The organism is Sporocytophaga myxococcoides, assembly GCF_000775915.1.
Taxonomy (GTDB): domain Bacteria; phylum Bacteroidota; class Bacteroidia; order Cytophagales; family Cytophagaceae; genus Sporocytophaga; species Sporocytophaga myxococcoides_A.
On sequence record NZ_BBLT01000012.1, the window covers coordinates 57,672 to 173,014 of the forward strand.

Below are 115,343 nucleotides of genomic sequence, written 5' to 3' on the forward strand. Positions count from 1 at the left end.
AGAAACAACAGATCTTACGTTTCTGTTGAACCTTTCGCAAACGCTTAATATTTTTCCAAATAAAATAATTATTAAAAAGCCTCTTTTTCATTTAAAGAGGCTTTTTTTATCTATATACTATTCTCCAGTGTTATTTTATATTATTCTCTGATATGCCCTAAAGCATCATGATACTGCAGGGCTCCCTTTTCAATAATCATCCTTCGCTATTTCTCTTATTTAATTGACACATCCATCTTCAACTTAATGTAAAGTAAAAATCCCATCCTGTTTAACAGCAATGGGATATAATATTATATTTATACCTGTAACTTTTCTATTCTGTTAAAACAATCCGGGCCAACGAACAATCTCCTGAAAAAAGTTCTGAAGAATATTACCGTCTCCTTCTAACAACACAAATACCACCCCGAATAATGCTCCATAAAGGTGAGCATCATGATTGATATGATCTCCTGCTCTTTTGCCCATAAAATAGGAATAGATAAGAAATAAAATCGCATATATAAACCCAGGCATACAGAGTGCAAAGAATATACATATATTCATTCCGACAGGCTCATACAAAATACAACCGAATATAACAGCTGACACACCTCCTGATGCTCCCAATGAATTATACCTATGATTATTTCTATTTTTAAAATAAGATGGCAAATCTGAAACTACTATAGCTGAAAGATATAAAAGAACAAATTCAACTACCCCCATCTTTGCTGCCAATAAATCTCCAAAAAAGAATAAAGACAACATATTAAAAAACAAATGCATATAATCTGCATGAATAAAACCTGAAGTGATGAACCGGTAGTACTGCTTTTTATTGCTGATCATGTAAGGATTTAACATCCATCCGGAATACACTGATTCATTATTCCATGCATAAAGACTGCATGCAACAGTAATAATTATTAAAATAATAGTGATAGACATACTTTAACTTTCTCTTTTCATAAGCCCGTTCGCAAAACGGAGCAGATGCGATTTCCTTATTAAGGGGGCTTTAACTTTTTCTAACTTTTGAATACCTGCGTTATAGTATTCAGACATTTTTGCTTCAGTTAGTTCCTTTATCTTCAGAGAATCATAAATTTCTTTTACTTTTTTTACCTTTTCATCATCTTTCAATGACTGACTTTCCAGAACTGAAATAAGCTTTTTCTTACCAGCTTCATTACTCTTTTCCAAAGCAGTTATCAAAAGATAAGTTTTCTTTTTCGCTACAATATCCCCCCCAACTTTCTTTCCAAATTTTTCCTGATCTGCATATACATCCAGAAGATCATCCATCAACTGAAATGCCAGACCTATATTTTCACCGAATTCTTTAAGCAATTCCAGATCCTTTTCTTCTGCTCCTCCAATAATTCCTCCAAGCTTAAGACTGAATCCAAGAAGGACTGCTGTTTTCTTACGAATCATATCGACATAAGCAGGAATTGACACGTTCTCCGTTCCTTCGTAATTCATATCCAGCTGTTGGCCTTCACAGACTTTAGCTGCACAATCATTGAATGCCCTTATGATTTCACGAAGTTTTGAACCTTCGGATTCCAATAAAAGATCATAAGCTTTTACAAGCATTACATCACCGGAAAGTATTGCGGTATTGATATTCCACTTTTCGTGAACGGTAGGTTTTCCTCTTCTCAGAGGTGCTTTATCCATAATATCATCATGTATTAAGGTGAAATTATGGAAATACTCTACAGCCATGGCTGGCTTAATAGCCCTATCCCACTCCTCAGAAAATAAATTTGCGGCCATAAGCGTAAGCAATGGCCGCAATCTTTTTCCACCAAGGGATATAATGTAGTTTATAGGTTCGTAAAGTTCAACGGGAGAATCACCCGGACTGTGCGCATTGAATGCAGCTTCAAGCTTATTTAAAGCTCTTTCTTGACTGAAAATCATTTTCCGGCAAAAGCAAGATCTATACTTCGTTTTTCAAGGTTGGTGTTCATCACCTTCACCTTTACATGATCTCCCAAAGTAAATATTTTTTTATTTCTTTTGCCTATTACTCTATAATTTTCTGCATCAAGCTCATAAAAATCATCTTCCAGTTCGCTCAGACGAATCATTCCTTCGCATTTTGTTTCAACGAGCTCTACAAACATTCCAAACTCTACCACTCCACTGATGATACCTTCAAACTCCTGACCAATCATGGTCTCCATAAATTCTACCTGCTTATACTTGATGGAAGCTCTTTCCGCTTCTGCGGCTACCTTTTCCATATCAGAAGAGTGCTCACAAAGATCTTCATAATAAGTCTTATTCTCAGACTTGCCTCCATTAAGATAATGTTCCAATAGTCTGTGAACCATTACGTCCGGATACCTTCTTATCGGAGAAGTGAAATGGGTATAGTGCTTATATGCCAGACCAAAGTGCTTTTCCGGATCTGTCGTGTATTTTGCTTTTGCCATAGATCTTATGGCTAGACTTTGTAATACATTTTGCTCCGGAGTATTTTCGACATCTGTTACAAGTTTGTTTAATGCATTGGATAGATCTTTATCTTTCAGATCCAGGTTATGGCCGAATTTTCTTGCAAAAATGGCAAGTGAATTAAGCTTTTCAGGATCCGGATGATCGTGAATACGATAGACAAATGTATTTTTCTCATCACCTTTTTTCATAAAATAGACATACTCAGCTACTTTACGATTAGCAAGAAGCATCCAATCCTCTATAAGTTTATGGGCATCCTTCCTGACTTTCGGATATACGCCAAGTGGCTTGCCCTTTTCATCTAGTTTGAATTTTACTTCTACAGTTTCAAATGCAATTGCACCTCTTCTGAAACGATCCGCTCTCATTATTTTGGCCAACTCATCAAGGGCAAAGATCTCCTCTTTAAAATCCCCGTCCTTCCCTTCCAGAATTTCCTGTACCTCTTCATAAGCAAATCTTCTGTCCGAATGAATAATGGTTTTACCAAACCATTCGTCCAATATTTTACCCTGATGATTCATCTCAAAGACTGCCGAGAATGTCAGTTTATCTTCATGAGGTCTTAAAGAACAAAGGTTGTTGGAAAGTTTTTCCGGAAGCATCGGAACTACACGATCCACAAGGTAAACAGAAGTCGCTCTTTTGTACGCCTCCTTCTCGAGCGGTGTTCCTGGTCTTACATAGTGTGTCACATCAGCTATGTGTACTCCTACCTCCCAGTTCCCGTTTTCTAGTTTCCTGATAGATAGTGCATCATCAAAGTCTTTTGCATCAACCGGGTCAATTGTAAAAGTTGTAATCGATCTGAAATCTCGTCTTTTCTTTATTTCACTTTCCGGTATTTCTACCGGAATTTTATCTGCATCCCTTTCTACAGTTTCAGGAAACTCCCAAGGCAGACCGTATTCAGCCATAATAGAGTGCATTTCTACATCATTTTCACCTGCATTTCCTAACACTTCTATTACCTCTCCTACAGGATTATGATTTTTATCCGGCCATTCAACAATTCTGGCTACTACTTTTTGTCCTTCTTTGGCGTCTTTGATTTTATCTAAAGGAATAAAAATATCGTAGAAAATCTTCCTGCTGTTTGGAATTACGAAAGCAAAACGTGGTGATAGTTCTATTTTTCCGACAAAATCGGTTCTCTTTCTTTCAAGTATTTCAACTACTTCCCCTTCCGGGCTGCGACCTCTATCCCTCTTACCTTTCAGAAGTACTTTTACGATATCTCCATCAAATGCAAATTTGAGATTATTCGCACTCACCCAGATATCTTCTTTAGAATCTTCTGAAATGACATAGGCAAATCGCTGATTGACATGATCTACTCGACCGACAATATGATTACCGTCTGATTTATAATTGATTTTGTAGGTACCGCTCTGTGTTCTTGCTACCTGACCTGACCTGACAAGATTATCAAGTTCCGTGGCAAACTGGCCTTTTACAGCCTGATCTTTTAAGCCTACTTTTTTTATAATCTCTTTAAAAGAATATGCTTTTGATTTTGCCCTGCTAAGCAAACTCAAAAGCTTATCTTTTATATTATTTTCATGTCCTGGCTTATCCTTCTTATTTTTGCTTTTTGTCATGACTATTGAGGTTACCGACCCTGACTCCTCTTCAACATAGCATTCCTGATGGCGGCAAGGTCTCCTTTTGGAATTGAATTTATCAATTTCTTTGTATATTCTGACTGAGGGTTGTTATATATTTCTTCAGCATATCCTATTTCTTCTATTTTTCCTTTATTCATCACCAGAATTCTGTCTGACATGAACTTCACAACCGACAAGTCATGAGAGATAAAAATAGAGGTAAAGTTAAAATCCTCTTTAAGCTTATTTAACAAGTTAAGCACCTGAGCCTGAACCGAAACATCCAATGCCGAGACCGATTCATCGCATATTATAAATTTAGGATTTAATGCTAAAGCACGGGCAATACATATCCTTTGTCTTTGTCCACCCGAAAATTCATGTGGATATCTTTCAAATTGTTTTGCACTTAAACTTACTGTCTCCAGAAGCTCTACTGCTCTCCTCCTTCTTTGAAAGTCACTTTCCAATACTCCATTTATACGCATTGGTTCTATGATGGCTTGTCCAACCGTCATTCTTGGATTAAGAGAAGAATACGGATCCTGAAAAATGATCTGCATATCTTTACGCAACTTTCTCAACTCTTCCCCCTGAACATCTTTTATGCTCTTTCCTTCAAAATAAATATCCCCGCCAGTTGGTTCAATTAGTCTTAAAATTGTCCTTCCAAGTGTAGTTTTTCCACAACCGGATTCACCTACAAGTCCTAAGGTTTCACCGGGATAAACGTCAAATGAAACATTATCTACTGCTTTTACATAATCAGTAACTTTTCCGAATAAACCTTTAGAGATTGGAAAATAAGTCTGCAGGTCTTTAACTTTAAGATGGGGCTCCTTTTTCTTAAGGTCATCCTGGCGCTCTTTGATTTCGTCTTCAGAAACAAAGTTGTAAAGTAAAGCATGGCCAACAGACGAAAACTTATGATCTTTTTTTTCAACAATATTACCAGACTCATCTCTTTCCATAAAATCAGAGACTACAGGTAGAACCCTTAATTTCATATTCAGTCGAGGGCGACAAGCTAGGAGACCTTTTGTATAAGGGTGTTGAGGATTATTAAATATATCATACGTTGTGCCAGACTCGACAACCTTTCCATGATACATCACCATTACCCTATCGGCAATTTCTGCTATTACCCCAAGATCATGTGTAATAAAAATAATAGACATATTATTTTCATCTCTGAGCTGACTCATCAGCTCCAGAATTCTTGCCTGCACTGTGACATCCAAAGCAGTAGTAGGCTCATCTGCTATAAGCACCGACGGGTTACAGCTCATAGCCATTGCAATCATTACCCTTTGTTTTTGTCCACCAGAAATCTGATGTGGGTAGGCATAGAATATATCGTTGGGTCTTGGGAGTTTTACCTTTTCAAAAAGTTCTATTGTTTTTTTTCTGGCTTCTGCTTTGGAAAGTTTTTGATGCAGCAAAATAGCCTCCATCACCTGATCTCCGCAGGAGTATACAGGATTAAGAGATGTCATAGGCTCCTGAAAGATCATGGAAATATCATTGCCTCTTTCCTGCTGCATCTCTCGCTCGCTTATTTTCGTCAGATCAAGAATTCCTTTATCGGGCGAATTAAATAAAATACTTCCACCAACAATTTGTCCTATAGGTTTTGGGACAAGTTGCATAATCGAAAGGGCTGTTACAGATTTTCCGGAACCAGATTCTCCAACAATGCCAAGAGTTTCCCCTCTTTTGAGTTGAAAGCTAACATCATCTACAGCTTTGACAATATTATCTTCTGATTTAAAGTATGTCTTTAAATTTCGAACATCTAGCAAAAACTCATCTTTTTTCCCGCCGTTAGCAGACATCTGTGTAATATTCTGATCTCAAATAAATTAACCGAAACAAAAGAAATTATTCATCAATTGCAAAACAAAATATTTTTTTCCCTGACCAGCTCAAGACAATGTAACCTCAGAAAAACCTGAGCAGTGACGAGCACATCCTTCTCACAATAAGTTCTGATAGCATCAAGACCATCTTCCTTGTAGTAAGACACATTGACATAACTTCCGTCCATCTGATCCTTACTTGTCGGGATATCGAATACTGTGGCTAAAGTTTCCAGAGAGGTATAGTTTTTCCTATCTCCAAACTTCCACATTTCCAATGTATCATAGTGCAGGATTTCCCAAGGCTTTTTTCCTGATATGTTTAATGCTTCAGGAATTGGGATAGAATTTATAAGCATTCTGCGACATAAATAAGGAAAATCAAATTCTTTCCCATTGTGCGCACAAAGTCTTAGTTTTCTGGGATCAAATTTTTCAAGCAGGCGTTTAAAATCTTCTAAAAGTTCTTTTTCATTATGCCCCCAGAAAGATTTTATTTTAAGAGATAACTCCCCCTGCTGAAAAAAGAAAAAACCTACTGAAATGGTGATTACTTTTCCAAACTCGGAAAATATAGCTCCTTTTTCAAAATAAAGTTCGTCGGGTTCTTTCTGATCATCAATCATCCCTGACTTTTTCGTCCAGAGATGCTTCAGCCTGTCACTAAGCTCATGATACGAGGCCGTACCTGTGACAGTTTCAATATCCAGGAATAAAATGTCCCCGGCATTTTTCAGTATGTCCATTTCTAAAAAGCTGATTGTTTCCCTAAATTTTAGAGATAAAAATCCTTTTTCCAAATATACACTGTAAATCAGGTATCAGGTATGTAAAATTCCCTGAAGTTCAAGTTGAGGAATAAACACCAGATTCTCTTCTATAATACTTTCCGGTACGAAAATAAATTTCTTATCGAAAATCTGATTATTGACATAGTAACTGATCCAGTATTCATTATATAAATGAAATACAGCCGGATCTATAGGTTCAATCTTAAGTGTGCTTTCAGATTGAAGTAACTGAATATGATGCCTTAATGTTGATGTAATCTGCTGTTCACCCTCCTTTGGTCCATAACCCTTTGAACGGATGGTTATATCTTTTAAATCGAATTTATTTTCATTAATCATGAAAACATTCCAACTGTATTCTCCGGTTTCACCTTCTCTGACTACAGCCACAGAAACACCTTCTACCTGGGGGAATAAAATATCCTTTTTCATTGATTTTGAAATTTACTTTTGAACAATTGTCATTTCAAATAAAGCTGTCAGCTTTTCTTTCAAAATAACTTCTACTTCTTCCATATTAACTTTCTTTCCAATTTCTGCTTCAATTGAAGTAACTGCCTTATCTGAAATACCACAAGGTACTATATTATTAAAATAATTTAGATCCGCATTCACATTTATAGCAAATCCGTGCATGGCCACCCATCTGCTGGTTTTTACGCCTAAAGCACAAATTTTTCGTCCTTTTTCAGGAATATCCGAATTAATCCAGACACCGGTAAGTCCTTCAATTCTCCCTCCTTTAATACCAAATTCTGCAATAGTCTGAATGACTCCTTCTTCCAGTAATCTCAGGTATTTATGAATATCGGTAAAATAATTTTCCATATCTATCACCGGATAACCAACTAACTGCCCTGGTCCATGATAGGTGATATCACCACCTCTGTTGATATGGTAAAATTCAATCCCTTTCTTTTTAAGCTGATCTTCCTGTAAAAGCAAATGAGTAGCATCTCCGCTTTTGCCCAGAGTATAAACATGGGGATGCTGACAAAACAACAAGTAATTAGGTGTAGGCATTTGGTCTTCCGCAGGAATTCCTCTGTTTGAAAGTTTAACAGATACAATTTCATCAAAAAGCTTAGTTTGATAGTCCCAGGCTTCTTTGTAACTTATAAGACCAAGATTTTCAAAAAAGACTTTTTTATTAATTACTTCATTCACAACTTTATAGCTTTACACCTGAATTTCAGGGTACCAAGATACTTCATTAACGCATCAACGACAAAAAGCTAATGGGAAACAATGTAATTTCGGGGAAAAACGGGGAGGACATAGCAGGAAAATTCCTGGAGACAAAAGGTTACTCTATACTCTTTCGGAATTACCGCTATAAAAAGCTTGAGATCGATATAATAGTCCGTAAAGAAAATTTGCTGGTTTTTGTTGAGGTCAAAAAAAGAAAAAATTCAAAATTCGGCTTTCCGGAAGCTTCTGTCTCCGAAAGAAAAGCTTCACTGGTTATGACTGCCGCTGAGAACTTTATTTTTGAAAATGACTGGAAAGGCCCGATTCGGTTTGATATCGTTGCAATAACCGGACAAGAGATTGTCCATTTTGAGGACGCATTTCATTAGGAGTGAACAGTAAACAGGATTTGTTGCTCTCTCTGTTTTCTGTTACTGTTTTCTGTTCCTGTTACTATTAGGAGGTCGTTGAGCCTGCTTCTTACCCGAAGGATCTTTTCCACCGGTTTTGGTAACTGGCACAGCCTTACCGTTCTGGACAATCAAATTCCCTTCATTATCCCATTCAGTAAGTACATAAGGCTCAAACTGTTCATCTTTGTATGGACTCGCCGGATATTGAGTTTCTTTTCTGCGCTTGTTCTTTTCTGTAAAATACTCCACCCAGATCCCAACCTTAATACCATCGATATATTTTCCCTGAATCAGGGTCCAGCCTTTTTCATTGAACAGACAATAAGTGCCATTAAGCTGCTTATTAACCAGCGGCTTTACTTCTTTTACCTTTGTCCTTTCATTGTCAAAGTAGGTAATTTCTGATTCTTTTGGCCAGCCTTTGTAAAACTTGACTTTATCAATCAGAATATTATTCTTTCCATAACGTTCCCATCTTGCATGCTTTGTACCGACATAAAAAACTCCAGACTCTACTACCTCTCCACCTACAGTTTTCTTATAGGGGCCATGCAGTATTCTATAATTAAGAAGTTCTTTTTGATTAATTGAGGTAACTTTTAAAACCTTTCTTTTACGGGCATCAAAAACATAATATTCTCCCACATATGGATTCGGCTCTTTATAGGTTTTCAGCAAATGAAAAGTTTCTATGGTAACCTGCTTCCCTCTTCCCATTTTTGTAAATCCTTTGCGGGTTTTTATTCCGTAGAAAACGTTTTTTTTCCTTTTCTTTTTCTTTGCTTTATTGGGAATACTATCAGCGGCTACCAATATATCTGGGATAGAATCAGTAGCAAACGAGTCAGACGGACCATCATTTTGAGCAAATGAAGGAGCGGCTATTCCCATTAAAATAAAAAGCCATAAAGAAAGCTTACGGAAGTTTAAAAAAGCCATTCCAGTTTATTTTCTACCCGTTAGAAACGTTTGATGAGCAAAAATAATATATCAAAACAAAAATTCATTCTGCAGATTGATCTTCCTGATTAAATAAGATTTTGATTACAACATAAATTAATTGCTTTCCTTCAAATCTTTGATGAGTTGCTGTTCTTCAAACTTGTGAGGAATAGTTACATCGAAATAAAGTTTTTCCAACTTCTGCTTATTCTTTCCCAGAATCCAGACATCATAAAAACGGTTGTCCTTCAAAATAGTCTGACGCTCTAAAATTCTAAACCCAAGGGCGCTGAGAACTTCCATTTCATCTCCAAAAAAAACAACCTGATAAGCTGTTTCCGGAGATTTACCATCTCCAGAAGCAAGCACAGCTTTAAGTAAAACATTGTATTTGCTTCTGACAATTACTTCTTCTTTTTTAGCCAAAGATCTTAATGCATAGGACTTTTCAAAAAGAACTGTCAGGTCGGTTGGCACAGAATGACCAATGCTATCAGCCAGATCGATTACATCTTCAAACTTTTTTGCATAATTCAAGTCCTTCAATCTTTTTTCCAGCTCATCCATTTCAAAAGGAAAGTAGTTTTCCCGAAATGCAAATCCATAATAAAGGTGTTTAAAATCTTCCTTCTTTAAGGTTGTATCAAGAGAATTAAACCGTTTGAGCAATAAAGGATAGAAAAATCTGCTTTCAGGATTTTTAATAGCCAGCTCTATTTCCTTTACATCAATTTGTTGCCCTTGAATAGACAAAACACCAAACAATAGCAAAAAACAAATGATTAACCCTGATTTCATTTATTTAAGCTCCGGCTTTTTCTACTCTTAATCCAAATGAATAAATCTGAGGAAGAGGATTTTGTCTCATGTATTGCCTTACTTTCAATTTGTATTTTCCTGAATAAGGGAAAACATAACTAGGTAACGCTAATACCCTGAAATCGTAAACACCACCTACTCCTTTACCAAAAGGTTTTCCGGTTTTAGAATCCATCAGATCCATTCCCTGAAGCTTTTGATTAAGCTCTCTGCCCGCTGAATCCAATAAATTGTATTTTACATAGAGATTATAAAAAGGATAATCAACCGAATACCTCACATTATACAATACATTGTACATCTGTCTGTGATCCGGCACCTCAAAATCAAAGATAAGTTCCTTATCCTCATCCCATTTATTATCAGGCAAATCAAAATTCTGTTCGTATATCCTCGATTTGTCGCAAGAGCTTAAAATAAATAAAATCAGGACTAGAAAAGTCGAAATTCTGTTTTTCGTCATACTTGTTTGTCCGGCGTAGTATTCGGATTAATATTTGTATTTTTCTGATCAGATCCCTGTCTGTTAGGATTCCCTCCTCTAGGATGATTTGGATTGCCCTTAGGTTGATTAGGATTGCCCTTAGGTTGATTAGGATTGCCCTTGTGCTGTTGATTAGGATTGCCTTTGGGCCTGTTTTGATTTTCCCTCGGCACGTTTTGACCTCCTTTGTTCTGATTATCCCTAGGAGTATTCTCTCTCTGCTGTTGTTTTTCCCTTGGATTATTCTGAGAAGAAGGTCCTTTTTCCCTGTTAGGTTGATTGCTCCTCTCTCTATTCGGGTGCTGGTGTTGTTTCTGAGCCTGAGGCCTTCTTTCCTGCTGCGGTTTCCTTTCCTGGTCAGAACCAGAAGTTTCCCCCTGAACATTTCCAGAAGCAATCACAGTATTAGGACCTTTTGATTTCTTCTTCTTCTTTTTCTTCTTTTTATACTTCTCATCCAGACGTTTCAATTCATTCAAATCGTCTTCTGCCTTTTTCTCTTCATCCTGGAGTGAAGTATCGTGTTCATCCAAAGAAGCAGGAGTAACACCCTTCTTATTCAATTCAAGAATTGCATTAACCCTTTCAACAGAAAGCGGGTACCAAGTGGTATCCTCTCTGTATCCAAACCACATTATTTTCTTGAAGATATCAGTTTTTTGCAAATATGCTTCACCTCTTTCAGTAAGTAGTGGATCTTCAACAGTAGGAATATCTTTTAATGCATCCACATAGGTGTCAAGCTCATAATTGAGACAGCACTTCAATCTTCCGCATTGACCTGAAAGTTTACTTGGATTCAAAGAAAGATTTTGATACCTGGCGGCAGAAGTAGAAACACTTTTAAAATCCGAAAGCCATGTTGAACAGCAAAGTTCCCTTCCGCATGAACCAATCCCACCTAGACGACCGGCTTCCTGTCTAAGGCTGATCTGCCTCATTTCTACCCTGATTTTAAATTCAGTAGCTAGACATTTAATCAGTTCACGAAAATCTACTCTGTCGTCAGCAGAATAATAAAAGGTAGCTTTAGTATTATCGGCCTGATACTCAACATCTGTCAGCTTCATGTCAAGCTTCAGCTCGTTGATTATTTCACGGGTACGGAAAAGTGTCGGAAGCTCTCTTTTCTGAGTGCTTTCAAATTTCTCCAGATCCTTTGCATTGGCAATGCGGTAGATATCACGAATCTGATCATCGTCAACGATACTCTTTTTTTTCATCTGAAGACGCACCAATTCACCTTGCAGAGAGACAAAGCCTAAGTGATGTCCATTAGGGACATTAACTATGACCGGATCTCCATTATTAAGTTCAATGTCATTGACATTTCTGAAATATTCTTTTCTTCCGCCCTTAAAACGTATTTCGGCTATTTTAAATGAAGATATTCTGGTAGGCTCCATATTTCCGAGCCAGTCAAAAGTATTCATTTTATTGCATCCGCCAGACGAGCATCCTCCGCTTTTTCCGCAACCACCTGTGCTACACCCGCCTCCGGAACTACAAGAACTGCATCCCATCTCCTATATATATTTATATGTATGTAAAAATTGTAAATCAATCCATCTAAAATGATGATTTACAAATATATTCTTTATTTTTCAATTAAAGCCAAAAGGTCGAGTCCGATGTCTCTTCTATAATACCTTTTCTCCCAGATTATATTTTCTGCGGCTTTATTTGATTTTGCAAGAGCTTCCTGAATGTCCGATCCTAATCCTGTTAGTGCTATAACCCGTCCTCCATTTGTCACCATCTTGTTATCTTTCAATGCAGTTCCTGCATGAAATGCCAATACTTCCTCAACCTTATCCAGACCGGAAATAACTTTTCCCTTCTCATAATCTTCCGGATATCCTCCTGCTACCAGCATTACTGTAGTTGCTGTCTGATCTGACACTTCCAGATTTACCTGGTGAAGTTTTTTCTCAGCTACTTTTGCTAATACCTCTAAAAAGTCATTTTTGATTCGCGGAATTACCACTTCAGTTTCCGGGTCTCCCATTCGGGCATTATACTCAATAACGAAAGGTTCCCCATTAACATTCATGAGGCCGAAAAAAATAAATCCTACATAATCAATCCCCTCTGCTTTCAAGCCATTTATAGTTGGGATAATTACCTTTTTTTCCACCTTTTCCATAAATGCCTTATCTGCAAAAGGAACCGGCGAAACAGCACCCATTCCTCCAGTATTCAGGCCGGTATCTTTTTCACCTATTCTTTTATAATCTTTAGCTTCGGGAAGAATTTTATAGGTAGAGCCATCAGAAATAGTAAACACTGATAGTTCGACACCATCAAGATATTGTTCTATAACTACTTTGGCACTTGCTTCTCCGAATTTCTTATCTTCCAGCATCTCTCTCAATGCTGTCTTTGCTTCGTCCTGTGATTGAGCAATGATAACGCCTTTACCAGCAGCCAGACCGTCAGCTTTCAGCACTATAGGAAGACTTTGCGTCTCAATGTATTCAAGACCACGATTAAGCTCATTCGCAGTAAATGTCTTAGAGGCAGCAGTAGGAATCCCATATTTCACCATAAAGCTTTTGGAGAAATCCTTACTTCCTTCCAATTGAGCTCCTTCTTTAGAAGGGCCAATGACAGGTATTTGTTTTAAGGAATCTGTACTTCTGAAATAATCAACGATCCCCTCAACCAGTGGCACTTCCGGACCGACAAGCACAAGACCAACCTGATTATCCAAACAAAACTTACCTAGTTTTTCAAACTCAGTAACCTGAATAGGCACATTGGTTGCGATTTCCTCTGTTCCTCCATTTCCAGGAGCTACGAAAAGTTTTTTACAAAGCGGACTTTGTTTTATTTTCCAAGCGAAGGTATGTTCTCTTCCTCCCGACCCAACAATTAGAATATTCATTTATATTATAATGCGTATATTTTTGCGTATTGTGATACAAGTTTAGTTTGCAAGTTCTGACAGAAACTTAATTCTCATCAGACGAATTTCTTCTTCAGAATAGTCTCCTCCCAGGGTTTTCATTGCCAGTGCAATGTTATCATTTTCTGCACCCATAAAATAATCATAGATTTCATCCTGTTTATCTCCATCCATGATTTGATCGATATAATAATCCAGAGTAAGCTTGGTTCCTGAATAACAGATATGTTCTATTTCTTCTGTCAGTTCCGCCAGTGTAAGACCTTTGGCTTCTGCAATTTCATCCAGGTCTATTTTCCTGTCAATCTGCTGAATAATAAAAATTTTGATTTTGGATTTATTTACAGAAGATTTTACAACGACATCAGAAGCAGTCTCAATATCATTATCCTCAACATACTTCTTAATCAGCTCAATAAAAGGTCTTCCGAACTTCTGCACCTTTCCCATTCCCACACCATTGATATGGCTTAGTTCATCATTCGTTGTAGGAAAAGTAGTAGCCATTTCTTCTAGAGATGGATCCTGAAAAATCACATAAGGAGGTAAACCTTTGTCTTTTGCTATTTTCTTTCTTAGAGCCTTTAAAGAGTCAAAAAGTGCAGGATCATAAGACTTAGCTGTCGATGCCTGCTTTTCAATTTCCTCTTCCGAAGTCTCTCCTGAAAAATCATGATCCTTACTGAATAACAATGGCACAGGGTTTTCTAGGTATGCCAGGCCTTTTTCAGTAGCTTTAAGAATTCCGAAATTATCTATATCTTTCTCAAGTAACTCCTGCAATACAATTTGTCTGTATAGAGAGTTCCAATATTCTATGGTCTGATCTTTTCCTTTGCCAAAAACTTCCAACTCATTATGATTGTAGCTTTTGACATATTCATTTTCCATTCCTGCTAGTACCAGACTTAAATGACTTGCATCAAATCTTTCCTCTGTCTGCATTACTGCTTTAACTGCCAGCACTACTTCATCCTGCGCTTCGAATTTCTCCTTAGGCTTAATGCAGTTATCACAAAACCCGCAATCTTTTTCTACAGTTTCACCAAAGTAGTGTAATAGCTGCTTTCTTCTGCAAACAGAAGACTCAGCGTAAGCAGCCATCTCTTGGAGCAGATGTTTGGCATTATCACGCTCTGTTACTGATTTATCTTTGTTAAACTTCTCAAGTTTCAGTATATCCTCGTAAGTATAAAACATGATACAGTTTCCTTCAAGTCCATCCCTTCCGGCTCTTCCTGTTTCCTGATAATATCCTTCCAGAGATTTGGGGGCATCATAATGAATCACATAGCGAACATCCGGTTTGTCGATTCCCATCCCAAAGGCAATAGTAGCAACAATTACATCCGCATCCTCATTCAGGAAGGCATCCTGATTGTTCATTCTTATACTTGCATCCAGACCTGCGTGATATGGCAATGCCTTAATGCCATTGACTTTTAGCAGTTCTGCGATCTCTTCTACTTTTTTTCTGCTAAGGCAATAGACAATACCTGACTTCCCTTTATTGTCAAGGACGTATTTAATCAGCTGTTTTTTGGTATTGTGTTTTTTACGGACTTCATAGTAAAGATTCTTCCTGTTAAATGAAGACTTAAATAAAGCCGCTTCCTCCATATGGAGGTTCTTTTGAATATCTATTTGAACTTTAGGAGTTGCAGTAGCAGTAAGCGCTATGATAGGTAAGCCAGGACCAAGCTGGTCGATAATGTTTTTTATTTTCCTGTATTCTGGTCTGAAGTCATGCCCCCATTCAGAAATACAATGAGCTTCGTCAATTGCGACAAAAGAGATATTTCCCTTTTTAAGGAATTCAATATTTTCTTCTTTAGTCAGAGACTCCGGCGCTACATAAAGCAGTTTGATATCACCACTCAGTGTTTCTTTTTTTACTTTGTTAATCTCGACTTTTGTCAGTGTTGAATTTAAAAACTGTGCATTGACTCCCAGTGCATTTAACTGGTCAACCTGGTTTTTCATCAAAGCGATAAGAGGGGAGATAACTATGGCCGTACCTTTTGTCATGATTGCCGGCAACTGATAGCAAAGAGATTTTCCGGCCCCTGTAGGCATTATAACAAAAGTGTTTTTTCCGGCTAAAACATTGCTAATGATTTCCTCCTGATATCCTCTAAATTGATTGTAACCAAATACAGCCTTAAGCTGGCCGATTACCTCAACTTCATTTTCGACTAACATTTTCTCATCTAACATCATTAAATCTTAAAACCTTTATATATTTGTCAGGTAAACAATCGAATGATTCCTTACCTTGAAATTAGTAAAAAATATTAGAAATACAGCAATAAATGTTTTATTGAGTGAAGCAGATGCAATAAAAAAGCTGACAGACTTCATCAATGAAGATTTTGAGAAAACTGTAGAAGCGATCCTTAAGATCAAGGGTAGAGTTGTTGTAACAGGTATTGGGAAAAGTGCAATTATAGGAAGTAAAATTGTTGCCACGCTTAACTCTACAGGAACCCCTGCAGTGTTTATGCATGCAGCAGACGCCATCCATGGTGATCTTGGAATGATACAAAAGGATGACATTGTTATCTGCCTTTCCAAAAGCGGTAATACTCCAGAAATAAAAGTGCTCGTACCTCTGATTAAAAGAACTGGATGTCAAATGATTGCACTAGTAGGCAACACTGAGTCATTTCTTGCTAAAGAAGCTGATTTTATTTTGAATGCCACAGTAGAAAAAGAAGCCTGCCCAAACAATCTGGCTCCAACTACAAGTACAACAGCTACGCTGGCAATTGGAGACGCTTTGGCTGTCTGTTTATTGGAAATGAAAAACTTTTCCAGCAGCGATTTTGCATTATATCATCCGGGGGGATCGCTGGGAAAAAGATTATATTTAAGAGTGGGGGATATTTTTCCTCACAATAGCAGGCCAGTAATAAAAGAAAATGCTGGGATCAAAGAAGTGATTTTCGAAATTTCATCGAAAAGACTCGGAGCTACTGCCGTTGTCAATAAGAATGAAGAACTTATCGGTATAGTTACTGATGGAGATATACGAAGAATGCTTGATAAATTTGGGACAATAGAAGGTATCAGCGCAATTGATATCATGAGCCCGAATCCTAAAACCATAGAAAGCGAGGAATATGCCGTCAATGCTTTAAATATCATGCAGGAAAATAACATTACCCAATTGGTAGTTGTTAACGGGAGAAAAGTAGAGGGTTTTATACATCTCCATGATTTATTAAAAGAAGGGCTTGTCTAATCTTAATTAAGATCAATTTTTAAATTAAAAACATAATGAATAAAGACTATTATGTGGTGATTATGGCCGGTGGGATCGGAAGCAGATTTTGGCCTTTCAGCAGAGAAAAATTCCCAAAACAGTTTCACGATGTATTAGGTACCGGAAAAACTCTTTTGCAACAAACCGCTGAGAGGTATTTCAATATTCTTCCCAAAGAGAATATACTGGTTGTTACAAACAAAATATATGCTGACTTGGTGAAGCAACAACTGCCATTCATGAAAGATGAGCAGATACTGAGCGAGCCTATAGCCAGAAATACTGCACCTTGTGTCGCATATGCATGTTATAAGATAAAACAAAGCAATCCTAATGCAACAATGGTAGTTGCACCTTCAGACCATGTTATTCTTAAGGAAACTGAGTTTGAGTCTACCATAAAAATAGCAATGGATGCCGCTGCGAAAAGTGAAAAGCTTATTACTTTAGGCATTAAACCAAGCAGGCCTGATACGGGATATGGTTATATTCAATATATTGAAGAAAACCCGGACAGAATAAAAAAGGTAAAAACTTTTACTGAGAAACCCCAGCTTGAACTTGCTCAGAAATTCCTGGAAAGTGGTGACTTTGTATGGAACGCAGGAATTTTCATCTGGAATGTAAACGCTATCATAAAGAACTTCCAGAAACACTTGCCTGAAATGGCAGAAATCTTCGAAGAAGGCAGTGGTAAATATTGGTCAAAAGAAGAAGAAACCTTTATTAGTACAGCTTATTCTCAATGCAAGAATGTCTCTATTGACATTGGCATCATGGAGAAAGCAGAAGAAGTGTTTGTAATGCTTAGTGACTTTGGCTGGAGTGACCTTGGCACCTGGAAATCATTGTATGAGCTATCCAATAAAGATGAGAACAGTAATGTGATAGAAGGCAATACGATGCTTTATGATGTTAAAAACTGTATTGTTAAAGTACCAAAAGAAAAATTAGTAGTAGTAGAAGGCCTTGAAGACTTCATCATTGCAGAATTTAATGATGTTCTTATGATCTGCAAAAAAGATCATGAGCAAAGAGTTAAAGACTTTGTTTCAGACACCAAGAATAAGAAAGACGCAAGGTTTATTTAATATAAAAGCCCCGACTCTTCGGGGCTTTCTTTTTTTATAGTCTAGCCCCCTCTTTGACGAACTGCTTCATACAATATCATTCCAGCCGCAACTGATACGTTCAAAGACCCTATTTTTCCAGTCATTGGTATCCTTACAATTTCATCCGCCTTTTTAATGATCTCATCAGAAATACCATCTTCTTCCGACCCCACCACAATTGCAACCGGATCATTGTAAGCCGCCTGGGCTATTGTTTTCTGAGCCTTCTCCGTACATGCTATTACAGACAGCCCGCTTTCTTTAAGGTATTTTATGGTTTTAATAAGGCTTTCCTCTCTGCAGACTGGAATATGATTCAATGCTCCTGCAGAAGTTTTAACTGCATCACTGTTAATCTGAGCAGCCCCTTTCGCAGGGATAACAATAGCATGAACCCCCATACATTCCGCTGTCCTTGCAATAGCCCCAAAATTTCTAACATCAGTAATTCTGTCAAGCACCAAAATCATTGGAACTGTGCCTGACTGAAAGCAATCAGAAATTACATTATCCAAAGAAGCATAGACAATAGAGGACATAAAGCAAATCGCTCCCTGATGATTCTTCTTGGTTATGCGATTAAGCTTTTCTACCGGCACTCTTTGAACCGGCACCTTATGATGAAATGCAGCCTGTAACAATTCATTCATTAAAGGAGAAGACTGTTCCTTCTGAACAAGAATCTTATCAATTTCTTTACCTGCTTCTATGGCTTCAATGATCGGTCTTATACCGAAAAGCAATTCAGATTTATTATGCGGGGAATTTCTCTCCATTTGGTATTCGTTTAAATCACAATGCCAGGACAAGCCTGGCATTGTGATGGTTGTATTTCTTTAATTTACTTTTACTGATTAAATAGATAAGAGTAAGACATTAACACTTCTTCAAACTTAGCCGCTTCTTTGGCTTTGCCACCCTCTTTCAGTGCTCTTATGATTGAATCGAGAATGTAGAAGTTCAGCTCATAATCTCTTCCATATGGTATCCTTTCCTTCTTGTAATACTCAAGATTTTCAATAGCTCTGTTCCCCATTTTATTAGCAATGTCCATAGCCATTTTCTCATTTCCTGTTTTAAAGAAAATTTGAATAAAAGGAGGTGTTGCAATATCATAAGTAATAGGATCATCAGGCATTACTTTAAAACAATGTTCTGCTACTTCTTTTGCCTTTTCTGTTTCTCCGTTATTATAAAGTGTTGACGCAAGACGGTAGAACTGAGATCTTGAATTTACAGTCATTCTGAAATAATTTTCATCATAGTAAACTTTAGGATTATCAAGTTCTCTCCAGAAAAAGTTTTTCATCATGTTATCATACATCACCTTATCATAAACATAGCCCTGGGAAGCGTTCGGATATTTTATCGGCATTAATCTATGAGCCAAACCTTCTAATTGAGTATAATCTTTAAGGTTTAGGAAATTAGAACCAGACAATGTAGTAGAGAAATAAATCGGCCTTTTCCAATTGTTGGTAACGATCATATCAAGAATGATAAGATCTTTCTTCTCCAATGTATTTGTTCCGATATTCCATGCAAGTCTGTCAAGAACCTGACCTCTAAGTGTATCAGGCACTGCACCTGTTGCCAGCACAGCATTTTTATCTATATTCAAGTACAGATTTTTCGAAGGAAGTGTTGTATAGTAATCGCCTCTTCCGCTTTCCTGTCTGATTTCCGGATTATCAGTTCTTACAAGTTGAATATAACCAGCAAGATTGATTCCATTTTTATACTGAGGCTTTTCCACAAAATAAATCTGATCATTCTTTCCCTGAATATAATTTTCAAAATTCAAGGATATTGGCAATGGTGCTGATTCATAAGCCTGTTGCTTCATCTGCTTAATATACCAGTCTGTATTCAAAAGACTTAGATTACATACACGTACATCAGTACGGAAACCTTCTACTTCCTGAACATACCAGAGAGGGAAAGTATCATTGTCTCCACCAGTGAACAGTATTGCATTTGGAGCACATGAGTTCAAAAGATTTTTTGCAGAATCTACAGAATAGAATCTGTTTGATCTGTCATGATCATCCCAACCTTGCTGCCCCATTATAGCAGGTACAGAAAGACATAATATAAAGGATATACCAGATCTTGTAGATTCACTTTTTACAATTTTCTCCAATAGATCTGCGATGAAAAACACTCCCAATCCAATCCATATAGCAAAAGCATAAAATGATCCGGCAAAGGTATAGTCTCTTTCTCTTGGTTCTATCGGAGGTTGGTTTAGATATACTACAATTGCAAGTCCGGTAAAGATAAATAACAGAGAAACAATTATTCCATCCTTTCTATTTTTGCTAAAAAGGTAGACGAAACCTACAACACCCAATATAAATGGCAACATGAAGAAGTTATTCCTTGCCTTGTTATTTTTCAGGTATTCCGGTAAATCCTTTTTAAAGTAATCCCATGGCCATAACACATCGCTATCCTGGATATCACTTTCCCTTCCGATAAAGTTCCAACCAAGATAACGCATGTACATATGTCCAATCTGATAGCTAAACATATAACCCTTATCCTGCCAGAAAGAAGGTTTTTTCCCCTCTCTCAAATTCATCCTGCTTCGATAAGCCTCAACATGATGAGACTGGGTACTATAGGCTCTCGGGAATAATGTGACATGTTTCGGATCATAGATATAATTCATCTTGTAATCATAAACAACATATCGACCACTTGCACTGTCTTTTCTATAAAGCGCCCCACCTTTTTCTACGTCAATCGGATAGCCTGCTGTAAATAAAGGACCTTTGAAGATCGGTCTATCACCATATTGTTCACGTTTAAGGTAAGAAACAAAGCTTATTACGTTTTCAGGATCATTTTCATCTATCGGAGGATCGAAGTTTGATCTGACAAGGATAATACCATAAGATGCATATCCTATAAGAATAAAAGTCAATCCTAAAAGGCTAAGATTTAAAATATACTTTTGATTTTTAATAGAATAAACTATTCCTAAGATTAAACAGCTAAGGAAAAGAATGCCGAAGAATATGATACCGGAATTAAAAGGAAGGCCGAGATTATTCACAAAGAAAATCTCAAAAGTTCCTGCAAGTGAAGGTAAGCCGGGAATAATTCCTGATAATACCACTACAATGATTACACCACTCAAAAGGAATGTTGCTATTACACCCACCTTTGTGATATCGTATTTTTTAAAGTAGTATACAAAAGCGAGTGCCGGAATTGCAAGCAAATTTAATAAGTGAACTCCTATTGAAAGACCGATTGTGTAAGCAATAAGAAGCAACCATTTGTCAGCTCCCGTTTCTTCGGCTTTTGTTTCCCATTTTAAAATTGCCCAGAATACAAATGCTGTAAAGAACTGAGACATTGCATATACTTCTGCTTCAACAGCCGAGAACCAGAATGAATCTGAAAAAGTAAATGCAAGGCTACCAACTACCCCGCTTCCAAATATTGCTATTTTCTCACCAAGAGTTGGATTCACATAATCCTTTGCAAATTTTCTTGCAATTAGAGTGATAGTCCAAAAGAGAAATAATACCGAGAAACTACTAGATATGGCAGAAACCATATTGATCCAGAAAGCCACCTGAGTTACATCAGAAGCCAATAAAGAAAATATTCTTCCTATTAATAAAAAGAAAGGGGCTCCCGGAGGGTGTGGTACTTGTAATTTGTAGGAGCAGGCGATAAACTCACCACAATCCCAAAAGCTTGCCGTAGGCTCAATGGTAAGCACATAAACAGCTGTTGCAAAAATGAAAACCAACCACCCCAAGAGGTTATTTAGTTTTGAGTAATTTGAATTATACATCTTTACCAATTAAAAATTTATGGAAGGCGAAATTAGCAAAATTCTGTCAATTGACTATTAATTACCCATCCTTTATTGAATTTCAAAAATACTTGGCAGAACATATGAATTAGTTAAGGCACTTTGTGGTATAAAACAAAAAAAGAGACCCCATAGGAATCTCATTCTTAAATATTATGAAGAAACAGTTAAAACATTAAGATCTGTTTCTCAAAACTTTTCTGGTTTCTATAATACCCTTATCTGAATATACATTGCAGAAGTAAAGTCCTGGCCTGAGATTGGAAAAATCAACTTTATAAGCTGAAGGCCCAACCTTGTTACTTAAATCTATGGATGCTACCTCTTTTCCTATGATATCAAAAATCTTAATAAATTTGACATTTTTATTTCCTGGGAAAATGGTAAGATTCAATTCATCATCAAATGGATTAGGAGAGATATGAAATTCATATTTAGATTCTCGAAGATCTGCCAAACTAGATGTAACCGAAACATTTATAACCCCTTGCATGGAAGAATGAGCAGTACAAATATATGAATAGTTGGCTCCGGGAGTCAGATTTTTTGCGAACACTTTATAAGAGGTTACACTCCCCTGAGCTGGAGAAGCAAATGAATTATCGTTTGCTTTTACAGGATGTGAACTTGAAGAATTTCCATTTCCCTGCCAGATAAATTCTATGGTATCGTTCGGGCCTACATTCAAAACTTCCGGATCAAAACGAGAACTAACAACAGCAATCTGATGTGTCTGGGCTACTGAAACCGCAAGGCCCCAGAGTACCATAAAGACTATAAAAAACAATTTTTGTATATGTTTCTTCATATTGCTGAATATTAATTGTGAAGTTAACCAATTTAAGGATAAAAACCATGCCAAATATTCTGGAAATTATTGGGTTTAAAGGAGAAACATGAAATTGCTCCTGAAAGCATAATTTAATAAGAACAAATAAAGTTCCTGAATGTATATAAAAATTAACCTGCCCAACCGTCCCTGTCGAGACTTCGATATTGAATTGCTTCTGCCAAATGTTCCACTTTAATTTCTTCGCTTTCAGCCAAATCCGCAATAGTCCTTGAAACTCTTAATATTCTATCATAAGCTCTGGCAGAAAGACCTAATTTTTCCATAGCACTTTTAAGCAGATTTTTTCCTGGTTCAGAAATAATACAAATTTCTTTAACCATCTGGGAGGGCATCATTGCATTTGAATGAATGGGATTATCACCAGTCGGCAATTCCTCAAATCTTTTTTGTTGAATTTCTCTCGCCTTAATTACACGCTCCCTGATTTCGCCGCTACTTTCTGTTTTCCGTATCGAAGACATCTCATCAAAACCAACAGGAGTCACTTCTACATGAAGGTCTATTCGGTCTAACAAAGGACCGCTCACTTTATTGAGATATTTTTGCACTACGCCAGGCCCACATACACATTCTTTTTCAGGATGGTTGTAATATCCACATGGGCATGGATTCATACTGGCGATCAACATAAAATTTGATGGAAACTCTACCGAAATCTTTGCTCTTGAAATACATACTTTCCTTTCTTCAAGCGGTTGCCGCATTACCTCAAGTACAGTCCTTTTAAATTCCGGCAACTCATCCAAAAAAAGAACACCATTATGTGCAAGAGAAATTTCACCTGGTTGCGGATGTCCTCCACCACCAACCAGAGCTACATCACTTACTGTATGGTGAGGCGATCTGAAGGGACGAGTGGAAATCAATGCTCCTGCCCCTTTTAATTTTCCTGCAACAGAGTGAATCTTGGTTGTTTCAAGTGCTTCATTTAAAGTAAGAGGAGGCAAAATAGTGGGAAGCCTTTTGGCCAACATGGTCTTTCCTGCCCCAGGAGGGCCAATCATGATTACATTGTGCCCACCTGCCGCTGCAATCTCCAATGCCCTTTTAATATTTTCCTGCCCTTGTACATGAGCAAAATCGGCATCATAATTATTAATCTGATTAAAGAAAATCGAACGTGTATCAAGCCTTAATGGTCTTAACTGAACCTTTCCTTCAAAAAAATCAATGGCCTCCTGAAGATCTGAAATCCCGTATATGTCAAGATTATTAACTATTGCTGCTTCTGCTTCATTTTCCTTGGGCAGTAAAAAACCTTTAAAACCTTGTTTTCTGGCCTCAATTGCAATGGGAAGAACTCCTTTAATAGGTCTCAGTTTTCCATCTAAGGACAATTCGCCCATAATCACGTATTGATCAAAATCCTCTGCTATAATCTGTTCAGATGCTAAAAGTGTTCCCAAAGCAATTGGAAGATCATAAGCAGATCCTTCCTTTTTAATATCCGCAGGAGCGAGGTTTACCACCACTTTTTGCCTTGGCATAGCATAACCTAGGTTTTTAATTGCAGATTCCACCCGATGTTCACTTTCCTTAACAGCACTGTCAGGAAGACCTACGATAAAAAATTTAGTTCCTTGACCTATATTTACTTCAATGGTAACAGTATAGGCATTCACGCCATAGACGGCGCTTCCAAAAGTTTTGGCAACCATAGCTTAGCAAGTTGAAAGAGTTTAAAAAAGGGCTTACTTAGCCAGCCCTTTTTCGATTAATAAAATTAATATATGAATAATTTTTATGTGTACTTCCTGAATTCTGTCTGCAAATCCCTGATGAGTAACATTAACAACCACATCCGACAGTCCTGCGAGTTTTCCCCCATTTTTTCCAGTCAGGCCAACTACCTTCATTCCTTTACCTTTTGCCTCTTCAGCAGCCTTTAATACATTTTCAGAATTTCCGCTAGTACTGATTGCAAGTAGCACATCTCCAGGTCTGCCTAATGCACCAACATATCTTGAAAAAACGAATGCATAACCATAATCATTAGCCGTACAAGTAATATGGCTAGGGTCAGAAATGGATATAGCAGCAATAGGCTCTCTGTTTTCTCTGTATCTGCCAGTCAGCTCTTCTGCGAAATGCATGGCATCGCAGGAAGAACCTCCATTACCGCAGCTTATGATTTTACCACCATTTTTCAGTGAGTGTATCATTAACTCTGCTGCAGCTTCTATAGCTTGTATATTTTGTTCTGAACTGATAAAATTATTCAAAACCTCTGCTGCACTATTTAACTCTGCAAGGATTGTATTTCTATTCATTTTAAATTCCTTTATCTTAGAAAAACGTAAAGGAAATAAAAAGTCCATAAATATAAAAGCCCCGAAGGTCGGGGCTTATTATAATAATATTATTATTATTTTTTAATTAATATCTGTCCTCCCATCCGGCGGCGCCAGCATCATCATCATCCCAGCTTCCTTCTTCATCAAAGTTTTCTTCTTTCCAATTAGAATCATCATCAAAATCCGCATCATCGTCATCTGCATTTTCCCACTCATCTTTGAAGTCATACTCATCTTCTTCTTCCATTGTCTTTTCTTCATCCTCCAGGTCTTTAACAATCTGTGCTGTCAGACCTGTTCTGGAAAGGGCTTGATCCTTTGATAGTCCGGCATCCAGCAATGCTTTATAAGCTTCAAAACTAGCATAAAGCTCATCGTCGCTTAGGTCGTCAAGATTATTGTTTTTCATAAGCTCAAATTAATTCCTTTTTAAAATTTTAGATTCTAATAACGAAGTTAAATATGAATAGTTTGTTGCTCCAAGAATTTTAATAAAAAAATTTTCTTATGCTTTTAAACTACTTAAACTCTGCAATTACAGTCGACCCACCTTTCACTTTTTCACCAATTGCTACTTTAACTTTAGCATCCAGCGGAAGAAAAACATCTACTCTTGATCCGAACTTAATAAAACCCAATTCTTCACCTTGTTTCACTTCTTCTCCAGCTTGCAGATACCACACAATTCTTTTAGCAAGAGCTCCTGCAATTTGTCTTAACAATATGCTTGTTCCGTTTTTTGCAGTTACAACAATCGTGGTCCTTTCATTTTCTGTGCTGGACTTTGGGTGCCATGCAACAAGATATTTACCAGGGTGGTACTTAAAATATGTTACCATTCCGGAAATAGGATTTCTATTAATATGGACATTAACAGGTGACATAAAAATTGATACCTGTTTTCTTTTCTCATTAAAAAACTCAGGTTCGTCAACCTCTTCAATTACAACCACTTTACCATCTGCAGGAGCAATAACATGATTGTCATTTGTTATAATCAATCTGCGAGGGCTTCTGAAAAACTGCAAGATCATTATATAAATAAATGCAGATATTCCCCAAACTGTCCAACGGAAGGCTGTGCTTTCCGGCAATAAATAATATACTGCAAGGTTAACAATCAAAAGAACTACAAAAAGATACGTAAGGATTTTATATCCTTCTTTATGAATTACCATATTTTGAATAAATGAAGCAGCAAATATAATAAAAGATTAAAATCCTCCTCTGAATTTGTACGTTTTTGCTACTTTATCTATGGCAACTATGTAAGCGGCAATTCTCATTGGCACATTAAATTCGAGTGAAGTACTGTAAACCTTTTCAAAAGCTTCTTTCATGATCCTGTCACACCTTCTGTTTACTCTTTCCAAAGGCCATCTTAGCCCAAGGCGATTTTGTACCCATTCGAAATAAGAAACAGTAACCCCACCGGCATTTGCCAGTATATCCGGAACGACCATTATTCCTTTTTCATTAATGATATCATCTGCACTTGCGCTTGTAGGACCATTTGCTCCCTCCACTATAAGCCTCGCTTTTATATCAGGTGCATTATAAATATTAATTACGTCCTCTTTGGCAGCAGGTACTAAAAGATCAACCTGGCAAGTAATGATCCCTTCCGGATCTTGCATTTTGTCCGCATTGGGATATCCTTCAAGTATTCCGTTATTTTTATCTCTATACCTCAAAGCATCCTGAATATCAATTCCTTTATCACTCCAAAAAGCTCCACTTACATCACTTAATGCTTTAATTTTAACACCTCTTTCTTCCAGAAGTCTGGCTGTATTTGACCCCACATTACCAAATCCCTGAATAGCACAACTAGTCTGACTTGGATTCATCTTTAACCTTTGCATTGCAGCAAGTGCACTTACCATAACCCCTCTGCCAGTTGCTTCTACACGACCTAATGACCCTCCAAGTACCAGTGGTTTTCCGGTAACTACGGCATTTACAGTCATTCCTTTTGCTTTAGAATATTCATCCATAAGCCAGGCCATTTCCTGCTGACTAGTCCCCATATCAGGAGCTGGGATGTCTTTATCAGGCCCAAATACATCCATCATTGATAAAGTATAAGCCCTTGTAAGTCGTTCTATTTCCCCTTTAGACATGGCTCTCGGATTGCACATAATACCACCTTTTGCTCCGCCATAAGGAATATCAACCACAGCACATTTCCAGGTCATCCAGGCTGCAAGAGCCTTTACCTCATCCAAGGTAACTCCCATATCATATCTGATTCCTCCTTTTGAGGGGCCAAGTATTGTATTATGAATAACCCTGTAGCCGGAAAACACTTTAATCCTGCCATCATCCATGGTGATTGGCAAAGAGACAATCACTTGTTTATCAGGATTTTTTAAAACATTATAGGTTTCATTATCAAGCCCTAACTTTTGCGCAGCCAGATCAAATCTGGACATCATGGATTCTAAAGGGTTGTCTTTATCCTTAATTGGTGCTGGTTCTATATATGACATAGCCGCTTTTTCTTGTTTTGTCGAAACGTTTACGGAGAAGAAGCCTTATTGTTTATGAAAAAATCTTTAAAAAGGCTGCTATAAAAGGTGATGAGAGCAATAGCCCGTCAAACCGATCCAAAAAACCTCCGTGACCAGGAATTGTTTGTGCGGAATCTTTAATTGCAAGACTTCTTTTCAACAACGATTCAACAAGATCACCATAACTGCCAACTACAACTATTATAGTTGCCAAAATCAGCCAGTGAAGTGTGTCAAGTTCTTTCCAGAACAATGATAATGAAAATCCAATTGCAAGTGCAAATAAACCTCCACCGATACTACCTTCCCATGTTTTTTTAGGAGAAATTCTGAAAAATAATTTTGTCTTACCCAATGCCATTCCCGCAACATACCCGCCGATATCATTTGCCCAAAGAATGAGGAGAATACCTAAAATTATATGAAAATTATAATCCTGAAGGTAAAATGCGCATACATTAAGTAAACCAAATGGAAGAGCTATGTATATATTTCCTAAGAAAGTAAAAGCTATGTTAAAAAAAGGTTTATCGTTCTTCCTGAAAAGCTCCATCAGAAAAAGAAGAAACAGAAACGGAAACAACAAAAAATAACATTCAAAAGTCAGCACCTGCTTTTCTATCAGAAAAATAAGTGTAAAAATCATCATTCCAGAAACTACTCCGAATATTTTATTTGGTTTAATTTCAGCCACCTCTATCAGATTATAGAATTCAATTAATGATAGCAGACATATTATAAACAATAAAGCGAAGTAGCTCCATTCATTAAAACATATTGCACTGATCATAATAAATGCTCCTGCCAAACCGGCAATAATCCGCTGGGTGAGGTTTCCCATATTACGGATCTTAGTAACTAATTTCATTTCCCTTAATTTATGATTATTAAAAACCTGGCGGTTTTCAATTCAAGTTTAGCAAAAAAATGCTATTAAGCCGAAATTATTTTGTTATTCCTGCCTCCTTCGAAATCCTTTTGTATAAATAAATAAAAAAAGAAAAGATAATGACCGAAATTATTACGGAATAAAAAGGTATGGATTCTGAAGAATCCGGATTAAAGCTAATATTCTTTTGTTTGTACATATTTGCGAGAACAAGAGTAAGTGCATTGTTCATAAAATGGACAAACATGGAAACATATATATTACCTGACCAATAATATAAGTATCCAAATAGGACCCCCAGAAACATTCTTGGAAAAAAACCAAAGAACTGAAAGTGAATAAAACTAAACAAAAATCCTGTGGTCCATATGGCCCATGTAGGGGATTTAAGAATATTATTTAGCTCATTCTGAACAACGCCTCTGAAAACCAACTCTTCACCAATACCCGGAATCAGAGCTACAACCAGAAGTGTTAGCAAAAACGATGTGCTGTCTTTATAATAAATAATAGTTTCGGTAAGTACTTTGGCCAGATTTTCATTTTTCTCCATCCACTCCTGAAGTGGTTTCAGGCTAGATGGTAATTGCATATTTTTATTCCAATCTACCATGTAAGCTAGAAGAGGCATTCCCATAAAAAAAATAATGATTGCTAAAAAAAGAAAAAACGGAAGTCTTTTTGTGGCAGGATTAAGTTTTTTAAAATATGATTTCCTGAATATTGCCATATATAAAATCGGCAAAACCAAAAAAGTGATAACAGCATTTACAGCCTGACTTTTCAAAATCAATGCCTGAGGATTCGGGGAACTTTTTATAAGATTTAGTAATTCAGTTTCAGAATTATAACTGATACCAAAAACCTCTTTAAGAAGAATGTGACCTAATCCACTGCCAACTAGCATACTTCCGAGAACTGCTAGGAATACTACAAGGACACCAAGTGTTTTTTCCGGTATTCCGCTTCCTGAACTATTAATATTTTCCATAAAAGTTGGTAAATTTACTTTATTGCCCCGACATATTCCGGGACCATTCCAAAAAAAGATATAATTGCTCTTAATAATTAAAATAATACAACTTTGGTTAAAATTGGTCAGATAGAACTTGGAGAATTCCCTCTCTTACTTGCTCCTATGGAAGACGTCAGTGATCCTCCTTTTAGGGCTGTTTGCAAGGAAAATGGTGCGGATATGATGTATACTGAGTTCATTGCAGCAGATGGACTGATCCGTGATGCTGAAAAAAGTCTCCAAAAACTTGATATTTATGACTATGAACGTCCAATAGGAATTCAGATCTTCGGAGACAAAATTGAGGCTATGAGAGAAGCTGCTGCTATCGCTGAAGAGGCAGGACCAGAGTTGGTTGACATTAATTACGGCTGCCCTGTAAACAAGGTAGCCTGTAAAGGAGCCGGGGCAGGTATTTTGCTTGACCTGCCTAAAATGCAGAAAATGTCTGAAGAAATTGTCAAAAGATGTAAAGTGCCGGTTACTGTAAAAACAAGACTTGGATGGGATGAAAAAAACATCAAAATTCTTGAAGTAGCTCAGAGGCTTCAGGATGTTGGTGTTCAGGCTTTAACCATTCACGCCCGTACCAGATATCAGATGTATAAAGGAGAAGCAGACTGGAGCTGGATTGCTAAAGTTAAAGAAATGCAAAGCATTCATATTCCGATCTTTGGAAATGGTGACATAGATTCTCCGGAAAAAGCCCTTGAATATAAAAACAGATTTGGTCCGGACGGAATAATGATCGGAAGAGCTGCTATAGGAAACCCCTGGATATTTAATCAGATCAAACACTATTTTAAAACCGGAGAAAAGCTGCCTGAACCTGATATTTCAGAAAGGATAAGAGTGTGCAAACAACATCTGATAAGATCGGTAGAATGGAAGGGGCCGAAAACCGGAATTTTTGAGATGAGACCGCATTACACTAATTATTTCAGAGGTTTCCCCAATTTTAAACCTTTCAGACAAAGAATAGTAACAGCAGGAAGTGTTGAAGAAGTATCTGATATTCTGGATGAAGTTGAAAAAACCTATAGTGCAGGCATAGACGTACTAAATTAATTTACAAAAAAAGAGAACCCGATACAACGTTTTTAAAGATCCTGAAGTCTTACGTTTGATTAATTATCGGGAAAAAGTTAATCAATTAGGGAAGTTTTAAGCTCTGGAATTTAACACCAGAGCTTATTTTTTCTTAAACAGGTTGAAATAAAAAAGAGCCCCTGAGAGCTCCTTTTCACTGACACTTCAATATTTTTTTATTAAGCATTTTCCGCAACAACTTCCTGCACTTCCGGAATCATCTTTTTAAGAAGATTTTCAATACCAGCCTTCAATGTGATTGTAGAAGAAGGGCAACCGCTACAAGAACCTTGTAAAATCACTTTAACCACACCATCATTAAAAGAGCTAAAAGTAATAGCTCCTCCATCCTGCTCTACTGCAGGCCTGATATATTCATCAAGAATTACTTTTATTTTCCCTACAATTTCAGAATCTCCTGCGGTTGGAGACAAATTTTCAGGAACAAACTTTTCATTGAAAAGTGGCTTTCCTTCCTCCAGATAACCTTTAATCAAAGATTTAATCATTGGAGTAACTTCAATCCACTCAATATCGTCTGATTTTGTGACGGTAATAAAATTAGAAGAGAAAAATACTCTCTTTACAAAACTAAAACGAAAAAGATCCTGAGCAAGAGGACAATTTGCTGTGCTAACAGGGCTAGGAAAATCAACACTTTCCGATACGAGAAGAAAATCCGTCACAAACTTCAGAGAATTAGGATTCGGATTTGATTCTGTATAAATATTTATAACTCTTTTTTCTGTAGACTCCATGATTTTGATTGATAAAATGGGAGAACAATTTAAAACTTAACTTAATTCATTTCAATGAAACAAACTTCTTAGCAATTGTATTCTATACAAAATAAGAAATGTTCGTTACAACGAATCAAATTTACGAAATTATATTAAGAATTTTCCTCTGATTTTTCGGATCCTGCAACAACTACTGCAGCCATTGCATCGCCAGCAACATTTATTAAAGTGCGACACATATCAAGGATTCTGTCAGGCGCTAGGATCAATGCTATACCTTCTATTGGGATATCGGTACTTTTCAGAACTGCAATTAAAGTAATCATTCCGGCTCCGGGAATTCCTGCTGCCCCTACAGCAGCCAGTGTAGCTGTAAAGACAATAGTGACCTGCTGAAAAAAAGTAAGCTCCAGGCCAAACGCTTGTGCAATAAAAACTGCTGCAATACTTTGATAAAGAGCAGTTCCATCCATATTTACAGTAGTACCGAAAGGCAAAACAAAACCAGTAATTTCTGCAGGCACCTTTAAATGATGCTCTACCCTTTCCATAGTAACAGGAAGGGTTGCATTGCTTGAACTTGAGGTGAAAGCAAGTAAAAATGCTGGTCTCATTCCTTTAAAAAACTGACCATATTTAACATCGGAAAAAAAAGTAAATATGGCAGGATAAAGGATAAACAGAATAATTGCCAGTCCGATTAATACCGAAATAGCATACCAAAGAAGCGAATATAAAAGCTGAACCATCTGACTGCCATTCCCTGCCAGTTCCACAAGTACAGAAGCCATCAATGCAAATACGCCTACAGGTGCAACAGCCATGATCATCATGACCATTTTCAAAAGGGCCTCATTGACTGCTTCAAGAAAATCTACAACTGTAGCAGATTTATCCGAGGAGATTCTGGTAAGTGCTATTCCGAAAAGCAAACCGAAAAATACTACCTGAAGCATACGGGTATTGTCTGATGCAGCGCCAAAGAAGTTTGGAGGAATCATTTCTACTAGTGGAGAAAGAGGACTTTCCTGAACCTTTTCAAATGCTGAAATACTTTTCTCTGTCACTTCCTGGTATTGAGAAATCATCTGACTTCTGGTTTCCTCAGAAATTACTTTTCCTGGCTTGATAAAACCGGCAACTGTAACCCCTAGAAAAGTGGCAATAATAGCAGTACAAAAAAATAAAAGGATCGTTTTTCCTCCGATCCTTCCGACTTTTGCGAAGTCTTTTAAGTTTGCAATTCCTGAAATTAATGATGTGAGAATTAAAGGAATTGCAATCATTTGAAGCAGCCTAAGGAAGATAGTTCCGAATGGCTTTACATAATCTACAGTAACCTTTGCTCCTTCTTGAAACTCTGGTGCATAAATTCCCCAGAGTATTCCGGCAATCATTCCCAGAAGGATCTGCAAATAAAGAGGAAAGCTTTTCTTTGGCTTTTCGTCCATTTATAGTTTTATTACTTTATTCCTTAAAAGTGAATCAGCAAGCACTAATGCGGTCATCGCTTCTACGATAGGTACAGCTCTTGGAACTACACAAGGATCATGTCTTCCCTTACCTGAAACGGTTACAGCTTCCCCTTCCTGGTTGATACTCTCCTGATCCTTCATTAAAGTAGCTACAGGTTTGAATGCCACCCTGAAATAAATATCCTCTCCGTTGGAAATTCCGCCTTGAATCCCACCTGAATAATTCGTTTTGGTTCTTATTCTATCTCCTTCAACATAGAAGGCATCATTATGCTGAGACCCCAGCATCTTCACACCTTCAAAACCACTCCCATATTCAAACCCTTTTACTGCATTGATTCCAAGCATAGCTTTCCCCAGTTCCGCATGTAATTTATCAAAAACCGGTTCTCCAAGTCCTACCGGAGTGCCTTGAACAACGCATGATACGACACCACCTATTGTATCACAGTCTTTCCGGACACTATCGATGAGACTGATCATTTCCTCTGCCATTACAGGATCAGGGCAACGAACAATGTTATTTTCAGTCTCCTCAAGGTTTAATTCTTTATAACTTTTCTGGAGTGAAAGACCACCTACCTGAGAAACATAGGCATTGATTTTAATACCATATTTTGCTAGGAATAATTTTGCTATTGCTCCGGCTGCAACTCTTGCAAGAGTTTCTCTTGCCGAACTTCTACCGCCACCTCTGTAATCACGCACCCCATACTTTTCCTGATAAGTAAAGTCAGCATGAGAAGGTCTGTACCTGTCAGCAATATGTGAATAGTCCTTACTTCTTGCATCGGCATTCCAGACCAGCATTGCGATAGGTGTGCCGGTAGATTTTCCTTCGAATATTCCGGAAACGATTTCTATCTTATCTTCTTCTTTTCTTTGTGTGGTGATTTTGGATTGCCCAGGCTTTCTTCTGTCCAATTCATTTTGAATGAATTCCAGATCCAGATCAAGACCTGCAGGACATCCATCAAGGACAACACCTACTGCACGGCCATGAGACTCGCCGAACGTACTGATTTTAAATAACTTTCCGTAACTATTACTCATCGTTTGATAATTAAAATAATGGTTGTTACCAGCATAAACAGAATGATAATATTGGTTAAAACCTTTGTAAGATCATCCCTTTCTCCTTGTCTGAGTCTGTTGCTTGACTTATCGATGAGCTGGTAAAAGCCGTCTTCGTGACTTGAAATATACTCACTTTTTCTTTCTCCTTTTACATAAATCATAAATTTTGGAGTGAGTGTATCATAAGTTTTGCTTGAAGTATTGAAATAAATAAGGGAGAAACAATCTGCAAGCTTAATATTTCCGGAATTCTTGGGAAGAAATTCATAATTAAAAACTTTGGTAAATTGAATATCACTCCCCCTCTCATCTTTTTTCAGATCTTCTTTTTCAGGATAAATTTCAAAATCACGAGATTCTTTTACATTCATTTCAGCCAGGGCAGGATTAAACATTCCTGTAAGCTTCAAAGAAACTTTAAGCGGCTCATTCACTTCCAGCACTTTCTTCCAGATATTTGTCTGCAGTTCGGCTGTGCCGACAGCTACAGAATCCATTAATGGATGCTCGGGCAATGGTAATACCTGGATTGCAATTCCTCCGGACTTAAACATTTTGAATTCATCTTTTCTTTCAATTTCATTTTTAGTCCTTAAAGTAGCGTAGGTCAAAATCTTAAAACCGGTTGAAGGAATGTTTATAGTCCCGGCACCCAGTGGAAAAAGGCAGACCTTGTATAAGCGATACCTGTTATAGACTTTATTATGGAATTTTACAGTATCCTTTTTGAGTTCGCCGGGAGATGTGATTTCTTCAATCCAACAGTCGGCAGGCTTCAAATCCTGGATGATATAAGTTACCTGCTTGTTCAGATCGACAAAATTGTATTCGGAAGGGTTATCTTTTGCTACTAGAAAACTTGCTGACAGCACAAAACCTTCATTGACGAAAACCGATTTTTGGTTGCTCTCCACCAGAAACATTGCATCCAACTCAGAAGGAGAGAACTCTTCTTTTTTCCCAGCTTTATCTTCTGAGATCTGCTCAAGAGATTTTTTACCAGGAGCTACTGTAATTTTAGTACCATTAAAGCGATAAGTCTGACCGTTAACCGAAATTGTAAAAGAAGGAAGCGTAAAGACTCCGGGCTTAGAAGGTAAGTATTCCTGTTCGGCGATAAAAATATCTTCTTTTCTTTCCCTGTGAAAAATTGTTCTCTTTTTTGAAAAATCTTCAATTTCGGGAAATGGACTGATTTCTTTTACTTTTTTAGTAGGAACTGTAAGCGTAATGGTAAAAATTTCTCCCTCCTGGATGGAACGGTCTGAGAATTTAATTTTTAAATCCTGGGCTGAAAGATTACATGTTAAAAAAACAAGACTGCAGCATACACATAAAAGTAATTTTTCAACCATTTTTAAAACACATTTCAGATGAATATCAACCCTGGCACATTTCTCTGATTCATAACTCTAAGGGATAAAATTAGAGAAATGTGAAAAAACTTAAAACATTTTACAACATAAAGGCGTTAATAAGGTTAGTAAAGTAAGTCAAATCTAATGTAAGATTTGGTTTCAAATTAATAACTTAAAAAAAACCTAACAACCAAAAACTATTTAAATCAAATGCTTGAATACGTAAAATTAATTCTAGAGAAAGTAAGTTTTGACAAACAACTTTTTGAAAAAGAATTAAAAAAAAGTATCAGAGATTTAATGAAAGAAGAGTTAATTGATCTGAAGAAGTGGTGCTACGAAAATTTTTCCAAAGAGCACGAAATTCTTAACAGATGCTTTGTTTAACCTAATTAAAGCCTGATTTTCAACAATCAATCTTATTGGAAATCAGGCTAAAAATTTTATATTTCTTTGAAGTCCCTCAAATTTTGTTCGCTTTATAGCTGTTTTTTTAAATATTTCATCAAATAATTCTGACGTAAGCTCTGTCCATTCTTTAAGGCTCTTAAATTCTTCAGAAGGTAAAAACTGGGGTTCATTATGAGCTTTAGAAAATCTGTTCCACGGACAAACGTCCTGACAAACATCGCAGCCAAAAATCCAGTTGTCCATCTTTCCTTTAAAATCTGAAGGAATATTATTTTTCAGTTCTATAGTAAGATAGGAAATACATTTACTTCCATCAACCACATATGCTTGAGAAATAGCATCTGTTGGGCAGGCATCTATACATCTGGTGCAGGTACCGCAATAATCTTTCATTGGTCCATCATACTCCAGATCCAGATCAGTAATAAGTTCTGCAATAAAAAAGAAACTTCCGGATTTAGGGTTAATGAGATTGCTGTTTTTTCCCCTCCAGCCTAAACCTCCCCTTTCGGCCCAGGTTTTGTCCATAACAGGAGCAGAATCAACGAAGGCCCTGCCATTAAAATCGCCGATTTCCTGCTTCATATGAAGCATTAATTCTTTAAGTTTATCCTTTATTACAGTGTGATAATCCCTTCCGTAAGCATACTTGGAAATTTTTAACTGGTGATCAACGGTCTCTTCAGGAAAATAATTTAACAGGAATGAGATCACAGACTTTGAGCCTTCTACCAGTTTACGTGGATCAAGACGCTTATCAAAGTGGTTTTCCATCCACTTCATTTCCCCATGATAATTATTTTTTAGCCAGTTTTCCAGTCTTGGAGCTTCCTCTTCCAAAAAATCAGCTCTAGATATGCCACAGTAATCAAAGCCCAGTTCTTTTGCTTTATTCTTAATGAGCAGGGTATGTTTGGATTTTGATGAAAACATAAGCTTAGAAATCCAGATCAAACAGCGTTCCTGTACGGTTGTTTGGCTTTATTTTCAAATGTTTATAAGCCAGTTCTGTAGCTTCCCGGCCCCTGGAAGTTCTTTTAATGTAGCCTTCCTGGATCAGGAAAGGTTCGTACACTTCTTCAATGGTTTCTGCCTCCTCCCCGCATGCTGTAGCGATAGTAGAAATACCAACAGGGCCACCTTTAAATTTTTCTATGATGGTCATTAAAATCCTGTTATCCATTTCATCCAGTCCATTCTGATCAACATTCAGGGCAGTAAGAGCCATCCGGGCGATTTCAATGGTAATTCTCCCCTTGCCTTTTATCTGGGCAAAATCACGAGTTCTTCTTAATAGATTATTAGATATACGAGGCGTTCCACGACTTCTTCTTGCTATTTCATAAGCAGCGACTTCATCGATAGGAGTATTGATAATGCCTGCAGAACGCTCTACAATGCTTGTAAGCAATTTTGCATCATAGTACTCCAGACGTGCATTGATACCAAATCTGGCTCTTAAAGGAGATGTCAGGAGGCCGGCTCTTGTAGTTGCTCCGATAAGTGTAAAAGGATTTAATCCGATTTGAACTGTACGCGCATTCGGCCCGGAATCAAGCATAATGTCTATTCTGTAATCCTCCATGGCAGAATAAAGATATTCTTCCACTACCGGATTCAGACGATGTATTTCATCAATAAAGAGGACATCATTGGCTTCCAGATTGGTTAAAAGCCCTGCAAGGTCACCAGGCTTTTCGAGGACCGGTCCGGAAGTTATTTTAATCCCTGAACCTAATTCATTTGCTATAATATTTGAAAGAGTGGTTTTACCTAAGCCCGGAGGGCCATGAAGCAATACGTGATCCAATGCCTCTTCCCTTTGCTTTGCAGCTTCGACAAATATTCGAAGATTTTCAACTATTTTATCCTGACCTGTAAAATCCTCAAAGCTTAGCGGACGCAAGGCTTTTTCAAATTCCCTTTCTCCCGAATTAAAATTTTGGTTATCACCTTTTAAATAGTCTTCGCGCATTTCAAAAAGAATACTTTAACACAATTTTCTTCTAATTTACGATATTTTAACTGTCCAGCATCAGCTATAGATATATTTTGCGAATAATCTTAGCAATACATGACACTCTGACTATCAAGCTACTTAAAGTTTCTTAAAATCTAAAACCTTGACCTTAAGCAGATGTCATTATTTTTCAACCAGGTAAAAAAGCTAGGGATCACTACTGAATTTTAATGTAAATTTGCAGATTCAATTTTATGGCACTAGCAAAAAAAGAGTGGTTTAGTGAATGGTTTAACTCTCCTTACTACCATATATTATATAAGCACAGAGATTTCGAAGAGGCAGAAAACTTTATTGATAATCTTCAGGAAACACTTAAGTTTGTTGAAGGTCAGACAGCGTTGGACCTTGGCTGTGGAAGAGGGAGACATGCATTTTACATGCATAAAAAGGGATTGAATGTAACAGGTATCGATTTATCGGAAGAAAACATTGCCTTTGCATCAAAATCAGAAGATGAAACGCTGCATTTTTTTGTACATGATATGAGGAATGTATTTGCGGAAAATCACTTCGACTATATCTTCAACCTTTTTACCAGTTTCGGATATTTTGACGAAGAAAATGATAATATCCAGGCAATAAAAGCAGCATCTACAGCTCTTCGTCCAAAGGGGCGTATGGTACTCGATTTTTTCAATACAGAAAAAGTAATCCGCAATCTTCAGCAAAAAAATGAGGCTATCATTGATGGTATTCAATTTAATATAAGCAGAATGGTATATGAAGGCTGGATTATAAAAGATATCAAGATAAAGGACGGTTCATCCGAATTACATTTTCAGGAAAGAGTAAAAGGTGTAAAGCGAGAAGAATTCGAAAACTATTTTAAATTTGCGGGCCTCAAAATTCTGAATTTATATGGAAACTACGAACTTCAGCCATTTGAGTCAGAAAGTGACCGCATGATCTTTATTCTGGAGAAAGAAAATTATAATTAAAGAATGGTAATATCACTACTGCTCCTATTTAGTTCGGCTTTGCTGGCAGGCTTAGCTGTGTTTTTCATTCCAAATCTAAATCTCCAAAGATTTAAGGTTGTATTGTCTTTTAGTGGTGCTTATCTGTTCAGCATTACTGTGATGCATATCCTTCCTGAGCTCTTCCTGGAATCAGGAGATATACGCTTTGCGGGAATTGCAGTGCTTACAGGCTTCTTTTTCCAAATGGTACTTGAATACTTTTCTTCAGGGGTAGAGCATGGGCATATTCATATCCATGATCATGAGCTTGGACATTCTCAAATTCCATACTCACTTTTAATCTCAATTTGTATTCATGCCTTTCTGGAAGGAACCCTTGTTGCTCATCCTTCGCACGGCCATAGCCATGGAGAATCACATACCTTGTTGTACGGATTGCTATTACATAAAATTCCGGAAGCTTTTGCGCTTATGTCAGTGCTTGTATTCTCTATGAGAAACAAGGTTATTGCAGTATTATTATTAGTGCTTTTTGCATTGGCCTCTCCGATGGGATTATTACTCAGTCATTGGGCCTTTGATCATGAATTCTTCGAACTGAACTGGTTTATCTTTTTATTTGGGGTAATCGCAGGTAACTTTCTTTATATATCTACCACGATCTTCTTTGAGACAAGCCCTAATCACAAGTTTAAAGCGAACAGACTTCTTGTTTCTGTGCTTGGTGCAGTTTCAGCAATAATTGCAGAATACCTTTTGTAAGCAAGACGTTGAACAAGAGCAAGAGAACTAATCATATTTCTAAAGATATATTTTCTTGCTCTTGCGGTTGCTTTCTTACTGAATATCGATATCAAGGTTTCCGTTCATCAGATCCTCGTCTTTTCCATTTACACTTGCCGGTACTTCTTTTGCCAAATCATCATCCAATTGCCGATCCGATGGTTTTCCGCTTGTCATTTGTTGCTCTTCCGCAGTAAAGCTAGCATCCATTGGAGCCTTTGCTTTGTTCTCTGCTATTACTTCATTTGCTAAAACGCGTGCTCTGTAAGAGTGATACAACGCCTTCTCCAGTTGATTTTCATTATAGTATTTTTTAGCAAGTCTTTCATGATTAACGGACTTACTTAGATTTCCATTAAATACTTTTGTCTTTTTTACAACCATGTGTGCAAAACCAATTGTGCGATTCGTCTTCAACAGGTAGTTTTTGACCTTCACTTTATCAACTGCAGGATTAGCAATAACTGAAGCCAATGTAAACAATGACAGAACTAAGCTGAAATACAATTGTCTGAACTGAATCATAGTCTTTTATTTTGTTTGGGAGATTAATACGAAAAAAAATAGAGGTAGATTCAAAAACAATAATTCGTTTTTCGAAAAACAAATCTCATAAACAATGAAAACCAGGCACATAAACCTAAAGAGAAAGTTTTTTTTATTCTGAAACTTATTCAGCCTTAAATTTAATCCCCTGAAGATCTGTCAGATTACAATAGATTTAACAAAACGACACTTCACCTCCAGTTCTTAAACACTAAATACCAACACCTTACATTCCCATCATGTAAATGGAACCCTCAGTAGCAAAATACGGTTTAAGTACTATATGCAATTCCTTAAATTTTTCAGAGAACAACTAGATACCTAAAGTCCCCTAATTAAACGGGACAAGGAAATTGCATTTTCCTTCTTTTCAAAACTCCCGATACAAATCAATGATAATAAAATCAATTATGAGCTTGTCTCAAAGGAATTCTATTGCCTGATGAGAAAGTGAAACTTGATTCAAATTCCATCCTCTTTCACTTATTCATCCGACAATAGCTTTTGAGGCAGCTTTCACCTCTAAATATATATTGTTATGAACTGGATATACCTTTCTCTCGCAATCGTGACAGAAGTTGTAGGCACAGTGATGATCCGATTTTCGAATAGTTTTTCGAAGATCATACCTACTATCTTAATGATAGCTTTTTATATCATTAGTTATTATTTCTTTAACCTGTCCATTAAAAAAATTGAGCTTGGAACTGCTTATGCTGTGTGGTCAGGCGTTGGCACTGCATTACTTACAGCAGTGGGGATGCTTGTTTTTAATGAAAGTATTTCTCTGAGCAGAGTTATAGCTATTGCACTTATTCTTATTGGAGTACTAATACTGAATTTATCACAATCCTCTTCTCAAGCTTAAATCGAGATAAGCATTAAAAAACACCTTTGATAATCAATCTATCAATAGATCTTAACCAAGATTAATATAGTGATTAACCGGATTTTTCAATGACTAATTCTAATTAGTCTTAAAAAAATGAAAGCACAACAATAAAAAAGCAGCTGTCAAAAGCTGCTTTTTTATTATCCCTAATATTTTAAGTATTAATTAAATCATTAAACTACTTTCAGCTTAACTATTTAGCCTAAAAAAGTAAACTGCTTCAGGAATCTCACGTCGTTCTCTGTGAACAAACGAAGGTCTTTGATCTGGTACTTAAGCATGGTAATTCTTTCAATACCCATACCGAAAGCATAACCTGAATATTTCTTTGAATCTATTTTTGCATTCTCAAGTACATTGGGATCTACCATTCCAGAGCCACCAATTTCCACCCAACCGGAATGCTTGCAGATATTGCAGCCCTCTCCTTTACAAATCAGACAACTGATGTCAATTTCCGCGCTAGGCTCCGTGAAAGGAAAGAATGAAGGCCTGAACCTAAGTTTGGTATCTTTCCCGAACATCTCTTTCACAAAGTGATAAAGGGTTTGCTTCAAATCTGCAAAGCTTACATTTTCATCTATATACAAACCTTCTACCTGATGAAATACACAATGCGCTCTCGCAGAGATTGCTTCATTTCTATATACTCTTCCCGGAGATAAAGTCCTGATAGGAGGCTTCTGACTTTCCATCACTCTTACCTGCACAGATGAAGTATGTGTTCTTAAAGCAATGTCAGGATTTTTCTCAATGAAAAAAGTATCCTGCATTTCTCTGGCTGGATGGTTAAGAGGAAAGTTCAGGGCAGTAAAGTTATGCCAGTCATCTTCAATCTCAGGACCTTCGGAAAGATTGAAGCCCATACGTTCGAATATCTGGGTAATTTCTTCACGCACCATAGAAAGAGGGTGACGCGTACCATTCAGATCAGGTATTCCAGGGAGTGTAAGATCCTTTCCTGAAGAAGCATTTTGAGAAGCTGCCTGTTCAAACACCTCTGTAAAGTGTAAAAGCTTGGCCTGAGCTGCATTTTTCAAAACATTCAGCTCAGCTCCTACCGCTCTCTTTTCTTCATTAGGCACCTGCTTCAGTAGGTCAAACAATTCCGTAACCTTACCTTTTTTGCTAATAAACGTTAGTCTGAATTTCTCAAGACTATCTTTAGTATCTATCTGAAATTGCTCTATTTCTTCCGAAACACCTTTTATCTTGTCTAACATACTATCTTGTTAAGTTAAAAGTTGAAAGTTATAAGTTGAAAGTTATCGGCCTTTCCAACCTTAAACCTTATACATTAAACTTTATTCTTTTGCTTTCTTATATTATCAATTTCTTTTGTTGGGGTTGAAAATTAATGACTAGTCTTTTCAACTTTATAATTTAGTCTTTAAGCTCAAAGTTACTTCACCTTACGCTCTATCTCACGAAGATTTTCCATTTTCTTATTTCTCAAGAACCCGTTAATATCTTCGAAATGCTCTTTCACTCTTTTATTTCCGAACTCAAAAACCTTTGTAGCAAGGCCGCTAAGGAAATCTCTGTCGTGAGAAACAAGTATGATAGTACCATCAAATGCAAGAAGCGCCTCTTTAAGGATATCCTTGGTTTTCATATCCAGGTGGTTGGTAGGCTCATCGAGGATCAGGAGATTTACAGGCTCTAAGAGTAATTTAATCATTGCAAGCCTTGTCTTTTCTCCTCCCGACAATACCTTAACTTTCTTAGCAGAAGCATCACCACCAAACATGAAGGCTCCCAAAATATCTCTGATTTTTGTTCTGATATCACCAACAGCTATATTATCGATCGTCTGGAATACCGTCAGCTCTTCGTCAAGTAAGGATGCCTGATTCTGGGCGAAGTAACCTATCATTGCATTGTGGCCCACTTCAAGCTTTCCGTCAAAATCAATTTCCCCCATGATAGCTTTTATCATAGTAGACTTACCTTCACCATTCTTTCCTACAAAAGCAATCTTCTCGCCTCTTTCAATAGTGAAGGATGCATCTTTAAATACAACATGATCACCATAAGTTTTACCCATTTCATTGGCAATTACAGGATAGTTACCTGAACGTGGGGCTGGAGGGAACTTAAGATTTAAAGATGAAGTATCCACCTCATCCACCTCAATTGGTTCCAGCTTTTCAAGCATTTTTACGCGTGACTGAACCTGAAGTGTTTTTGAATAAGTGCCTTTAAAGCGATCGATAAACTCGGTCGTGTCCGCAATAAAACGTTGCTGTTCGTCAAACGCCTTCTGCTGATGCTGACGACGCTCTTCTCTTAATTGCAGATAGTGAGAATAATTTGTTTTGTAGTCATAAATACGGCCCATTGTCACTTCAATGGTACGATTGGTAATATTATCGACAAAGGCTCTGTCGTGAGAAATGACCATCACTGCCTTTGCGCTGTTTACCAGAAAATCTTCCAGCCATTGAATAGATTCTATATCCAGATGGTTGGTAGGCTCATCGAGCAATATAAGGTCCGGAGACTGTAAAAGGATTTTAGCAAGTTCAATACGCATCCGCCACCCGCCGCTGAACTCGCTGGTAGGTCTTGTAAAATTCTCTCTCACGAATCCCAAACCCAGCAAAGTCTTTTCTACTTCAGCGTCGAAATTAATTTCTTCTATGGAATAATACTGCTCACTGACTTCAGAGACGCGTTCAATAATTTTATAGTATTCTTCAGATTCGTAATCTGTCCTTGTTTCAAGTTCCTTATTCAGAGCATCAATTTCCTTTTTCATATTGAGGATAGAAGCAAATGCCTTGGAAGTTTCTTCAAAAACAGTGCTATCGTCATCCAGTAGCAGGTGCTGTGGCAGGTAAGCAATAACAGCTCCGTTGGGTGCAGTTATTTTTCCTTTTGTCGGTTTATCTACACCGGCAATAATTTTTAACATGGTAGATTTTCCTGCACCGTTTTTTCCCATAAGGGCTATTCTGTCATTATCATTGATATTGAAAGTAACATCGCTGAAAAGTGTTCTGCCGCCAAAAGCTACTGTAAGTCCGTCAACTGAAATCATGGAGATTTTATAATAAAATTAAGGGTGTAAAGATACGTATTTTTCAACGATACCCGGGAATGAAAAATTCCGAATTTAGTCTACCGTGAAGATTTTATATCGGAATATTCCTACTGATTTGATTTATCTGAATGTATTTAGCCTGAAAAATAAGATTTTAAAAAAATATTTCCGAGATCAGACATTTTTAGACTTTTGCACAAATTAAATTCTAAAATCAGCTTTAACAGGTATTTAAAATAAAAGGTAAGCTTCTGATCCTGAAAAATATCAGGACCAGAAGTAATAAATTATGATTGAGAAATTAAAAGAGGAATCGGGGGAGGCGTTTTTTAAAATTATTATAATTATAGAAGCTGAATCTCTCCAATACTCTTGTCTTTATATTAATACTCAGACTCAGCAAGGATCCCTAAAAACAAAATTACTGGTCATTTCCAGAATTTATTTTTTAGTAGATAATCTTCAAAAATTTCAGCTTTTGGACAATTATTATTAATAATATAATGAAATTATCAGAATTCCTATAATTAACCTAGAGTTATATTCTATTATGTTACAATGGAAACCAGGAGAAGTTCAATTATATCTATTGCTTCTTTCAGCAACAAAAGCACTATTCTGAATATTGCCATTTTCAGAATCATAGATTAACTTGTAGAACGGAAAGCCTGAACTAGAAAATGGAAGAGATATTTATGCGACGTGCTTTCGACCTTGCAGCAAATGGTCGTGGAAAGGTTAGCCCCAATCCGATGGTTGGATGTGTAATTGTAAAAGACGAAGTCGTGATTGGAGAAGGCTGGCATATGGAATATGGAGGACCACATGCTGAAGTAAATGCCATCTCATCTGTTTCTGACAAAAACATGCTTGACGGAGCTGATATTTACGTGACACTTGAGCCGTGTGCACACTATGGGAAAACACCTCCTTGTGCGGAATTGCTAATTAAATATCCTTTCAGGAAAGTCATTATTGCCAATACGGATCCTAACCCACTAGTTGCAGGTAAAGGAATTCAATTACTGAGGGATCATGGGATGGAAGTGGCAACTGGTATATTAAGTGCATATGGAGACAAGCTGAATGCTCGTTTTTTTACATTTATTCAGAAAAAAAGACCTTATATAATCCTGAAATGGGCAGAAACTTCTGATGGCTTCGTCGCGCGCAACGATTATTCATCCAAATGGATAAGCGGAAAGATTTCAAGGAAGTTGGTACACAAATGGAGAACAGAGGAGGACGCTATTGCGGTTGGGAAAAATACGGCATTGTATGACAATCCTCAACTAAATACCCGCAACTGGCCCGGCAAAAATCCGGTAAGAGTTTCTATTGACCGAAATCTTGAATTGCCTTCCAATCTTAACTTATTCGATGGCTCTCAAAAAACTTTCTGTTATAATCTTTTTAAAGATGAAGAAAGCAACAATGTCACCTACATAAAACTTCCTGAAGAGAATTTTATACGAGCTTTGCTTGACGATCTGCATAGACGTAAAATTCAATCGATTATTATTGAAGGAGGTTCTGTTCTTTTAAATCTGTTCATTTCAGAGGGACTTTATGATGAAATTAGAATATTTAAGTCTCCACATTCGTTTGAAAATGGTATACCTGCTCCGGGTATGAGAGGCAAACCTGAAGATATAATTAAGATTGAGGAAGATGAACTTTGGGTTTATTATAAAAGATAAATTACCTGAAGTATGCAGCAAGTTTTAAAATCATATCTTAAAAAGTTAACGAATCTTACCGGTCAGAACAAGTCATTGCTCATGCTCAGGCTTACAGCTTCAGACTTGGATCTGCATGATCTTGATTTTGTTTATCAGAAACCTTCATTTGATATCCTGGGCCAGCTTATTGCCGGAAAGACAGAAATAAATCTATGTGAAATTGCAGATAGCCGTAATGAAAAAATAAACGAAGCCAGCTCCAGACTTAAGAAGATACAAAGGCAAGATGCTTTGGTTTTTGAGGAACGCGGAGCTAAAGATCTTTATGTTGGTTATCCATTTGTAAAAGGGAAATTACTGGATGGAACTTTGGTTAGATGTCCTTTGCTTTTCTTTCCTGTTAATATCCTTCACAATGGATTTACATGGAAGCTTGAATTCAGGAAAGACCTGAACATATCTTTTAACAAAAGTCTACTGCTTGCTTATATACATTTCAATAAAATAGCTCTTAGCGATGAATTGATTGAAGAAGACTTTGATGATTTCAGCAGAGATCCCCTGGCCTTTCGCACAGCATTATATGAATTGCTTAAAGAGAGCCCAATCTCTTTAAACTTCAATCAGGACCTTATGGCTGATAAGCTTACTTCATTCAAAGAATATACAAGAGAGGACTTTGAAGAAAATCATTTTAACGGAGAGTTAAAACTATTTCCGGAAGCTGTTTTGGGAATGTTTCCTCAAGCGGGCTCCTACCTTGTTCCCGATTATGAATGTATTATAGACAGAAATGAATTCAAAGATTTAAATTCATTCTTTGATACAAAGGCTAATGTTTCAGATGAACTACCCGTTTCCAATGGAATAAAAATAAAAATAAAAGAAGAACAAACTTTTACACCTTTCCCGCTTGATGGGTCTCAGGAGAATGCTATCAAGACGGTAAAGTCCGGACGGTCTGTCGTTGTGCAAGGACCTCCGGGTACAGGTAAATCTCAGTTTATATGCAACCTCATCTGCGACTTTATTGCAAGAAGAAAAAAAGTATTGCTTGTTTCTCAGAAACGTGCAGCTCTTGATGTTGTTTATGAAAGACTCAGGCAAACTGGCATAGAGTCTTTTCTATGCCTTGTTCATGATTTTAAAAACGACAGAAAAACAATTTACTCTAAAATTGAATCACAGATTGACAGGCTTGATGAGTATAAAGTAGAAAACAGCAGTCTTGATGCAATGTCTCTTGAACGTAACTTTCTGCAAATAAGCAGAAGGATTGATCAGGTTTCTGAAGAACTGGAGAGTTATAAAAAAGCCCTGTTTGATGAAAAGGAATTTGGCATTTCCGTAAAACAATTATATCTCAAAAGTGATCCTGAAAAAGAATTAATAGATTTAAAGGATGAATACAAGTTCTTTACACAGCAAACTCTTGAGGCATTTTCAACAACATTAAAATTCTATTATCAATACAACTCTTTCAGACAAGATAATTATGTCTGGAAGGATCGGAAATCGTTTGCGAACCTGTCTAATACAGATCAAAGAGAGATTAAAAAACTTATTGATAGTATTCCTGTCTATGTTTCAGACCTGCTTGAAGAGGTTAAATCACTCACAGGACAATCCTTAACACTTTCCGATATAGTTGTGGTTTCAAATAACCAGAAAAGTATAGCCAAATTTCTGGAATTATTAAATGATAAGGACATTTTTGAATCTTTTATTTTTTTACAAAACAAAAAAACAGATGTAAGTTGGCTGAGACAAAAAGAGCAGGAAATTGAAAAATGTTTCTCTCAAGGTGAAATAGAAACCAGCTTACCTGATCAAAGACTTCATACTATCCTTCCAGTTATAGATAAAGCCCGAAAAGCACAACAGAACATCTTTACAAGAATCATCTGGAATGTTTTTTCGAAAAACAAAGCAGAAATAGTAAAAATTCTTGCTAACAATGGATTAAAGACTGACAGTTACGGATTGGAAGAACTATCCAAAAGAATTTATAATAAAATCCTATATAAAAAAATCATTGGCGAACTGAATGACTGTTCATGGGTTTCACATGTACCGGATTCTATCAATATTACGACTTTTAGAAATTGGTTCGACAATCTGTATAAAGCTATAAAGCTCCTGAAGAGCTTTAATATAGGAGGATTAAAAAAATATGTTTCTGTAAATTCTTCTCATGACGACTTCATTAGTAATTGGAAAAAGCTGATAGCAATAACCAATGCATATCAAAAAGAACAGAAAGTATGGTTAAACCACCTTACAATTTCGCAGATCGAAAGAATAATACAAGACAATACTTTTGCTGAAGCCCTGCAAATAAACTTGAAGAAGGATTTCGACTTTCTCAAGGAAATGGATGAACTTGAAAACACGCTCACTTCTCATGAGAAAACTTCTCTTCAAAAGCTTTTATCACAGGAACCTGAAGATGGTACTAAAGCACTTGAAATATTCAAGAATAGTCTTTACCTGGAATGGATAGATCATATAGAGAATAAGTATCCTGTATTAAAGGCAGCAGCCACTTTTAAGCTTGAACAGCTGGAAAATGAACTTATAAGCTCCATTGATTCAAAGTTAAAAATCAGCAAAGAAATACTGCTATTAAGAGCCAAAGAAAGAACATATAATGCAGTACAGTACAACAGATTAAGCAACAGGATAACATACAGAGAGCTTAAACATCAGGTCAGCAAGAAAAAGAAGATCTGGCCGTTGAGAAAACTAATTCAGGAATTTCATGAAGAATTGTTTGAACTGATCCCCTGCTGGATGGCTTCACCGGAATCTGTTTCAAGTATTTTTCCACTTGATCCATTATTTGATATAGTCATCTTTGATGAAGCGTCGCAGTGTTTTGCTGAGCGAGGTATACCTTCAATGTACAGAGGTAAACAGATTGTTATTGCCGGAGATGAAAAGCAGCTCAAGCCAGCAGATCTTTATCAGGTGAGGTTTGATGATGAAACGGATGATCATCCTGATGCAGAAGTTGAATCTCTTTTGCACCTTGGCCAGAATTACCTAATGCAGGTTTATCTCCAAGGACATTACAGAAGTAAAACAAATGCTTTAATTGAATTTTCCAACCATCATTTTTATAAGGGCAGACTAAAAATGATTCCGGATAAAAATGATATAAACAGTAATGATACTGCAATAAAATTCATTAAACTCGATGGTTTGTGGGAGAAACGTGCCAACATGGAAGAAGCATCACATATTGTTATGCTTGTTCAAAAACTGCTGAAAGAAAAGAAAAGCATTGGAGTCGTTACATTCAATTACACACAAGCTTCCTTAATTCAGGATTTATTTGATGAACAAACAACTTCTGGTGCAATGGCATTACCGGATGATTTCTTTGTTAAGAATATTGAAAATGTGCAGGGAGATGAAAGGGACATCATTATCTTTTCGATCGGTTATGCCAAGGACCAGAAAGGCCGACTGGCAATGCAGTTTGGCGCACTGAATATGGACGGAGGTGCCAACAGACTGAATGTTGCTATTACCAGAGCAAAGGAAAAGATTTATATTGTTTCAAGCATTTTGCCCTCTGAAATGGATGTGAGCACCACTAAACATGAAGGGCCTAAGTTACTGAAAGCATATCTGCAATATGCTCATACCATCTCCGAAGGTAAAGCGAAACAGAATATCTCAATGCCTGACAAAAACTCGGATATCTATCTTTCAGCTATAGTCAAGAGGCTGGCCGAGAAAGAGCTTAAGAACAAAACAATTACCAATGAATTTACATTTTCTGATCTTTTAATTGCAGAAAACAATCTATATCGTTCATTAGTATTAACAGATGATAATTTATACTTTCAATCTGTTTCGATAAAAGATTTTCATGCTTATCTGCCGATGACTTTGAAAAATAAAAACTGGAGTTATCTTAAGCTCAACAGCCGTCAGTACTGGTCAGACCGAAATCAATTCAAAGATAAAATAGTAACACACATCAAACATGATTAAATTAAGTATCATTGCAGGTCTGACTGCTATGACAAGCTTGGTTAGTCCAGCGGGGAAAGACTGCACGGGTTTTGGCTTTCAGGAAGTAGTTTATACTTTCAAACAAACAGGCACTATGCCTCCACAGGTGAATGAAAGTTCCAGCATCACCCATGGATCTGCCAAAGACTTATTTTATACTAATAACGATTCAGGAGGAAAACCTGTCGTGTATGAAATAGATAAAAAAGGTACACTAAAAGACTCTATAGTAATACCTGATGCAAACAATATAGACTGGGAAGATCTGACTAGAGATGGATCAGGAAATCTATGTATCGGAGATTTCGGCAACAATAACAATAAACGTAAGAATCTAAGGATTTATAAATACAATCCTGTTTCCAAGACTACGGATATTGTATTTTTCGCCTATGAAGACCAGGAAAGTTTTCCTCCATTAAAAGGTGAAAGAGACTTTGATTGTGAAGCATTTGTATGGTATAAAAACAACTTTTACCTATTCTCTAAAAACAGAACTAGTAACCCGGTAAAGGTTTATATGGTTCCCGATGAATCCGGAGAGCAGGTAGCAAAGAAAGTTGCCGAAATACCATTGGAAGGCATGATCACCAGTGCAGCTCTAAATAAAGATAACACTCAGCTTGCATTATTATCCTATGGAAGGATCTACATATTCAAATCAGAAAATCAAAAAGAGCATTTGAGTCTCACTCCCCAATATTGTACACCATTTGCAATGGGAATTCAGTCGGAAGGTCTAGAATATTTAGAAGGCAATAAGCTACTCATATCCAATGAACAGGGAGATATTATTGAAGCAGAGTTAAGTAAGCCTAAGGATACAGGGAAGACAAAAACAAGTAGTCAAAAGAAATAAAAAAATCTGGGTTAATAAATGAACCATAGCTCCATTTATTAACCCAGATGCAAAAGTTTTTTTAAAATTCTTATTAACTATAATAACTTAGAAATAATCTCATCAACAGAAACTCCGTCTGCCTCCGCTTTAAAGTTTCTGACTATTCTATGTCTTAATACAGAAGGGGCAATAGCCTTAACATCTTCTATATCCGGAGAATATTTATTATGCATCAAAGCATTGCATTTTGCAGCAATAACAAGGTATTGAGAGGCTCTTGGACCAGCACCCCACTCAAGATATTTTTTACTTATTTCAGGAGCATGCTCACTTTTTGCTCTTGTTTTATGAACCAGCTTTACGGCATACTCAATCACATTATCAGGTACCGGTACCTTTCTTACAAGATCCTGATAAGCAAGAATCTGATTTCTATCCAGAACTTTGTTAGCAATAGGGCGGTTTGCCGTTGTAGTATTTTTAACTATTGATAGTTCAGACTGATAAGAAGGATAGTCCAGAAACAGGTTAAACATAAACCTGTCAAGCTGGGCTTCAGGAAGAGGATACGTCCCCTCCTGCTCTATCGGGTTCTGGGTTGCAAGCACAAAAAACGGCTTCTCCAGATTATATATATTACCTGAAACAGTTACAGAAAACTCTTGCATAGACTCAAGCAATGCTGACTGAGTTTTAGGAGGAGTACGGTTTATTTCATCTGCCAGAATGATATTGGCAAAGATAGGTCCTTTTACAAACTTAAAGTTTCTGTTATTATCAAGCGTTTCAGAGCCTACGATATCCGAAGGCATCAAATCGGGAGTAAACTGAATACGTTTAAAATTCAGGTCTAGTACCGAAGCAATGGTATTGATAAGCAAAGTCTTTGCGAGACCTGGTACACCAACTAAAAGACAGTGCCCCTGACAAAAAATTGCTGTGAGAACAAGATTTACAACATCCTCCTGACCAATAATTACTTTAGATATTTCAGCTTTAAGCTTTTTACTCGTGTCAAAAAATTCATCTGCCAGAGCCACTTCAGATTTTTGCGCTTCCATGTTTATCTTTTTACTGGGTTATCATCAATTCACAGTCCTTAAAATCTTCATCGATATCAATAAATACTTCTCCTTTATTTTTATCAAACCATTTATTGACTGCATTATTCTTTTTCTCGGCAAGAGTAGCTTTCTGGATTTTCTGATAGTCGTCCTCAAGATTTGCCTGATGTGGTGGTGTTTTACTTTTGTAGTAAACTATTTTTAATGCTTCTGTCCCATCTTCCATATTGAAGGGAATAGGTTTGGTAATTGAACCTACTTTCATAGTGTCAACAAGGAAGAAAGTTACAGGATCAAGTTTTTCCATAGGAATATGTGAACTTCCTGTTTCCTGGTCAATAAAAAGACCTCCGGTTGAATTGGTACTTTTATCTTCTGAAAACTTCTTTGCAGCTTTTTCAAAACTAATACTATCATTTAAGATTGCAGTTCTCAAGCTATCCAGAAACATCACAGCAGTTGTCATGTCCTGTGAAGAGGAAGTAGGCTTAATAAGAATATGTCTGGTATTAAATTCATTACCTCTCCTTGCTATCATCTGAATCAGGTGAAATCCATATTCTGATTCAACTATTCCTGAAAGTTCTCCAGGTTTAAGTTTCAGAGCAGCTCCTTCATATTCAGGCACCAGTTCTCCTCTTTTAAAGAAACCTAATTCGCCACAATTTTTAGCTGAGCCCGGATCTTCAGAGAAAATACCTGCCATCTTACAGAAGTCTCCACCTTCCAGAATTTTTGCTTTAATTCGCTCCAATTGCTCCCGGGTTTCATTTTTTTTCTCTTTACTTATTTTAGGGATCACTACAATTTGTCCGATTTCTGCTTCTGTTGAAAAATAAGGAAGGCTATCCTTAGGTATTTCATTAAAAAACCTCTTCACTTCACCGGGGGTAACCTTTAAATCCTTGGTAATGTTATCCTGCATCTTTTGAATAATCAGCTGTTCCTTTACCTGTGAACGCAGTTCCTTTTTCAAATCGTCAATGCTTTTGTTATACATAGCAACAAGCTTTTCTTCTGATCCGATCTGACTGATAAAGTATGCCATTCTTCTGTCTAGCTGTTCATCAACCTGGGCTTTTTCAACAGTTACAGAATCTATTTCAGCTTTTGCAATCAGAAGTTTATTGATGATTAAGGTTTCCAGAACCTGACACTTGAGCTTTGCAGGATCGCTTACATTTTCCTGACTTGCCAAAACCTGAAGATAGTTCATCTCAAGTTCCGATTTCATTATAATCTCATTATCGACTTTTACAATTATTTTATCCAGAACCTGAGCGGCAGAGTATTCAGATATCAGAGTTAAAAGTATAAAAGTAAAAAATACGAAAAGCTTTATAGTGTTACTTGATTTTGATTTCATTGTTTTCCTTTGCCTGCTTATATAAATTTTCTTCAAGCGATTTAATAAGATTAATTTTTCTTTGATTCAGCAATGTTTCTCTGATTTGATTACGAGCAAATTCATAAGGTGAAATCTGCTCGCTGCTTTTATAATCTTTAATTTTAATGAGATACAAATTGCTGTCGTCAGCGCGCTCCCCTAAAACTGTTTTTTCCAGGAATTGTCTTTTTCCGGAGATTTCATCAAAGGGCGTATTTTTTATTGTCTCATCAAAATTATGCCAGAGCGAATCTTCCACAATATAAAAAGAAGCCAGACGAAGGCAAAGCAATCTGAGCTCTGTTTTATCTTTTTCGTTATTGGATGCCAGTAATGCTTTGATTTTATCGATTTTCGGAGCATCCTTAGGTATTTTAATAAAAGAACCTTTAAAAATATTCTCTCTTAGTTCGAACGATTTGATGTTCTTGTCATAAAAATCCTGGATTTCTTTCTCAGAAATCATAGTATCCAGCTTTTCACGGACATAGTGCTCCTTGAAAGTATGAATGAGTAAAGACTCTTTGTAGTCTTGTAATTTTTGATTGATTTCTTCATTGCTTTCATCTATAATAGACTCCGCATGACTTAAAAGTATTTTCTGAGTTGTCCATTTCCGGATATAAGCATCTGCCAGTGCTGCACTGTCGGGTCCATGCAAGCCAGATATAACGGATTCTAGTTCTGAGGGATAAAGAGCGTAATTATAAACGCGAGCAAGAGGTTTGTCTTCAAAGCTGTCAGAGTCCTGGTTTTTTGTAACGAAGAGCTGACAACTTTGAATGACAAATAATATTACAACTAAAAAGATTTTGAAGGGAATTCTCAATTCTTTGTCTTTACTAGTTTCTGAATCTCAGGTTCATTAATGGATACAGGATACTTTTTCTTCATATCTTTAATCCATTCCTGCTCAAGGTAAGTTTGGTAGTCAGAAATAGCCAGACCTCTTGATTCTTCAAAAGTTTTTGGTCTTGGCTCTTCTACTTTATTAATTTTGATAAAGTAGATTCTTCCATCCTTTTCAATCTGCGAAGTTCCTTCTTTCCACTCTATAGCGTTAAGGATTTCATTATCTCCTTTCTGGAATTTACCTTCTGTTACCTGAAGAGTTAACGGAGCATTTTGATTGAAAGTATTCTCAAGAACTTTCTTTGATGTAGAGTACACAACCAAGCCAACTTTTCTGTCAGCATTTTTCTCTGCTTCCGTTTTCTTAGGTGTTCCTTTTCCAAGATCTTTGATAATAATGCGGGTTGAATCTACACCTTTAGATTTGATATAGTTATAAACTCCTGCACCTCTCATAAGAGAAAGGGTAGCTGGTTCTTTCGCTTCAGCTGACGCAGAAAGTTCAAGCACCAAATTCTTATCTTTCTGTAACTGGCTTACCACTTTATCAAGTTCCTTTTTATATGAGTCTTCGATATCAGAATTATTAGCTTTATAGTTGACTGCTGAAAGTTTCTGATCTTTTACTTCAAATTTACCTTTTGCAAGTTCAGCCTTTAATTTCTCAAGTGTTGCTTTATCCTTAACATTGAAGATAACAGCGTCTACTCTTCTGTCCCACTTGAATTTATCTCTGTTCTGATTGAAATAACTTTTTAATCCAGTAGTGTCCTCAATTGCTTTTGACCATACTTTTTCGTCCATTAACTGGAATAAAAGGATACCATCTCTGTATTCTTTAACAAGCATTTTATAATCTACGTATTTATCAGCGAGGTGAGATTCTTCGTAGCCTAGTAACTGCTGATCAGCATACTCTTTGTAAAGTATTTTAACATACTGAGCGATTGATGAATTTTTTCTTGGTCTTTGTTTTTCTTTAACAAAAGTAAGAAAGTCATTCACAGTATAGTTTTGTTTTCCTACATTAAAAAGAACAGGATTATTTTTAGTATCAGGAGTAAAATTCCATTTACCTTCAAGAAGAGAAGAATCTGTTTTACTGATAGCAAGTTCAAGAGATTTAACATTTTCAGTGAAATTATTTTCTCTTTTCAGTCTTTCAATTAGTCTGGTTTTGTTAAGCTCCGATCTTGAATCTTTAGATACTTTTGCTTTTAAAGTTGGTTCAAGTTCTTCGAAAGGCTCAAGACCTTTTTTCTCAAGGAGCTTGATTACATGCCAGCCATAAGGAGTCTGAACAGGTTTGCTGACCTGATTTACTTCCAGACCGAAGGCTGCATCTTCAAAAGAGGGAATCATACGGCCTGTAGAGAACCAAGGAAGTTCTCCACCTTTTGATTTAGAGTTAACGTCATCAGAAAATTGATTCGCTAACTGATTCCAGTCTTCACCCTTTTGAACTTTAGTATAGATTTCGTCAATTTTCTGTTTCGCAGCCAAAGAGTCAGCTTCAGCTGTTCCGCTAGTAGCTCTGACCATAATATGTGCTACCCTAACCTGTCCCTGTGATTTTCTCTTGTCTTTAACCTGAATAATATGATATCCGAATCTCGTTTTTACAGGTTGAGAAATCTGACCAACCGGAGTTTTATAGGCAGCATCTTCAAAAGGATAAACCATTTGAAGTGCCGTAAAGTAACCAAGATCACCACCATTGGTTTTAGCTGAAGGATCCTGAGAATATTGCTTTGCAAGTTTTTCAAAGCTTTCGCCGCTTAGTGCCTTTTGTCTGATTTCGTTTATCTTATTAAAAGCTGCAAGTGTATCTTTAGGATCAGCATCAGGACTAACATTGATAAGAATGTGAGCCGCTTTTACTTCCTCCTTCATTCTCTCATAAGCCTCTTTAATAAGCTGTTCAGTTACCCCCTTTTCAGTCAGATAAGGCTGAGCAAGTTGCTTTCTATAGCCTTCAAGTTCCCTTTTGAAAGAAGTAGTTGTGTCTATTCCGAGAGATTCAGCTTCTTTAACCTTCAATTTAAAATTGATATAAAGATCCAGATACTCTTTGATACTTTTTTCCGTATATGCATCTGGAGCGCTTGAATTGTTTTTGTTGTAGACATAAACAAATTCGTTTTCATTTACCGGTTGACCACCGATAACAGCTACAGATGGGTCCGTAGCAGTTTTTGAAGTTTTTTCGGAAGTTTTACAACCTGATACAATCAGGGCAGCTGAAAGAAATGCTACAAAACTCTTTTTCATAAATTTTTGCGTCTTTTATAAGAATACTGGTTCCAGTAAATAAAAAATAACATTAAGAAATTGAAATTTTTCTGCTGAATTTTAGCTTAAACAACGCTTGAATCAGGTAAAAAATTTCAATCAATTCTTTTTACAGCCGCAATTTTAATGATTTTTTTTAATAAAAATTAGTCTGTAGCAGGATAAAGTAAATAAGATAGCCTTAAACTGGCTGAAAAACAACTAACAAATTGTTAATTTCTTAAAAAGGCGATATACGGTAAGGTCTTTTTCTTTAAAAACTTCAATAGAATCCATGATTCGGTTTACCAGCATCAGCCCTAATCCTCCCTTTTTCTTTTCTTTCACAAGCTGATTGATATCCGGTTCGCTATATTGAGTATGGTCAAACGGAGCACCTTGATCTGAAATCTCAAAAGTAAGACCGTCGCAATTTTCAGAGATAAGGAGATTAAGATGTTGGTTTTCGTCGCAGTTATTGGAATGGATTATACGATTTGCGCAAATTTCCTCAACAGCAAGCACAAGCATATTCACCTCAATTTCAGGCAAATGAAGATCAGTAAGGGTTTGAGTTACAAACTTTCTGATTTCTTTAAGGCTTTCTTTTGTACAAGCTATGCGCAATTTATGATTCATTTATTAATGTCTTCGCTGCTTCTTTCGAATCTACAATCTGTATCAGTTCATCGAGGCCCAGAATCTGAAATACATTTTTTACCTTCTTACTTAGATTAAACAGAACCATTGAGATTTTGTTATTTTCAAAGTCCTGTATGTAAGACATAAAGACTCCCAGTCCAGCTGAAGATATGTAATTAAGATTTGTACAATCGATAAGAATTTTCTTTTCTCCTGCAGAAACCGCCTCTGAAATTGCTTTGTCTAAATTGATACAAGAACTGGCATCAAGATCACCTTCAATTCCTATGAGGTAAATTTCCTCTTCTTTCCCAATTGAAATATTCATTGCTTTTTACGGTTATTCAATAAAGTTGGTTTTCAGCTTATACAAATTTGATTATTAAGAATGTATAATCGTCGTGAAGTGCTTGAGTTTCTGTGAATTCGTAGAACTTTTCGAGTATTAAGTTGCTGATTTCCTTGGTATTTAAGCTGTGGTGAAGATATAAAAGATTTTTTAATTTATCAAAACCGAACTCCTCTCCTAACTCATTGGTCGCTTCAATAATTCCATCTGTATACAGAATCAGAATATCCCCTTTATTATAACTTATTTTTTTCTTTTCTATGTGCTTGGAATAGTCCTTATTTCTGATAATTCCCAACCCTAAGCCTTTGCTTTTCAAATAACTTATCTCACCAGTTTGACTATTAAAGAATAAGGCGGGACAGTGACCTGCTCTGGCAATTTCAATCGTTTGGTTTTCTGTATCGATACTTAGAAAAGTAAGAGTAATAAAAGAAGACTTTTCCAACCCTCTGCCCAGGGCTTTATTTGCCTGGACCATGAATTCGTCAGGTGGAATTTCTGTCTGAACCAGACTTTGGAATACCCCTTTCATCTGGGCCATGGTAAATGCTGCTGAGGTTCCGTTACCGGAAACGTCTCCTATTACCATCGCTATTTTCTTATCAGAATATTCGTAAAAATCATAATAATCACCGCCCACTTCATCTGCAGCTTTTGTGAAAGCTGTAATTTGTAAGTTGATGTTAAAAATAAGACTTTGAGGCAAAAGGCTTTTTTGTACTTCTTTGGCAATTTTAAGTTCTTCCTGATATCTTTCTGTAGCAACAGCCTCATCGATTAATCTGAAGTTTTTGATGGCAATACTTGCCTGACTCACGAAACTGCAGATAATATCAACCATCTCTTTATCAAACCCATCCGTCTCATTTTTAAGTAAGACCAGAGTTCCAAGCTTCTGTTTGTGGCTATATAAAGGGATAATCAGCAGGGATTTGAAAGGAAGTTTCTGAATTCTTTCCGAATGCTCCAGACTTTTAGCATCCTTTATATATTGTGGTTGATTATCAATATTAAAGTGATTTTTCCTTAAGACTTTTTTAATCTCAAAAACATCAATTTCGCTTATCCCTTTGTTGATAAACGCCTTAAAATTACCTTTTTCATCCACAATCTCCAGCCAACCAGCATTTGCAAAAATGGTACTCAAACTACTGTCAATCAAAATTTCGTGTACTTCATCTTCCTTATTTCCCAGCTGAATTGACTGACTCAGCTTTTGAAAGATCATTACCTCGCCAAATTTCTGTTCGAAAACAGAGGATGTGGGAAGATTGAATAATAACACAAGCAGCGCTGAAAAGCAGTTTAATAGGATAAAGGAAGAAACGCCTCCAATAAACAGGTTCTGAGCAAGGTCTATAATAAGGATGGTCCCAAAATGCTGTTCATAAATCTGCTGCAAAAAGGTAAAACCAATTACAATGATCAGCACAATCAGCAAAATACTCTGCCATTTTTGCTTATAATTCAGGAATGCTACCCATTTAAGATTAAAAGAAAGTATCATTCCGAAAAGGAAAAGCGGAATTGCGTACAGGTATATCTTGAAATTAAAGATATCGAAATAGGCAAAATTGGAAAGCATGCTTAACAGAGCCAGCATTTCGAATACGAGCCATATCATATTGAGCTGTTTGCTCTTCTGATACAGAATCATTTTTTTCCATACATAAAATCCATTGGCAAGAAAAATTGTCACCAATGCTATGTTGAAATGGTATATGAGGTTATTGAACAGCAGGTTCTTCTTAAAAACAGGGGTGCCGAACAAAAACAGCATAAACTTGACCAGCAAACTAATAAGAATAGTTGTAGCTCCGAATATGAATACCTGCCAGAGCATCTCTATAAAATTAGAGCTCTTTTTCTGGCCAATATTTATCTTAAACAGAAGGAAAGTAAATAGAAAAAAACTTGTAAGAAGCACATTTCTCCAGAAGTCTGTCAGATAAAAATCAAAAACATGACTTAATGAATATAATGTCAGAAGGTCCCCTACAACCAAGGCTAACCAACTGACAATTGAAATTATCAGGTAAAGTTTAAAATAACCTTTAACAGACATTCGAAATCAGAGATCCTTTGAGTTTAAAAAAATTTCTTTTAATTCAACTTTTAATCCCTTTCAGGCAAATCACCTTTTGAATCATTATTAAAACAATGACACAAAAGGTGAAAATACTAAAAGGTTTACAAATTTTGTTTTTTTATCTGGAACTATAGTTCGGAGCCTCTCTGGTAATATGAACATCGTGAGGATGGCTTTCTTTAACTCCGGCAGCTGTAATTTTTACGAATTTGGCTTTCTTGAGTGCGTCTATATCTTTTGCTCCACAATATCCCATACCTGCTTTAAGACCACCAATCATCTGGTAAATAACTTCTGATACGAGGCCTTTGTATGGAACCCTTCCAACGATCCCCTCTGGAACAAGTTTTTTCACCGAATCTTCTGCATCCTGAAAATATCTGTCTTTTGATCCATCTTCCATAGCTTCCAGAGATCCCATACCTCTATAGGATTTGAATTTTCTTCCTTCGTATATGATTACTTCACCCGGTGCCTCTTCAGTTCCCGCCAGCAGAGAACCAACCATTACGCTGCTAGCACCACCGGCTATTGCTTTAGCAATGTCTCCTGAAAATCTTACACCTCCGTCAGCAATGATTGGCACATTCAATTTTTCAACTGCTTTTGCAGATTCATAAACTGCTGAAAGCTGAGGCATACCAACACCTGCAATAATACGTGTAGTACAGATACTACCAGGTCCTATCCCTACCTTCACGGCATCCGCTCCTGCCTCTGCAAGGCGAAGTGCCGCTTCCCCTGTTGCTACATTACCTGCAACCACTTCAAGGTTCGGAAACTCTGTTTTTATTTTTTCTACAGCCTGGATTACATATATTGAGTGTCCGTGTGCAGTATCAAGACTTATAAGATCCACTCCTGCTTTTACAAGAGCTTTAATTCTGTCTATAAGATCGGGAGTTACACCAACTGCGGCACCGCATCTTAATCTTCCTAACTGGTCCTTGCAAGCCTCTGGTCTTCCTTTTTTCTTAAGGATGTCTTTATATGTGATTAATCCTATTAACTTATAGTTTTTATCAACAACTGGCAATTTTTCGATTTTGAATTCCTGTAGAATTTCTTCAGCCTTTATAAGATCTATCCCTTCATTTGCAGTGATCAGATTTTCTTTGGTCATGATCTCACTGACCTTTTTACTTCTTGTCTTTTCGAATCTTAAATCTCTATTGGTTAAAATTCCAGCAAGAACTCCATCTCCCTTGATAACCGGAATACCTCCGATTTTAAACTCCTCCATGATCTGCAGAGCATCTCCAAGAGTAGCATCTTCACTTAAAGTGATAGGATCCAGAATCATACCGCTTTCTGAACGTTTTACTCTTTTTACCTGATCGGCCTGCTTTTCAATGGACATATTCTTGTGAATAAATCCAATACCTCCCAGGTGAGCCATAGCAATTGCCATTTCATATTCAGTGACTGTATCCATAGCGGAAGACACCAACGGAATATTGATTTGTATATTCTTGGTAAGTTGAGATACTGTACTTGTTTCGCGTGGAAGGATTTCCGAGAACGCAGGTAATAACAATACGTCGTCGTATGTTAAGGCCTCAAAAAGGAATTTAGAAGAATCTAGAGACATTGCAAATAAATTTAAAGTATCTATTTGCCGGCCAAAATTAATTTAATTTTTTCAATATAAAAAGCTATTTAACAATAAATAAATTGGATTTTTCCCCTTTTATAATTCATTTAAGCCGGAAACATATTAAGTATCAATTCTATCTTTTTAAGAATAGTTCAATACACAGGTACATTAGAATCAATTTGTTTGGACCACGCATGAATCCCTCCCTCCAGGTTGTATAAATTTTTAAAGCCAAATTCTTCCGTTAAAAACTTAACAACCATTGCGCTTCTCATTCCAAGATGACAATATACTACCACCGGTACATTATCCGGAATCTGATCTACCTGCTGTTGAATTCTATTTACGGGTATAAGCTTACCTCCCAGGTTACAGATCTCATATTCATATTCTTCCCGCACATCAAGCAAAAAGACCTGCTCTTTTTTATCCAGCTTTGCTTTAAGCTCCTGCACAGTCAGTTCTTTATAACCGGGTTCAAATTCAAGCTCAGGGATTTCGCAGTTGAAATCATAATTACCAAGACTAGTGATAGAGAAGTTCTCTTCATTTCTCTGAAATGCAATAGTCGAGGATCTTAAAGTGAGCAAATCGAAGATTAACAATTTCCCGGAAAGCGGCTCTCCTATTCCTGTGATAACTTTAATAACTTCATTGGCCTGTAAAGTACCCAATACTCCCGGCAGTACACCCACTACGCCCGCTTCTGAGCAGGATGGCATTTCACCAGGGCCAGGAGGTTCCGGGAAAAGGCAGCGATAGGATGGTCCGCCTTGATAATTATATACTGATAGCTGTCCTTCAAATTTAAAGATGGAAGCAGATACAAGCGGTTTATTCAGGATAACAGAAACATCATTGGAAAGATATCTCGTAGAAAAATTATCTGTTCCGTCTACTATGATATCGTAATTCCCAAGAATTGTTAATGCATTCTCAGAAGTAAGTGTTTCCTGAATCGCAATGACATTAATAAAAGGATTTGATTTTCTTAACTTTTCAGCAGCAGTTTCAACTTTAGACTTTCCAACATCTTCCTGATTGTAAAGCACCTGACGATGAAGATTACTTTCTTCTATGATATCACCATCAATAACACCTAACGTTCCTACACCTGCGGCTGCAAGATACATCAGAAGCGGACAACCAAGTCCACCTGCGCCGATAACTGCTACTTTTGCAGCCTTTAGCTTTTGCTGTCCTTCCATTCCCAACTCAGGCAGAATGATGTGCCTGTTATATCTTCTTAGTTCTTCGCTGCTGAACATCATTTCAATATTAATTATTGTTGTATCAGGTAATAAATAATCACAAGATCGTCGTCGCAATACTCTTGATTCAGAATAATTATCAGTTTTCGGCTTTTCAAGTTAAAAAAAAGCGTTCCAATCCTTTTCTCAGAAATCCTCGCTTCAAGCAAGGACTATATGAATGCTAGATCCAAATTATCATTCCGAGGAACGAGGAATCTGACTTTATTTAAAAACGCAGATCCTTCGCAAGCTCAGGATGACAAAGGAAAGCGTATCTTCCTCCACAAAACGCCAGCCAAGTACTTTAAGCTTTGTGCTTTCTGCTTTAACTTAAAACTTATCACTTATGACTTACAACTTACAAAGCCTGGTCCCAATCCTTCCAGACGACCTCATATCCCTGATCTTTAATCATCGAAGCGACTTCCTGAGGGGTCCTTTCATCAGAAATTTCAAATTGTTCCAAAGCATCGGTATTGGATGCATAACCTCCCGGATCTGTTTTAGAACCGGCACTCACAGTAGTGATTCCTAATTTAATGATGTTGTTTCTAAATTTCTCGCTTTCTCTTGTAGATATAGTCAACTCCAACTCTTCGTTAAAAATTCTATACGCACAGATCAGCTGCACGAGCTCTCTGTCAGACATGTCTACTTTCGGCTCTTTTCCTGCGTAAGGACGAAGACGCGGGAAAGAAACGCTGTATTTGGTTTTCCAGTAAGTCTTTTCGAGATAATCTAGATGAAGAGCATTAAAGAAAGAGTCTGTTCTCCAGTCTTCAAGACCAATCAATACACCAAGTCCGATTTTATGAACGCCTGCTCTTCCTAAGCGATCGGGAGTATCAAGTCTGTACTCGAAGTTTGATTTTTTTCCTTTTGGATGATGGAATTTATAATTTTCCTCGTGATAGGTCTCCTGATAAACCAATACCCCATGAATACCAAGAGGAAGAAGCTTTTCGTATTCGTCCTGATCCAGAGGTTGTACCTCCATAGAGATGTTGGCAAAGTGAGGTCTTATCTGCTTGATTGCTTTTTCAAAATAATCAACGCCTACCGTTTTGTTGGCTTCTCCTGTAACAAGAAGAATATGGTCGTATCCGTAGGATTTGATTACTTGAATTTCTTTCTCAATCTGTTTTTCCGTAAGGGTTGTCCTCCTCATGGGATTATCAAGACTGAAACCACAATAAGTGCAGATGTTCTGACATTCGTTTGAAAGATACATTGGCACGAACATCTGAATCGTATTTCCGAATCTTTTCAGCGTCAGTTCTCTGCTGAGCCTTGCCATTTCTTCAAGGAAAGGGACGGCAGAAGGAGATATCAATGCCTTGAAATCTTCAAGATCACGTTTCTTTTTCGTCAAAGCAATGCGCACATCTGCTTCTGTTTTAGCATAGATGCTTGTCTTCACCTCTTCCCATGAATATCTTTCAAAAACGTTGAGAAAGCTGTTCATATTTATAATTCGTCAAGAAATGCTGTAAGAGGACTGCTCGCTACTGCTTCCTTTACCGATTTGCCCATTTTGGCTTCAAAAGCCATTCTTCCCGCTTCCACAGCCATTTTAAATGCAACCGATATTTTCACAGGATCAGCTGAAACAGCCATGGCCGTGTTGATGAGAACAGCATCTGCTCCCATTTCAAGAGCTTCTGCAGCATGGCTCGGAGCGCCGATACCTGCATCGATTACAACCGGAACTTTACTTTGCTCAATGATAATTTCAAGCATAGCCTTCGTCTGCAGGCCGCTATTAGAGCCAATAGGAGAACCTAATGGCATTACCGCAGCAGTTCCGACTTCTTCCAACCTTTTACAAAGAACAGGATCTGCATTGATGTATGGTAATACGATAAACCCTTGTTTTACCAGTTCTTCCGCAGCTTTTAATGTTTCAATAGGATCCGGAAGAAGGTATTTAGGGTCAGGATGTATTTCAAGTTTAAGCCAGTTTGTTTCCAGAGCTTCTCTTGCCAGCTGAGCAGCAAAGATGGCTTCTTTAGCATTTCTGACTCCGGAAGTATTGGGTAATAAATTGAACTGACTATGATTCAGATAAGGAAGAATTTCATCTTCCTGTTTTTTCAAATCGACACGCTTTAAAGCAACAGTAACAAGTTCTGAGCCAGAGGCCAGCAGAGCATCCTGCATCAGCTTACCTGAAGAGAACTTACCTGTACCTGTAAAAAGCCTTGAGTTGAATGTTTTGCCTGCAATTACCAGTGGTTTCATATTATTAGTTATTGAAGCGACACTTTTTCTAAACGCTGAATAAAATTCTTCATTGCTGCAGCTTTGTTTTCAGCAGCATTGACAATTGAAGCGATAGCTACTCCATAAATGCCCGTTTGGAAAATTCCATCAAGATCATCTTCCTTTATTCCTCCGATAGCAATGATCGGAATATCTATCCCTGAACTCTTGCATGAACTAAGGATCTGCTTGTACCCCTCAGCACCAAGCACAGGACTAAGCTTTTCCTTTGTACTGGTGAAACGAAAAGGACCAAGTCCGATATAATCTGCAAACCGGAATTTGGATTCGAGGTGAAAGAAAGTATTGGCAGTTCCTCCTATGATAAACTTTTCCCCCAGCTTTTCCCTAGCTTCTTCAGGATGCATATCATCATTTCCCAAATGAACACCATCAGCACCTATCTCTTTCGCAATCCTCACATTATCATTAATGATGAGTTTTGCATTGTACTTCTGACAAACAGCAAGCGTCTCCTCCGCAATCTTTTTCCACTCCGATGTACCTTTACCCTTTACTCTCAACTGTACCCAGTCTGCACCACCCTTGCATGCCTCTTCAGCAAGTTGAGCATGAGTATAGCCTGGAATATTATCTTGTGTTATATAATGTAATCTTGAAATCCGCATGTTAGTTTAACCTTTATGATTCCCCAGCAAGGTTTGATTGCTTGCAAGGAACTTTGTAATGTAGTCTTTAGCTCTAATACAGGCCTTTATTAAAGGATAACCTTTGGACAGATTTGCTGTAAGGGCAGATGACAGCACACAACCGGAGCCATGTTTAGGATATTCAACTATCGTTTTAGGTTTAAAAGGAAAAACTTTTCCATCCATTGAAAACAGATAATCCCTTGCTTCATCTTTACTATTATGCCCCCCTTTAAGATAAACATTGCAAAATCTGCTAAGGTATTTGCCCGCTTCCATCGGATCTTTTTCAGGAACAAGGAATTGTATTTCCTGCCAGTTAGGTGTGATCATGTGCAGAGCCGAACACGCTTTACTTATTTTCTCTTGATTCTGATCTTCATGGAATGTAAAACCTGCACTGGCTTTTATCACAGGATCCCAGATAATTTTTATCTTGGGATTATAGCCTTTCAGCGCTTCAGTAAGCTTCAGAAGAACATCATAACTTTCTACCAATCCGATTTTGACAAACTCCACTTTGTGTTCTTTCAACAACACATCGATTTGCTGAAGTATTGCATCAACAGGAATCCATTGATTGGAAAGAAATTCTTTTTCATTCTGAACCGTCAAGGATGATACCACTCCAAAACCATAAACTTTATGCGATTCAAAAGTTTTGATATCCGCAAGAACTCCTGCTCCTGCACTTGGGTCAAATCCTGCAATGGAAAGAACTTTTGTTCTTATTCTGTTCATTCTTACTGAGCCACTTGGGCTATCGTTTCTCTAAGCAATATATATCTTTGAACTGCTTTTTTTACATCTGCATCTTCAGCAAACTGCTTCCAGATAATCCCCAATACAACAGCCCCGCTTAATCCTGTATTCTTAAGATGATGAATGGTTTGCTCATCCATTCCACCTAATCCGAATGTCGCAGTATTGTGTTCTGCCAGAAACCTGCTTAACTCATGGAGGTCTATTCCTGCCTTGTACCCTGTCTTTGAGATACTGTCAAACAGCGGACTGATGAACTGATAATCCGTTATTTCTTTAGCTGCTTTCAGATCTTCAACAGAATGACAGGAGCAACTGATCAAACGATGGTCTTGCCGGAGTTTATGTATCAGTTTTATATCTACATTGCTTTCTTTGAATGCATCGTAACTGAAATGATAACCTCGCAAAGGAAACCTTTCAACAATTTCAGGCATTCTATGAACAGAGATTCTATTGTAGTATACAGGATTTACCCGTTGTACATAAGACTCCACTTCATGAAGAGCGCTAAAGGGTTTTCTGATATGCAAAACTTCCAGACCTTCTTCAAAGAGAGCATGAAGTAAATCATGCTCCCTTCTTAAAGGTTGTTCATTCGTTATGACAATGAGTTGCATGCATTCAGGGAAATCTATATGTAGATTTCTCCTCCTGTTTTCGTGAACTCGGCTGACTTTTCCTTCATTCCGATTTCAAGTGCTTCCTGTTCTGATAACCCTTGTTTTTCTGCAAAATCACGAACATCCTGAGTAATTTTCATAGAGCAGAAGTTCGGTCCGCACATAGAGCAGAAGTGGGCAACTTTAGCACCTTCAGCAGGAAGTGTTTCATCATGGAATTCTCTTGCAGTATCCGGATCAAGAGAAAGGTTGAACTGATCTTCCCATCTGAATTCAAATCTTGCTTTGCTCAATGCATTATCGCGGTATTGAGCTCCCGGATGACCTTTGGCAAGGTCGGCAGCGTGTGCTGCAATTTTATAAGTAATTACACCGTCTTTAACGTCTTTCTTATTTGGAAGACCAAGGTGTTCTTTTGGGGTAACATAACAAAGCATTGCGCAGCCAAACCAGCCTATCATTGCAGCACCGATAGCTGAAGTGATATGATCATAACCCGGGGCAATATCTGTAGTTAATGGACCAAGCGTGTAGAAAGGCGCTTCATGGCATTCTTTCAACTGCTTATCCATGTTTTCTTTGATAAGGTGCATTGGCACGTGACCAGGACCTTCGATCATTACTTGTACATCATGCTTCCAGGCAATTTTTGTCAGCTCTCCAAGTGTTTCAAGTTCACCAAACTGAGCAGCATCGTTTGCATCAGCAATAGAGCCTGGACGCAGACCATCACCAAGAGAGAATGCAACATCATAAGCTTTCATGATTTCGCAGATCTCTTCGAAGTGGGTATATAAGAAGTTTTCTTTATGATGCGCAAGACACCATTTCGCCATAATAGAGCCACCTCTTGACACGATACCTGTTACTCTTTTGGCAGTAAGCGGCACATATCTTAAAAGTACACCTGCGTGAATAGTGAAGTAATCCACCCCTTGCTCAGCCTGCTCGATCAAAGTATCTCTGAAGATTTCCCAGGTAAGGTCTTCTGCTTTACCATTTACTTTTTCAAGTGCCTGGTAGATTGGTACAGTACCGATAGGTACAGGAGAATTTCTTATGATCCACTCTCTTGTTTCATGAATATTCTTTCCTGTAGAAAGGTCCATGATGGTATCAGCTCCCCATCTGCAAGCCCATACAGCTTTTTCAACTTCTTCTTCTATGCTTGAAGTTACAGCAGAGTTACCGATGTTGGCATTGATTTTCACCAGGAAGTTTCTACCGATGATCATCGGTTCACTTTCAGGGTGGTTGATGTTATTTGGTATGATAGCTCTACCTGCAGCGATCTCATCTCTTACAAATTCAGGAGTGATAAAACCTTTAGGAGTATTAGCGCCGAAGCTGTGACCAGCATGCTGACAGCCAAGGTTCTGCACTTCCTGTATTCTTTGATTTTCGCGGATGGCGATGTACTCCATTTCAGGAGTAATGATACCTTTTTTAGCATAATGCAACTGACTTACATTATGACCTTTCTTAGCCTTTAGCGGCTTTTTAATATGTTCGAAACGAAGGTGATCAAGTTCGCTATTGTAGAATCTCTGTTTACCATAATCTGAAGATATTTCAGAAAGTTCTTCTACATCACCTCTTTTAAGAATCCATTCTTCACGAAGTCTTGGAAGACCTTTTTTAACATCTATCTGAACATCCGGATCTGTGTAGGGTCCGCTGGTATCGTATACTGTGACAGCAGGATTTTTCTCTGTTTTATTGTTATTGAATTTAAAAACAGTATCAGTCAGAGAAATCTCTCTCATTGCCACCTTTATATCATGGAAAGTACCTTTCACATAGATTTTACGTGACCCTGTATATGGATCTCTTGTGATGCTTTCTGCTGATGGAATTTTGTCTTTTCTCATATTAAAATGGTTAAAATATAAAGAATCAGCCTCCTTGCGTGGCTCTGATAATTGTTACTTTGTCCTGATCTTTGAGGGTTTGAGTTGGCCAGTGTTTCTTGGGTAAAACTCTGTCATTGATAGCTACTGCTACGCCTTTGGATTCCTTGATGTTTAGCTGGTCCAACAGAGCGCTAAGCTTGTTTGATGTAATTGGTGTTCTTTCGTTGTTGACAATCACTTCCATTTATTTGGAATTTAGTTGTATTGCAACGATTTCAGGAGTTTGGAGATAAAGAGGAGAGGTCTTTAACTTTTCCCTTCGTCAGTGTTAACTGAATCAGGTTCCAAGGGTATGATCTCAGCCTTTTCCGGCACCCCTAAAGTCGCTTGAAAGTAAAAATAAGTTAATTTTAATTCCTATCCAAATTAAACCAGGATTAAGCATTAAAAACATTGTAACTGTTAATCAATCCACTATAGGTAGTAATCAATAATGGATTTACATGATGGACAGGATTTTCCAATGGCTAATGCTTATTTTAATTAAACTTATTCTAATGCATAAGCCTAAAGGACACAATTTGTTCAATTATTTTTTTCTCCTGCCACTATCCTATCTTTTCCATTCAAATCTTTAATGATTCGAATATTCTGAAAATCAAAAGATCTAAGGACATCTGCAGTTTCTTTTCCAAGCTGCTCATTGATTTCAAAATAGATTTTCCCTCCTGGTTTCAGGAGTTTTTTTCCAAGCCCTGCCAGGGCTTTATAAAAAATCAGCGGATTATCATCTTCAACAAATAGGGCAAGGTGAGGCTCATAATCAAGCACATTGGAATGCATCAGTGATTTTTCACTTTCTTTCACATAGGGCGGATTGCTGACCAGAACATCAAGACTCTCAGGAAGCTTTTCTAAATCAGGACTTAGAAGATTATCTTGGATAAAATTAATAGGGGTTTTATTCAGGTCGGCATTTGCTTTTGCTGTCTTCAATGCTTCAGTGCTGATATCAACGGCAAAAGTCTGTGCTGTATTCAACTCTGCGCTGAGACTTATCGCTATACATCCACTGCCTGTACAGGCATCCAACAGACGAAGATCTTGTTCCTTCTTATGTTCGTTGATGATAAGATGTACAAGTTCTTCCGTTTCAAACCTCGGAATCAGCACATTTTTATTGACTTTGAATTTCCTGTCATAAAACCAGGTCCCCCCTGTAATGTATTGGACAGGCTCTGCTGTATTAACTCTATTGATCAATGAAGTGAGTTGTTCTTCATTAACTTCTGTTGTCCATTGATTGAGCAGTACATCCGTCTTAGTCAGATTCCAGAAATGCTCCATCAGTATATAAGCTATGCTCTCTGCTTCGCTTTTATCATAAGCGGTGATGGCTGCAGATAGTTTTTTATGGAGGTTGGATGGGAGTTGTTGCACGGAGTGAATTTTATTTTAAAGGAGGCAAGTTAGGGGAAAATTTTGATTATGTAAATGATTGTAGAGACACCATGAATAACATCTATAACCTTATTCAATATATCTTAAATGCAATATATTTCCACCTGATCTTGAAGCTCATAGCTTACAAGGACATTATTTATCCAATTAACTCTGCTTTTTTTTGTAACTTGTAATAGTCAAAGCTTCTTTTACATTTCGAAGGTAGATTCGAAGTGATTCATTTTAAACAATTTTAGCATGAAAAACTTTTTTCTTTTTTTAACTTGTTTCACTCTTAGCACAAGTCTGTTTTCCCAAAATTGGCAATGGGCACATAACCCAGGAGGAACTTCTTTTGATCAAGGTGAAGCTGTTTATGTTGATGGAGCTGGTAACAGTTATGTTACCGGAGGTATAATCGGACCTGCAGAATTTGCCCCTTATTCCATAAGCCCTACTGGTGGGGGGCTCGATGCATTTATATGCAAATATGACCCTACAGGAAAAGTCGTGTGGGTAAAATCAGATTTAAGCCTTAGCGGAGGAGATGCCGGAACTGACGTTAAAGTTGATAATGATGGTAATATTTATGTAGCTGGCTATGGCTATGGTATTATTTTTTTAAATAAATACAAACCTGATGGAACATCTATATGGAAAGTCACAAAGAATATCACCACAACGTCAAAATATTATTTAGATATTGACGACCTAGGTAACGTTTATTTAACTGGTGACTTTTCTGGCACAATTGACTTTGGCTCTGGCCCTATTAAATCTTATGGTGGCATAGATTTTTTCATTGCAAAATTTGATCCTTCAGGAGTAAACAAATGGGTTAGATCAGGGGGAGGAATTTCTACTGATGGTTCAAGGGGGATATATACAGATAGAAATGGGAATAGCACAATTGTAGGATCTTTCTCGACAAACATTTCAATCGGAACTTACTCCTACACAAACGGAGGGGCTTTTCTGGCAAGGTACAACTCTGATGGGGAGTTGATCTGGGTAAATCGAATGACAACTTCTGGTGTAAATCCATTCGATCTGGACATAGATAACGATGGCAGCATTTATATAACCGGAAGATTAAGGAGCAACAAACCTGTGATATTTGGGGCTCTTTCTCCTGTAGTTCCTGTATCTGGTAATTTTGACTATTATAACGTATTTATAGCCAAATATTCAAGCTCAGGTTCGGCCATTTGGGTAAAGCAAGCAGGCAGTCCTGGCTGGTGGAGTGAAGGCAAAAAGGTTCGTGTAAATAAAACTAAAAACACAATAGTATTATTTGGCCACTTCTCAAAATCATTGGATTTTGACAATAATCAGGTCCTTTCAGGAGCTAACTATGATGATCTTTTTCTTGTAGAGTTTGACAACGCTGGCACTCTTTTATCTAAAACTTCTATGGGAGGTCCTGATTATGAAATTGCTTCTGGGCTGGACATTGATAATACCGGTAATATTTTTATATCAGGAACCTTGGATTACACATCCGGAGGACAAGGCAATCTTAATACGAAATTTGGCAATACCATTCTAACTAAAAATAGCCAAAACGATGATATATTTATAGCTAAATATGGTCCCGATATTCAGATACATACCGGAAATCCTGAACTAAACTTTTTCTGTTCCGGCCAAACATTCAATTTACCATTTACCAAGCAAGGTAAATTTAACAACGGAAATTCATTTCAAGTCCAACTATCTGATTCTTCCGGGAGTTTTTTATCGCCGACAATTGTAGGATCCATTGCAGATACATTAGCAGGAAGCATATCCGTAACAATACCTACAGAGATAAAAGCAGGTTATCAATACAGACTTCGCATTGTATCTACCACTCCTTCAATCACGGGAAGTGACAATGGAATTAATCTTCTGATTAACTATATAAAAGCTTGGAACTCCGGAGCAGTTTGCGTTAATACTCCTGCTCAGCTTTTTGCTTCACCGGCCCCCAACGCAGTTTACCACTGGTCGGGACCTAATTTATTTAGTTCTGATATCCAGAATCCAGTAATTCCTACTCCGGTTAAAGGAAATTATTTTTTGACAACAAAAGTTGATGGTTGTAATGACATTAATTCATTTGTCCCTATTACAGTAACTCCCATTCCTGTTGCAGAAATTACTAGCAATAACAGTCCGTTTATGTGCATACCCGGTCCAAACTTTGAGATGCAGGCTAACGAGATTGCGGGAGCAACTTATACATGGACTGGTCCATACAACTTCTCTGCGAGTGGTAGAGTTATTGCAAGACACTCGACATTTACTGAATATGCAGGCACATATACAGTAACTGTTTCGGTAAATGGTTGCAAAGCTTCTGCATCCGCCAACGTGTCCTATAGCTACAATCCTGATCCAGAAATAGTTCGGGAAGGCAATTACCTGATGTGTATATTATATACAAATGGCTCTTTTCAGTGGCATCGTGATGGTGTGCCTATAAATGGAGCTACCAGTAATACCTACTTTGCTACATCAAATGGAAATTATACAGTTTCCTTAATAAACACACAAGGATGTTATGGAATGTCAGCTCCTTTTTACTTTGAAGCTTCCAGTGCCCCTGAATGGGAATGGGTAAAACAAGGATATGGGGCATCAGGCTCAGGAACTACAGTAGAAGATGTCTTTAACTCTGTTACTGTCGATTCATTAGGCTATATCTATGCCGGAGGGTGTCATGGCCTTTCTATAAACTATGATTACTTATATTCTCCAGGATCATCCAGACGAACTGGAATTATTGTTAAATATGATGACCAAGGCCAGGCATTGTCTTTGATTCGGATGACAGGTGCTTACAATAATGTACTGGGTGTTAAAGTAGACAACAAGAATGATTTAATTGTTTTAGGATCATTTACTTCCAACACTACATTGGATACAATTAATTTAACTTCTAATACCACAGAAATATTTATTGCGAAATATAACTCAGCAGGGAAAATACAATGGGCGAAAAAATTAGGCTCCAACAACAACAGTTCTATAAAAATTGGAAAGAACGGTTCCATTTATTTTTCAGGCAATTTTACCTCTTCAGTAAATGTAGATGGAAAGATTGTTAATATAGGCCCTGCCATCATTAAATTAAACCCGAATGGTTCGCTTAACTGGGTTAGTCAACCTACCACAGGTACCTATTCTCTATTCAAATTCACCTTGACTCAAAACGAAAATATATGGCTCGTCGGAAATAACTCAGGAGCTGTACAATTTAATAATTTCACATTGAGTAATACTGGAAATTTCTTAGCTAACCTTGATTCTACAGGGACGATTTTGAGTATTTTTAATATTGGAACTGGTGGCGGAATTAATGATATAAACTTGGATAGCCAAGATAATGTATACTTAATAGGCAACATTAACAACTCTATAAAATTTGGAACAACGGCAATAACGGGCTATGGAGTTTTCTTAAGTAAGTTTAATGCATCAGGAAATCTATTGTGGGCAAAAAAAATTTTTTCAGCAGATAATGATGTTTCAGGTAGGCTACTAATAAATAATGATAATATATATATAATTGGCGGACTTTCCGGAACAATAGGATCATTTAAGATTCCTTGGCAACGAAAAGATAAGGATTTATATGTATCACAAATGAATGTAGATGGAGATTTCGTTTGGATTAAAACATGTGGTGGTAAAGGTTTGGACAGAGCAACAGATGCAACCTTTGACAGGTTTGGAAATCTTTATACAGTAGGTTTATTTAACGAATCCTTTAATTTCAGTTATAACAAAGATAATGTAATCAGTTACGGAGGATCTGATCCTTTTATAACTAAGATTAATAATGTGTTTCAGCAACGAATCATTACAGAAAGTTTACCTTCTCCGATTTGCGCAGGATCTACGCTAGATTTACACATTTTAAGTCAATACCTTGATCCTGCAAAAAGGTATACAGCCCAATTATCAGATAACCAAGGCAACTTTGCAAGACCAATTGAGATCGGAACCATGTCAAATACGTCGGACAATAAAATTAGCATTTCATTTCCGGATTCTTTAAATACTAACGGAGCAAGAAAGATACGGATAGGTTCAGATGATTTATCGTTAACAAGTTCTACTGAAACTGATGTCATTATAAAGAAACCTATGCTAACAATGCTTCCCTTCACAGGGGAATATTGCCAAGGATCTCTTATAAAGGTAACCTATACCACTGAATGTCTGCTGGATTCAAAGAATACATTCACTGCAGAACTATCAGATAAAAATGGAGACTTTTCGGATCCATTAATAATCGGCAATCTCAAGTCTGTGTACACAGGAAATATTATGGCAACCATACCACATGATTGCATAATAGGAACTGCATACAGGATTCGGGTTAAAGCCTCAAATCCAGATATAAAATCCCCTGACAACAACAGTGACCTTTCTATAAACCTCACTCCTGATTTAACAGTCATTCAGCCTGACACAATTTGCACAGGAAATGAAATTGATTTAACAAACTACTATAGTGATATTAAATCTACTAATGGAAATGTAACTTTCTGGAAGGACATTAATACATTAATTAAATCTAACAGAACCGTTTTGGAAAATGGAACATATTATGTATTAAAGACAACAGATAAAGGTTGTTCGGATAAAAAAAGTATCAATGTTGGTTTTCACCCTAAGCCTTTGATATATTCTACAGATGTTAAAGTATGCGAAGGTCAACTCGCAAACATAACCAAATCTTTGACTGACATAAACAATACTCCAGGGAGCATTTCTTACTGGTTAGATAAAGAAACCTCAGTACTCTTGGATAAACCAGAAGCTGCACCAGCTCCCGGAGTTTATTATATAAAAAAGGCAAGTAAGGAGAATTGTAAAGATATAACTTCTATAAACGTCATTTCACATCTCTACCCTGATCTTAAAACCACAGATCAGCTTATTTGCGGCGGAACAAAGGCCAGTTTAAGGAATGCATATATAGATCTTAACAATACAGAAGGGGGAGCTTCATATTGGAAGGATGCCGCTGGTACTATTCAAGTCATAGGATATGACGCCATCAAAGAACCCGGAACTTACTATATACGAAAAACAACAACCACCTCTTTATGCTCAAGCACAGCTCCTGTTCAAGTCAAATTTTATCAGACTCCTAATCTTGAGACTTTTGATATCGAGATTTGCTCAGGTGTTTCAACGGATTTAACAGCTGCTTATATTGATCGGAACGATATAGAAGGAAATGTTACCTATTGGAAAGATATAAATGCAAGTGTAACATTAAATGATCCTGAGTTTATAACTAAGGAGGGTATTTATTATATAAAGAAAACTGATACTTCAGGAGTTTGTTCTGATATCAAAGCTATTGAAGTCAATATGGTTGTCTGCACTGATGTAAAAGACAAAAAGACTATCTCAAAAGTTAATTTATATCCTGTTCCTTCATCTGGTACTGTCAATATAGAATTTCATGAAGGGTTAATTAAGAAAGACATTAATCTTAAGCTACTTAACTCAGTTGGCGAAACTTTAATAAATTATATTTTACCAACAGCACAGGGAACTCATGTGCTTGACTTAAAAAACATCAATGCTGGCACGTACATGCTTCATATAAGTGGCGATGATTACTATAATGTATCTGAAATAATACTACTTAAATAATCTTTTTTATCAGACGCAATTATAGTTACTCCATGAATATCCAAATCTTTCACCCTGGCTTTAGCTTGAGACCAAAGCCAGGGTGTTATTTTAATTTAGTATCACCATAAAAAACTAGCTTATAATTCTCCTAAATAAACCATTAACGAAACTACAGAATAACTACATGTACACACAGAATAATTCACTGAGTAAAATTTTCTTATTTTATTGTTAGCTAATGGTACATCTAGCAGATTGAATAATAGACATAATAAAGGATCTTTTAATAACATGCAAAACACTGACGACATTGATCTTATTCTAACAATGAATCCTCACGGATGGAGTACATGCTGGATCTTTATTGGCGGAAATTCTTATGAAGTAACAATCACACATGTATTTGGTGATCCTTATTATGATTTTATTAAAGCATTATCCAACCTGATCGAAGGTCAGGAAAGTGCTTCATTCTTTTGGTCCGGCGAACCTGGAGGGGAGAAATTTGAACTAAGAAGAATAAAAGAGAGGAAACATATGCTGCACGTTGAAGTACTAGGATTTAAAGAGACTTATGGAGAAAAGATAAAAGAGTTTACCCCCGCTGTAGAATTTGAAATACCGTTAAAAAGATTTGTAATCATTGCTTATCTGCAGTTAAAAAATCTTTCTTATTAATGAAAGATAGAAATTACAGTACCAACAGACAAAATGACTTTCCTTTTGACGAATTCATTAAGTTTGAAAAGATTGTTAAAGATTACCTATCGATGGACATATAAATGAAACTGATACAGAACCCCTCCTTAGCCCTATTTGCGTTATGCATTTTTCTGAGTTGCCACAGAAATACTGAAATTAAAGAGACAAACACTTCTCTAGTTCAAAATATAGATTCTATTAAGTATATGCTACAAGATTCTACTGCTAATAATATAGTACAAGACTCTACCTTTCTCCGGTTTAAAAACACACTAAGATTACCCCTGATCAAATCGGTGAAATACATATCCACACAGAATCATTTCGACCACATTTATCTTAAAGACAGTTCCTTTCAGGATAGCTTACTTAAATTTTTAAGATATTATAACAGAACTTATCAGAATATTGGGAAATATGAGACCTATTATGTGGATGTTTTATGCTTCCATGACAGCTCAGCAAGCCTCATATGCAATGGCGAAAATCTGCAATATGGATTGCTTCTTCTATATGATGAAGCTTCCAAAGAGGCTAACGTTTTGACCGTATCATATGGATTTCCTTTTGATTCTGAATATCATGAAATGTCATTTCAGATAAAAGATAGTGAAACAATTATACTTGAAATATCCGGTCAAACAGAGGGGGAAGAAGGAATGCCTGAAGATCTGGAAACTAGGAAAATAGTGATAAAAATCTCCAAAGATGGCTCAACAAAAACCAGTTACCCGACTGAATTTTAAAAACTTACCTACACAAAAAAAAACTGAGTTTATAATCCTGTTCAACACAGTCAGCAAAAGATCGTATATCATTAGGAATCAGAAAAATCATCTGAATATTCGATGAAGGGAGGGAAAATAAACCTGCTGATTATAAAACTTTACACTTTTACCAGATAAATTCTTGGGAACAAATTAAAAAAATAACTGTCTGGCAATTACCAATCGATAGACCATTGAGATTCATAACTATACTACCTATGTCTATACTCTGGAATAATATTTGCCCATGCTCAGCTGTTTTATAAGGACATGAATATTTCAATAATAATGAAGGCTTTAAAAGAAACTATCAGATGCTCATAAAATACCATATACATGTTATTGTAGTAAGCTGACTTTTTTATTAAATTAGTATACAACCTAATTAACAGAACATTTTTATCTCTATCCTATTTTTTTACACTAAAACATTATTTATCAATGGCTTCATCCGCAGAAAAGACTAGAAACAGATTAAAAAACATAGGTTCTTTTGATATCATAGAAAAGCTCAAAGAAAATCTGAACAAAAATTCAGATACAGAAAAGGATAGACTCCCGATTGAATTAAAGATTACTGAAGAAGGCACCACCGAAAGACGGAACTTTATCTATTCTGAAACAGGGAAAACACTTCCTCTGCTATATGGGGAGCACTCGTTTAATAATCTCAATACGCTGGAAGGCAACATTGAAAACTTTATTGGAATGTCTATGATTCCTACCGGAGTGATAGGTCCTTTAAGGGTAACCGGCACTGATGATAACGGCGACTTTTATATTCCTCTGGCAACCAGCGAAGGAGCACTTGTAGCATCCTATCATCGTGGAGCAAAGGCTTGCTATCTGGCAGGGGGAGCTACATCGATCTGTCTTGTAGAAGGTGTCCAGAGAAGTCCGGTGTTTAAGTTCAACACTATTGTCGAGCTGGGATCATTCCTTTCATGGGTCCTTCCTCTGACAGATCATTTCAGACACATCACTGAAAACACCAGTCGATATGCGAAGCTGATAGACCTGAAAGCAAATATTGAAGGCAATCATCTTATACTCATATTTGAATATTCTACAGGCGATGCAGCAGGACAGAACATGGTGACCTTATGCACCGATGAAATCTGTCAATACATCCTTGAACATGCTCCTGTAAAACCGGAGTTCTGGTTCATTGAAAGTAATTATTCCGGAGATAAAAAGGCTACTGCCTACTCCTTCAGCAATGTAAGGGGCAAGAAGGTTACAGCTGAAATAATTCTTCCGGAATCCATAATTACCAGCGTGCTTAAAACAACTGCAAGAGCAATGGCTGAGTACTGGAGGACATCAACTGTAGGAGTGATACAAAGCGGCGCTATAGGAGCTCAGGGACACATCGCCAATGGTCTTACAGCTTTGTTCATTGCCACTGGTCAAGACGTGGCCTGCATTTCTGAAGCAGCTGTCGGAATCACCAGGATGGAAGAAAAAGAAGATGGCGCTCTCTACGCATCCGTTACTTTACCCAATCTCATTGTAGGCACAGTAGGTGGTGGAACAGCGCTGCCTACTCAGAAAGAATGTCTTGAACTAATGGATTGTGCCGGTGAAGGGAAAGCCAGAAAATTTGCAGAGATATGCGGAGCTGTTGTGCTTGCAGGAGAGCTGTCAATTGCAGCAGCATTATCCTCAGGTCATTTTACAGGCGCTCATAAAAAGTTGGGGAGGAAAAAGGTAAAATCATAACATCAATCCGATTGATGCCATCGCTTTAAGCGATGGCATCAATTTAAAGATTCAGGGTGCTTTTTTAACACAATGGCAACAACACAATTAAACGAATTCAGCAAGGCGACAGAAAACAATTCCAGCTTTCTGAAAAGGTCTTATATATATCAGAAAGAAAGATTTCCAATTGCGGGTCATGGGCTACTTATCACTGCTTTCAGCTTTTCTGCAATTTCCTATTCCCGCATCTGCAGAGGACTTACAGACTTCGTATCCATGGACATTTTCCTTCCAGGAGTATTCATAACAATAAGTCTTTTCCTTCTACTAAGAATCTCTGACGAATTTAAAGATGCTGATGATGATGCGAAATTCAGAAGACATCTTCCCGTACCGAGAGGACTTATCACTTTTCGTGAACTAAAAATCACGGCCATAGCGGCCTTCATTTCACAGTTATTTGTAATGGCCTTTTGTTTTCCTGCTATGTGGAGTATTTATACAATAGTTATAATCTATCTGCTCCTGATGGGAAAAGAATTTTTCATTGCAGAGTGGCTGAAAAAACATCAGCTATGGTATGTCATCTCACACATGCTGATAGTGCCTCTCATAGACGTTTTCGCAAGCGGACTGGATTGGAAACTCGCTGGTGCAAATCCACCTGCAGGTCTTATATTCTTTTTTACAGTTTCTTTTATGAATGGTATTGTTCTGGAAATCGGTCGCAAAATTAGACCTGCTGAAGAAGAACAGAAAGGAGTGCTCACCTATTCATCAATGCTCGGTCCCACAAGAGCGACAGTTTTATGGATAGCAGCTCTTTCAGCAACACTAATCCTGAGCTTGCTCGCGGCTTCGTATGCGAATCTCGGCACTACTCCTATTTACCTGCTTATCATCTTTTTTATACTATCTTCTTTTCCTGCTATTCTTTTTATCAAAAATAAAAATAAGAAGCTGGCAAAAACTATTGAAATCACAAGTGGATTATGGACCATAGCAATGTATCTTACGTTGGGCGGAATTCCAATGCTCAGAGAGATCCTGTAACTCAGCAAGAGATGTTCATCATCAGACACGATCAGCAGGAACTTATCGGCCGGTATACAATCGGAGGCAAAGCTGAAAATCTTTTCAGGATGAAAGCCAGCGGATTTAATGTTCCTGACTGGGTAGTAATTCCTGATGAAACCTTGAGTACTACTTTATTCAACCAAACAGTTGTTGATGATTCAAGGCTTAACACATTTGCGGCTACTATTGTAGATCAGTTGAGCGGCACAGAATATTTTGCTGTAAGATCTTCGGCAATTGGTGAAGATGGAGCAGATTATTCCTTTGCAGGAATGTTCGAAAGTTTCTTATATGTTCCATCAAGTTTATTAGGAGAATATATCATCAAAGTATACCAGACAGCAAAATCTGAGAGGCTAAAAAGTTATTGCCAGGCCAACAATATCCATTATTCTGGAAAGATCGCTGTAATCGTTCAACAGATGATTGGTGCTGAAGTGGCTGGGGTTGCCTTTGGCATTAATCCAATTGACGGTGACCATACAACAAAAGTTATCAATGCAGTGTATGGTCTCGGAGAAGGTTTAGTATCGGGGGAACTTAATGCTGACACCTATTTTGTTAAAGAGCACAATAACTCATCAGTACTGGCTGAGAAAACCAACAAAAAGGTATTTGATGGAATGAAAGGAAAGGGTATTGTTTCAGCACCGCTGAGTCTTGAAGAACTAAACAACCCCACTCTGAATGAAAACAATATCAAAGAAATAAGTGCAGCCCTAACCCGACTGGAAAAGGAACTTGGAAAAACTCAGGATATTGAATTTGCCTATTCACAAAATCAATTATATCTGCTGCAGACAAGACCTGTTACAAAAACAAAAAAAAATGAAGTAAAAAAAGACAATTACATTCTCTGGGACAACAGCAATATAATTGAATCTTATCCTGGCGTTACCACTCCACTTACCTTCTCATTCATCAGCAAATCATACGAGGGTGCTTATAGGTTGTTTGCAGAGTTCCTGGGAGTTGACATAAAGATCATCAATGAACATGAAAGCGTATTTGCCAATACGCTTGGACTTATTAACGGCCGTGTATATTACAATCTGAAGTCATGGTACCATATGCTGGCTTTGCTTCCTGGATATAGTATCAATGCAAGATTTATGGAAAAGATGATGGGCGTCAAGGAACGTTTTGACATTCCTGAGTCTTATCAATTATCCAGGACCACTGCATGGTGGAGGATTATTAAAATGGCATCACAGATGTATGGCAGATATTTATCGCTTCCTAAGAGGAGAAAGCAATTTGTACAACTTGTAAATGAAACCATTGCAACTTATAAACAGATGAATTATGACTCCATGAGCTCTTATCAGCTGATGCAAGCATATATTAAGTTTGAGAAAACACTTCTGAACGAATGGAAAGCACCATTACTGAATGATTTTTTTGCAATGATCTGGTTCGGTATGCTTCAGAAGCAATGTACCCAATACAAGATCAGCAGCAATCCTAACATTCATAATGATCTGTTATGTGGCAGCAGTGATATTATTTCCGTACAACCTATACATAGAAGCATACAGATCGCTACCATTATTTCTGCTGATCCGAAACTGAAAGAACTATTTGCCGCATCCTCCCCTTCCGAGATATGGCAAATCATTTCAACGAATTCAGAAGAAAATTTACAGAAACTAAAACTTGAAATAGATCAATATATAGATGATTTCGGAGAAAGATGCATTGGCGAACTAAAGCTCGAAAGTATCTCCTATACTCAGGATCCTACAGGATTCATAAGGCTTCTGAAAAGTTATATTGAATCCGCTATTACAGCTGAAAGTATTTCAGGCAAGACAGAAGAGTTGATCAGAAAAAAAGCTGAGGAAGAGCTCAATAAGAGTATTCACAATAGTTTCTTCAAAAAATACCGTATCAGAAAAACCCTTAAAAAAGCCAGGGATTTGGTCAGCGCAAGAGAAAACCTGCGTTATGAAAGAACAAGAGCTTTCGGAGTGGTAAGAGAAATTTTCACACATATAGGAAAACGATTTTATTCCGACAACATCATAGAATCTACTCGTGATATTTTCTATTTAACCAAAGAAGAAATTTTTGCATATATAGAAGGAAGATCTGTATCTTCTGATCTGAAATCATTAATACGCCTGAGAAAATGCGAATATGAAAAATACAGCAATAGCCCCGTTCCTTCTGAAAGGTTTGCTACTTATGGGGCTGTATATCATTCCAACGATTTCTTCAGTACTGCAAAATCAGAGCCTCTGTCCGGAGCCCTCAAAGGTATCGGCTGTTGTCCGGGAAGAGTAAAAGCCAAAGTGAGAGTAATATCTCAACCAGATGAGTTGTCTTCCCTTGAAGGAGACATACTGGTTACTTCCAGCACAGATCCTGGATGGGTTACCTTATTCCCCTCTGCATCAGGAATAATCGTAGAACGAGGAAGCCTTCTAAGTCATTCTGCAATCGTATCAAGAGAAATGGGGAAACCCTGTATTGTAAGCGTATCCGGACTTATGAAAACATTAAAAACAGGAGATGTTGTGGAAATGGACGGAAGTACAGGCGAGATCAGTATTATCAGAAAAGTGTCATGAAAGCCCGAATTAGCGAAGAAGTTCCTTTTGATTTCATCCGTTATGCCAACTGCTGGGAAGATGCAGAGGTATTGCTGAAAGGCTTATCCCCTATACCAGGCGCGAGAATTTTATCCGTAGCATCCGGAGGTGATAACAGCTTCTCATTACTTTCGACGAATCCTTCTCTAGTAGTTGCCGCCGATATTAACAAAACACAGTTGTTTCTCACTGAGCTAAAAAAAGTATCCATTCAATATCTTTCCTACGATAATCTCCTTGAGTTTCTTGGATTCGCAGAGAGCAACAAACGTATCCAGATGTTTAATGACATAAAAGGACTTATGAGCTCTGATGCACAAAAGTACTGGTCATCTCATCTTGAAGAGATAAACAAAGGGATCATCAACAGAGGTAAGTTTGAAAGGTATTTTCAACTCTTCAGTAAATGGATACTTCCCCTTATTCACTATTCTTCTGCAACAGAAGAATTACTGAGGATAAAACCTGAAGAAGAGCAAAAGGAATATTACAGAAATCATTGGAACTCCTGGAGATGGAAGCTACTGTTCAAACTATTTTTCAGTCGGGCTGTAATGGGAAAAATGGGAAGAGACCCACAATTTTTCTCTGAAGTAAAAGTCCCCGTAAGTACTTACATTTTCCTGAAAGCAGAAAAACACCTGCAAAGTAAAGATGCTCAGGACAATCAGATATTGAGGTATAATTTGACAGGAAATTTTGGCACTTTATTACCGAATTATCTTCTCCCTGAAAATATTCACTCGATCAAAAGCAATATCGAACGATTGGTAATAAGAGAAGGATATGTACATGAGGTTGCAAAAAATTTCAAAGCTTTTCATTGCATGAACCTTTCCAATATCTTCGAATACCTAAGTAATAAAGAATATACAGAAACAGTCTCCATGTTGCTGGAGACATCAGAAAAAGGATGCAAGATGGGTTATTGGAACCTGATGGTACCAAGAAGGATCTCCGGAACGTTTCCCCAAAAGGTTTCGTATCAGAAAGAGCTGTCTCAGTTATTGTCACAGTCTGATAAAGGTTTTTTTTATAATCAGTTTATCATAGATGTAGTTGTATGAAATCAGAAATCATGGATGTAATGATTCTTGCGGGCTCTATAATAGGGATTTTTGCGCTTTCCGAAATTCTTTACCATTTCCTTAAGGTTCGTACGGAGTATACAAGAAAATTTGTTCATATATCTACAGGCATAGTTACACTTCTTTTTCCGGTTATGCTGGGCAGTCATTGGCTTGTACTAATGCTCTGCTTTAGCTTCGGGGTGTTATTGATTATCTCACTGCGATTAAACTTTCTACCTTCTGTAAATGCAATAAAAAGAAAGTCTGTCGGAAGTATTGCATACCCTGTAGCTGTTTATGGAAGTTATCTCATTTATGAGTACTTCAATCAGAATATCTATTATTATCTTCCTATACTTATTCTGGCAGTGTGTGATCCTATTGCAGCGCTTACAGGAAAGAGGTGGCCGCTTGGTCAGTATAAAGCAGGAGAAGAGTATAAAACCATAATGGGATCTTCAATGTTTTGCTTTTCGGCCATAATAGTTACAATCACAGTTTTTTCTGTCCTGAACTTTGAACTAAACTACATTTATCTATTCACTATAGCCATAGTTGCTGCAATTGCAGAGGGCTTAAGCCAAAAGGGTTTTGACAATATCACTATCCCCCTCTCTGTAATCTGCAGTATGATTATAATTGATTATTTGTTTTAATACTTTTTGTTTCATGAATATAATCAGATGTAGGCCAAATGATAAGGATTTCAGATACTTCAATGAAATACTGAGTTATATATATGCTCCAGGGAACATTCGTTTCCAACAGCAGGAAAATATCAACCATGAATTCCTTCATAGCTGCCTCATTGTGTTATTGAATCAAAAGCCAGTTGGGAGACTTGCTGTTTATAAAAACCCTAACCTTACGTACAAAGGTCATCCTGCTGCATGCATAGGTAATTATGAATGTATAGATGACCATGCAATTGCTGTATATCTTCTGCAGGAAGCAGAAAAGGAAGTTGGTTCTTTTAATGTTAAATATATTATCGGCCCTATGAATGGCACTACCTGGGACAACTATAGATTCAGCACGCATCACCATTATCAGAATTTTCTTCTTGAGCCTTACCATCCATTGTACTACAACCAACAGTTTCAGAACAATGGCTATTCTGTTATATCAACCTATTCGTCTAGTATAGATACTACTGCAGATTACAACCTTTCTGAAGTTGTGAAAAGAGAAAAAGAACTTATAAGTTCAGGTGTAACAATCAGGAGTATCAAAACAGATGATCTGGAAAATGAGCTTAGATTACTGTATCCGTTTATTTCAAAAGAGTTCAGTAATAATTTTCTATTCACCCCTATTAGTTGGGAATCTTTCAGAGATAAATACATACAGGCAAAAAACATCATAAACCCCGACTATGTATTGATAGCTGAAAATTCTCAAAACGAAATGATAGGCTTCATCTTCAGTTATCAGGACCTCTTTAACACCTATGAAAAAAGTCTGATCGTTAAAACAGTGGCAAGAAATGGGGCACATAAATGGATCGGGCTTGGGAAGGTCCTTGGCAATAATGTTGTAAGTCTTGCCAGAAGCAGAGGGTTCACGAGCGTTGTTCATGCTTTTATGATAGAAGATGCTTCATCTACCGGTCTATCCAATACCTTCTCAGGAAAGGTATATAAGAACTACAATCTTTACGGAAAAAAGCTTTGATTTAAAAACAGATGGAACCATCGCAAAACATCATTCAACTATTTCTATCTGCTGCTGAGGCTCATCCGGACAAAACTGCCATAATTGAGAAAGGCAGGTTAATCACATTTAAAGAATTAAAACAAGACGTATTTCAAACCTCTTCCTATTTCAGATCAAAGGGGCTTAGTAAAGGAGACCGAGTTCTCGTTTTTGTTCCTATGAGTATAGAGCTATACAGAATTGTGCTTGCTCTTTTTAATATAGGTGCAACAGCAGTTTTTCTGGATGAATGGGTCAACAGAAAAAGGATGGAGGAATGTTGTAGAATTGCTGATTGCAAAGGATTCATCGGGACATTTAAAGCCCGTGCTCTGGCTATCTTTTCTACAGAGCTGAGAAAAATTCCTGTAAAAATGGGTATCAATTATAAAAGAACTGCAACTCATCTGCAATCACATACTGAAGTAGTAAAGCAAAATGACACTGCACTCATTACCTTTACAACCGGGAGCACAGGGACTCCTAAAGCGGCCAAGAGAACACATCAGTTTTTATCTGCTCAATTTAAAGCGCTCACAGAAACCATACATCCTTCACCAGATGATATCGGAATGCCCGCTTTACCCATTGTTCTGCTTATAAATCTTGGGGCAGGATGTACTTCTGTTATACCCGATTTTAAAGCCACCAAACCCGACAAACTTAAACCCGAAAAAGTAATCCATCAACTACAAATCAATAAGGTCACGCGTATAGAGGCATCGCCCTATTTTATCAAAAGGATTGCTGAATATTGTCTTGATAACAATATCAGGCTTTTACATTTAAAAAAAGTATTTGCAGGAGGAGCTCCGGTTTTCCCTTCTGAAGCTGAATCATACAACAAAGCATTTTCAAGCGCAGAGATCAAAATAGTTTACGGATCCACTGAAGCTGAACCCGTAAGTAGTATAGAAGTCAAAGAGCTACTTTCGAAACAAGAAACACAGAATGGTTTGTGTGTGGGCACACCTTACAGGTTGGCAGATGTTAAAATCATCAAGTTATCAGATCAACCTATTTATTGTCCTAACGAAGAAGCCTTTAAGCAACAACTGTTACCACCAATGAAGATTGGCGAAATCATTGTTAGCGGTCCACATGTGCTGACGGAGTACTTTAATAACGATGAAACTTTAAAGAGAAATAAAATATTTGTCAACGGCACATGTTATCACCGGACCGGAGATAGCGGATACCTAAATGATGATGGAGTTTTATTTCTTACAGGAAGAGAGAATACATTAATTCATTCAGAAGGTAAAATAATAAGTCCTTTTATTTATGAAAATATACTACAACAAATTGAAGGGGTTGAATCAGGTACTGTTATTTGTTCAGAAGACAACATCATTCATCTTATTATTGAAAAAAAGTCAAATGCTTCAGAAGATACGATCCGAACAAAAATTCCCTCTACAGCGCTTCAATATCAGAAACTTTCATTTGTAAAAAAGATTCCGAGAGATCTGAGGCACAACTCAAAAATTGACTATGAAAGGTTGAGAAAGAATTTAGAACAAGGATAACAAACTAATGGTGTAATTATATCTGCATTCTTTTGACAATAATTAAGACAGACAATATAGAGGCTTCGACTAAGCCCGAGCATAAAAGATAGCTTTTGAGTATATTTGTCCATACAAAATCTTATGGTTACAATAATTTATTCATCTTGATCTTCTAGATTTTTGGCTTTATATTTTATGATTAAACTTTTTTCAAAATTAATTATCACCCTTATGCTTAGTCTCTCTTCTTTCCAACTCCAGGCTCAATCATCCTGTGATACAACCACAAAGGGAGATTGGAAAGTTATACGTTGCAAAAGACAAGGAGCAACAATAGTAACTTCAGTTTATAAAGACAGAGGCCCAGTGCAAAAAGTTTATTGGGATGCAAATGGAAATTTAGAATCAGAAGAGTATACTTTCGTCAATATAAATATGATCACCTATTCATGGAAAGCTTCTTATTATACTGATGGACAATTAAAAGAAGAAAGCTATTTCCTATTTCCCCAAGTGGAATGGCACCCAAATGGTAATTTGAGAAGCTTAAAGCATCTATCTATATATGAACTAAACTGGACACAGGATGGCAAATCTTATTCTCCCAAAATCTATCGAAGAGACACATTGGGAGTTCCTAAAGACACTGCTCAGGACAAGTATTGGATTGAGGATATATATACACGTTTTAATAATCCTAAAAATAAAACCCTAAAAATTTCACAAAACAAAACAAATGGCTATCATGCCAGCTACTATGACAATAAGCAGGTTAAATTTGAAACTGTAATTAAAAATGGCAGACCCGATTCATACTTCAAAGCCTACTACCCTAATGGTCAATTAGCTATTGAATGGACATTAAAAGATGGAGTCCCTGACGGAAAATACGCCTGGTATGAGGTAAATGGCAAAGTTAAAAGATCTGGTTTTTTTAAAATGGGTGTACCTTCAGGAATCTGGAAAGCATATAATGAAAATGGAATCATTGATAGCGAATTTGAATATGACAATTCTTTTCCTAAAAACGACAAATTTACTTTTAAAAAAACTTATGATAAAGATGGAAAACTCAATATGCATCTTGTATATAAAAATGGATTACTTAACGGCCACCAAAGAAACTACTATCCCAATGGCACAATAAGTTATGAAGTTGAAAAAATAGAAGGCAAAGAGGAAGGAGTATGTAAAAAATATTATGGAAATGGTTCACTTCAAGAACAATCCTATTATGAAAAAGGAAAACTGGAAGGTCCTTTGGAGACCTGGCATGATAATAACCAAAAGGCTTCCATAACCCACTATAAAAACAACAAAAAACACGGAGAAAAGAAAAACTGGTACAAGAATGGCCAACTTCGCATAAGTGGTTACTATTTCTTCGACACAGAAAATGGAATATGGCAGTTTTTTGACACTACAGGAAAACTAACAGAAGAGAGATACTACGAACAAGGTAACAGAAAACAAGGTCCTAAGGATGTTCCGTGTTTCTGTTCCGACCAGCCAGGCAATATGGTCTCTGGCCCATTGTTATCGGAGAAGCTTGATTCGGTTCAACTTATAAAGTTTGAATTTAAATTTCATGAATCCATCAGCAGCTACCTAAGCAAGTTGCATTATCGAGGAGAATCCCCTGGATTTGCACAACGTGGTGGACCACCTTCAGACTTCCTCAACTTCGCAACAAACAAGCATTTGGAAGTTGGGATTCCTGACAAAGATGGAATAAAACTTATTTTAAATCCTTGTTTAAATAAAGGCGAACTTAGTCTCTTAAAAATTTCTTATGTTAAAAACAAGGCCAATCCAGATCTTTCCGAAGCCACTCTGCTGATTCCGATGCTTGCTTTTAAATTTGACAGAAACATTTTAAAGCCAGAGATACAAGACCTGGACTGCAAAGCATACTTTAGAGTTGAATCACTTCACTATAGTAAAAGCGGAATTGATTTCAGGAATGCCGAGGCTGTGTGCTTTCCTAAATCTCAAATAGGAGTATCCAAACTAAACCTCAAGTTAGTAGATTTTAAACCATTAATCTACAGCTCAGAAAAACAACTCAACGAATACCAGCATGCTGTTAATCTATATAAGAATCTTAATCCTGATCTGTTAAAACAAAAAAACTTTGTGGGCTTGACACAAGGGGCCGGCAACATTCAATTTACAATGCAGGATATTGAGTTAGATGTTCAGGTGAAAGATGTTATAGCAGGAAAGACTTTCGTTGCAGGAACTCTTGTCATTGAAAATGTATCCAAAAACGGCAACAAACTAACAATATCTAACTCCGGGAAAGACATCAATACAACCCTTAATTTCATTAAAGAATATTTTCGTAACAATAGTATGGCTGTAGATATAACAGAGGATTTCAACTCAAAAAAACTTACTATAAAATTCCTATATAAGCGACCATAGACTAAGCCTATATAATCTTGCAAGCGCATGCTATACAGCTTGCGCTTTTTTTATAAATAGGATTTGCTAATAAGTCCCGATTGACTAACATAGTAATTTTATTCCCTACATTCTTTTAGAAAAAAGATCTCTCGCCCTTTCTGGTATGTTTTCCATCAGGAAAAAGAAATGACTATATTAGCATTATAAATACGAGAAAGATAATTCTCGGATATTTTTATAGTACGGAACATGTCAGAGAAGAACAGACAACAACAAGCGAAGCTGCTGAGAATTTTCAGAAAAATACATCGTGTTACTGGTGCACTCTTATTTATATTTTTCTTTTTTATATCTATATCCGGATTGCTATTAGCCTGGAAAAAAAACAGCAATGGGCTACTTCTTGCAAAGTCTTATAAGGGGACATCAACTGACTTAAAAGATTGGCTTTCAATAGACAGCCTTCATAAACATGCCTGCCAGATATTACATGATTCAATTTCAGCTGACTTATCTACTGAGCTTGAGCGCATAGACATCAGAAAGGACAAGGGAATGGTGAAATTCGTATTTGCAGACCAATTCTGGGGAATTCAACTGGACGGCGCTACAGGCAAACTTTTACATATAGAAAGAAGGCGTGCCGATTTTATAGAGAAAGTTCATGATGGATCAATAATAGATTATTATACAGGACTAAGTAATAACGAATTCAAACTTATTTACTCCACTATTATGGGATTGGCTCTTCTGGCATTTACAATAACAGGGTTCTGGCTCTGGTACGGCCCGATACAAATGAGAAGATCCAATCAGGGTGATACCAGCGCCTATGTCCGGAAAAAATCTTTGACCAAAACTTGAGTGGTAAGACTTTTACACTAAGCCACTTTAGTTCAGCCTCACTGGGCCTGTACTTTGGGAATCATTCCATTTGACAGTGATGTTACTCCTTCCTTTGCCCCTAACTGCATAGAATCTATAGCAGAGCTTGGAACAATAACAAAAGTAGAATTTTTCTTTAATCCTTCATAAAGCATATTCATAGCTCTCAAGTGCAAAGCTACTGGATCGTTGGCATAAGTTTTCGCTGCTTCGCCAAACTTCTCAGCAACCTGCCTTTCCGAATCACCAAGGATAACTCTGGCTTGCCTTTCTCTCTCTGCCTGAGCCTGCATAGACATTGCATCCTCTAGTCCAGGTGGAATCAATACATCTTTTACCTCCACAGAACTAACCCTGATACCCCAAGGTTCAGTTCGTACATCTATGATATTCTGTAAAACATCGCTGATCTTATCCCTCCCTTCAAGCATTTCAGACAGTAAAGTTTTACCGATAACATCACGCAGAGCAGTTTGTGATGCCCAACTGATGGCACTATGATAGTCTGCAACCTCTAAGGAGGCTTTGACTGGGTCGAAAACCTTCCAGAACAAAACAGCATCTACACTCACAGGAACAGAGTCTTTAGTAAGTGTTTTTTCCGCGTTAAAGGAAGTTGCGATTACTCTGGTATCAATCCAATATGGGATAGTTTCAACAATTGGAACAATAAAGAACAGGCCAGGCCCTTTTAATTTTCGGAATTTACCCAGATGCAACACGAGTGCCTTTTCCCATGGATTGGCAATTTTAATGGAAGATGAAACGACTATGGCAAAAATAAAAGAAAAAATACCGACAGAAACAGAGGCAGGTGACATGCCGAAAGTAGTAAAGGCCAATAATATGCCAACAGAAAGGATGACAAAGAAAATTAGCGTGGGAACAGCGTTTGATGAGCTCATTTAATTTATTGAGTTTTAACCTACTATTCAATAATGACAAAGCAATGAAAGGAAGAACCTGAAGAAGTTAAAAATGTTCTAATAATTTATACTGATTTAAAAGTTAACATGCTTAAAGATATACTTTCATACATAAATAAAAACCTCTAAAGGTGGGTCAATAAAAACAACTTCAATCAGAAGCCCACAAAAAAATAACATATTCTAATCTTAATCAACCAGGACATTAGCTTGCTTCCTATCCTTTAACCAGAAAAAATAAATCCCCATAAGAATCTGGTAAGCGGGCAGGTTTTCACCCTCACTATAAACTGAAAATGCCGGTTCTATAAAAATATTAACTATTGCGTTCCCTGCTTTAAAGATCTGACCAATTCCAATTCCCAAAGGAATTAGTGTTTTTTTATTATTAAAATCAAAGATGCAAGTAGCCCCCATACTTCTTCCATATAATCCGTTTGCTATACTTAAAAGCAATGCAGGTTGGAATGTAAGATAACCACCGTTATTCTGTCCGGCATCATTACCAAAGACAGAAGTCCGGTAAGTAGCTAATCCTCCGACAATCACTCCTGATGGTGCAATATGGGCAATGAGAGCACTTCCTCCAAACTGCCATAGATTCACTCCAAGGGCTGAGCTTGTTGCGCTTGGAATGCTAACTAAAGGTCCTATTCCAAAATGAACTCTTGCACTATCATTAGTCAGACGAATTATATCAAAAATATTAAAGTTACCAATACCTGATTTATACCCGGCAGGAGTAGCAACAGAAACAAATGGAAGAGTCGCTCTAACCATATGTCTTCGATTTGTAATAACTCCACGAAGAAGCATTACGTTTCCCACCTCAGTCGCTCCTTGAATTTTGGGGGAATAATAATTATCGATGTTCAATGCTCGTGAGTTTTTCCAGGGAGTACCAAATCCTTTAAAAGGATTTGCTGTTTCCTGGTTCATCTTAGATGGAACAGTGTTTTGAATAGGTTCCGGGCTGGAATAGGTATTAGTTTGTGCAATAACTATTCTTGAAAAAAGAATTACTCCAATAAACATGAAGCTACATTTCATTTATTCAAACCTATTTGAAAAAGGCGTGTCCTTAAAAAACAAAACAATAATGGTAAATATTTGTTTATCGATTACCTCATCCCAATTATATTTTTAAAGGGATAGCCTCTTATTATTCTATGAATAAACCTGATTAAAAGAACTTATAAACCTGATAAATTAATAAATAGGATTACCAACTTAACTCCCTTATAAAATCAATTATGCATCGATTTTATATTAATCTCTCTAATCTGTTTTGTCACTTTTCTCCTTGATGAGGAAATTAACCAAAAGAATCCTTTAGTTTAGCATTATGTTATTATTCTAAGAATACTATTACTATCAAGGCTGGGAGGACATTTACTAAAATTTCTTCACAGTCCGTCTTTACTGACAAAAGGAATTAAAACACTAATCCTATTAATAAAAAAGCTTAGAGACAATTATTTCGAATAGAAATAGCTCACATCATCTGTAAAAATCTTATTACCCACCTTATCTTCAAAAGTATAGAGCAATATTGAAATAAAAACAAATAAATATATCCTTTCAATTTACAAACAAAGGGTTATATCATTTCAATATACAAGCAAAGCTGCAAATTACCAATGAGTCATGATTGACAACCTATTCTTTAAAAGACCAACACTATGGCTATAAAAATAATTTACCGATATTGTATACTTATCAATATAAAACAGAATTTACAAATTAAAAAATGGACGACTATCAGTTAGAAAGACTCCAAATCAATACATTTGCTGTCATTATCATTTCAATTATTGCAGCGATTCAATTCGCAATCCTATATAAATTCGGATTGAAGGGAGGGGTGATTTTTGCAGTAGCATTTTCAATTATATTTTCTTTTGGTAGTCAATTATTTCTTTCATATGCAAGGGGAATGGGTGATAGCAAAGGAACCGGACCTTCACGTGAATTTGAAATTATTTCTTCTCAATTATTAATCTGTATAGGCTTGTTCGCTGTTTATAGTTTTGGAATGTACTTCTACATTACTTACCTTAAAACAGGTATACTTAATAAACCTGCATTTTTCTCCTGGCTTATACTATTTGTTGGCGGACCTGTATTATATTATGGTATAGCGGCTATACGAATTTACATAAATGAGTCAGATCATAAAAACAACTATGTAAAAGCCCGCATCGAGATATCACACTATAATGAGCTTCCTCTTTTCATTGAACCATTAAAGATTATAAATACTACTAATGGGAAAACGTCATCTATCTTTATTAGCAACCAAAGCCTGTATCATTCCGAATCATTACTCAAACAGGTAAATATCCGTGACAAAATTAGAATGGGTAATCCGGTTGAAGAACCAGAAAATAGTTTTATCCCCATCAATTCGGACAAATTAATGATCTCCTGGTACTCACCAGTTGAGGAAACCTATTATACCGACACCATAGATTTCCCATATAATGAATTCAAAATACACAAATATTCAGATGACATTGCAAGGCTAAATCTTAAGGTAGAAATACTTCCACGTGGAGAACTCAATATATATACTACAAAGGATAGAAACCGATATACTTTTCAGATAAACTCCAAGGAGATAAGCGAAAAAGAAAAGATAAAATTTATCGAATTTTTCCATCAATACAATTCAAACATAAAACAAAATATCTTTACAGATCATCTTAGCATTGAAGAAAACAGCAGAAGACTCAAAACAAGAATTGAACTGGAAGAAAGTGTATTTCCATTAGTTTATAATATTAAAGGCCCAGGAGAATTAAACAGCATATATTTTGACGACAGACAGTATTGGGGATATGATTGTACCTATAGTAAGCTGAATACTTTAAATCTTAAACCTCTTCCGCAGAATATCACTTTGTATTTCATCAACACCGGAAAAGAGAGCTATATAAGAATCTATTTATTCTTTGATAAGGAAAAACTATTTAACACCATCCAAACCCTTACTGAAGGGAAGAAAGATATACCTGTTGAAATTTTCATTTCAATTAAAGGCAGCAAGAAAGAAAACATTGAAGTTTCAGTGCAAGTAAATAATAAAGCAGTAGTCTTTTCTGATTGGGAAACGAATATTGTAAAAGGGGATTAAACTCTATTATATTAATAAACTTACCATACCCAGCACGTATAATAAAAAAAGGAATGCCCAATAATGAGCATTCCTTTTATATTTTTTTTGAAACTATATTAAAGAACTGAAAGCTTTTTACTTTCTACCCCTTTAGCAGTTCTAATCTGTAAAGTATACAAACCTGGAGTCAAGGATCTCACATCAATTTTATTTCCGGAAAAAGCCAATTTAATCGAGCTTCCATTCTGGCCATAAGCATCAACCTGCAAAATTTCCTCATTACTGTTAAATGTAACTTCAGAAAGCGAAGATGGGTTAGGATATAAATTATTTACATCAGCAGCATCTTCGAAATCTCCGGCTTCTCTGGAACTGCTGTAGATAGTACTCCAAAAATCATATGACACTCCAGCGCCAACATTTGGAATACTGCCTTTATCAGCATATTTTCTTGATACCAATACTTTGCTACCTTCGATATCCACATCATAGCCAAAGTTATCCCCAGCTTCAGTGCTTGTTCTGGTTTTCTTCAGATTCCAGCCATTCCACTCTTTAAAGTAGAACTGAACAGCTGTTGCATTTCCAGAATACTCAGCTTGATCAACTCCAACCACAGCCTTTATATTTTCAATAGCAACAGAAGCAGCCTTTAGATTTGAAATCTGAGAAGATACAGCCCACTGATTATTGCTCTGAAGTTCTAAAAAGAATACACTTCCTGTACCATTGTGCCCAGGAGCACTTACAATAGCAGTATTATCAGAAATATCCACTTTATGACCTAGGTTAGCACCTGCATAAGTAATTCCACCTGTAGGGAATACATTTAATTGATTCCATGTTCCGTTTTTAGAATAAGTATATACTCGGCCACCACTACTCTCAGGGGCTCCAACTATTAACAAATTATTATGAAATGCAATGGCTCTTCCGAATTTTCCATCAACGACTTGGTTTGGAGGTGTAAGTGTCTGTTTTTTTACCCACTGAGAACCTACAAATTCATAGATAAATACTGCTCCTGTCCTAACCCCATTGATTTCAGTTCCAGGTGATCCAATTGCAAGGGTTCCATAACCATCTAAGGCCACCTGTAGATCAGTAGTTATTGCAACAGCAGGGTCAATAATGCTATAGCTGAAGTTATTATTCCAAACTCCGTTAGTTTTACCTGCAATATATACACATGGTCTTGGGCCTTGGGTAATAATAACACCTGTAGCAGTTGCAGCAATAAAATTACTGTTTAATGCAACAGAACGACCTACGTTTGCATACTGAAGTGAATCTGCAGTAAGTCTGTAACTTTTTTCAAGAACTCCATTGTTGTTATAAAGGTACACCGCACCTGAATAAGTTTTCCCATTAGGAGTTATTATACCATCTTCGTATGCACCAAATAAGGAGTAACCTCCATACTGTGCTACGCTTTCTCCCATATGCGCATAAGGCACATTAGAAGAGTTTATCATGTGAGTTTGGGATATGGCAGAAAGCGACATCGCTCCTGCCATCAGATTCATTAGAGTAAATTTTAATAATTTCATAAATTATAATTAGTTTCCGGCTAATATAGACCATGAAACCAAGAGCTTATCATAGAATTTACATAAGCGTCTTCTGGATTAATAAAGGAACAATTCCAATGTATAATTGTATTGATATTTCTAACTAAAAAACATAAGTGATGTATTGAGTCAGAAGAAATGGTACAATAAATAACAAGCTTAAACTGTTAAATGACTAAATAACATTTTTATGAAGTATATATTTACTCTTTTTTATTTACCATTATTTCTATTTATGAGCAAACCAGTTTTTGCTCAGAGCAGCATAAGTCTGGGGGCAAAAGCAGGACTGGGCATCAGCATTCCTAGTCTGGCAGCAAAACAAAGTACCAATAGCATCAACTATGATTTAAAAGGTAATGCGTTTTATTCTGCCGGATTTTTAGGACAATATACTCTGGGAGACCGGCTGGGGATCGAAACAGGAACGGTAATCAGTTACCAGCAATACTCCCGAATGGATTTAAGGAATTCTTTGGGAAGCCTATTTAGCATAGATTCATCCATCGGAATTATTGATCGACAGGTGCCGATTCAGATATTCTATAATTTCAATCATCCTACTAATCCTTACAAATATTTCAAAGTTACCTCAGGATTGTCTATTGACTGGCTTGAAGTTGCATTTCTAAATCAAAGTTATAAAAACCTCTTTATTTCAAAATATCTTGCAGAAATAAGGATTGGAAGTGAAGGCAAAAGGTTCGGAAAAATTGAATACGGGTTACAATACCAGCATTCTTTAGGAGGTTTTCATCAATTTACAGCGGCTGGAAACAAAACCGGGGATGCAATGAGTATCAAATACAGCCTTATAAGTTTTAATTTTTATTATTTCTTTTTCAACAGAGATTTATCTGACAACTAAAATTTCCAGTTCATCAAACCTAAACTTTCACTATTACTTCTTTTAGCAGAACCTGATAGTGATAGTGATATTACTATATTTAAATAAAAATATCCTCTGAAAAAGACATAGTCCCTATTTTTATCGTAAGATTTATACTCCTATTATTTATCAGAAAAGATAACTTCCATCCATCAGAGAAGTTATACCTGATATTAACAGTATATGAAAAGCTTGTTAGGAATTTTAGGATCCATTCTTTCTTCGGTTCTGATTTTCTTCCTCTTATTATGGGGAACACTTGCAATATACTTTTCCAATCTTCCAATATTTGTCTTAAGGGTTGTACTTTCAATAATATTCCTGGTATTTGGTGTCTGGGCAATATGGATCAGCAGGCAACCCAAATTGATCTTTATTTTTGCAATTGCTTACGTGGGACTCATATTCTGGTGGCTTACAATAAAACCTTCTCATAAAAGAGAATGGCGTCCGGAAGTTGCCGTGATGCCAAGGGCAACAATCAATGGAGATACAATTCATATATCAGGATATAGAAACTTTGTATATAAATCTTATAATGACTTTACCGTTCGTCTGGAAGAACGTGACTATTTACTTTCTCATCTGACATCAGTAGACTTTTTCATCTCATACTGGCATGTAGGACCAGTAGGGCATACATTTGTCAGTTTTAATTTTGATAATGCTCTACCGCTTTGCATTTCCATTGAAACACGTCCGGAAGTTGGAGAAGGCTTCGCTCCTATTGCTTCACTCTTTAAGCAATTTGAGTTGATCTATGTGGTCGGAGATGAAAGGGATATTGTGGGTGTTCGCACCAACCACAGACACGAAGAAGTATATCTTTATCCTATAAGGATTGCTCCTGAAAATGCACGAAAGCTTTTACTGATCTACCTATCACGAGTTAATCAACTAGCAGATCATCCTGAATTTTATCACTTACTGAGCAATAACTGCACAATTAATATAGTTCGATATGCGAATAAAGCAGGACGAAAAGGGCGCTTTTATTTATATCATTTTCTGAATGGATTTATAGATCAGTATCTTTATTATAGAGGGTTTATCAATACAAAAATGCCTTTTGAAGAACTGCGGAAACTTTCAAAGATTAACGATGTAGCTCAGGCAGGTGAAGCGGAACATTCTCAGGACTTTTCGAAAAACATTCGTGCGAATTTGCCAAAAGTTGAAAAGTAAAAAGACATAGACCTGTATATTTTATTCTCGTAAAATAAAACTACAAACCATTATTATCAACACCTTACCTCTCACTCCTCTCTATACATATTTAATTCCCCCACAAGCTGGCATTTCTTTTGTTGGCCTTAAGTAAAATTTCTTAAGCCATTTTTAAGTTCTACCTATGAAGACCAATCTTTTAGTTATCCTTTTTCTCCCGCTGACTTTATGTTCTGCCTTTGCTCAAACAAACTTTCATGATCGATTAGCCGACTCTGCCCTCGTTTTAACCAAACAAAAAGTCGTATATGATCCGACTTATTTCGCTATTAAATACCCCAATGGTGACGTACCTGATGGTAAAGGAGTTTGTACTGATGTTGTAATCCGGGCTTACAGAAAATTAGGCATTGACCTTCAGAAAGAAGTGCATGAAGACATGAAAGTCAACTTCAGCAAATACCCCAACAAATGGGGACTTACCAAGCCAGATAAAAACATAGACCACAGGCGCGTACCTAATCTCATGGTGTTTTTTTCAAGACATAACAGCACACAACCAATTTCTCAAAATCCGAAAGATTATCTTCCGGGAGATGTAGTCTGCTGGAACCTATATGATGCTGTAACGCATATAGGTGTTGTGGTTAAAAACAAATCAGCAGATGGACAAAGACATCTCGTAGTTCACAATATTGGAGCAGGACAGGTTATAGAAGATTGTTTATTCAGCTACAAAATTATCGGGCATTACAGATATAAAAAGTAAGAATGTAAAACCAAAGACCTGGATAATTTTTGTAGTATTTTATTTAAAGTAGGTTTTCTATTTAAGCGAGACGCTTATGATATTTTGGGCACAAGCGAGGACGCTTGCACCAGCTTCAGAAAGGATTAGCATATGTTTTCAAATTAAATATTTTAGTCAATTATCAAGGTATAAGTCACGTGATGCTTGTTATCCTTCCTGTACCATTCTCTTCTCTGCAGCCAGTCTTTCTGAAACAAAGTGCCTTTTACAGAAACCTCAAGCTTCTTAAAAGCTTCCATCCGTGCTTTATAATAATCAGCTGCATGTTCCGTCGATAATCTTTAAGAACTATCTTTGATTGACCTGGAGGGATTTCATGGACAGAAAGACTATCCTTATTAGTATTATTAGGAATCACCTTTATTGTCAGTTTATCATTTAAATTATTCACCATCAGATAATCGATACCGGTTATTGGATCGTAAAAACAAGAGCTGAGAAAAAAGACTAAAATTGGGTAGATTTTTTTCATATAAAAAATTGTAAAAAATTATTACTCAATAGGTTTTAAAAGTCATTTGTCGACAACTGATAAACAGTAATATGAATCCTTAAATTTTAGTCTTCAACTTTAAAAATTTCAGAAGTATATTTATACTCGTCAAAATTAGAGCTTGTCAACTGTATATAAGAATGTTCTTTTACCTGAAGTATTCTTACTGTTATCAGGGCATTCTTAGGAAACCTCGGAAATAACCTGACAGAGTTTTTTGCGGGACGTAGTGTATAAATACTATCACTTTTCCAGTTTACAATAAACACAGCTTGCACTCCGATTTTTTCCATAAACTCAATCTGACGATTTCCTTTTCGAATGATAACATAATCTCCATCAGTATCAGAGGGAACCCTGAATTTCCCATGTCTGAAATTTCTTATATCCGAAGTTTGTCCAAAAAGGTTTAAGGAAAACAATAAGAATGCGGCAGTAAAAAGTAATGGTTTCATTAAAGTCATTCTGATTTAGCCATACAATTTAATGAATTTTAGATAAAAAAAATAACTCCATAGGTTCTCAAACACTTACAGGATGAGCATATTCAAATAAAAAATGAAATAATCCAACTGGGGAGCATTTCACCTAACCCCCAAAAAAAACAAAAGGACTGTTGCAAACACAACAGTCCTTCTACCTATATAATTGATTGTTAACACTTATTTTTTAATCACCTTGAACGTCTTAGTTTCATTTATGATTACAAAATACATTCCTGGTCTCTGCTCTGAAAAAGGCACTACTAAATTATCGCCTTCCCCTTCGTATTTGCTTATCGGCTCTCCCATGGAATTGTATATCGCTATAGAATTCAACCCCTTAGAAACTTTTATATTTAAATGATCCTCTACAAGAGTAGGATAAATTTCAAAAACCGTTTCAGTATTACTCTTCGCTTCTATACTGGTAATGGTGCAAACATCTTTCAAAGCAGGCAATTCATCCACCGTTAGAACATAGTCATTTGCAAAGTTTTTCTTCCACAAATTCCAGTCTGTAAATGCACTAATATTTCCACTTGCATAATCGCCATACCATGGCATGTACCAGGACCAAGCGGCTTCATCTCTTATGAGCAAATCAGCATCAGGACTAGCCTCAACTTCAGTAAGAGCTAACATCTTCTTGCCCTGATACCTGTCGTTTAAAGCATTAAACTTTAATATCTGAGAACCATGATCTCCATTTACATTATAAAGGTCCACACCAACAATATCTACATAATCATCTCCAGGATACCATTGCTCATCATTTCCATTATTCGTCCATACCCAGAGCAGGTTTCTCAAGCCATGTACATTCACCATTCTGTCGTACATCAGTCTCCACAGCTTTTGCAAATCAGCTCCTGATTTTGCCCCCCACCAGAACCAGCCACCTGCTGCCTCATGCAAAGGTCTCCATAATAAAGGGATATTATTATTCTGGAATTCCAACAGTCTTTCTGAGATCGCATCAATATCGCTCATCATAGCTTTATATTCAGCAGAAGAAGGATCATTTACTTTTGATATATCAAAGTTAGTCACTTCGTTTACAGGCTTATTCCCATCTGGAACATAAAACCCTTCTGTCTTTTTCAGCGGATCTCTCCAGTGCCACATCATGGTTACAATACCATTTTTGGCTGTCCAGATTTTAGCATCCTTCAGATTTTGCTGCTCATCATACCAGCTGTATCCCCTGTTGTTATGCATAAAGTCAAGCCCTAAAATACCAGGCTCTTTACCGGTCTGTGATTTTAGTATATTGGTTTCATCAAAACTCGCCAGTGTCATTACTCCAGAAATGATTTTCTGACCATAATTCTGAAGCAGATAATTATAAAGACAAGCCGCTTCATCAGTAGGGTGTTGGGTAGACAAAGTTTGTGTCAGGTTGAATCTGGCACCTGCTACTTCTTCCAGCTCAATATAATCAACATTTACCCAGCCCCAGCTTTTGCTAATTTCAATCACATGTGTACCGGCAATAAGCTTTTGATTTGAAACCACTTTTAGTTTAACATATTCTGACTCTGTAGTGCTGAAATCAACAGATAGTGCGTTGGGAGTACCCGGATCGATAGTTAAAACATTGGTCTTATTGCCGTTTGGAGAAGCTATCATTAAATAAATATTGTAATTCGCAGCTTTACTGATCACTGCATCGACTTTAAATCCACTATCTTTAGTAGATACCGCCTTACCTCCTGAACAGGAAGCACATGTAATCACTTCTGCCCCGTTTGCTAAAGGCGTTAGAGTTCCATCCTCAGCTTCCAGCTTAGCAGAGAACTCTGCCTGTACCTCTTCAAGTTCAATGTAGTCTACATTAACCCAACCCCAGCTTTTCTCAAAAACGAAAGTATGAGCTCCAGCTGTGAGTTTAAGATTGCTCATCAATTTCACTCTTAAAAAAGCTGGATTTTCGGCCAATTCAAGTGAGGTAGAAAGATCATCAAGTTTTATGGTATTGATTTTCGGACCATATGCAGCACTGACTTTGATATAGACATTGTACTTTGCTTCTTTTGCAACGGAAAGAGGCAGTGAAAAACCAGATTCCCTGGTAGATACAATAGCTTTATTTGAGCAGCTATCACATGCCTGAACAATTGCAGGATTACTGGTTGCAGGTGCGAGTGTGGCACTTTCTGCCTCAAACTTTTGACCATAAGCTTGCCCAGCAAAAAAGAGGACAGAAAACACAATTAACGATCTGGTAAATTTTAGAATCATACTTTATCTGTTGTTTTTTTATTAATGATCTTTTATTCATTAGCTCCATTTAACAGTCCGAAACAAATGCCACACACCAAAACAAACAACTAACAATCAGTGAATTACAATCAACAATTCAATTCCAGGACCAAAGTTTATATTATTTAACTTACAGATAGTATGTTCAAAAGGGCATTAAGTAAACATCAAATAACGTAAACATGATTTTTTATAAACAAAAAGGTATATTCATTCAAAGCAAAAAAGTTGAGACTACTGCAGCTCATTTAAAATATCTAAGTAAATTATTGGTGAGTATTTAAAAAAATATAAGGGGCCATTACTATAAAACCAGAGTAATTAACCAGTTATCCCTTTGACTATTCTGTTTTTTGGGTATTCACAAAAAGAAAAGCGAATACCATTCAAATATTAAGACTATCAAGCCAGGCTCTGAGGGTTGATTAGATTAAGCTCTATCGAGTCCAAGCAAAGCTATATAAACCTGATTTTCAAAAACAAATATCCCAACGGGATATCTTTCATTTTTTTTAAATTAAAAAATCAAAAAACGTTACTTCAGGAATATTCAATGGTATTAGCAATACAATTGAACACATCCTTAAACGAAAACAATTAATACATATAACATGAGAAGAAGTATACGATTACTCTTAGCCTCAATTGTTTTATTCACTGCAACTATCGCCCACTCTCAGGATCAGTGCAAGGTAGTAGGCTGGGCTACACAAAACGGAAGCGTAACCGGAGGAGGTTCCGCAACACCAAAAGTTGTAAGCACTTATGCTGATTTAAAATCTGCACTCACTACAGCTTCTGTAAAAGTAGTACATGTACAAGGTACGATTACTTTTCCGACCAATGGACGAATTACAATTCAGGATCAAAGTGGGAAAACAATTATCGGTCTGCCAAATTCCAAAATGGTTTCAGTAGACATGACTGCAAGCGGATCAGGAATTTTTTACATAAAGAGATGTACAAACTTTATCATGCGTAACCTCACTTTTGAAGGTCCTGGAGCCTATGATACCGACGGCAATGATAATCTTACACTTGAAAACTGCCAGAATTTCTGGGTAGACCACTGCGATTTCAGAGATGGGATGGATGGAAATTTTGATATAAAAACAGCTTCAGATTATATATCTGTTACATGGTGTAAATTCAGTTATCTAAAACCTCCAAAAGCAGGTGGTTCCGGCGGATCTAACGACCACAGATATACCAATCTTATAGGGAGTTCTGATGGAGCTACCGGTGATGATGGAAAACTTAGAGTTACATTTCAATATTGCTGGTGGGGACAAGGATGCGTGGAAAGAATGCCTCGGGTGCGCTTTGGGAAAATACACCTTGTAAACAATCTCTTTAACAGTACTGTTTCGAATAGCTGTATCAGGGCGGGTTACAAGGCTGACCTATTAATAGAAAGCAATGTTTTTATCGGGGTAAACAAACCAATTGACCTATATCAAAATGACTTTAAGGCAGTCACAGAAAGGAACAACATATTCACTAATACAAGCGGAAATACAAAAGGAAGTGGAACATCATTTACTCCTCCCTACTCACTGACTGTTTCAGCTGCAAGTACTGTACAAAGTCTCGTTACGAATACTTCTTGTGGAGCTGGCGCTACTCTTGAGGGACCAACACAATGTGGCTGCGGTACTCCTCCTGTAAATCAACCCCCTACTGCAACTTTAAATTCATCTGCATCATCTGTTTGTGCCGGGACAAAGATAACGTTAACTGCCACTGCAAATGACTCAGATGGAAGCATTTCAAAAGTCGATTTTTATAATGGTTTAACCTTGTTAGGCTCAGACAATTCATCACCTTATACTTATGAATATACTTCAGGTTCCACTGGGATGCTATCTCTAAAAGCAGTGGCAACTGACAACTCGAATGCAAAAGGAGAGTCGTCTGTGATAACGGTAACTGTATCAGCATTACCAACTGCCACCATAACTTCAGCTTCAAGCAGTTTCTGCGAAGGTGAATCAGTTGTTCTGACTTCCAGCTCAGGATCTTCATATACATGGAAAAACGGAACTACTCAGGTAGGAACAGGTTCAACCTATACTGCCAAAACTGCCGGTGCATATACAGTTGAAGTCACTAACTCCAATGGTTGCAAAGCAACATCCGCAGTAAAACAAATTTATGTAAATGCATTACCTACAGCTATTATAACTGCTCCGGCAAGCAGCTTCTGTGAAGGGGCTTCCATAACACTTACAGCCAGCTCAGGATCTTCTTACAGATGGTTGAACGGATCAACTCAGGTGGGAACCGCATCTACTTACACGTCTAATGCTGCAGGTGCATATACAGTTGAGATTACTGATGCCAATGGATGCAAGGCGACTTCTCAGGTAAAACAGATATCTATAAATGCATTACCTACAGCTATTATAACTGCTCCTCCAAGCAGCTTCTGTGAAGGCGCATCTCTTATACTTACTGCCAGCCCTGGAGGTGCTTCCTATCAGTGGTATGAGGGACAAAGCAAAAAAGGTGTAAATCCTCTCTATGAAGCAAAATCATCCGGAACCTATACCGTGGAGATAACAGATGCTAACGGATGCAAAGCAACTTCAGTCCCTGTTCAGATAGCTGAAGTTCCTTCAGCAGTATGGTATCAGGATACAGATAACGATGGACAGGGAGACGCTGAAAATACACTTAGCGCATGCTCACAGCCAGCAGGTTATGTTGCCACAGCCGGTGATGAATGTCCGAATGACCCGAATAAATTCGTGCCAGGGAATTGCGGCTGCAATAAATCTGAAACTGAGTGTGTAACATCAACAATAGGTACTATAAATTCCGGCATCAGTGTCTCTCCTCTGCCATTTGACAACTTCACCTCGATAAGTCTTAAAAATAAAGGAAATATAGAATCTGTGACCATCATATCCGCTTCAGGAGCCATAGCAGAAAAAATTAGCGGGATTCATTTAAATGAAATTCATATAGGTGAAACTCTTGCTCCTGGTTTCTATTCTGTCATTGTTCAGACTGAAACGGAAGTTATTTCGACGAAGATTATTAAAAAATAAACTATAAGAATGTACGTAAAGAAAAAGGCTGCCCTACAAAGCAGCCTTTTTATATATTTATGAGTTTAAGAATATGAGAATTATTTTTAAGTAAATTTATTCCAGGATTATTTAAATTTGCAGATACTATTCTGACTTAATCTACAGATTGTAAACCTATTTAAGGGCTACACTCTCATACACTTCAAATCAGACAACAATATTTGCAGTAACTATATGAAAAACGAATACCGTAAGAATATCAAACCCGGAATGGAAGTAGAGATCGTTCTAAAAAAAGATCAGGCTACCGGAAAACTTACCAACGGAATCGTAAAAGCCATCCTTACCAGCTCCCTGCACCATTCAAGAGGAATAAAGGTTAAACTGGATGATGGACAGGTAGGCAGAGTACAGAAAATTCTTACAGATGAGATAGGAAATCCTTTGGAAGACTAATAATCACAATTGGAATCTTGTAGTAAAAACTACGACCAACAATCTCAGAGGATGATCTATCGTTAAAACTAACAATTAAATCAATCTTAGTTGAGATCCTGAACTATTTGTATCAGCTTATACTCTATAATAAAAGTATAAGCATTACTTTAAACTGTACATTTGAAAATGAGAGCCTTACTTCACATAATATTTATTACCATTCTAATATCCGGATGCAATTCTCAAAATATAACAACAGACGTTCTGGAGCTTTCAGGTAAAACAGGTAGTAGAAGTGATAATACTTCCGGTAATCTGCCTTATGACTTAAATAAGCCATCAATGACTTATACCCTGCCAGAAATTTTAAATGAGGTATCAGGGGTTACGTTCATTGACTCGGCGCGTTTGGCCTGTATTCAGGATGAATTAGGCACTGCATACATCTATAATATCAATAACAAAGCAATCGAATACGAACATAAGTTTGACCAGGATGGCGATTTTGAAGGGGTTACCTATATCAATAAATCCCTTTACGTATTGCGCAGCGATGGCAGACTAACCGAGTTGGATAACTTCAACGTACATACAGGAGGTAAAAATATTCAACATATCAGCCCTTTACTACAAACAGCCAATAACGAAGGACTATGTTATGACAGCTTGCACAACCGGCTTCTGATAGCTGGGAAAAGCAAACCAGCCGATAACAAATCTGAGCGATATATTTATGAATATGATCTGATAAAAAAAGAATTTGTAGCAGAGCCTGCATACCGGATCAATGTGAATGAAATAGAAAAAGTTGCCCAAAGATTCAATATTGAACAACAAAAAGAATATACAGCAAAAGGTAAGTTAAAACCGTTTAACTTCCGTCCTTCAGATCTTGCAGTCCACCCACTGACCAATGAAATCTATGTACTATCTGCTGCTGACAAATTACTGATAGTAATCGACAGGGCGGGCAACATCAAATACATTTCAAAACTTAACCCTGAATTGTTTCCCAAAGCAGAAGGAATTGCATTTTCACCTAATGGAACAATGCTAATTTCTAATGAAGGGAAGGAAAAAGTCCCTACAATTCTTATTTTCCAACCGACGCCGGATAAAAATTAATCTCAAAGCCCATGAAAATACTTCTTATGTAACAAATTGTTAAGCAATTTTAAAAAGGTAGGCAACGTGAAAGGACATTTATAAAGTCTTTAGTCACATGCATAACTATACCTTAATCTTAACAAAAAAAAACATATGAAGTATTTTTTCCTTCATTTTCTATTACTCTCCAGTGCTTTCTGTTTTGCACAGGTAAATTTCACCTCTTCCAACCTTCCGATTGTTTTATTGGAGACAAACGGACAGACCATTCCAGATGAGCCGAAAATAAGTGCGACCATGAAAATCATTTACAATGGTCAGGGAGTACGCAATCAGGTTAACAATACCCAGTTTAACTTTGTAGGCAATATTGGAATAGAACTTCGTGGAAACAGTTCACAATATTTTGATCAGAAACAATATGGGGTTGAAACCCGTGATGCTGCCGGAGAGAACCTGGACACAGCATTGTTGGGGATGCCTTCAGATAAAGACTGGGTTTTATATGCTCCCTGGAACGACATATCAATGATTCGTAACGTCCTGGGGTATCACTTGTGGAACAAAATGGATCACTGGGGCCCCAGAACGCGCATGGTTGAGTTGGTTTTAAACGGAAATTATCAGGGAGTATATGTATTAACAGAAAGCATAAAACGTGGAGATCATAGAGTAAAAACTGCTTCTTTAAAAGCCAAAGACATATCAGGAATTGACCTTACTGGCGGGTACATTATGAAAATTGATGCTCAAAACAGTCCGGATGACAAAGCTTTTAATTCGACAGTACCCGGAGTAATTTCCGGCAGTGGAGGGTTCGGAGGAACACCTTCAACCACTGTTACATGGCTGTATCATTATCCAGAACCTAAAAACATTCAGCCCACTCAGGAAGAATACATTAGAAAATATATTGATACTGTCGAAACGCTTGTTCAATCTCCTAACTTTAATGACCCTGTAAACGGATATGGAAAGTATATCAGCTTACAATCTTTTCTGGATTACTTTATTCATACAGAAGTGAGTCTGAACTCAGACGGCTTTAAAAGAAGCGCCTATTTCTACAAAGAGAAAATGCAGAAGGATGGAACAAAAGGCAAGCTTAAAGCCGGTCCTGTATGGGATTTGAATCTGGCTTACGGAAACTGTAACTTCTGCAAAGGCAACCAGGTAACAGCCTGGGTACATAAAGGGTGTGAAACTCTTCCCGTTCCTGCCATGTGGGGCCGACTTTTGCAGGATCCAAATTTTGCAAATGAGTTAAAATGCAGATACCTGGAGCTTCGTCAGGGCATATTGAGCGATGCTTACATACAGTCCTTTATTGATGCCTATGCTGACACTCTTAATGAAGCTCAGTTCCGCCATTTCAGCAAATGGACTAAATTGCTGCAACCCAATGGAGGGGGTGGTGGCTTCCCGGGATTTCCGGGTGGTGATCTTTGGTTCAGTGCCTACCGCGTATCTTCCTATTCAGCAGAAATTGATACTTTAAAGAAATGGTTTACTGCCAGATTAAAGTTTCTGGATAATAATCTACCGGGAACCTGCGTGATCACTTCAAATGCGCAGAAGGCTCAGTTTCATAACTTACAGGTTTTGCCCAACCCTGCTGAAGATCTGCTGGTGATTGAATCCGACGAAAGGATTATTTCGGTCCAACTGTTTTCATCTATTGGCCAATTGATATTTGACAAGACGATAACAGGAAATGAAAGACGTCTAACATTAAAAGAGATCGAGGATTGCGCTCCAGGCATATATAGTCTGATTGTGCATGGTGAAGATGGGAAAATAGGGAAAAAGTTAATTATGGTTAAATAAACTATATTACTCAAAAATAAAGATCCAATAACTAACTATACCACAACAAGAGAGTACCTGTATATAAGAAAGGCTGTACCGTTAAAGGATACAGCCTTTTCTATTTAAAATAACTCTACCGTTTCTATCATTTTTTTTTATAAGCAATCTCTTTTACTAACTAGCATTCAACTTGAAAGGACTTCCATATGATTATTGAAAGTTAAACCTTCAACACTGTCATAATCCTTTTTATAGTCCTCCCGTATAGAAAGCCATTCTATTGAAGAAAGTCAATAATGCTACAATCATAAAAACAGAATTACTATGAAAAAGATTTACATCTTAATCGCTATACTATGCTCCTTCTCTCAACTAAGCGCACAGTATTATTGGCAAATAACAGAAATCACTTCCATTTCTAATGCTGGGACATACGACTTTGGCACGAAACCAGAAAACATTGTATTAAATATAAATCAATGCTCTGGAGGTATTACTAAACCGCATAACTCAACAGCATATACCAAAAATGGTACGCTAATACAGCTGATACCAATAGCGGAGGGACATTGATAAACACTTACAGAAAGTCTACCGAACATAGTTTTTCAGCTACCATATCTTTTGCTCCTCAAACGAATATTGAAGGAACCTTTTATTATTATGCTGTTATCAATGCCCAATCAAGGTCTCTCTGTGGCTTTTCATCTGCAGATTCCTTAATAAGCCCTACAGTTAAAGTTACTGTAAACCCGCCAGTATTAACTCTCGATGGGGCCGCACAAAAACTGAACATGAGTCTGTACCCCAATCCATCAAAAGAATTTGTCAGCATCACTAATTTGCATAACCCAACAAGATATAGAATATACAATCACTTAGGAACAGAAATTGATAGTGGCAGCATTCCTCTAGCGAAAAAATAGATATTGCTAACTTAACTAACGGAATGTATTATTTAAAATTCGAGAATGGCAACGTATTGGAATTCGTAAAAAATTAACATGTTGTATTCTGCGAAAGCACAGAATTACCATAGGAAAGTAACACCATAAAAAGCTCCTGAAGGCATTTGCGGTCAGGTGTTTTTTTTGACTTCAATTTATCAAAAAGAAATTTCAAGAACCATTAAAAACATATATTCACCTCGTATTATAATCTAAGTTTCAAAACATTCTAATTACCCCCACCAAAGAAATCACCGGAAGGTTCATATTCAACCTACCTTTGAATTGCCTTTGCTGAATGTCCTTAACAGACATGTTCATATAATCTATCCTGAATCCTAATCCTATATTTTTTGTAAAGTGGTATTCTATGTAGGTTTTAAAAGTAAAATAACTGTAAGTATATTTATTAAATGGAGAAGCGGAAAATTTTAACGCTGCACGATAAAATATCTTCTTTATGAGATAGCCAAATACATCCAAGCCTACAATTGGATTTACAAACCATAATGACCTTTCCACAGAATTATTTTTTACCTCATTATTAAGACGGATGAATGCATGTGCACCGGCCAGTCCAAATAAGGCACCAAAATTATATCTTTTATTCTTAAAAAGTGGTTGGATGTACGACAAGTTGCCTGCAAAGAAGTTGAATCTTGAATGAATTTTTGTTCCACTCTCAAAGAAATGATTACCCAAATGAATATCTCTTCCTAAAGTTCCTGATTTACTGCTCAGGACAAAATAAACATCAGAGGTAAAACGATAAGAGTTTTTCAGAGCAATCATCACATTCATTTTAGGAACCAAAGTATACCGGGAATGAAGTAAATCGTTTTGGAAATGTATATTACCTCCACTCTGATCATCTGCTAATCGAATGCTTGTCGTTGGCAGTGCCAATGCACATCCAACATGAAATGTCAGTAGCGGTAGTTCAGTTTTCGTGCTGTCACTATTATTGTATATAAGAGAGAATAATGAATGATTGCTTCTATAAGGAGTATACGCAACGAGATCTGTAGATAATCGAACACAGAAAATAAGAATGAAAATTTTGATATATATTTTGTTATTCTGATTCATTTTTACTGTATCAACTAAATCTTATGGTAAATCAATTTAGTCAAAAATCATTCGATAACAAACCTTCGTTGGACTAACTAATAAGAACTATCTGGCTATATTCTTAGGAGGATTAATTTAAAGATCATTCCTAGTTGGACAAACAAAAGACTTTCTCTATAAGGCAAAAATAAAACTAACAAGTACACTCTGTGATTACAACTACCTTTTCCCCATATAGCTCTTTTATAATTTCCCAAAGTTCCTCATCTACCCCATCTCCATTTTCATGATTGACATCTATGCTCTCTATTGATTTCTGCTTCGCAGTCAGTCTTTTTATAATACCTTCAATCTTTTTTGATTTTACGTGAACAAAGACTTGATAATAACATAAGTATCCGCTGAACGCATAACCTTGCAATGGTTTCTTACTAATCCAAGGTATGTCAGTTACAGACAAAGGACTTGAAACTCCAGTAAGATAAGTGAAATCCTGCATTTCGATAATCCTGATCAATTTAATATCTTGATAGGAAATTGACTGTTTATTACTCAATGAGTAAATTTCCCTTTCCTCTCCCTGAGTATCCCCCACCTCTTGGTATTGATATTTTATTCTTTCCTTGAAATAAAAAAGACTGTCCTTATTGCTTCTGTCATCCCAACTTTGATCTAAAGCGTATTTCAAATAATTGGTATTCTCAATAGAATCCATATCCAGATATGCAGAAGGTACATATACAAATCCAATTCTAGTTTCCCCTTTTTTAGTTTCAATTGTAAACTTGATATGGTAACCGATGTATTCTGCTCTTGAAGAAATAGTAACGAGCGTAAATATCAATATTCCAATTGTTTTATTCATTTAGTAAAATGTAAAAAAAGCCTTTCCAAAAAAAAATTGAGCCAACAACATACTTTTAACCTGCTCCCAACAAATCCTTCATTTTTCCTAACCAAAGAAATGGGGTATAAATAAGAATCCCGTAATAGCTTAAAAGCATATTGATATTAAGTGAGCATTGATCTGATTACAAAATCTGTTTACCCCAATTCTACATTTATAACAAATGTTTGATAGAAATTTTATGAGTGCAAATTTTGAAATAGTGTTATCCCAGAAGTTGAACACTCATTAAGGATAAACAATAAGATAGACAAATGCCATTAAGTTTACAAGCAATACAGTCCCATATACTATATTACTCCTTCCGCTATTGAGTGACAACATTACGGTTAAGACAGAGAGCATCAATAGTATAATTGAAAGATAATCCAATCCAAGAATAATTTGGATATTGTAAAAATGACAAACGATTGAGACAACAGGAATAGTGAGTCCAATACTTGCCAACGCTGAACCTAAAGCCAGATTAAGGCTGGTTTGCAGCTTGTTCTTTCTTGCTGCTATTATAGCTGCTATTCCTTCAGGTAACAATATGATAGAAGCTATTACAATTCCAACTAAAGTTTTTGGCAGATTATAACTAACAATTATTTCCTCTATGCTGGGTGACAATGTCTTTGCAAGTAGCACCACTATTGATAAACTTACTAAAAGAAAAACTGCACTCGTGATGAGGGAACGCTTCGTTATAAAAGGTTTAATGATCTGTTGTGTATTTTTTTCATCTGTAAGAAAATATTCCCGATGCCTGACAGTCTGTGCGAAAATAAAGGAAACATAAATCAATAGACAAGCCACAGAAGCAAAAATCATTTGAGATGAAGAATAGTAAGGCCCCGAGATGCTTTTGGTAAATGTGGGAAGTATCAGCGTAAACATTATGATTGAAACCAGAGATACCAAAGCAATAGTTACGGAATGCTTGGAGAAGGTCTGTTCATGATGTTTAAGACCTCCTATGAAAAGACACAAACCAACAATACCATTCAATATAAGCATAGTGGCAGCATAAACAGTATCACGAGCCAAGGATACTGATTCTTCACCACCTGATATCATCAGTGAAACAATTACAGAAACCTCAATAATAGTAATTGCTACTGCTAAAATTATCGTACCATAGGGTTCACCTACTCTGTGTGCAATAATCTCAGAATGGTGAACAGCGGACATAACGGAACCGATGAGGAGAAAACCTGCGATGATCTGAAAAGTTACATTTTCATAAATATAACCAGAAAAGAAAAGCAGGCACGCCAACAAAGGCAGAGAGACAGTCCATTGATATAATAGCTTCATTTTTAGAAATATATTAACTTCAGGGGTTTAGAACTACAAGTAACGCATTTACATGCAACAGCGCAAATAATTGTACATTACAAATTGCAAGTTAACAGAATTATGAACGATTTTCAAGCTCATATGAGCTTTTTAAAAGACTGGACTCAAATCTCTGCCTAGATGATGGCATCCTAAAATAAAGATCCAAATCAATGCAGAGGGTGACGAATACCCCTTTCCGAAAGTATTTGTCCATGCTTCAAAGAAACATACACGTCTGACTCACAACTTCTCTGATTGACTTTTTGCTTTTTATCTGAGTTTGACTGGTGATTCTAATGGATCCACCTATCAGTTAAAAAAACTCCAAGGGCCTGCAGCTATGATTATGCTTTGGTGATTTTAATAACCCTTCCGCTTCTCGTGGAAAAATGAATATCAATCAATTCCGAAACATTAAACGTTTGGTAATATTTCTCATCAACATATAGCTCCTCATGATCAATTGTAAAATAATGTTCTATAATTTTAGGTTGAATAGTTAAATCTGCACCAGGATTTCCTGACCAACCGTAATTTACCTTCTTCCCTTTATCGGAAATTCTTCCAGACTTAACATTCTTAACTCCAATTTGTAATTCAATTATCATGGGCCTTAACTTGAAAAAGACAAAACCTACATATCCACATCCCAAAATTGAATAAATCACAGATGAATTAATATTCGGAACAACTTTCTGTAAAATCATTACAAAACCAAATATCATAATGGATAAGACTAACAAGATTAGTAGATATATTAGTATTACCTGAATAATTTCTCTTTTTAAAAATCCCCTATCGTCTTTATCTAAAGGTATTTTTTTCATTATCCTACTTGCGAGTTATTATAGAGAGTTCGAAATTTCTGTTTGCTGTCGAAATATAAACCTAGTAAAGGTTGTTATGAAAAGTTTACCTTTATCTGTACACATTGTTAATATAACAAATTTTCTAAGTACTGAGCTATTATGTGCAATAGCGAAAGTCAGCATAAATAAAAATATGAAGGTAAATAAAAGTGCTTCACAATCCACTGCCATGCAGCTGGTCGGCAACTATTAAAATAACAAAGAAGCGCGACTCGATATAAGTCGCCCTTGAAAACTTGTTGCCCATTCTGCACAATATGACAAGTGTTTTAAGACACCCAGGTATTAATTGTTTTAATAATTCTCCAACTATTATTTTCCCTTACAAGGTATATTAAATGACCACTTGCTCCTAAACTTGCATAATAGCGACTCACTTCAACAATTGCCTGATTCTTGTCAACGTTGAAGCCTATTCTGGAAAACTGAATTATTCCATTAGATTTAGGGTACTTTTTATGGAATGCATCCCAGCCGTTGTTTGGATCTTGCGAACTAGCGAAATATTTTTTCTCCTCTTCTGAGATCAGAGTAACAGATTTTGTTGGGGTCTCGAATTTGTTATTCAGATAATACGTAGAACTATTTTTTGCATCAAAATCTACAAAAATTGCTGTATCCAAATTCAAATTCTCAGCTTTAAGGGTCTCATAATAATTACTATTTATAATTAAACGAAGACTTGATGTTTTTTGCTCTACCAACAACTCATTCCCCTCAAAATTTTCATTTAGTATAACCGAATAAATCTGATATTCGTTATCATCTAAATTATCAGGGCTGGCCAATTTAAATTCAGGTTCAACCTTACTGCCTTTCTCTTTGCAGCTTGTCATAATAGACAGAATAAAAAAGAAAAAAAATCCATAAGTAATTGTTCTCATTTTGCTTATTATTTAGTTTAAAAATATAATGTCTTTACCACATTAATCAAGTTTGTCAATTTGCCTTACTGCTCTTCTAATATAGAGGAAATACAAAAACAGAAGTGCTTTCACTTTTAAAAATAATGTTAAACTGTTTTGGCGATTACCAACCAAACTAATGCCAATTCATCTCCCTTCTTTCAATCGCTGATTTATCTATGCAATCATAAGCGGGCCCTATAAGAGTTTATTTATGGACTGAAGCTTTAAAAACAACATCTATTGCATCAAGAATCTATCAGATTAAGTTTTATACATGCTAAGCAAAACATTCAGCTTTTCATTGATCTCTCCCTCTACAATTCCGCCATGATAACAAATAATTTTCTTTGGAGAAAGCTGTTTGATTTTCTCTACTGATTCTATTGCCTGCTGCAAGTCTAATGTGAACTGTGGATTTGCAATATCTAAACCTTGTTCCTCCACTACAATAGCATCATTTGCTATTACCAGTTTTTGTGATGGCACATAAAATGAGATATGGCCTTTTGTATGACCTGGTGTAAAAATGATTTCTATTTCATTTTCTATTTTCTCATTATCTTCTAACAGCAAATCAACCTCAAATCTTTTTATCCCCTTTAACTGCTTTATAAATCCATCAGCCCAGGCTTTTTGTTCCTCTGGTATAATTGGTAATAAATCCTCCGCTTGCTGCAGCCTTTCAGACTTTCTCTCTCCTGAAATATAAGGCGCTTCTATTCTACTGCTGTATACAATCAAATTAGGATTTTTGCTTTTGAATAAAGAAAGAGCTCCCACATGATCTATATCATCGTGCGACAACAGAATAGCATATAAATCAGCTACCTCTATCTGTAGTTTTTTCAACCCGGCAACAAATTCATCAAATGTTTCCTCATACCCGCAGTCTATTAAATATTTCTTTTCATTAAGTTCTATCACTGTAGGAAACAAAGTCACTTCTCTGCCATCAAATACCTTGTGAACTTTAAAGGTTTCAATCTTCATATTTTTTTCTAAAAAAGAAAATTAACGGTAGCGCTTTCTACTCTTATGAATTATGAAGTGCAAAAGCCCAATTATTACTAATGGTTTTAAGTTTATTACGATTGTCCCCAGGCAAATTCGCAATTGTCAAAATTCCTATTTATAAGATCTTCCCTATTAATTAAAACACTAAAAACACCTTCATCATTAAATCCGTTCTCTCCAATTTGCAAAAGCAAAAGTTTGTCAGAAAAAGTTATTTGCTCTATTTCTTCCTGTCCATATTGACAATGTGTATAAATGCCAAATATTTTGGACTGATCACTTCCTGCAAAACTGTCCCAGATCTTTCCATCTTTATTGGCATGTTCTTGCTCCCATTCATCTTCAGCTTCCCTGAATCGGTCAGCAAAAGATTCTTCGTCTGCATAAATCTTATCAACCAGGACTCCTAAAAAGAAATTATCCTCATGTTCCTTAATTCTTCTAACCAAACTGCTGTTGGGCACATCAGCATAAATCACCTTTCCCGTGTCATTCAAAATATCCGCAAAGAAAATGAGTTGTCCGGTTTTAGGAAGTAGTCCTTTTTTATCAAATGGCGAGAATTGCGCCAGATCAAATTGTCCTGCAAACCGTAATCCTTCCGGATGATCTAATCCTACAGGCAGATCCATTACTGGCCCACCGTATCGAGATTGCCCCATTGGTATTTCTATGTCTGTGTACTTCACATAAGTTTCTGACATCCAGCTTTGCCTTTTCATTGAGGCTGGATAGTATTGTTTGTTGTCAGCGGTAAAGCTTATGATGTTAAATTTCTGGTTCAAGTTTTTCATTTCTATCACTCATCTTTAGGTACCATGATCCAAAGTTCTTTTAAACCTTGGCTACCAATATTTAATCCCCTAAATAATAGACATTCTTT

General features: G+C 36.8%; 97 protein-coding genes and 1 riboswitch (2 of these 98 cut by a window edge). Of the genes, 34 read left to right on the forward strand and 63 right to left on the reverse strand.

Translation table 11 applies throughout. From position 1 onward, the window contains the following. Positions 1 to 48, forward strand: partial view of a 50S ribosomal protein L27 gene (gene rpmA / locus MYP_RS21930; protein WP_045468480.1) — the end only. 216 nt of this gene lie to the left of the window's left edge; only the last 48 of its 264 coding nucleotides appear in the window; its start codon lies off the left edge, out of view; the stop codon is at positions 46 to 48. A gap of 276 nt (positions 49 to 324) precedes the next feature. On the opposite strand, the gene MYP_RS21935 is transcribed toward rpmA, so the two are convergent. From MYP_RS21935 to lipB, 7 genes are all read right to left on the reverse strand, one after another. Further along, the gene (locus MYP_RS21935; protein ID WP_045468483.1) at positions 325 to 933 is read right to left on the reverse strand and encodes a rhomboid family intramembrane serine protease; all 609 of its coding nucleotides are present in this window, start codon (positions 931 to 933) and stop codon (positions 325 to 327) included. Positions 934 to 936: 3 nt separating this feature from the next. Continuing rightward, positions 937 to 1,914, reverse strand: a complete 978-nt coding sequence (locus tag MYP_RS21940; RefSeq protein ID WP_045468487.1) for a polyprenyl synthetase family protein — start codon at positions 1,912 to 1,914, stop codon at positions 937 to 939. After that, complete coding sequence (gene rnr, locus MYP_RS21945) at positions 1,911 to 4,058, reverse strand: ribonuclease R (protein WP_045468490.1); 2,148 nt, start codon at positions 4,056 to 4,058, stop codon at positions 1,911 to 1,913. Before rnr ends, MYP_RS21940 begins: the two co-directional genes overlap by 4 nt. Before the next feature lie 11 nt (positions 4,059 to 4,069). After that, a complete protein-coding gene (locus MYP_RS21950; RefSeq protein ID WP_045468492.1) occupies positions 4,070 to 5,899 on the reverse strand; it encodes an ABC transporter ATP-binding protein in 1,830 nt (609 codons plus the stop codon). A 53-nt stretch (positions 5,900 to 5,952) separates the two neighbouring features. Then, the gene (locus MYP_RS21955) at positions 5,953 to 6,669 is read right to left on the reverse strand and encodes a 3'-5' exonuclease (RefSeq protein WP_045468764.1); all 717 of its coding nucleotides are present in this window, start codon (positions 6,667 to 6,669) and stop codon (positions 5,953 to 5,955) included. A 75-nt stretch (positions 6,670 to 6,744) separates the two neighbouring features. After that, positions 6,745 to 7,146, reverse strand: a complete 402-nt coding sequence (locus tag MYP_RS21960; RefSeq protein WP_045468493.1) for a hypothetical protein — start codon at positions 7,144 to 7,146, stop codon at positions 6,745 to 6,747. 12 nt (positions 7,147 to 7,158) lie between these two features. Next, positions 7,159 to 7,881: a lipoyl(octanoyl) transferase LipB gene (lipB, locus tag MYP_RS21965; protein WP_045468494.1), complete on the reverse strand. Its 723-nt coding sequence runs from the start codon at positions 7,879 to 7,881 to the stop codon at positions 7,159 to 7,161. Positions 7,882 to 7,952: 71 nt separating this feature from the next. Between lipB and MYP_RS21970 the strand changes: the two genes are divergently transcribed. Further along, on the forward strand, positions 7,953 to 8,294 hold the full coding sequence (locus MYP_RS21970) for a YraN family protein (RefSeq protein ID WP_045468497.1): 342 nt from the start codon (positions 7,953 to 7,955) through the stop codon (positions 8,292 to 8,294). Between the two features lie 42 nt (positions 8,295 to 8,336). On the opposite strand, the gene MYP_RS21975 is transcribed toward MYP_RS21970, so the two are convergent. The 6 genes from MYP_RS21975 to recQ form a co-directional block, all read right to left on the reverse strand. Then, positions 8,337 to 9,257, reverse strand: coding sequence for a toxin-antitoxin system YwqK family antitoxin (locus tag MYP_RS21975; protein WP_156140790.1), 921 nt, complete (start codon positions 9,255 to 9,257; stop codon positions 8,337 to 8,339). Positions 9,258 to 9,374: 117 nt separating this feature from the next. Continuing rightward, positions 9,375 to 10,058 (reverse strand): DUF4919 domain-containing protein, encoded by a 684-nt coding sequence (locus MYP_RS25525; RefSeq protein WP_052430432.1) that lies wholly within the window; start codon positions 10,056 to 10,058, stop codon positions 9,375 to 9,377. 4 nt (positions 10,059 to 10,062) lie between these two features. Then, complete coding sequence (locus tag MYP_RS21985) at positions 10,063 to 10,542, reverse strand: gliding motility lipoprotein GldH (RefSeq protein WP_045468500.1); 480 nt, start codon at positions 10,540 to 10,542, stop codon at positions 10,063 to 10,065. After that, a complete protein-coding gene (gene ricT, locus MYP_RS21990) occupies positions 10,539 to 12,086 on the reverse strand; it encodes a regulatory iron-sulfur-containing complex subunit RicT (protein WP_045468503.1) in 1,548 nt (515 codons plus the stop codon). The genes MYP_RS21985 and ricT overlap by 4 nt, the downstream gene beginning before the upstream one ends. 74 nt (positions 12,087 to 12,160) lie before the next feature. Next, positions 12,161 to 13,450 carry a phosphoribosylamine--glycine ligase gene (gene purD, locus MYP_RS21995; protein ID WP_045468506.1) on the reverse strand — a complete coding sequence of 430 codons (1,290 nt, stop codon included), beginning with the start codon at positions 13,448 to 13,450 and terminating at the stop codon, positions 12,161 to 12,163. Positions 13,451 to 13,492: 42 nt separating this feature from the next. Then, the gene (gene recQ / locus MYP_RS22000) at positions 13,493 to 15,673 is read right to left on the reverse strand and encodes a DNA helicase RecQ (RefSeq protein ID WP_045468774.1); all 2,181 of its coding nucleotides are present in this window, start codon (positions 15,671 to 15,673) and stop codon (positions 13,493 to 13,495) included. Positions 15,674 to 15,746: 73 nt separating this feature from the next. On the opposite strand from recQ, the gene MYP_RS22005 reads away from it, so the two are divergent. Then, the gene (locus MYP_RS22005) at positions 15,747 to 16,715 is read left to right on the forward strand and encodes a KpsF/GutQ family sugar-phosphate isomerase (RefSeq protein ID WP_045468509.1); all 969 of its coding nucleotides are present in this window, start codon (positions 15,747 to 15,749) and stop codon (positions 16,713 to 16,715) included. A 35-nt stretch (positions 16,716 to 16,750) separates the two neighbouring features. Then, on the forward strand, positions 16,751 to 17,827 hold the full coding sequence (locus MYP_RS22010; RefSeq protein ID WP_045468512.1) for a mannose-1-phosphate guanylyltransferase: 1,077 nt from the start codon (positions 16,751 to 16,753) through the stop codon (positions 17,825 to 17,827). A 41-nt stretch (positions 17,828 to 17,868) separates the two neighbouring features. Here MYP_RS22010 and rlmB read toward each other — a convergent pair whose 3' ends face one another. The 10 genes from rlmB to MYP_RS22060 form a co-directional block, all read right to left on the reverse strand. After that, positions 17,869 to 18,624 (reverse strand): 23S rRNA (guanosine(2251)-2'-O)-methyltransferase RlmB, encoded by a 756-nt coding sequence (gene rlmB / locus MYP_RS22015; protein WP_045468515.1) that lies wholly within the window; start codon positions 18,622 to 18,624, stop codon positions 17,869 to 17,871. A gap of 71 nt (positions 18,625 to 18,695) precedes the next feature. Then, the gene (locus MYP_RS22020; RefSeq protein ID WP_045468518.1) at positions 18,696 to 21,662 is read right to left on the reverse strand and encodes a glycosyltransferase family 117 protein; all 2,967 of its coding nucleotides are present in this window, start codon (positions 21,660 to 21,662) and stop codon (positions 18,696 to 18,698) included. A 196-nt stretch (positions 21,663 to 21,858) separates the two neighbouring features. Beyond that, the gene (locus tag MYP_RS25530) at positions 21,859 to 22,491 is read right to left on the reverse strand and encodes a T9SS type A sorting domain-containing protein (protein WP_081990637.1); all 633 of its coding nucleotides are present in this window, start codon (positions 22,489 to 22,491) and stop codon (positions 21,859 to 21,861) included. Between the two features lie 152 nt (positions 22,492 to 22,643). Next, positions 22,644 to 24,194 (reverse strand): YifB family Mg chelatase-like AAA ATPase, encoded by a 1,551-nt coding sequence (locus MYP_RS22030; protein WP_045468521.1) that lies wholly within the window; start codon positions 24,192 to 24,194, stop codon positions 22,644 to 22,646. 33 nt (positions 24,195 to 24,227) lie between these two features. After that, a complete protein-coding gene (gene lpcA / locus MYP_RS22035; protein ID WP_045468780.1) occupies positions 24,228 to 24,806 on the reverse strand; it encodes a D-sedoheptulose 7-phosphate isomerase in 579 nt (192 codons plus the stop codon). 106 nt (positions 24,807 to 24,912) lie between these two features. Then, complete coding sequence (locus MYP_RS22040; protein ID WP_045468524.1) at positions 24,913 to 25,239, reverse strand: hypothetical protein; 327 nt, start codon at positions 25,237 to 25,239, stop codon at positions 24,913 to 24,915. A gap of 109 nt (positions 25,240 to 25,348) precedes the next feature. After that, positions 25,349 to 26,008, reverse strand: a complete 660-nt coding sequence (locus tag MYP_RS22045) for a phosphatidylserine decarboxylase family protein (protein ID WP_045468530.1) — start codon at positions 26,006 to 26,008, stop codon at positions 25,349 to 25,351. A 36-nt stretch (positions 26,009 to 26,044) separates the two neighbouring features. Next, positions 26,045 to 27,322: a Glu/Leu/Phe/Val family dehydrogenase gene (locus tag MYP_RS22050; protein WP_045468533.1), complete on the reverse strand. Its 1,278-nt coding sequence runs from the start codon at positions 27,320 to 27,322 to the stop codon at positions 26,045 to 26,047. Between the two features lie 52 nt (positions 27,323 to 27,374). After that, complete coding sequence (locus MYP_RS22055) at positions 27,375 to 28,211, reverse strand: phosphatidate cytidylyltransferase (protein ID WP_045468542.1); 837 nt, start codon at positions 28,209 to 28,211, stop codon at positions 27,375 to 27,377. A gap of 76 nt (positions 28,212 to 28,287) precedes the next feature. Then, positions 28,288 to 29,223, reverse strand: coding sequence for a CPBP family intramembrane glutamic endopeptidase (locus MYP_RS22060; RefSeq protein WP_052430434.1), 936 nt, complete (start codon positions 29,221 to 29,223; stop codon positions 28,288 to 28,290). Between the two features lie 93 nt (positions 29,224 to 29,316). Between MYP_RS22060 and dusB the strand changes: the two genes are divergently transcribed. Then, positions 29,317 to 30,315: a tRNA dihydrouridine synthase DusB gene (gene dusB, locus MYP_RS22065; RefSeq protein ID WP_045468544.1), complete on the forward strand. Its 999-nt coding sequence runs from the start codon at positions 29,317 to 29,319 to the stop codon at positions 30,313 to 30,315. Positions 30,316 to 30,515: 200 nt separating this feature from the next. Here dusB and MYP_RS22070 read toward each other — a convergent pair whose 3' ends face one another. The 4 genes from MYP_RS22070 to MYP_RS22085 form a co-directional block, all read right to left on the reverse strand. Further along, complete coding sequence (locus MYP_RS22070; protein ID WP_045468546.1) at positions 30,516 to 31,094, reverse strand: NifU family protein; 579 nt, start codon at positions 31,092 to 31,094, stop codon at positions 30,516 to 30,518. A 134-nt stretch (positions 31,095 to 31,228) separates the two neighbouring features. Then, a complete protein-coding gene (locus MYP_RS22075; protein WP_045468549.1) occupies positions 31,229 to 32,527 on the reverse strand; it encodes a dicarboxylate/amino acid:cation symporter in 1,299 nt (432 codons plus the stop codon). Beyond that, positions 32,528 to 33,604, reverse strand: coding sequence for a chorismate synthase (gene aroC / locus MYP_RS22080; protein WP_045468553.1), 1,077 nt, complete (start codon positions 33,602 to 33,604; stop codon positions 32,528 to 32,530). Then, entirely contained in the window at positions 33,601 to 34,983 is a 1,383-nt protein-coding gene (locus tag MYP_RS22085) for a BatD family protein (protein ID WP_045468560.1), read from the reverse strand. The genes aroC and MYP_RS22085 overlap by 4 nt, the downstream gene beginning before the upstream one ends. A 213-nt stretch (positions 34,984 to 35,196) precedes the next feature. Here MYP_RS22085 and MYP_RS26470 point away from each other — a divergent pair, with 213 nt between their 5' ends. Continuing rightward, the gene (locus MYP_RS26470; protein ID WP_197060162.1) at positions 35,197 to 35,373 is read left to right on the forward strand and encodes a hypothetical protein; all 177 of its coding nucleotides are present in this window, start codon (positions 35,197 to 35,199) and stop codon (positions 35,371 to 35,373) included. Between the two features lie 42 nt (positions 35,374 to 35,415). Here the strand turns inward: MYP_RS26470 and queG are convergent, their stop codons facing one another. Both queG and ruvB read right to left on the reverse strand, forming a co-directional pair. Next, entirely contained in the window at positions 35,416 to 36,330 is a 915-nt protein-coding gene (queG, locus tag MYP_RS22090) for a tRNA epoxyqueuosine(34) reductase QueG (protein ID WP_045468786.1), read from the reverse strand. A gap of 4 nt (positions 36,331 to 36,334) precedes the next feature. After that, entirely contained in the window at positions 36,335 to 37,372 is a 1,038-nt protein-coding gene (gene ruvB / locus MYP_RS22095; RefSeq protein ID WP_045468563.1) for a Holliday junction branch migration DNA helicase RuvB, read from the reverse strand. 239 nt (positions 37,373 to 37,611) lie between these two features. Between ruvB and MYP_RS22100 the strand changes: the two genes are divergently transcribed. Both MYP_RS22100 and MYP_RS22105 read left to right on the forward strand, forming a co-directional pair. Continuing rightward, entirely contained in the window at positions 37,612 to 38,358 is a 747-nt protein-coding gene (locus tag MYP_RS22100) for an SAM-dependent methyltransferase (RefSeq protein WP_045468567.1), read from the forward strand. Positions 38,359 to 38,361: 3 nt separating this feature from the next. Then, the gene (locus tag MYP_RS22105; RefSeq protein WP_045468569.1) at positions 38,362 to 39,102 is read left to right on the forward strand and encodes a ZIP family metal transporter; all 741 of its coding nucleotides are present in this window, start codon (positions 38,362 to 38,364) and stop codon (positions 39,100 to 39,102) included. Between the two features lie 75 nt (positions 39,103 to 39,177). Here the strand turns inward: MYP_RS22105 and MYP_RS22110 are convergent, their stop codons facing one another. Then, on the reverse strand, positions 39,178 to 39,648 hold the full coding sequence (locus tag MYP_RS22110) for a hypothetical protein (RefSeq protein ID WP_052430435.1): 471 nt from the start codon (positions 39,646 to 39,648) through the stop codon (positions 39,178 to 39,180). Positions 39,649 to 40,207: 559 nt separating this feature from the next. On the opposite strand from MYP_RS22110, the gene MYP_RS22115 reads away from it, so the two are divergent. Next, positions 40,208 to 40,537 (forward strand): DMT family transporter, encoded by a 330-nt coding sequence (locus tag MYP_RS22115; protein ID WP_045468571.1) that lies wholly within the window; start codon positions 40,208 to 40,210, stop codon positions 40,535 to 40,537. A 221-nt stretch (positions 40,538 to 40,758) separates the two neighbouring features. Here MYP_RS22115 and MYP_RS22120 read toward each other — a convergent pair whose 3' ends face one another. Next, positions 40,759 to 41,784, reverse strand: coding sequence for a phenylalanine--tRNA ligase subunit alpha (locus tag MYP_RS22120; protein WP_045468574.1), 1,026 nt, complete (start codon positions 41,782 to 41,784; stop codon positions 40,759 to 40,761). Positions 41,785 to 41,963: 179 nt separating this feature from the next. Further along, entirely contained in the window at positions 41,964 to 43,604 is a 1,641-nt protein-coding gene (locus MYP_RS22125; RefSeq protein WP_045468577.1) for an ABC-F family ATP-binding cassette domain-containing protein, read from the reverse strand. Between the two features lie 698 nt (positions 43,605 to 44,302). Here MYP_RS22125 and ribD point away from each other — a divergent pair. From ribD to MYP_RS22140, 3 genes are read left to right on the forward strand one after another with little or no spacing between them, the layout of a single operon-like run. Further along, the gene (gene ribD, locus MYP_RS22130) at positions 44,303 to 45,307 is read left to right on the forward strand and encodes a bifunctional diaminohydroxyphosphoribosylaminopyrimidine deaminase/5-amino-6-(5-phosphoribosylamino)uracil reductase RibD (RefSeq protein WP_231570082.1); all 1,005 of its coding nucleotides are present in this window, start codon (positions 44,303 to 44,305) and stop codon (positions 45,305 to 45,307) included. A gap of 12 nt (positions 45,308 to 45,319) precedes the next feature. Next, positions 45,320 to 49,294 carry an AAA domain-containing protein gene (locus MYP_RS22135; protein WP_045468583.1) on the forward strand — a complete coding sequence of 1,325 codons (3,975 nt, stop codon included), beginning with the start codon at positions 45,320 to 45,322 and terminating at the stop codon, positions 49,292 to 49,294. Continuing rightward, the gene (locus MYP_RS22140) at positions 49,287 to 50,174 is read left to right on the forward strand and encodes a hypothetical protein (RefSeq protein ID WP_045468586.1); all 888 of its coding nucleotides are present in this window, start codon (positions 49,287 to 49,289) and stop codon (positions 50,172 to 50,174) included. The genes MYP_RS22135 and MYP_RS22140 overlap by 8 nt, the downstream gene beginning before the upstream one ends. A 77-nt stretch (positions 50,175 to 50,251) precedes the next feature. Here the strand turns inward: MYP_RS22140 and MYP_RS22145 are convergent, their stop codons facing one another. From MYP_RS22145 to prmC, 17 genes are all read right to left on the reverse strand, one after another. Beyond that, positions 50,252 to 51,217 carry an AAA family ATPase gene (locus MYP_RS22145; protein ID WP_045468589.1) on the reverse strand — a complete coding sequence of 322 codons (966 nt, stop codon included), beginning with the start codon at positions 51,215 to 51,217 and terminating at the stop codon, positions 50,252 to 50,254. A gap of 10 nt (positions 51,218 to 51,227) precedes the next feature. Beyond that, positions 51,228 to 52,586, reverse strand: coding sequence for a peptidylprolyl isomerase (locus tag MYP_RS22150; RefSeq protein ID WP_045468592.1), 1,359 nt, complete (start codon positions 52,584 to 52,586; stop codon positions 51,228 to 51,230). Next, positions 52,567 to 53,436: a peptidylprolyl isomerase gene (locus tag MYP_RS22155; RefSeq protein ID WP_052430436.1), complete on the reverse strand. Its 870-nt coding sequence runs from the start codon at positions 53,434 to 53,436 to the stop codon at positions 52,567 to 52,569. The genes MYP_RS22150 and MYP_RS22155 overlap by 20 nt, the downstream gene beginning before the upstream one ends. Beyond that, positions 53,433 to 55,730, reverse strand: a complete 2,298-nt coding sequence (locus MYP_RS22160; RefSeq protein WP_045468594.1) for a peptidylprolyl isomerase — start codon at positions 55,728 to 55,730, stop codon at positions 53,433 to 53,435. The genes MYP_RS22155 and MYP_RS22160 overlap by 4 nt, the downstream gene beginning before the upstream one ends. Before the next feature lie 222 nt (positions 55,731 to 55,952). Next, entirely contained in the window at positions 55,953 to 56,369 is a 417-nt protein-coding gene (locus MYP_RS22165; protein WP_045468596.1) for an ATP-binding protein, read from the reverse strand. Next, positions 56,359 to 56,700 (reverse strand): STAS domain-containing protein, encoded by a 342-nt coding sequence (locus MYP_RS22170; protein WP_028979816.1) that lies wholly within the window; start codon positions 56,698 to 56,700, stop codon positions 56,359 to 56,361. Before MYP_RS22170 ends, MYP_RS22165 begins: the two co-directional genes overlap by 11 nt. Before the next feature lie 37 nt (positions 56,701 to 56,737). Beyond that, positions 56,738 to 58,789 carry a GAF domain-containing SpoIIE family protein phosphatase gene (locus tag MYP_RS22175; protein WP_045468599.1) on the reverse strand — a complete coding sequence of 684 codons (2,052 nt, stop codon included), beginning with the start codon at positions 58,787 to 58,789 and terminating at the stop codon, positions 56,738 to 56,740. A 142-nt stretch (positions 58,790 to 58,931) separates the two neighbouring features. Beyond that, positions 58,932 to 60,404 (reverse strand): IMP dehydrogenase, encoded by a 1,473-nt coding sequence (gene guaB, locus MYP_RS22180; RefSeq protein WP_045468602.1) that lies wholly within the window; start codon positions 60,402 to 60,404, stop codon positions 58,932 to 58,934. A 158-nt stretch (positions 60,405 to 60,562) separates the two neighbouring features. Continuing rightward, on the reverse strand, positions 60,563 to 61,681 hold the full coding sequence (gene moeB, locus MYP_RS22185; RefSeq protein ID WP_370568895.1) for a molybdopterin-synthase adenylyltransferase MoeB: 1,119 nt from the start codon (positions 61,679 to 61,681) through the stop codon (positions 60,563 to 60,565). A 340-nt stretch (positions 61,682 to 62,021) separates the two neighbouring features. Further along, positions 62,022 to 63,128, reverse strand: coding sequence for a 2-iminoacetate synthase ThiH (thiH, locus tag MYP_RS22190; protein ID WP_045468605.1), 1,107 nt, complete (start codon positions 63,126 to 63,128; stop codon positions 62,022 to 62,024). 2 nt (positions 63,129 to 63,130) lie between these two features. After that, positions 63,131 to 63,904, reverse strand: a complete 774-nt coding sequence (locus MYP_RS22195; RefSeq protein WP_045468608.1) for a thiazole synthase — start codon at positions 63,902 to 63,904, stop codon at positions 63,131 to 63,133. An 8-nt stretch (positions 63,905 to 63,912) separates the two neighbouring features. After that, positions 63,913 to 64,554, reverse strand: coding sequence for a thiamine phosphate synthase (locus tag MYP_RS22200; RefSeq protein ID WP_045468611.1), 642 nt, complete (start codon positions 64,552 to 64,554; stop codon positions 63,913 to 63,915). A gap of 6 nt (positions 64,555 to 64,560) precedes the next feature. After that, entirely contained in the window at positions 64,561 to 65,316 is a 756-nt protein-coding gene (locus MYP_RS22205; protein WP_045468614.1) for a hydroxymethylpyrimidine/phosphomethylpyrimidine kinase, read from the reverse strand. A gap of 2 nt (positions 65,317 to 65,318) precedes the next feature. Beyond that, a complete protein-coding gene (locus MYP_RS22210; RefSeq protein WP_045468617.1) occupies positions 65,319 to 65,957 on the reverse strand; it encodes a thiamine phosphate synthase in 639 nt (212 codons plus the stop codon). Positions 65,958 to 65,971: 14 nt separating this feature from the next. Next, the gene (gene thiC, locus MYP_RS22215) at positions 65,972 to 67,831 is read right to left on the reverse strand and encodes a phosphomethylpyrimidine synthase ThiC (protein WP_045468620.1); all 1,860 of its coding nucleotides are present in this window, start codon (positions 67,829 to 67,831) and stop codon (positions 65,972 to 65,974) included. Positions 67,832 to 67,856: 25 nt separating this feature from the next. Continuing rightward, entirely contained in the window at positions 67,857 to 68,057 is a 201-nt protein-coding gene (gene thiS / locus MYP_RS22220; RefSeq protein WP_045468623.1) for a sulfur carrier protein ThiS, read from the reverse strand. Positions 68,058 to 68,110: 53 nt separating this feature from the next. Further along, positions 68,111 to 68,202: riboswitch (TPP riboswitch) on the reverse strand. A gap of 196 nt (positions 68,203 to 68,398) precedes the next feature. Continuing rightward, the gene (gene prmC / locus MYP_RS22225) at positions 68,399 to 69,253 is read right to left on the reverse strand and encodes a peptide chain release factor N(5)-glutamine methyltransferase (RefSeq protein ID WP_052430437.1); all 855 of its coding nucleotides are present in this window, start codon (positions 69,251 to 69,253) and stop codon (positions 68,399 to 68,401) included. A 261-nt stretch (positions 69,254 to 69,514) separates the two neighbouring features. Between prmC and MYP_RS22235 the strand changes: the two genes are divergently transcribed. From MYP_RS22235 to MYP_RS22290, 12 genes are all read left to right on the forward strand, one after another. Next, the gene (locus tag MYP_RS22235; protein ID WP_045468632.1) at positions 69,515 to 74,917 is read left to right on the forward strand and encodes a T9SS type A sorting domain-containing protein; all 5,403 of its coding nucleotides are present in this window, start codon (positions 69,515 to 69,517) and stop codon (positions 74,915 to 74,917) included. Between the two features lie 273 nt (positions 74,918 to 75,190). Beyond that, complete coding sequence (locus MYP_RS22240; RefSeq protein ID WP_045468635.1) at positions 75,191 to 75,577, forward strand: hypothetical protein; 387 nt, start codon at positions 75,191 to 75,193, stop codon at positions 75,575 to 75,577. Between the two features lie 230 nt (positions 75,578 to 75,807). Beyond that, positions 75,808 to 76,347, forward strand: a complete 540-nt coding sequence (locus MYP_RS22245) for a hypothetical protein (protein ID WP_156140791.1) — start codon at positions 75,808 to 75,810, stop codon at positions 76,345 to 76,347. 462 nt (positions 76,348 to 76,809) lie between these two features. After that, the gene (locus MYP_RS22250; protein ID WP_045468641.1) at positions 76,810 to 78,090 is read left to right on the forward strand and encodes a hydroxymethylglutaryl-CoA reductase; all 1,281 of its coding nucleotides are present in this window, start codon (positions 76,810 to 76,812) and stop codon (positions 78,088 to 78,090) included. 72 nt (positions 78,091 to 78,162) lie between these two features. After that, a complete protein-coding gene (locus MYP_RS22255; RefSeq protein WP_045468644.1) occupies positions 78,163 to 79,125 on the forward strand; it encodes a UbiA family prenyltransferase in 963 nt (320 codons plus the stop codon). Beyond that, complete coding sequence (locus MYP_RS22260) at positions 79,065 to 81,722, forward strand: PEP/pyruvate-binding domain-containing protein (protein ID WP_231570083.1); 2,658 nt, start codon at positions 79,065 to 79,067, stop codon at positions 81,720 to 81,722. The genes MYP_RS22255 and MYP_RS22260 overlap by 61 nt, the downstream gene beginning before the upstream one ends. Beyond that, positions 81,719 to 82,810 (forward strand): DUF3419 family protein, encoded by a 1,092-nt coding sequence (locus MYP_RS22265; protein WP_045468650.1) that lies wholly within the window; start codon positions 81,719 to 81,721, stop codon positions 82,808 to 82,810. The genes MYP_RS22260 and MYP_RS22265 overlap by 4 nt, the downstream gene beginning before the upstream one ends. Next, on the forward strand, positions 82,807 to 83,469 hold the full coding sequence (locus MYP_RS22270) for a hypothetical protein (protein ID WP_045468653.1): 663 nt from the start codon (positions 82,807 to 82,809) through the stop codon (positions 83,467 to 83,469). Before MYP_RS22265 ends, MYP_RS22270 begins: the two co-directional genes overlap by 4 nt. Positions 83,470 to 83,482: 13 nt before the next feature. Further along, on the forward strand, positions 83,483 to 84,487 hold the full coding sequence (locus MYP_RS22275; RefSeq protein ID WP_156140792.1) for a hypothetical protein: 1,005 nt from the start codon (positions 83,483 to 83,485) through the stop codon (positions 84,485 to 84,487). Between the two features lie 11 nt (positions 84,488 to 84,498). After that, positions 84,499 to 86,037 (forward strand): AMP-binding protein, encoded by a 1,539-nt coding sequence (locus MYP_RS22280; RefSeq protein WP_045468658.1) that lies wholly within the window; start codon positions 84,499 to 84,501, stop codon positions 86,035 to 86,037. A gap of 177 nt (positions 86,038 to 86,214) precedes the next feature. Continuing rightward, positions 86,215 to 88,446, forward strand: a complete 2,232-nt coding sequence (locus MYP_RS22285; protein ID WP_045468661.1) for a toxin-antitoxin system YwqK family antitoxin — start codon at positions 86,215 to 86,217, stop codon at positions 88,444 to 88,446. A 231-nt stretch (positions 88,447 to 88,677) separates the two neighbouring features. Then, the gene (locus tag MYP_RS22290) at positions 88,678 to 89,292 is read left to right on the forward strand and encodes a PepSY domain-containing protein (protein ID WP_045468664.1); all 615 of its coding nucleotides are present in this window, start codon (positions 88,678 to 88,680) and stop codon (positions 89,290 to 89,292) included. Between the two features lie 38 nt (positions 89,293 to 89,330). Here MYP_RS22290 and MYP_RS22295 read toward each other — a convergent pair whose 3' ends face one another. Beyond that, positions 89,331 to 90,218: a slipin family protein gene (locus tag MYP_RS22295; RefSeq protein WP_045468667.1), complete on the reverse strand. Its 888-nt coding sequence runs from the start codon at positions 90,216 to 90,218 to the stop codon at positions 89,331 to 89,333. Positions 90,219 to 90,428: 210 nt separating this feature from the next. Continuing rightward, complete coding sequence (locus tag MYP_RS22300; protein ID WP_156140793.1) at positions 90,429 to 91,289, reverse strand: hypothetical protein; 861 nt, start codon at positions 91,287 to 91,289, stop codon at positions 90,429 to 90,431. Between the two features lie 700 nt (positions 91,290 to 91,989). Between MYP_RS22300 and MYP_RS22305 the strand changes: the two genes are divergently transcribed. Then, a complete protein-coding gene (locus MYP_RS22305; RefSeq protein ID WP_045468673.1) occupies positions 91,990 to 93,375 on the forward strand; it encodes a hypothetical protein in 1,386 nt (461 codons plus the stop codon). 98 nt (positions 93,376 to 93,473) lie between these two features. On the opposite strand, the gene MYP_RS22310 is transcribed toward MYP_RS22305, so the two are convergent. Beyond that, positions 93,474 to 94,907, reverse strand: a complete 1,434-nt coding sequence (locus MYP_RS22310) for a T9SS type A sorting domain-containing protein (RefSeq protein WP_081990638.1) — start codon at positions 94,905 to 94,907, stop codon at positions 93,474 to 93,476. 256 nt (positions 94,908 to 95,163) lie between these two features. Between MYP_RS22310 and MYP_RS22315 the strand changes: the two genes are divergently transcribed. From MYP_RS22315 to MYP_RS22325, 3 genes are all read left to right on the forward strand, one after another. Beyond that, positions 95,164 to 95,796, forward strand: coding sequence for a hypothetical protein (locus MYP_RS22315; RefSeq protein WP_052430438.1), 633 nt, complete (start codon positions 95,164 to 95,166; stop codon positions 95,794 to 95,796). A gap of 204 nt (positions 95,797 to 96,000) precedes the next feature. Further along, positions 96,001 to 97,002 carry an Lnb N-terminal periplasmic domain-containing protein gene (locus tag MYP_RS22320; RefSeq protein WP_045468683.1) on the forward strand — a complete coding sequence of 334 codons (1,002 nt, stop codon included), beginning with the start codon at positions 96,001 to 96,003 and terminating at the stop codon, positions 97,000 to 97,002. A 166-nt stretch (positions 97,003 to 97,168) separates the two neighbouring features. Further along, positions 97,169 to 97,753: a DUF1287 domain-containing protein gene (locus MYP_RS22325; protein ID WP_045468686.1), complete on the forward strand. Its 585-nt coding sequence runs from the start codon at positions 97,169 to 97,171 to the stop codon at positions 97,751 to 97,753. 247 nt (positions 97,754 to 98,000) lie between these two features. Here the strand turns inward: MYP_RS22325 and MYP_RS26250 are convergent, their stop codons facing one another. The 3 genes from MYP_RS26250 to MYP_RS25535 form a co-directional block, all read right to left on the reverse strand. Next, complete coding sequence (locus tag MYP_RS26250; RefSeq protein ID WP_156140794.1) at positions 98,001 to 98,267, reverse strand: hypothetical protein; 267 nt, start codon at positions 98,265 to 98,267, stop codon at positions 98,001 to 98,003. An 86-nt stretch (positions 98,268 to 98,353) separates the two neighbouring features. Then, complete coding sequence (locus tag MYP_RS22330; RefSeq protein WP_156140795.1) at positions 98,354 to 98,743, reverse strand: hypothetical protein; 390 nt, start codon at positions 98,741 to 98,743, stop codon at positions 98,354 to 98,356. A gap of 207 nt (positions 98,744 to 98,950) precedes the next feature. Next, positions 98,951 to 101,011, reverse strand: coding sequence for a glycosyl hydrolase (locus MYP_RS25535; RefSeq protein WP_052430439.1), 2,061 nt, complete (start codon positions 101,009 to 101,011; stop codon positions 98,951 to 98,953). Positions 101,012 to 101,643: 632 nt separating this feature from the next. Between MYP_RS25535 and MYP_RS22340 the strand changes: the two genes are divergently transcribed. The 6 genes from MYP_RS22340 to MYP_RS26260 all read left to right on the forward strand — a co-directional run bounded on the left by MYP_RS22340 (position 101,644) and on the right by MYP_RS26260 (position 108,347). Next, on the forward strand, positions 101,644 to 104,085 hold the full coding sequence (locus tag MYP_RS22340; protein WP_045468692.1) for a pectate lyase family protein: 2,442 nt from the start codon (positions 101,644 to 101,646) through the stop codon (positions 104,083 to 104,085). A gap of 216 nt (positions 104,086 to 104,301) precedes the next feature. Then, positions 104,302 to 104,523, forward strand: a complete 222-nt coding sequence (locus MYP_RS22345) for a YwbE family protein (protein WP_045468695.1) — start codon at positions 104,302 to 104,304, stop codon at positions 104,521 to 104,523. Positions 104,524 to 104,691: 168 nt separating this feature from the next. Further along, positions 104,692 to 105,630: an SdiA-regulated domain-containing protein gene (locus MYP_RS22350; RefSeq protein ID WP_045468698.1), complete on the forward strand. Its 939-nt coding sequence runs from the start codon at positions 104,692 to 104,694 to the stop codon at positions 105,628 to 105,630. Positions 105,631 to 105,765: 135 nt separating this feature from the next. Further along, the gene (locus MYP_RS22355; RefSeq protein WP_045468700.1) at positions 105,766 to 107,439 is read left to right on the forward strand and encodes a CotH kinase family protein; all 1,674 of its coding nucleotides are present in this window, start codon (positions 105,766 to 105,768) and stop codon (positions 107,437 to 107,439) included. Positions 107,440 to 107,745: 306 nt separating this feature from the next. After that, positions 107,746 to 107,994 carry a hypothetical protein gene (locus tag MYP_RS26255; RefSeq protein WP_156140796.1) on the forward strand — a complete coding sequence of 83 codons (249 nt, stop codon included), beginning with the start codon at positions 107,746 to 107,748 and terminating at the stop codon, positions 107,992 to 107,994. Beyond that, entirely contained in the window at positions 107,991 to 108,347 is a 357-nt protein-coding gene (locus MYP_RS26260) for a hypothetical protein (protein ID WP_156140797.1), read from the forward strand. The genes MYP_RS26255 and MYP_RS26260 overlap by 4 nt, the downstream gene beginning before the upstream one ends. 240 nt (positions 108,348 to 108,587) lie before the next feature. On the opposite strand, the gene MYP_RS22360 is transcribed toward MYP_RS26260, so the two are convergent. The 8 genes from MYP_RS22360 to MYP_RS22400 form a co-directional block, all read right to left on the reverse strand. Then, positions 108,588 to 109,457, reverse strand: a complete 870-nt coding sequence (locus tag MYP_RS22360; RefSeq protein ID WP_045468704.1) for a hypothetical protein — start codon at positions 109,455 to 109,457, stop codon at positions 108,588 to 108,590. Positions 109,458 to 109,632: 175 nt separating this feature from the next. Then, positions 109,633 to 110,304 carry a hypothetical protein gene (locus tag MYP_RS22365; protein WP_045468707.1) on the reverse strand — a complete coding sequence of 224 codons (672 nt, stop codon included), beginning with the start codon at positions 110,302 to 110,304 and terminating at the stop codon, positions 109,633 to 109,635. A gap of 270 nt (positions 110,305 to 110,574) precedes the next feature. Beyond that, the gene (locus MYP_RS22370) at positions 110,575 to 111,645 is read right to left on the reverse strand and encodes a calcium:proton antiporter (protein WP_045468710.1); all 1,071 of its coding nucleotides are present in this window, start codon (positions 111,643 to 111,645) and stop codon (positions 110,575 to 110,577) included. A gap of 368 nt (positions 111,646 to 112,013) precedes the next feature. Further along, positions 112,014 to 112,496 carry a hypothetical protein gene (locus MYP_RS22375; protein ID WP_156140798.1) on the reverse strand — a complete coding sequence of 161 codons (483 nt, stop codon included), beginning with the start codon at positions 112,494 to 112,496 and terminating at the stop codon, positions 112,014 to 112,016. Positions 112,497 to 112,807: 311 nt separating this feature from the next. After that, on the reverse strand, positions 112,808 to 113,422 hold the full coding sequence (locus tag MYP_RS22385; protein ID WP_045468719.1) for a hypothetical protein: 615 nt from the start codon (positions 113,420 to 113,422) through the stop codon (positions 112,808 to 112,810). A gap of 285 nt (positions 113,423 to 113,707) precedes the next feature. Further along, a complete protein-coding gene (locus tag MYP_RS22390; protein WP_045468722.1) occupies positions 113,708 to 114,436 on the reverse strand; it encodes an MBL fold metallo-hydrolase in 729 nt (242 codons plus the stop codon). A gap of 95 nt (positions 114,437 to 114,531) precedes the next feature. Further along, positions 114,532 to 115,254 carry a DUF1963 domain-containing protein gene (locus MYP_RS22395; protein WP_045468724.1) on the reverse strand — a complete coding sequence of 241 codons (723 nt, stop codon included), beginning with the start codon at positions 115,252 to 115,254 and terminating at the stop codon, positions 114,532 to 114,534. Between the two features lie 69 nt (positions 115,255 to 115,323). Then, positions 115,324 to 115,343, reverse strand: partial view of a DUF7079 family protein gene (locus MYP_RS22400; RefSeq protein WP_045468727.1) — the final stretch only. It continues 355 nt past the right edge of the window; 20 of the gene's 375 nt are visible here — the last part of the coding sequence; its start codon lies off the right edge, out of view; it ends in the stop codon at positions 115,324 to 115,326.

Coding starts and splice junctions, on each gene's coding strand:
- MYP_RS22300 (WP_156140793.1), bottom strand. CDS start 91,289: ATGAAATGTAGCTTCATGTTTATTGGAGTAATTCTTTTTTCAAGAATA.
- MYP_RS21940 (WP_045468487.1), bottom strand. CDS start 1,914: ATGATTTTCAGTCAAGAAAGAGCTTTAAATAAGCTTGAAGCTGCATTC.
- MYP_RS22045 (WP_045468530.1), bottom strand. CDS start 26,008: ATGGTAATTCATAAAGAAGGATATAAAATCCTTACGTATCTTTTTGTA.
- MYP_RS22370 (WP_045468710.1), bottom strand. CDS start 111,645: ATGAAGCTATTATATCAATGGACTGTCTCTCTGCCTTTGTTGGCGTGC.
- thiC (WP_045468620.1), bottom strand. CDS start 67,831: ATGAGAAAAGACAAAATTCCATCAGCAGAAAGCATCACAAGAGATCCA.
- MYP_RS22390 (WP_045468722.1), bottom strand. CDS start 114,436: ATGAAGATTGAAACCTTTAAAGTTCACAAGGTATTTGATGGCAGAGAA.
- MYP_RS22315 (WP_052430438.1), top strand. CDS start 95,164: ATGAGCAAACCAGTTTTTGCTCAGAGCAGCATAAGTCTGGGGGCAAAA.
- MYP_RS22040 (WP_045468524.1), bottom strand. CDS start 25,239: ATGAAAAACAATAATCTTGACGACCTAAGCGACGATGAGCTTTATGCT.
- MYP_RS22085 (WP_045468560.1), bottom strand. CDS start 34,983: ATGGTTGAAAAATTACTTTTATGTGTATGCTGCAGTCTTGTTTTTTTA.
- MYP_RS21960 (WP_045468493.1), bottom strand. CDS start 7,146: ATGAAAAAGGATATTTTATTCCCCCAGGTAGAAGGTGTTTCTGTGGCT.
- MYP_RS21975 (WP_156140790.1), bottom strand. CDS start 9,257: ATGGCTTTTTTAAACTTCCGTAAGCTTTCTTTATGGCTTTTTATTTTA.
- rlmB (WP_045468515.1), bottom strand. CDS start 18,624: ATGGAGAGAAATTCCCCGCATAATAAATCTGAATTGCTTTTCGGTATA.
- ricT (WP_045468503.1), bottom strand. CDS start 12,086: ATGGGATGCAGTTCTTGTAGTTCCGGAGGCGGGTGTAGCACAGGTGGT.
- aroC (WP_045468553.1), bottom strand. CDS start 33,604: ATGAGTAATAGTTACGGAAAGTTATTTAAAATCAGTACGTTCGGCGAG.
- MYP_RS22165 (WP_045468596.1), bottom strand. CDS start 56,369: ATGAATCATAAATTGCGCATAGCTTGTACAAAAGAAAGCCTTAAAGAA.
- MYP_RS22320 (WP_045468683.1), top strand. CDS start 96,001: ATGAAAAGCTTGTTAGGAATTTTAGGATCCATTCTTTCTTCGGTTCTG.
- MYP_RS22050 (WP_045468533.1), bottom strand. CDS start 27,322: ATGTCATATATAGAACCAGCACCAATTAAGGATAAAGACAACCCTTTA.
- MYP_RS22350 (WP_045468698.1), top strand. CDS start 104,692: ATGAGAGCCTTACTTCACATAATATTTATTACCATTCTAATATCCGGA.
- MYP_RS21950 (WP_045468492.1), bottom strand. CDS start 5,899: ATGTCTGCTAACGGCGGGAAAAAAGATGAGTTTTTGCTAGATGTTCGA.
- MYP_RS22110 (WP_052430435.1), bottom strand. CDS start 39,648: ATGATTCAGTTCAGACAATTGTATTTCAGCTTAGTTCTGTCATTGTTT.
- MYP_RS22055 (WP_045468542.1), bottom strand. CDS start 28,211: ATGAAATTAGTTACTAAGATCCGTAATATGGGAAACCTCACCCAGCGG.
- MYP_RS21935 (WP_045468483.1), bottom strand. CDS start 933: ATGTCTATCACTATTATTTTAATAATTATTACTGTTGCATGCAGTCTT.
- MYP_RS22265 (WP_045468650.1), top strand. CDS start 81,719: ATGAAAGCCCGAATTAGCGAAGAAGTTCCTTTTGATTTCATCCGTTAT.
- MYP_RS22375 (WP_156140798.1), bottom strand. CDS start 112,496: ATGAAAAAAATACCTTTAGATAAAGACGATAGGGGATTTTTAAAAAGA.
- MYP_RS22280 (WP_045468658.1), top strand. CDS start 84,499: ATGGAACCATCGCAAAACATCATTCAACTATTTCTATCTGCTGCTGAG.
- MYP_RS26250 (WP_156140794.1), bottom strand. CDS start 98,267: ATGAAAAAAATCTACCCAATTTTAGTCTTTTTTCTCAGCTCTTGTTTT.
- MYP_RS22345 (WP_045468695.1), top strand. CDS start 104,302: ATGAAAAACGAATACCGTAAGAATATCAAACCCGGAATGGAAGTAGAG.
- MYP_RS22340 (WP_045468692.1), top strand. CDS start 101,644: ATGAGAAGAAGTATACGATTACTCTTAGCCTCAATTGTTTTATTCACT.
- MYP_RS25530 (WP_081990637.1), bottom strand. CDS start 22,491: ATGAAGAAACATATACAAAAATTGTTTTTTATAGTCTTTATGGTACTC.
- ruvB (WP_045468563.1), bottom strand. CDS start 37,372: ATGCGCGAAGACTATTTAAAAGGTGATAACCAAAATTTTAATTCGGGA.
- recQ (WP_045468774.1), bottom strand. CDS start 15,673: ATGTTAGTCGAAAATGAAGTTGAGGTAATCGGCCAGCTTAAGGCTGTA.
- guaB (WP_045468602.1), bottom strand. CDS start 60,404: ATGTCTCTAGATTCTTCTAAATTCCTTTTTGAGGCCTTAACATACGAC.
- MYP_RS22030 (WP_045468521.1), bottom strand. CDS start 24,194: ATGGTTGCCAAAACTTTTGGAAGCGCCGTCTATGGCGTGAATGCCTAT.
- MYP_RS22365 (WP_045468707.1), bottom strand. CDS start 110,304: ATGAATAAAACAATTGGAATATTGATATTTACGCTCGTTACTATTTCT.
- MYP_RS22275 (WP_156140792.1), top strand. CDS start 83,483: ATGAATATAATCAGATGTAGGCCAAATGATAAGGATTTCAGATACTTC.
- MYP_RS22175 (WP_045468599.1), bottom strand. CDS start 58,789: ATGTCTGTTAAAGGTTATTTTAAACTTTACCTGATAATTTCAATTGTC.
- MYP_RS22245 (WP_156140791.1), top strand. CDS start 75,808: ATGCTACAAGATTCTACTGCTAATAATATAGTACAAGACTCTACCTTT.
- MYP_RS22385 (WP_045468719.1), bottom strand. CDS start 113,422: ATGAGAACAATTACTTATGGATTTTTTTTCTTTTTTATTCTGTCTATT.
- MYP_RS22295 (WP_045468667.1), bottom strand. CDS start 90,218: ATGAGCTCATCAAACGCTGTTCCCACGCTAATTTTCTTTGTCATCCTT.
- MYP_RS22020 (WP_045468518.1), bottom strand. CDS start 21,662: ATGTATAATTCAAATTACTCAAAACTAAATAACCTCTTGGGGTGGTTG.
- MYP_RS22100 (WP_045468567.1), top strand. CDS start 37,612: ATGGCACTAGCAAAAAAAGAGTGGTTTAGTGAATGGTTTAACTCTCCT.
- MYP_RS22285 (WP_045468661.1), top strand. CDS start 86,215: ATGATTAAACTTTTTTCAAAATTAATTATCACCCTTATGCTTAGTCTC.
- MYP_RS25535 (WP_052430439.1), bottom strand. CDS start 101,011: ATGATTCTAAAATTTACCAGATCGTTAATTGTGTTTTCTGTCCTCTTT.
- moeB (WP_370568895.1), bottom strand. CDS start 61,681: ATGATGTTCAGCAGCGAAGAACTAAGAAGATATAACAGGCACATCATT.
- MYP_RS22235 (WP_045468632.1), top strand. CDS start 69,515: ATGAAAAACTTTTTTCTTTTTTTAACTTGTTTCACTCTTAGCACAAGT.
- MYP_RS22255 (WP_045468644.1), top strand. CDS start 78,163: ATGGCAACAACACAATTAAACGAATTCAGCAAGGCGACAGAAAACAAT.
- MYP_RS22115 (WP_045468571.1), top strand. CDS start 40,208: ATGAACTGGATATACCTTTCTCTCGCAATCGTGACAGAAGTTGTAGGC.
- rnr (WP_045468490.1), bottom strand. CDS start 4,058: ATGACAAAAAGCAAAAATAAGAAGGATAAGCCAGGACATGAAAATAAT.
- MYP_RS22330 (WP_156140795.1), bottom strand. CDS start 98,743: ATGAAACCATTACTTTTTACTGCCGCATTCTTATTGTTTTCCTTAAAC.
- MYP_RS22325 (WP_045468686.1), top strand. CDS start 97,169: ATGAAGACCAATCTTTTAGTTATCCTTTTTCTCCCGCTGACTTTATGT.
- MYP_RS22260 (WP_231570083.1), top strand. CDS start 79,065: ATGGACCATAGCAATGTATCTTACGTTGGGCGGAATTCCAATGCTCAG.
- MYP_RS21970 (WP_045468497.1), top strand. CDS start 7,953: ATGGGAAACAATGTAATTTCGGGGAAAAACGGGGAGGACATAGCAGGA.
- MYP_RS26470 (WP_197060162.1), top strand. CDS start 35,197: ATGCTTGAATACGTAAAATTAATTCTAGAGAAAGTAAGTTTTGACAAA.
- MYP_RS21955 (WP_045468764.1), bottom strand. CDS start 6,669: ATGGACATACTGAAAAATGCCGGGGACATTTTATTCCTGGATATTGAA.
- MYP_RS22305 (WP_045468673.1), top strand. CDS start 91,990: ATGGACGACTATCAGTTAGAAAGACTCCAAATCAATACATTTGCTGTC.
- MYP_RS22070 (WP_045468546.1), bottom strand. CDS start 31,094: ATGGAGTCTACAGAAAAAAGAGTTATAAATATTTATACAGAATCAAAT.
- MYP_RS22075 (WP_045468549.1), bottom strand. CDS start 32,527: ATGGACGAAAAGCCAAAGAAAAGCTTTCCTCTTTATTTGCAGATCCTT.
- MYP_RS22140 (WP_045468586.1), top strand. CDS start 49,287: ATGATTAAATTAAGTATCATTGCAGGTCTGACTGCTATGACAAGCTTG.
- MYP_RS22200 (WP_045468611.1), bottom strand. CDS start 64,554: ATGCGGATTTCAAGATTACATTATATAACACAAGATAATATTCCAGGC.
- MYP_RS22010 (WP_045468512.1), top strand. CDS start 16,751: ATGAATAAAGACTATTATGTGGTGATTATGGCCGGTGGGATCGGAAGC.
- purD (WP_045468506.1), bottom strand. CDS start 13,450: ATGAATATTCTAATTGTTGGGTCGGGAGGAAGAGAACATACCTTCGCT.
- MYP_RS25525 (WP_052430432.1), bottom strand. CDS start 10,058: ATGAAATCAGGGTTAATCATTTGTTTTTTGCTATTGTTTGGTGTTTTG.
- MYP_RS22310 (WP_081990638.1), bottom strand. CDS start 94,907: ATGAAATTATTAAAATTTACTCTAATGAATCTGATGGCAGGAGCGATG.
- MYP_RS22360 (WP_045468704.1), bottom strand. CDS start 109,457: ATGAATCAGAATAACAAAATATATATCAAAATTTTCATTCTTATTTTC.
- queG (WP_045468786.1), bottom strand. CDS start 36,330: ATGTTTTCATCAAAATCCAAACATACCCTGCTCATTAAGAATAAAGCA.
- lpcA (WP_045468780.1), bottom strand. CDS start 24,806: ATGAATAGAAATACAATCCTTGCAGAGTTAAATAGTGCAGCAGAGGTT.
- MYP_RS21985 (WP_045468500.1), bottom strand. CDS start 10,542: ATGACGAAAAACAGAATTTCGACTTTTCTAGTCCTGATTTTATTTATT.
- MYP_RS22135 (WP_045468583.1), top strand. CDS start 45,320: ATGCAGCAAGTTTTAAAATCATATCTTAAAAAGTTAACGAATCTTACC.
- MYP_RS22060 (WP_052430434.1), bottom strand. CDS start 29,223: ATGGAAAATATTAATAGTTCAGGAAGCGGAATACCGGAAAAAACACTT.
- MYP_RS22395 (WP_045468724.1), bottom strand. CDS start 115,254: ATGAAAAACTTGAACCAGAAATTTAACATCATAAGCTTTACCGCTGAC.
- MYP_RS22270 (WP_045468653.1), top strand. CDS start 82,807: ATGAAATCAGAAATCATGGATGTAATGATTCTTGCGGGCTCTATAATA.
- MYP_RS22125 (WP_045468577.1), bottom strand. CDS start 43,604: ATGATTTCAGTTGACGGACTTACAGTAGCTTTTGGCGGCAGAACACTT.
- MYP_RS22195 (WP_045468608.1), bottom strand. CDS start 63,904: ATGAAACCACTGGTAATTGCAGGCAAAACATTCAACTCAAGGCTTTTT.
- MYP_RS22250 (WP_045468641.1), top strand. CDS start 76,810: ATGGCTTCATCCGCAGAAAAGACTAGAAACAGATTAAAAAACATAGGT.
- MYP_RS22170 (WP_028979816.1), bottom strand. CDS start 56,700: ATGAATATTTCAATTGGGAAAGAAGAGGAAATTTACCTCATAGGAATT.
- thiS (WP_045468623.1), bottom strand. CDS start 68,057: ATGGAAGTGATTGTCAACAACGAAAGAACACCAATTACATCAAACAAG.
- MYP_RS22205 (WP_045468614.1), bottom strand. CDS start 65,316: ATGAACAGAATAAGAACAAAAGTTCTTTCCATTGCAGGATTTGACCCA.
- MYP_RS22105 (WP_045468569.1), top strand. CDS start 38,362: ATGGTAATATCACTACTGCTCCTATTTAGTTCGGCTTTGCTGGCAGGC.
- MYP_RS22145 (WP_045468589.1), bottom strand. CDS start 51,217: ATGGAAGCGCAAAAATCTGAAGTGGCTCTGGCAGATGAATTTTTTGAC.
- ribD (WP_231570082.1), top strand. CDS start 44,303: ATGCGACGTGCTTTCGACCTTGCAGCAAATGGTCGTGGAAAGGTTAGC.
- MYP_RS22290 (WP_045468664.1), top strand. CDS start 88,678: ATGTCAGAGAAGAACAGACAACAACAAGCGAAGCTGCTGAGAATTTTC.
- MYP_RS26255 (WP_156140796.1), top strand. CDS start 107,746: ATGAAAAAGATTTACATCTTAATCGCTATACTATGCTCCTTCTCTCAA.
- MYP_RS22240 (WP_045468635.1), top strand. CDS start 75,191: ATGCAAAACACTGACGACATTGATCTTATTCTAACAATGAATCCTCAC.
- MYP_RS22150 (WP_045468592.1), bottom strand. CDS start 52,586: ATGAAATCAAAATCAAGTAACACTATAAAGCTTTTCGTATTTTTTACT.
- MYP_RS22160 (WP_045468594.1), bottom strand. CDS start 55,730: ATGAAAAAGAGTTTTGTAGCATTTCTTTCAGCTGCCCTGATTGTATCA.
- MYP_RS22355 (WP_045468700.1), top strand. CDS start 105,766: ATGAAGTATTTTTTCCTTCATTTTCTATTACTCTCCAGTGCTTTCTGT.
- MYP_RS22120 (WP_045468574.1), bottom strand. CDS start 41,784: ATGTTAGACAAGATAAAAGGTGTTTCGGAAGAAATAGAGCAATTTCAG.
- thiH (WP_045468605.1), bottom strand. CDS start 63,128: ATGAACAGCTTTCTCAACGTTTTTGAAAGATATTCATGGGAAGAGGTG.
- MYP_RS22210 (WP_045468617.1), bottom strand. CDS start 65,957: ATGCAACTCATTGTCATAACGAATGAACAACCTTTAAGAAGGGAGCAT.